This window comes from Frankia sp. ACN1ag, from assembly GCF_001414035.1.
GTDB classification, from domain to species: domain Bacteria; phylum Actinomycetota; class Actinomycetes; order Frankiales; family Frankiaceae; genus Frankia; species Frankia torreyi.
In genome coordinates, this window is record NZ_LJPA01000007.1 from 173015 (window position 1) to 267238 (window position 94224).

The following is a 94224-nucleotide window of genomic DNA, read 5'->3' on the forward strand; positions in this document are numbered from 1 at the left end:
CGCGCCGGGCAGCCGGCCCCACATCCACAGCGCCGTGATGAGCTGGACGATCAGCAGAAGCGCGGCCGCCGTCGTCAGCCACGCCTTCATCGGCAGCATTCCGGAAAAGCCGAGGGTGAACACGGGCCGGCCGACCGGGTCATGGACTTTCGCATACACGCCCAGCGACACGGCGACGGCGGCGCCGAGCAGAAGAACACCGGCCGCCGTCACGCCATGGCCGGTCGATTGTTTGGGCGCCTGTGCGCCGACTGCCATGCCGCCCCCATCCCGCCAACGATTGTTTCTGCGGCAACTATGCCCGAAGGATTCGGTTCGCGCAGGCGATCGTCNGCGGGATGACAAATTTGTTGCGGACCTTTCGGGTCCGCTTATGGCGCCGATCGGCTCAGGTGCGGGCGCGGGCGCGGACGGCGCGGCGGAGTTCGTCGGTCGCGTCGATGACGACCCGGCGCAGCACCGGGTCGAGGCCGCCCCGGTCGAGCAGGGCGTCGGCGTCCCGCAGCGTCCCGGCAGACACGGCGTACTGCGGGTAGGCGAAGGTGGCGATCTGGCGGGCGGCGTGCGGGGTGCGCCGCGCGCTCATCGCCGGCATCTGCTCGAAGTAGCGGGCGACGTAGTCGGCGGTGAGGTCGTCCTGCTCGGGCTGCCAGAAGCCCTCGGCGGTCGCCCCGATCAGCCGCGCGGACGCGCTGTCGTCGGCCACGATCAGCTCCCAGGCGCGCGCCTTGGCCGCGGCGTCCGCGATGGCCGCGCGGGCTCGCGCCGCGTGTTCGGCGGCGCGGGCGCTGCGGTCGCGCCGGCCCTCCGCTGCGATCTCGGTCTCGCCGGCGCGGCCGAGCACGACCAGGCGGTGCAGCAGCGTCCAGCGCAGCTCCGGGTCGATGAGCAGCCCGGCGGGCACGTCCTGCCCGGCGAGCCAGGCGGCGAGTCCGTCGACCTCGCCGGGTCCGCTGCAGCCGATGACGCCGCGCGCGGCCGAGAGCTGCCGGCCGCTGCCGGGGGCGGCGTCCGCCAGCGCCCGCAGACACGCGGCGTGCAGTCGCGCGGCCGCGGCCGGCCGGGCGGACGGGGCGAGGTAGCGGGTGAGCGCGGTGGCGCGGGCGAAGCGCAGGGCGTCCTCGAAGACGGCGAGCTGGGTCTCCGAGGGCAGCGCGGAGGCGGCGAGCGCCAGGTAGTCGGCCGCGGGCCACTGCGCGTCGCGGGTCGCGTCGGCCGTCGCCGCCCAGATCATCGCGCGGGCCAGCGGATCGGCCACCCGAGGCAGCACGGCCGGCAGGGCCGCCAGGTCCGCCGGGGTGAACCGCACCTTCGCGTAGGTCAGGTCGCCGTCGTTGACCAGCAGCAGCCGGCCGGCCGCGGTGCCGGCCAGCGCGGTGACCGTGGTCCGCCCGTCCGCCGCGGCCGGGTCGATGTCGACCTCGACCCGGCGCAGCAGCTCGATCGGCGCGGCGTCGCCCTCGTCGGTCTCGCCGCCGTCGCCGTTGCCGGTGCCGGTGCCGGTGCCGGTGCCGTCGAGGGCGTTGCCGCTGCCGACGACACTGCCGCCGTCACGGCCGGCGCCGTCCGCTGGGCCGTAGACGCCGATGCCGAGGCGGTGCGGGCGCAGCGTCGGGTACGCCTCCGGCGCCGTCTGGACGACCGTGACCTGCTGGTAGCGGCCCTGGGCGTCGACGGTGACCTGCGGGCGCAGGGTGTTGACCTGCTCTCGGCGTAGCCACAGCTCCGCCCAGCCGGTGAGGTCGCGCCCGCTCGCCTCGGTCAGCGCGGCCAGCAGGTCGGCCAGGGTGGCGTTGCCGTAGGCGTTGCGGGTGAAGTAGGCACGCAGTCCCGTCAGGAACGCCTCGTCACCCACCCAGGCGACGAGCTGGCGCAGCACGGAGGCGCCCTTGGCGTAGGAGATCCCGTCGAAGTTCAGCAGTGCCAGCGCGGTGTCGTCGACGTTCGCCGGCGCGACCGGATGGGTGGAGGGCCGCTGGTCGGCGGCGTAGCCCCAGCCCTTGCGGCCGACGGCGAAGCTGGTCCACGCCTCGGTGAACCGGGTCGCCTCGGCGGTCACCCGGTAGCCCATGTACTCGGCGAACGACTCGTTCAGCCACAGGTCGTCCCACCAGCGCATGGTGACCAGGTCGCCGAACCACATGTGCGCCATCTCGTGGGCGATCACGACGGCGCGCAGCTCGCGCTCGGTGTCGGTCACCGCCGAGCGGTAGACGAACTCGTCGCGGAACGTCACGCAGCCCGGGTTCTCCATCGCGCCGGCGTTGAACTCCGGCACGAACGCCTGGTCGTAGGTGCCGAACGGGTAGCGGTCGGCGAACAACTCGTGGTAGCGGTCGAGGCACGCCCGGGTGACGTCGAAGATCTCCGCCGCGTCGGCGTCCAGGTAGGGCGCGAGCGAGCGGCGGCAGACCAGGCCGAGCGGGATGCCGTCGTGGCTGTCCTCGACGACGTGGTACGGCCCGGCGACCACCGTCACGAAGTAGGTGGCCAGCGGCGGGGTCTCGGTGAACTCCCAGCGGCCCGGGGCGGTCTGCCGGCCCGCCCCGTTGGCCCGCACCACCCAGTCGGGGGGCGCCAGGACCGTCAGCCGCACCGGCGCCTTGAGATCGGGCTGGTCGAAGCAGGCGAACATCCGCTGGGCGTCGTCGAGGAACGTCTGGGCGTACAGGTACACCTCGCCGTCCTCGGGATCGGTGAACCGGTGCAGCCCCTCACCCGTGTTCGAGTAGCGCATCGTCGCCGTCACCGTGAGCTCGTTCGACGAGACGAGGTCGGTGAGTGGCAGCCGGTTGCCGTCGAGCGCCGCCGGGTCCAGGAGCCGGCCGTTGAGCCGCAGGAGGTGCGCGGTGACCGGCTTGAGCTCGGCGAACGTCGCCGTCCCGGCACCGATCGCCGGGTCGCGCAGGCTGAAGCGCACCCTGGTCGTCGAGCCGAACTCCGTCGACGCGCGGGCCGCCGTCAGGTCCAGCTCGATGTCGTAGCCGTCGACGCGCACCAGATTCGCGCGGGTCACGGCCTCGTCCCGGGTAAGGGTGTGCATACCGCGAACCTACGAGATGGCCGGCCCCGGGGATGGTGGTCCCGCCGGACGTCCGGTCAGGGGTTGGCCGACTCCCGGGCCGGTCGATCCGCGACCCGCTCCCGCGCCGCGGACCTGCGCAGCCAGGTCAGGCCCAGAACGGGCAGGATGACCGGGATGAACAGGTAGCCGCTGCCGTAGTTCGACCAGACCGCCTGGTCGGGGAACGCCGCCGAGTCCACGACGCTCGCGGTCCCCACGGCGAGCACCCCGGCCAGCTCGGTCGCGCAGGCGGCGACGGCGACCCGATGCCAGGCCGCGCCGGGACGGGCCAGCGCCACCGTCGCGACGACGTAGACCACGGCCGCGAACGCCGAGAGCAGGTAGGCCAGCCGGGCGTGGTCGAACTCGGTGGAGATCTGCACAGCCGACCGCGAGCAGGCGGCCACCGCGAAGATCGCGTAGACCGTGACGAGGATCCGCCCGGGCCCGCCCGCCGTCCGCGAGCCGCCGCGGCCGCGCTCCGCCGGGCCTGCCGGCCTTGTCTCATCCACCGACCTTGTCTCATCCACCGGCCTTGTCTCATCCACCTGTGCTTCCACCTGTGCTCTCCCAGACCTGACCCAGCCGGACGACGATGATGGCGACGGCGAGGCACGCGATGCCCAGCACCCCGCTGCCCCACCGGGACCGATCACCCAGGGACCACCACACGCCCACGGGCAGCGCCACGACCGAGGCGATCAGGTACAGCACGAAGTTCACCGGCTGGTCGGCGTGCGACCCCCGGGCCACGACGACGATCGCGGCGATCACCTGGGCGAGCAGGACGGCCTCGACCACCCCGGCCGCGGCCAACAGCCCCACCCCGACGGCCCGGTCCCGCCAGGTCTGCAGCAGACAGGCCACCCCGGCCATGAGCGCGCAGGCGATGGACGCGGCCGCCAGTCCGTCGATCATCGGCCGTGCCCCGACCCGCCGTCCGCCCGCATCCGTCCGCCCCTTCCGGGTTCGCCGCGCGTCCCGCCGCGCGGTCGTCCGTGCCCCTGTCTACGACGGATGGTAGAAGGTTGCGGCCGAACCCGTCAGACGGGACACCTCGCGCGGCAGGTTGCCACGCCGGCGCGGCCTGAGCCCCGGCGATCGTTGCGGTTCCGCGGAACCGCGGAACCGCGCCATGCTTGTCGCCCCCGGCCTCGGCGATGTAGGGAACGGCGGTCAGGAGGAGCGGCGACCGAGCTCTCTTTCGGTGAGAGGTGAGAATCAGAGAGTCAGTCTGGGTAGCGGGGGTGATCCAGAAAATAGCCGCGGATGGCGGCGATGAACCCGTCCCGCACGTCGGTGACGAGCGCGGCCGGCAGGACAGGCCAGGCCGACTCGCCCGGGAGACGGCCCAGCAGCGTGCATTCGGTGACGACGCACCCGGCGCCGGCGACATGCATCCGAGCGTCGCCGGCGACGACCTGCAACCCCAGCTCGCTGAGACTCCGCAGCCGGTCGGCGATCTCGTCGCGCCCGCGCAGCAGGCGCGGCAGCGGGCCGGCCGGGTTGGCGAAGGGAAAGGCCACGGCCGCATCCGGGTCGAACAACGCCGTGAGCTCGAGCCAACGGCCGTCGCCGGCACCGGCCAGCAACTGATTCATCACCTCCTGGCAGGTCAGGGCGGTGCCGTGGACCACGCGGTCGGCGAGGGCCGCGCGGTCGGTGGGGGCGTCGCGGTCGGTGAGGGCCGCGCGGTCGGTGAGGGCGTCGAGCAGGCCGGGGAAGCGGCTGTCGACGTCGGCGGCGCGCAGGCGCATCCGCCGCTGCCGGCCATCCACGGTCGTCGAGGTCAGGCCGGCCTCGCGCAGGACCCGCCAGTGGTTCGACAGCGTCGACTTCGGGATGTCCAGGCCCGCCGGGGCGCAGGTGACGTCGGGCTGGGCGCGCAGGCGGCGGACGATCTCGAGCCGGACCGGGTCGCCCAGCGCATGCAGGATCACCGCCAGGTCGAGATCCGCGGTGGCCGGATGGGGCAGGCGTCGCACGGCGCCAGCATACGGCAGACGGTTTGATAGTTCGGGAATCTCGAACTATCTTTCTGTCATGATCCCCATCGGTCTGGTCCTCGAGCCCTCCGCTCTCGACGTCTCCAATGCCGTCGACGACCTCGTCGCACGGGCCCGGTGGGCGGCCGGCACCGGCCTGGCGTCGCTCTGGCTGGGGCAGGGCTACGGCCTCGACGCGTTGACCGCGCTCGCCCTGCTCGGCCGGGAGATCCCGGCGATCACGCTGGGCACCGCGGTGACGATCATCCCGGGGCGGCATCCGATCGCGATGTCCAGCCAGGCCCAGACGACGCAGGCGGCGACCGGCGGCCGGCTGCGCCTCGGCCTCGGCGTCGGGCATCGCGCGTCCGTCGAGCAGCGCTTCGGGCTGCCCTTCGACCGGCCGGCGCTGCGGATGCGGGAGTACCTGGCCGCGCTGCTCCCGCTGCTGCGCGACGGCGCCGCCGACGTCCGCGGCGAGACCGCCACCGCGGTCATCGGCGGCGTGGGCGTGCGGGTGGCCGGGGCCGTGCCGCCACCGCCGGTCCTGGTCGCCGCGCTCGGTCCCGCCATGCTGCGCGTCGCCGGCGAGGTGGCGAACGGCACGGTGACCTGGCTGGCGGGCGTGCGGACCATCGGCGAGCACATCGTCCCGGCGATCATCGACGCCGCCGCGGGGCGAGCCGCTCCCGAGGTCGCCGTGGGCCTGCCCGTCTGCGTCACCGACCAGCCGGACGAGGTGCGCGAGCGCGCGGCCGGGTCGCTGGCGCTGTTCGAGTCCATCCCCTCCTACCGGGCGATGCTGGACCGGGAGGGGGTCGCCTCCGCAGCCGAGGTCGCGATCATCGGCGATGAACGGCAGGTCGAGCGGGAACTCGGCCGCCTCGCCGCCGCGGGTGCGACCCACGTCCTGGCCAACCTGCAGATCGCCGGCGTGGCGGAGCGGGCCCGCACGGTCGAGCTACTCGGCGCGCTGTCCCCGAGTGCCGGATGAGGCCGACTCGCAGCCTTCCCCGGACGACCTCGAACGACGCCCGGGACGCGGAAACGGGCCGGCCGGTGCGGTAGCGTCGGCGCGAGGGGGCCGGCGTGGATGTCGAGGCGAACCTGCGGCTCGTCGTGGGCCTCGGGTTGCTGCTCGCCGCGGCCGTCGCCTGCCTGACCTGGGCGCGGGTGCCGCGGCGCCGGGACGTGCTGACCGCGTCGGCCCGCGCGGTGGTCCAGCTCGCCGTGATCGGCCTCGCGCTGCGAGGGGTGTTCGCCGCGCCGCCGGCCGCGGCTGCCGTGCTCGCCGTCATGCTGGCGGCGGCCGTGGGGACCGCGTCGCGCCGGCTGGCCGGCTTCCCGGCGGTCGTCCGCCGGGTCGGCGTGTCCTGCCTGCTGGGCGCGACGGTCGCCCTGGGCCTGGTCTTCGCCGCCGGCGCGGTGGAGGCGACCGTGCGCAACCTCGTCGCTCTCGCCGGCAGCGTGGTCGGCGGGACGATGACGGCCTGCACGCTGACCGGCCGCCGGCTCGCCGACGGGCTGCGCCGCCGCCGCGACGAGGTGGAGGCGTGGCTGGCGCTCGGCGCGACGCCGCGGCGGGCCGTCGTCGACATCGCCCGCGAGAGCGTCGCCGAGGCGCTCGTCCCGCCGCTCGACCAGACCCGCACCGTCGGGCTCGTCTCGCTGCCCGGGACGTTCGTCGGCGCGCTGCTCGGCGGCGCCTCCCCGGCCGCCGCGGCCCGGTTCCAGGTGATCATCCTGGTCGCCATGCTGACCGCGCAGAGCATCGCGGCGGTGTCGTTGTCCTACTTGCTCGGCGCGCCGGCGCAGCTCCCGCCGGTGGCGGCGGAACCGCCGCCGCGGCCCCCGGCCGGGGGGCGCGGCGGACTGGGCACGTACCTACCCCGATGGCCCCGCCGGCCAGGTGCGCCGCGGCGTGAGCCGCCGTGAGCCGCCGGGTGCGCCGGCCGGCGCGGGTCAGTCCGCGGTGGGCTCGAGCACGAAGACCGGGATCTCGCGCTCGGTCTTGCGCTGGTACTCGGCGTAGTTCGGGAAGGCGGCGACGGCGCGCTCCCACCACTGCGCCTTCTCGTCGCCGGTGACCTCGCGGGCGACGTAGTCGCGCCGGACCGGGCCGTCCTGGAGCTCGACGTGCGGGTCGCCGAGGATGTTGAAGTACCAGACGGGGTGCTTGGGCGCGCCGCCGAGGGAGGCGACCGCCGCGTAGGCGCCGTCGTGCTCGACCCGCATCAGCGGCGTCTTGCGGATCTTGCCGGACTTCGCCCCGCGGGTGGTCAGGACGATGACGGGCAGGCCCTGCAGGACGGTGCCCCGGGTACCGCCGGAGCTCTCGTACTCCTCGACCTGGTCACGGACCCACTGCGCGGGACTCGGCTCATACTCTCCGGTGAGTGGCATGCGTACCAGTCAACACCACCGGGTACCGCGCGGTCGGGTGGACAGGCCGGCTGGCAGGCTGGATGGATGACGGGTGCGCAGGCGACGGACGGGGGCGCCCTCGCCGCGGCCCGGCTGGCGGCTCAGAGATTGACGGGGACACCGGCCCGGGACCCCGTCGACGTCGTCGGACGCCTGCTCGCCGTGCAGGGCCAGGATCCCCGCGGCCTGCGGCTGGCGATCCGGTCCCGGACCCGCGGGTTGCATGCCGCCGACGTCGACCGGGCGCTGTCCGACGACCGGTCGCTCGTCGTGACCTGGCTCAACCGCGGCACCCTGCACCTCGTGCGGGCCGAGGATCACTGGTGGCTGCGGGAGCTGACCGCGCCGGCCATGGCCGCGCAGATCCGGCGCCGGCTGGCGCAGGAGGGCGTCTCGCCGGACGCCGCGGAGCGGGGCGTGGCCCGGATCGAACGTGCGCTGACCGACGACGGCCCCCTGTCGCGCGGCGAGCTGCGGGAACGGGTCGAGGCGGCCGGGGTTCCGACTGCCGGGCAGGCCATGATCTATCTGCTCATCGTCGCCGCGACGCGCGGCCTCGTGGTGCGCGGACCCGTCGTCGGCACCGAGCAGAACTACGTGCTGGTCCGCGACTGGCTCGGCGCGCCGCTGCGGGAGTTCGACCGGGACGCCGCCCTCGCCGAGCTGGCCCGCCGCTACCTCGCCGGACACGGCCCGGCCGACGAGCGCGACCTGGCGCGCTGGGTGGGCCTGCCGCTGCGGGACGCCCGCCGCGGCCTCGCCGCCGTCGCCGCCGACCTGGTGACGCGCGCCGACGGCCGGCTCGACCTGCCCCGTGGCGACGGGCCGGCGCCGGGCCTGCCGGCGCCGCGCCTGCTCGGCCCGTTCGACCCGGTCCTGCACGGCTGGGACGGGCGGGACTGGTTGGGCGCGGCCGGGCGGGCCGTCACGGTCAACGGCATCTTCCGACCGGTGATCCTCGTCGACGGGCGGGCGGCGGGAACCTGGTCGATGCCCGCCGGCCGCGTCGAGCTCGCGCCGTTCACCGACCCGCCGGACTGGGGGCCGGCGGTGGCGGAGGCGCTGCGCGCCGAGGCCGCGGACGTCCGGCGCTTCCTGGCGCCCCGCCCCGGCTGAGCCCAGGCGGGCCGGCGCTGGGGAGGCCGGCGCTCAGGCGGAGACGTTCAGGAGGAGAACAGCATCCGGGCGAAGCCGCCATGCTTGTAATGGCCGCCGTGGCCGTGGCCGCCATGGCCGCCGTGGCCCCACGCGGGCTGGGCGTAGCCGGGCTGTGCGTAGTGCCCCGGCTGTGCGTACGGCGCCGGCGCGGGCGGCGGGGGAGGCGCGGGCTGGGACCACTGCGCCTCGAGCCGGGTGAGGGCCTCCAGCTCGCCGTAGTCCAGGAAGATGCCGCGGCAGCCGTCGCACTGCTCGATCTGGATGCCGTTGCGGTTGTAGGTCCGCATCATCGCGTGGCACTTGGGACACTGAAGCGTGTAGCTCACGGGGCACAACCTGCCGTTCGATGCGGGAGACATCCGACGTCGCCGGTAGCGTACCGACCGCCGTCAGATCATCCGTTGCGCAGTCGGGATCGCGACGCGTCGCCGACCGTCCCCGCGATGCGCGCGCAGGCGTCGACGAAGGCCAGACCGACCTCGTCCGGCCCGGTCTCCGGGTCGGCGGCGAGGTGGGCGGCGACGGCGGTGGCGGCGTACTCGACCGTGAGAGCCCGCGCGGGCAGGTCGAGCGCCGCCCAGGGATCGTCCGGGTCCGCCACCGCCGGGCCGTCGCACGCCGCGTAGGCATCAAGGAAGCGCGCCCACATCTCCACCGGCAACAGGCCGGTCGCGAACCAGGCCGCGGGCCGGGCCAGGTCCCAGGCCGGATCCCCGAGTCCGAGGTCGTCCACGTCGATGATCCGCCAACCGGCCGCGGGCAGGGCGACGAGCTGCCCGAAGTGCCAGTCGCCGTGGATCACAGTGGTGGGCCGCCCGGCCCGGATCGCGGGCGGGGACGGCGGCGTCGTCGAGGCGAGCGCGGGCGGGGGCGTCGACGGCGAGGGCTCGGTCAGTGTGGCCCAGGCGGCGAGGACGGGATCGACGAGCGGGTGGCCGACATGGCGGCGTAACCGGGTCACCCGGTCGGTGAGTCGGCGCAGCACCGTGGCCGGCGGCAGCTCGGTCAGGTCCGTCGGGCTCACCGGGACGCGGTGCAGCCGGGCCAGCAACGCCGCGGCCTGCTCCCAGGGAGCGTCGTCGGCGTCTTCGGTCCCCAGGTTCGCCCCGGCCGGCCAGGCGCTGACCTGGTGCGCGCCGAGGCGAACCGCGTACGTTCCCGGCGCGGGCGCCAGCTCCAGCGGGGTGAGCAGCACGGGGCGCAGGGCTGGCCGGGCGGCGAAGCGCAACCGGGCCGCGAGATGGTCCGGATCGGCGGTGTCGGCGTGTGCCTTGAGAACCACCTCGCCGCAGCGCACGATCAGCCGGTCGTCGCGCCGCGACACCACGGCGGGCGGGCCGCCGGCCTGGTCCGGGCGCAGCCGGTCGGCGAGCCGCGCCATGCCCGCCAGCAGCGCGGCCTCCGCGACGTCCGGGCCGCTCACCTCGGTCGGGCCGCTCACCTCGGTCGGGCCGTTCACCTCGGTCGGGCTCAGCGGGCTGGCTTGCGCAGGCGCCAGATGCACTCGGACGGCCACCGCCGGGCCCACGCCTCGTCACCCCGCTCGGGTTGCTCGGCCCGCTCCCGGGTCGACCCGCCCGCAGCCTCCACGTCGTACACCTGCTGCCCGTCGCGGCCGTCGTGGGCCGGCGCCGACGGGCGCGGCTCCAGCAGGTCCTCGATGACGAGACCGCAGTCCCGGAACAGCCTGATCCACGCGCCGTAGGGCAGGTTCGCGCTGACCAGGCCGTCCGCCTCGGGCAGCAGGCGAAGCGCGAAGTAGTCCCGGATCAGGCGGGTGCCGGGGGTGTCCCGGCCCGGCCGCACGGTGATCTCGTAGATCGGGCTGACGTGGCTGAAGGCCAGCAGGCCACCCGGGCGCAGCACCCGCGCCGCCTCCGGCATCGCCCGCAGCGGGTCGGCGAAGCAGAACGCGCCGTGATCGGCGAAGACGATGTCGAACGACTCGTCGGCGAAGGGCACCGACTCCGCGCTCGCCTGTACCAGCGGGAAGGTCAGCCCGGTGTCCGCGGCGAGCTTGCGGCTGTGCAGGAGCTGCCGCTCCGACAGGTCGAGCCCGACCGCGCGGGCGCCCCGGCGGACCAGCGCCGTCGACCACTGCCCCCCGCCACACCCCATCTCCAGCACGTCCCGCCCGGCGACCTCGCCCAGCACGCCCAGGCTGGACTCCGGGATCGCCCACAACCCCCAGGAGATGTCGCCGGTGAACGCCTGCCGGCGGATCTGCGGGGCGTTCAGGCGCTGGTAGTCGTCGGAGATTTCGTTCCACCGAGCCCGGTTGGTGCGTACATGGGCGTTGCCGTCGATCATCCTGGCCTCGTCCTTCTCCCGGCGGACGCGGCTCGGCGTTCCACCCGCGCCGCCGCAGGGCGGGCTCGGGTCAGGACGGGGCGGACCGGGATGCCGGGTCGCCGGGCGGGGATCATCCCGATCGGCGGCTGTCGTGATGGATCAGATCGCTCGATCGGTCATCGTATGAGACCGGGACGAACGCGGACGTCCGGTGTCCCGCCGCGCCCGAGCGGGGCCCTTCTGGCCGCCAGTCCGACTGGTGATCCGGGGATGGCGGCGAAGGAGTCGATCTGCCCGCCGTGGCGTGCCTCGCCGCCGTGGCTGCGGTCCATCCTTCGCTGCCCGGATGGCGGTTTGAGGCCCGCGGGCCGTGGCCGCCCCGTGCCGAGAAACCGCGGACCGGCCCCTTCGGGAATGGTTCAAAGCGCGCCGATCCGGCATCGCATGATCGGCGTCGGACGGTCGGAAGGCGTGTTGTCTCATGCGTCTGCCGATATCCGGACAGCCTGGACGGAATTCGGTGCGTCGGGCACGCTCGATCGCGTGGCGAGGGAGCGCAAGAGATCCAGCCGGTACTTCCGGCCGCCCGATGAGCAGCTCGTCCTGGGCCTCATGACCTGCCCGTCCTGCAACGGGACCCGGTACCAGACCCGTCCGCAGGCCGAGGTCGACGAGGACGGACTTTTCGACGGTGATGCCAACATCAAATGTCGGGAATGCGGGGGTAGCGGAAAGGTCCCGCCGCGATGAAAAGGTCGGTGCCGGTACAGGCGGATTTCATCTACCTTCGGTGCCCGGAACACCGGGGTCGTCAGCCTCGCCAGGNCCTGAAGACGATGCTGCGGCCCGGTGCGGAATGTCCGCGGTGCCGCATGGTGCAAGCGCCGGACCCGCCCGGCTCGGGCGACCGGCCGGGCAAGCCCGGACACCCGGCGGACGGCGGCCCGGCTCCGTCGGCGTGAGCGGGCGGAGCGGGCCGCCCGAGTGTCAGCCCTTGGGGTCGGCGACGGCTGTCGCGGTGCGCGTGTTGCCGGCGACCGTGGCGCGGACGGTGACGGTCGCGCCCTGGCGGATGTCGGTGACCTTCGCGGACTTCCCGTCGGCGCGGAACCTCGTGTCGCCGTCGATGACGTAGCTGGCCGCGTAACCGTCCTCGCTGGTCACACTGATCGAGGTCGCGCTGATCGCGGTCACCTTGCCACGCTGCCCGTCGACGACCTGGAAGCCCTTGGCCGTCTTGATGGTCGCCTCGCCGTGCAGGCCGCGCTCGGCCAGGCGGTGCTCGCGCCGCAGCCGGCGTGCCTCGGCCGGCTTCGGGCGGTCCTCGGTGGACGGCGGCACCGCCGCGGAGGTCGGTGCCGCCGCGGCGGTCTGCGCTACCGGCACCGGCGCGGCGGACGCGGCCGTACCGCTGAACCCGAGACCAACCCCCAGGCCGAGCCCGAGTAGCCCCGCCGCCGCCACGCCCGCACCCCGCCGTCCCGTCAGGAATTTGCCCATCTCTGCCGTCCTTTCCCGATGGCGCCCGCACGCCGTGCCTGAACCCGGCGACCCGCACACGGTCGCCCGACCGATCCGGCGTCGCGCGCCGCTGCGGCGCGCTGGCAGACCCACGATGCGACGGCCGCATGTGAGCGGGATGCGAACGCGGTCGGGAACGAATCTCAGTCGGCGGGAACCAGCGCCGGGGAGGCCTCCCGCTCCAGGGCGGCCTCGCGGGCGATCGTCTCCAGGGCGGACCGGGACGGCGCATCGCCCGCCCGGTAGATGACCAGGCGCTGGTCGGGATCCTGCATCGGACAGAGGACCTCGAACTCGACGCAGACGGGTCCCAACCGGCCGTGCCGCAGCCGCTTGCGCCCGCGTCCGTTGACCCGGACGTCACGCATGGCCCACAGCCGGGCGAACTCGGCGCTGCCCGTCGTCAGGTCGTCGACCAGACGGATCAGCGATGGATCATCGGGATGAGCACCCCACGCGGCGCGCAGGTCCGCGATCCCCTCGCGCAGGATCTGCTCCCGGTCCCGGTAGAACTCCAGCAGGGCGGGATGCAGCACGCACAGCCACAGGGTGTTGCGCTGGCGGTCCGGCAGCGCGCCGAAGTCGAGCTGCATCAGCCCGGCCATCTCGGGGTTCCAGGCGAGAATGTCGAAACGGTGGTCGAACAGCATGGCCGGCAGCGGGGACAGGTCGTGCACGAGGCGGGCCAGTGGATGCGCGTTGCCTGTGCCGTCGACGGAACCGTGGTCGACCCGTGCTCGGGCCGCCGCCGCAGTCGGGCGCAGCCGGGCCAGATCGAACAGGTAGGCCCGCTCGTCCGGGCTGAGCCGCAGGGCGAGGGCCAGCGCGTCGAGCACCTCGGGGGAGGGGTGCAGGCGGCCCTGCTCCACGCGGGTGACGTAGTCGACGCTGACGCCGGCCAGTTCGGCGAGCTCCTCGCGACGCAGCCCGGGGGTGCGCCGCGAGCGGCGCCGGCCGGCGGGCCCGGCCGCCTCGACGGGCGACGTCCGCTCGCGGCGGTCGCGCAGGAAGACGGCCAGTTCGCGTGCAGCGTCCATCCTCGTCGTGTCGCGTGCAGCGTCCATCCTCGTCGTGACCTCCGCGATCTCCGGGATCCAGGCCGCCGGTTTCCTGGGAGAGACCTTCCCAGGAAACATCTTCCCTTCCCGCCGTCCCCGCTCGGGCGCAACGTGGACGGCGGCCGCGAACGATGACGTCCGTGGCCGTGAACCCGCCCAGACGGAGGAATTCGCTGTGCCCCTGGCTCTCGATCACTATCGCCTACTCGGCCGCTCCGGCCTGCGCGTCTCGCCGCTGGCCCTCGGCACGATGACCTTCGGCGCCGACTGGGGCTGGGGGGCGGACACCGACGAGGCACGCCGGATCTTCGACGCCTACGTCGACCGCGGCGGCAACTTCGTCGACACCGCGAACCAGTACACCGACGGCACCGCGGAGCACCTGCTCGGCGAGTTCGCGGTCGGCCGGCGCGAACAACTCGTCCTGGCCACGAAGTACACGGTCACCCGGCGTCCCGGCGACCCGAACTCCGGCGGGAACCACCGCAAGAGCATGGTCGGCTCGGTCGAGGCGAGTCTGCGCCGGCTGCGTACCGATCATCTGGACCTGCTCTACCTGCACGCGTGGGACGGTTCCACTCCCGTCGAGGAGGTGTTGCGGGCGATGGACGACCTCGTTCGCGCCGGCAAGGTGCTCTACGTCGGGATCTCGGACACCCCCGCCTGGCAGGTGGCCCGGATGCAGGCGATCGCCGATCTACGCGGTTGGTCGCCGCTGATCGCCCTGCAGATCGAGTACAGCTTGGTCGAGCGGACCGGAGAACGCGATCTCATCCCGATGGCCGCGGAGATGGGCCTGGGAGTCGTCCCGTGGTCGCCGCTGGCCAGCGGAGTGCTCACCGGCAAGTACTCCCGGGCCGACCTGGAGGTGGGCGCCGGGGAGGCGTCCGCGGCAGGAACACGCCGTAACGTCGCCGCCGCGAGCGGCGCGCTGACCGAACGCTCTCTCGGCATCGCCGACGTCGTCGCGGGGGTCGCCGGTGAGCTGGGCGTGACGTCGTCGCAGGTGGCCCTGGCCTGGGCGCTGCGGCGGCCGGCGGTGACCGCGCCGATCATCGGTGCCCGCACCCTCGACCAGCTCACCGACAACCTGGGTGCGCTCGACGTTGTGTTCACCGACGATCAGCTCACCCGCCTCGACCAGGCCAGCGCGGTCGAGCTCGGTTTCCCGCACGCCTTCCTGACGCTCCCGATGACCAGAGCCGTCATGTTCGACGGGATCCAGATCGAGGGCGTCACCGCCTGACTGCGCGCCGAGCCGTCCGTCGGGAGGCCGCAGACCCTGCGCCGGCCTTCCCGATGGACGGGTTACTGGAAACTGACCGCGGTCGGCCGGACCGCGTAGGCCACCCGGTGCGGCGCGTCCGCGGGCGGCCCGTCGAGCTTCATCGCATAGCGGTCGGCGAGCCGCATGAAGAACTCGGCGTTCGGATCGGGGTCGATCCGCTCGACGACACCGCGGATCTCCAGGTACCGGTAGGGCGCCTCCGGATCGTTGACGGACACCGCCACTTGCGGCGTCGCCGTGACGTTGCGGTACTTCTGCCGGGTCGTGGTGTTCGTGAACCACAGGAACGTGCCGTCCCAGAGCACCCACATCGGGTTCACCTGAGGGGTGCCATCCGGCCGGATCGTGGCGAGGTGGCCGAACAGCGGGCGCTCCAGCAGATCGCGATGGCTCGCGGGGATGACTGTCATGACTCGAAGATATATCAGTACTCTGATGGTCTGTCCGTGGCCCCCGCCCGCCCGAAGAGAGGAATCGGACGCGGAAACCTCTCGGGAGGTGAGTCATCCTGGGCCCGTGCTGGCCGAACGGGTCCATCGCCGCCGCACTCCCAGCCCAAGACGCGGGCCGGGAGAGGGTGCCGCCCGCCACGCAATGATCAACGCCCTGACCTGCGCAGTTGCATCACCGCCGGACCGCTGTAATGATCAAGGTGCACACCGCTCAGGCGGCACCACTGACCTGCAGCTTTACCATGGGGTCCGTGATCATCCCTGGAGGGATCGCAACGTGGGCTGGTACGGCCGGCACGACGACCAGCCGGTCCGTGATCATCCCTGGAGGGATCGCAACCCCGGCGTCTCGCGCTGGCTGGCCGCGTGCCGATGGTGAGTAGCGCCCCGGGGTGAGCGGGCAGCCCGTGATCATTCCTGGAGGGATCGTGACGCGCCGGGGTGGGGGCGTGACTGCGGGATCCGTCAGAGGTTGGGGAACCGCTCGATCCAGCGGCGCTGCCAGGGGGTCTCGACAGCACGCGGGTGATGGTGCGCGCGGGTCCAGGCGACGGCGTCGGCGGGGGACAGGCCGGCCAGCACGGCGAGACAGGCGAGGGCGGTCCCGGTGCGGCCGACCCCGCCGCCGCAGGCGAGCTCGGTCCGGTCGGACGTCCGCGTGTGCGCGTGCAGCGCGCGGATGCGGGCGGCGGCCGTCGCGGGATGGCGCGGGAGGAGGAAGTCCGGCCAGTCGATCCACTCGTGCTGCCAGGTCAGCTGACCGTCATGCCGCCGTCGCAGGCGGGCGCCGCCCAGATAGAGGCCGCGATCGGGGAGTGGTCCCGGTGGTGGGGGGNGACGCAGCCCGCGGGGCCGGATCCAGCCACCGTCCGGCAGCCGGATCGCCCCGGGCAACTCGCTCGCCCTCGACGACCCGCTCGCCCCGGGCAGTGCGATGGCGCCGGGTGGCTCGGCGCTGCCCTCGTCGGGGCGGGCGGATGCATCGGCGGATCGGATCGGTCCGGACGACGCGCGTGCGGGCGAGGCCGCTGCGGAGGACTCCGGGCCGGCGTCGGTTGGATGGGCCGGCGGAACATTGGCACCGCCGGGGGGTGCGCCGGCTCCCCTGGAGGTGGTGGCCGGGGGTTCGGGCCGCCGGATGGTGGCCGGCCCGACGGTGCCCGGCGCCGTATCCACGCCGATCGGGTCGGCGCCTGGAGTGCCGGATGTGTCTGGGGCGCTGGGAGTGCCGAGGGCGTTGGGGGTGCCACCGGGCACGATGCCGGTCAGGGGTCCTCCGATCCGCGGTAGCCTCGGATCAGTGTGGCCCTCCCGGCCATCCGTGGGTCGCCCACCCCAGCCGAGTCGAGCGGGCGCAGTGAGGACCGTGGCAGCCAGATCCCGCCCGGTCGACGCGGGAGCCGAGCGGCTCGGCCTGGCGATCAAGCGGGCCGAACAGGTGCTGATCGCGGAGAAGACCAGGGTGCTGCGGCCGTTCGGCCTCACCGTGCCGCAGTACGCGGCGATGGTCGCGATCGCCGCCACTCCGGGCATCTCCGGCGCGCGGGCCGCCCGGCAATGCCACGTCACGCCGCAGACGATGGCCGTCGTGCTGGCCGCTCTGGAGGCGAAGGGGCTGATCGAGCGGCAGCCGTCCGACGACCACGCGCAGGTCCTCGTCACCCGCCTGACCCGGGTCGGCCATGCGCTGTTCCGGCGCGCCGACGCGGCGGCACTCGCGGTCGAGGAACGGCTCGCCGCCGCGTTCAGCGACACCGAGCTCGTTACTCTGCGGGAGCTGCTCGTCCGGGCGGCCGAGGCGATCCCGGCCCCGGCCGCAGCCGGCTGACATCCCGCCTCGCGGCGCCGGCATCCCGCCTCGCGGCACGGACATCCGCCTCGCGGCACAGCCGACGACCGCCCGGCGGGAGCTCGTCCCGACCGGGCGGTCGTGTGGTGGTGCGGGCGGCTGCGGCCTACGCGGCCTGTGCCGTGCGACGGCGTGGTCTAGACCCGGGTGGGTTCCCGGCTCTCCGTGCCCTGCGGCGGTACCTGGGTGCGGGCCGCGCCCGTCCAGGACGGTGCCTCGCCGGCCTGGGGCGGCAGCGACGGGGCGAAGTTCTCCCCGAGCCGCTCCAACGCCGCGCGGGCGAAGATCTGCTGCTGGGTGACCGTGCGCTCCGACCGGCCCCGGCCGATGAAGCTCACCGTCCAGTGCAGCAGGGTGGTCAGGCGGTGCTTGAAGCCGATGATGTAGACGAGGTGCACGGCCAGCCAGACCAGCCAGGCGAAGAAGCCGCTGAACTGGATGTTGCCGATCTTGGCCACCGCGCTGAACCGCGAGATGGTGGCCATGCTGCCCTTGTCGTTGTACTTGAACGGGTGTCCGGTCTGCTTGCCGGCGACCCAGGCCTGGATCTCCTTGGCCGCGTGCCGGCCGCCCTGGATCGCGACCTGGGCGACACCCGGCAGCCGGTTGAGGCTCATCATGTCGCCGATGACGTAGATCTCCGGGTGGCCCGGGAGAGTGAGGTCGGGGAGCACCTCGACGCGGCCGGCGCGGTCGATGCCGGCGCCGGTCTGCTCGGCGAGCTGCTTGCCGAGCGGGCTTGCGGCGACGCCGGCGGCCCAGACCTTGCAGACCGAGTCGATCCGCCGGCGGGTGCCGTCGCTGTCCTCGACCTCGATGCCGGTGGCGTCGACGTCGATGACCTTGGCGCCGAGCTGCACCTCGACGCCGATCTTCTCCAGCTTGTCGGCGGCCTTCGCGCCGAGCCGCTCCCCGAAGGGCGGGAGCACGGCGGGCGCGGCGTCGAGCAGGATCACCCGGGCCTTGGTGGGGTCGATGCTGCGGAAGTCGCGCCGCAGCGTGCGTCGCGACAGCTCGGCGATCTGGCCGGCCATCTCCACGCCGGTGGGGCCGGCGCCGACGACGACAAAGGTCAGTAGCCGCTCGATGTCGGCCGGGTCGGTCGAGCCCTCGGCGAGCTCGAACATGCCGAAGATCCGGCCGCGCAGCTCGAGGGCGTCGTCGATGCTCTTCATGCCCGGGGCGTGGGTGGCGAACTGGTCGTTGCCGAAGTACGACTGCCCGGCGCCGGCAGCGACGACGAGGCTGTCGTAGGGGTGGACCGTCGTCCGGCCGAGCAACTGCGACGTGACGGTCTTCGCCTGCACGTCGATGGTGGTCACGTCGCCCAGGACGACGTGGGCGTTCTCCTGGCGGCTGAGCACCTCGCGGGTGGTCGGGGCGATCTCGCCCTCCGACAGGATGCCGGTCGCCACCTGGTAGAGCAGCGGCTGGAACAGGTGATGGGTGGTCTTTGCGACGAGGGTGATCTCGACGGGCGCCTTGCGAAGAGCCTGCGCGGTGAACAGGCCCCCGAAGCCCGAGCCAATGATCACTACGCGGTGCGGGGAGCTCTGCCGCCCCTCGAGCCGTTCCGGTTCGTCGGCATGCCCTGTGCGGGCGCTGTCCGTGCTCACGATCCTTCTCCGCTCAACCTCTTGACTCCCAGCGGTGCCCGTTGGCGCCGCGGAGACCTTATCCCCGATAGCACGTCGGTCTCCACTAACTATTTTCCGCCGTATACCGGCTGCCGGATCGTGTTCATCGTCACCCCCGAGTCCGAAACATCGACTACGGACTATGTGGCGTGGAACACACTTCCGGCGGCGGGCGGTAGGCTTAGCCCGGACCTTGATCGACGAGTGCGGCCGGTCCCACTACCGGTCGCTGGGGAGGCGCCGCGTGCCGGCTCGGAAATACGGCCCGACGGCGCCCGCAGTCGACCATACCGTCCGCAGCCTGGCCGAGGTCGACGGGGATCTGTCGGGGCAGGCGCATGATCACGTCGCCTTCGTCGACCTCGACCTGACCGAGGTGCCGACCACGGGCGCGGTTCTGGACTCGTGCACCTTCCGCGGGGTCCGGTTCAACGCATCGGGTTATTCAGATACCGCTTTCATCAACTGCGTGTTCGTCCGGTGCTCCTTCTTCGACACGAGCTTCGACGCGTGCAAGTTCACCGGCAGCCTGTTCGACGGATGCACGCACGACCTCATGAAGGTCAGCGGCGGGGATTGGTCCTTTGTTGGTCTGTCGCGGGCAAAACTGAGTCGTACGTCCTTCGTCGGGGTCCGGATGCGGGAGGCCGACCTGACCGGTTCGCGCTGTGATGGCGCCACGCTGCGTGACAACGATCTCTCCGGTGCGTTGTGGGACGGGGCCGACCTGTCCGGCGCCGACCTGCGCGGCAGTGACCTGTCCGCGCTGGATCCACTGGCCGTCACGCTGCGGGGCGCCCGCATCGATCCCTGGCAGGCCATCGTCGTCGCGACCGCGCTCGGCCTCGCGGTGGACTGACCAGCGCGTCGCCCCGAGCGCCTGGTCGCGCGCCGTCGGCGCAGGTCTGTGCAGGTCTGCGCAGGTCGGCGGCCTGCTGGCAGCCGTCGTCCCCCCTCGCGGGAATTGCTCACGATGCCTATCGTGCGGATAGGGAAGGTGGGCGGTGTATGGATCTCGATCCCCTGGTCACGCTCGCGGGGTTCGTCGTCGGAACCGTCGTCGGGATGACCGGCATGGGCGGCGGCGCGCTGATGACGCCGGTGCTGGTGTTGCTGTTCGGCGTCCAGCCGCTCGCCGCCGTGTCCAGCGATCTGGTCGCCTCGGCGGTGATGAAGCCGGTCGGTGCCACCGTGCACCTGCGCCGCGGCACGGTCCACCGGCGCCTGGTCGGCTGGCTGTGCCTGGGCTCCGTGCCGGCCGGCTTCTGCGGCGTGCTCATCCTGCGGGCGCTCGGCGACGGGGACGCCGTCCAGGAACGGATCAAGGTCACCATGGGGGCGCTGCTCGTCCTCGCGGCGGCGGGGATGCTCGCGAAGTCCCTGGTCGACCGCGGCCGGCCGCCGGCGCCTGCGGGCGAGGTCGGCATCCGGCCACGCCCGCTGCCGACCGTCCTGATCGGCGCCATCGGCGGGCTGGTCGTCGGGCTGACCTCGGTGGGTTCCGGCTCGCTCATCGTCGTGATGCTGCTCGGTCTCTACCCGCGCATCCGGTCCTCTCAGCTCGTCGGCACCGACCTCGCCCAGGCGGTGCCCCTGGTGGCCGCCGCCTCGCTGGGGCACCTGCTGTTCGGCGACTTCCAGCTCGGCCTGACCGGTTCGCTGCTGCTCGGCTCCCTGCCCGGGGTCTACCTGGGGGCGCGGGTCTCCGCCGGCCCGGCGACGAGCCGGATCATCCGCCCCGCGCTCGTCGTCGTGATCTCGCTCAGCGGTCTGAGGCTGGTCGGCGTGCCGACGGTCTGGCTCGGCGGGATCCTGTTCGCGATGCTCGGTACGGCGGTGGTCGTCGTAGCGATGCAGCATCGCCGCCGGGCCGCTGCCGGGGCCGGCCTGGCCGAAGACCCGACCGGGAGGGCCGCGGTCGCGACGATCGGGCTCGGCGCGCGGTCGGTCGGGCTCGGCGCGCGGTCGGTCGGGCCGCCTACGGCCGTGGGCGTCGCCCGGGATCGGTGGGAAATCGCCGACGTGCGGGTGCTCACCGCGTCCACGGCGGGGATTCCGGCCGGGGTGGCGGTGGGGATCTCAGCCGCGCAGCGGGTCGCGGGCGAACGCCGCCATCCCCGCGGCGAAGCCGACCTGCGCCCGGTAGCCGAGCAGCTCGGCGGCGCCGACCGATGAGGCGACGATGTGCCGCACGTCACCGATCCGGTATCCACCGGTCACGACGGGTGGCGGTCCGCCGACGGCGTGGGCCAGCGCGTCCGCCATGTCCCCGACGGTGTGCGGTGCTCCCGAGCCGACGTTCAGGGGCGTGAGCCGGCCGGGCAGGTCCNGGNCGCGTGCCGCCAGCAGGTTGGCGCGCGCGACGTCGTGGACGTGAACGAAGTCCCGCAGTTGGCCGCCGTCCTCGAACACCTGGGGTGCGCGCCCGGCCGCCAGGGCGCTGCGGAAGATCGACGCGACCCCGGCGTACGGGGTGTCCCGCGGCATCCGCGGACCGTACACATTGTGGTAGCGCAGGGCCATGACGGTGCCCCCGGTCGCGGCGGCCCAGGCGGCGGCCAGGTGCTCCTGGGCCACCTTGGTCGCCGCGTAGACGTTGCGGGGATCGATCGGGGCGTCCTCGCGGACGGGGATGGACGCGAGCTGCCGGTGGCAGCGCGGGCAGGGTGGCTCGAACCGCCCGGCGTCCAGGTCGGCGCGCACCCGCGGGCCGGGGCGCAGCGCCCCGTGCTCGGCGCAGCGGTAGCCGCCCTCGCCGTAGACGACCATGGAGCTGGCCAGCACGAGGCGCCCGATCCCGACGCGGGCCATCGCGGCGAGCAGCACGGCCGTGCCGAGATCGTTGTTCGTGGCGTACGCCGGCAGGTCGTCGAGGTCCACCCCCAGGCCCACCATGGCGGCCTGGTGGCACACGACGTCGACCCCGTCGAGCGCGGCCTCGACCTGGCCGCGGTCGGTGACGTCGCCGACGACGAGTTCGGCGCGGTCGTTCACCGCGGGGACGTTCCGGTGCACCGCCGGCAGCAGGGCGTCGAGGATCCTGACCTCGTCGCCGGCCGCGACCAGCGCGTCCACGACATGGGAACCGATGAAACCGGCGCCGCCGGTGACAAGAACCCGCATGTCGCCGACGCTATCCGCGCCGAGCGCCGCCGGATCTTACGAACCGCGGACGGTGGCGCGCCGCCCGCCCCGGCGTCAGGACGTCGGGAGGGCCACGACGAAGCGGCAACCTCCCGGCTGGTTGTGCACGCTGACGGCGCCGCCGTGCGCCTCGATGATCCCACGCACGATCGCCAGGCCGATGCCCGAGCGTGTCCGCGGCTGCCCCGGGCCGTCGTCGCCGGCCGGGGTCCGCGCGGGCTCCCCGCGGAAACCCAGGTCGAACACCCGGAGGAGGTCCTGCGGCGGGATGCCGCCGCAGCGGTCCGCCACCGAGAACAGCGCCTGATCCGCGGCCATGGTGGCGGTGACCTCCACCGTCCCATCGTCCGGGGTGTGCCGGATGGCGTTGACCAGAAGGTTCGTCAGGGCCCGTCCGACCTCGGCGGCATCGGCGTCGACGAAGCCGAGATCGTCGGCCTCGCCGCGGACGACGACGCCGCGCGCCCGCGCGATCGGATCGACGGCCGCGACCGCATCCGACACCACGTCCGCGACGCGCACCTTCGCCAGGCTCAGCCGCAGCGCCCCGGCCTGCAACCGGGCCAGCTCGAACAGGTCGTCGACCATCCCGGTGAGTCGCTCGGTCTCGGTGAGCATCCGGCGGTGGTAGCGGTCGGTCGTCTCGGCATCGGTGATCAGGCCGTCCTCGAACGCCTCGGCCATCGCCCGGATCCCCGCCAGCGGGGTCCGCAGATCGTGGCTGATCCACGCGACCAGCTCCCGCCGGCTTGCCTCCAGGGCCCGTTCGCGGGCGAATGACTCGACCAGCCGGGTGTTCGTCGCGTCCAGCGTGGCGGCGAGCGTGGCGAGCTCCGTCGTCGGGACGCGCCCGGCGCCCCGGTAGCCGGGGTCGCCGAGGGTCGCCGCCGCCCGGGTGAGGGCACCGGTCCCGGCCACGACCGGACGCCCGACGCGCAGCGCGAAGGCGGAGGCGACCGTCGCCGAGACCGTGACGATGATCATTACCAGTCGCAGGTCGTGCGCGGAAAGGAACATCATCCGCGCCGTGACGGCGACGCCCACGACGACCGCGACGATCGGCCATACGCACAGTGCCGCGGCCATCGCCCACAGCGGCCGGCGGCGCAGCGCGAGCAGCAGCGGTACGCCGCTGATGGCGCCGGCCGTCGAGCAACCCAGCGCGATCCCGGCGACCTCCAACTCGGCGATCATCGCATCCCCGCGCTCCCTGGCCCGCCGCCGCTCATCCCGCCTGCCGCGGGTCGCCCGGCGACGCCTCTGCGTCGGCCACCGCCGGCGACGTCTCCGCGTCGGCCACCGCCGGTGGGGCGTCGTAGCGGTAGCCGACGCCCCACACGGTGACGAGCAGGCGGGGGGCGGTCGGATCGTCCTCGATCTTCTCCCGTAGCCGGCGGATGTGCACGGTCACCGTCGACGGGTCGCCGTAGCTCCAGCCCCACACCTGCTCGAGCAGCTCGACGCGGGTGAAGGCGTGGCCGGGCCGGCGTAGCAGGAAGGCCAGCAGGTCGAACTCGCGCACGGTGAGGCCGAGTGGCACCCCGTGGCGGGTCGCGGTCCGCGCCGCCGGGTCGATGACCAGGGGGCCGGCCCGCAGGACGCCGGGCTCCGGGGCGGCGGCGGACTCGGCCGCCCGCCGCAGCACCGACCGCACCCGCAGGGTCAGCTCCCGCGGGGAGAACGGCTTCGTCACGTAGTCGTCGGCACCGACCTCCAGGCCGGTGATCCGGTCCGCCTCGTCGGCCCGCGCGGTCAGCATGATGACGGGAACGGGTTGGCGCGCCGTGAGCCGGCGGAAAACCTCGAGGCCGTCGATACCGGGCAGCATCAGGTCGAGGACGACGAGGTCGGGCGGGCGGGCCTCGGCGGCGCGCAGGGCGGCCGGACCGTCCGCGGCGCGGTCGACGTCGAAACCGGCGTTGCGCAGGTAGCGGTCGACGACCTCGGCGACGAGGGCGTCGTCGTCGACGACGAGGACGCGGGCCATACGGCCACGATAGGCACCCCCGGCCCGCCTGCGCCCCGCCCGGCGCGGATGTTCCCCGCTTCGTAATGTCCTGCGGACGGCGGGGATCGCCGGGTGCCCGCCCGGGGGCCGACCGGTCGCGGTCGGCGGCGCGCCCGACCGCCTCCGCCGCACCGACGAGCCAGGTCAGCGGGCCGATACTCGGCGAGGGCCGTCCTCGTTCCGTAATGATCGATCATGGTTGCCCGGCACTACAGTCCCGATCATGTTGACGGAAAGTGATGACGGCCGGACGCCGGTGGACGTCGTCCTGCCCTGCCTGGACGAGGCCGGGGCGCTGCCCTGGGTGCTCGACCGGATCCCGGCGGGCTACCGGGCGATCGTGGCCGACAACGGGTCGCGCGACGGATCCGCCGAGGTTGCCCGTGGCCGGGGCGCGACGGTCGTCGCCGTGCCCGAGCGCGGCTACGGGGCGGCCGTGCACGCGGGCCTGCTGGCCGCGGACGCCGACGTCGTCTGCGTGTGCGACGCCGACGCCTCGCTCGACCCGGCGCGGCTGCCCGACCTCGTGGCCCTGCTCGCCACCGACCTGGTCGACCCCACCGTCGGCCGCGCCGACCTGGTCCTCGGCCGGCGCCGCCCGACCTCGCTGCGGGCCTGGCCGCCGCCCGCCCGGCTCGGCAATGCCGCCGTCGCCCGCCGCCTGCGCCGACGCGGCGTGCCGGTGCGCGACCTGGGGCCGATGCGGGCCGCCCGGCGCGCCGACCTGCTCGCCCTGTCGATCGCGGACCGCCGCTTCGGCTACCCGCTGGAGCTGCTGCTGCGCGCCGCCCAGGCGGGCTGGCGCATCGCCGAGACGGACGTCGCCTACACCCCCCGGATCGGCCGGTCCAAGGTCACCGGGACGCCGCTCGGTGCCGCCCGCGCCGTCCGGGACATGTCGACGCTGCTGGCGCGCCTGCCGTGAGGCTGCTCGTGATGGCGAAGGAGCCGGTGCCCGGCCGGGTGAAGACCCGGCTCACCCCGCCGCTGCGCCCGGAGCAGGCCGCGGCCGTCGCGGCGGCGGCGCTCGCCGACACCCTCGCCGCCGTCGCGGCCCTCACCGCCCGGCCCGGATTCGCCGACCTGCGTCCCGTGCTCGTCCTCGATGGCGCCGCCGGCCCGTGGCTGGCCACGGCCGGCGGCTTCGGCGGGCTGGCGGTGGCGGCCCAGACGGCCGGCCCGTTCGATGCCCGCCTGGCCGCCGCCTTCGCTGCCGAGACCGGTCCGGCGCTGCTCATCGGCATGGACACGCCGCAGCTCACCGCCGACCTGCTGGCCGCCTCCTGCCAGGCACTGCGTTCGGCCGACGCGGTGTTCGGCCCCGCGACCGACGGCGGCTGGTGGGCCCTGGGCCTCGCCCGACCCGACGGCGACCTTCTGCGCGGCGTGCCCACGTCCCGCCCCGACACCGGCGCCCGCCAGCGTGCCCGACTCGGCGCCGCCGGACTCGACGTGACGGTGCTGCCGACGCTGCGGGACGTCGACACCGCGGCCGACGCGACGGCGGTCGCCCGGCTCGTCCCCGGCGGCCGGTTCGCCGCAGCGTGGCGCGCGGCGGACACCCGCGCCGGCCTGGACGCTCGGCGCGCGCCCGGTGCGTCCGCGACCGCTGCCGCGACGCGGTGACCGCGGGACAGGCGACCGCGGGACAGGCGATCGCGGCGGCGGGCGACGGATGGGAACCGACTGACATCTACGAGGCGGGACTGCGCTCCACCGCCGGCCGCCTGTGGGCGCACCATCCGGACGGGCGGCGCATCCCGCTGCCGGTGCACCGGTGGCGGGGAACCTCCCCGCCGCATTCCGAGCCCGAGGCAGCGGCCGCCCTGAGCGGTGTCACTGTCGAGGGTGCTGCCGGTGCGGGTGCCGACGCCGGCGCCGCTGGTGGTGGGGCGCTGGCGGCCGGGGATCTGTCTCTGCTGTGGCACTGCGCGGGGCCGACCCTCGACGTGGGCTGCGGGCCCGGGCGGCTGGCTGCGGCGCTCGCCGCCCGCGGGGTGCCGGCGCTCGGCATCGACGTCGCGCCGCTCGCCGTGCGGCTGAGCCGGCAGGCCGGGGCCGTCGCGCTGCGGCGTGACGTGTTCGGCCGGCTGCCGGCCGAGGGTCGCTGGGTCGCGCTGCTGCTGGCCGACGGAAACATCGGCATCGGCGGGGATCCGGTGCGCCTGCTGCGCCGCGCCGGGCAGTTGCTCGCCCCGACCGGCCAGGTGCTCGTCGAGGTCGAGCCGCCGGGGACTCCGACCGGGCCCGTCCGGCTCCGGCTGGAGGACGCCACCGGCCGCATCTCCAAGCCGTTCGCCTGGTGTCTGGTCAGCCTGAACGAGCTGGCTGTTCTCGCGCCGGCCGCCGGCCTGCTCGTCGCCGGGTCCTGGCAAAGCGCCGGCCGCCACTTTGCCGCCCTGGGCCGCGACCGGCGCCCGGACGCCCGCGCCGCGCCGCCACCGCCCGGCCTGCCATGATGAGCGCGGCGCCGGCCCAGACCGCGCCGAGGACGATGGCGAGGTTGCGGCCGTAGGCCAGCGGGTTCACCGAGGGGTTGTCCGCGGACCCGCCGTAGCCGCGCCACAGCGGTAGCGACGCCAGCGCCACCGACCCGCTGACGAGAAGCGCGCCCTGCACGACGGCACGGTAGGGCGCCGGGACGAGGCGGCTGAGCGCGAAGCCCACGATCATCGTCGCTGGCACCAGCAGCGCGTCGTGGACGACGATCCCGCCGATCAGCCAGGCGCCGGCGTTCGTCGGGCGCGTCGCCCGGGACATCGACAGCAGGCCGTCGACGCCGTAGCCCAGGGCCGCGAGCCCCGCCGCCGCCAGCACTACCCGTAGGGCGAGCCCGCCGACGCTCGGCCCGCTCCTGCCCACACCGCCGTTCGTCACAGCATCACCACCCGGTGCACCCACTTCGTCTGCAGGACGCCGGGCCGGTCGGGTGCGATGAGCCGGACCGGGTAGCCGTGGTCGAGGTCGAGATCGGCACCGTCGAGACCGGTGGCCAGCAGGGTCAGTGGATCCCGGGCATGGGCGGGGCGCACCTCGCTGGCCCGGTAGCCGCCGCGCGCCTCCAGCGACTCGACCCGGACGGTGGCGTCGGCGGGGATGAGCGCCGCGTCGAGCAGGTCGCGCAGCCGGGGACCGTGCCAGGTAGCGTCCGCCGACCAGCCCTCGACACAGGTGATCGGCAGCCGCACGGTGTGGCGGGGCAGCGCGTGCACCTCGGCGAGGCGGTAGACGACCCGCCGGGCGCCGATGACCTCCAGCCGGTACTCCGGATCGCGGGCCGCGGCGGCGACCCGGGCGGCCCGCGCGGTCCGGTTCACCGGGAGCCCCTGCGGGCCGAGGTCGGGCCGGCGGGGCGCGAGCAGGTCGAGCGGTGCCAGCGCCGGAACCGACTGGCCGGCCGTCGTCACGACGATGACGGCGGCCGCGGTGCCGGTCGCCACCGCCAGCCCGCGGCGGGTGAGCCCGCCGGTCGGCGGGCCGGCGTCCTGCGGGTCTGTGCGGGAAAGGTCTTCGTATCGATTTCGGCCCACGTTCGCGCGCACGACGGTCAGTTTCGCGGCTATATGCACGACCAGGGCGCCGATGGTGATCCAGGCGATCCAGTAATGGGTCACGGTGAAGAAGAAACGGAACCGGTACCACTGTGCGATGTTCGCGATTCCGGTCGCGAGCTGGAAGAGGGNACCGGCGATCAGCGGCACGATCGTGAGCCGTTCAAGGGCATGCCCGACGGATCGCAGCGGCGGCCATCCCCACAGCCGCGGATACACCGTCCACAGCTTCACCAGCAGCAGGGGGAGGCTGGCCAGACCGGTCGTGACGTGCAGACCCTGCGTGACCCGGTACAGCCAGACCGGCCGGGAGGGCCATTGCAGCCAGTCCGGCGGGTGTTGCATGAAATGTGACACGAGCCCGGTCAGGAAACAGGTTCCGAAGGCGATCCCGAGCGCGATGCCCAGCAGCGACGCCACTCGCGGATCATGCAGCGTGCTCGGGAAAGCCCCAGCCCGCAGCGGACCGCGGCGCGCCGCCGCCGGTGGTTCAGGCAGTCTTGCGGAAAGCAGGCGGGCCCCCTTGGTCAGCCGGCCGGTGAACACGCGGGGAAACCGTTGCACGAGAGGAAACGTAGGCCGCCGCAACCGGAATCCGGCCTGATCGTCGCCTTACGGAACGAGGAAGTCGGGCCTCGATACCCGGGCGTCCCGCCGCTGTCCTGCGAGGCTTGGCGCATGCCGTCAGCCGCCGCCGTGCCGCGCAGCCGTCCGGACCGCGCCCTGATCGGTGCGGGCATCGGGCTGGCGGGGGTGCTCGCCACGCAGCTCGCCGTCCGCGCGGCCCCCGGCTACCTGCCCGGCCGGGCCGGCGTGTTGCCCGGGGTGCTGGTGTGGTGGGTCCTCGGGGTCGCGACGGCCGCGTCACTGGTGCGGTCGGCGAACCGGCGGGCCGCCGCCGGCATGCTGCTGGCCGGGATCCTCGCCGTGCACGCGGTCGCGGCGACCGGACCGCCCCAGCTCTCCGACGACCTGTACCGCTACGCCTGGGACGGCCGGGTGCAGGCCGCCGGCATCGACCCCTACCGTTACGGCCCGCTGGACCCGCACCTGGCCGGGCTGCGCGACCAGTGGCTGTTCCCCGATGCCGCCGGCTGCGCGGCGATCGAGCGGGGCCCGCACTGCATCCGCCTCAACTACCCGCGGGCGCACACCATCTACCCGCCGGTGGCGCAGGCGTACTTCACCGCCGTGCACTACCTGCCCGGCCCGCCGCGGGAGCACAAGCTCCAGCTCTACGGCTCGCTGCTGTCGCTGGCGCTGACCGGCCTGCTGATGCGGATGCTCACCACCCGCGGGCGGGACCCCCGGTACGCGGCGTTCTACGCGCTGTCGCCTCTCGCCGGCCTGGAGGTCGGCTCGGACGCGCACGTCGACGTCCTCGGGGCCCTGCTCGCGATGGCCGGCCTCGCCGTGCTCACCCGCCGCTCCGTCCGCCCGTCGGCGGCACCGTCGACCCCGCCGCAGCCGACCCCGCCGCAGCCGACCCCGCCGCAGCCGACCCCGTCGCAGCCGGCGTCGCCGTCACGGCGGCGGGCGGCGGCGGCCGGGGCGCTGCTCGGCGCCGCGGTGGCGGTGAAGCTGTACCCGGCGCTGCTGCTGCCGGCCGCCGCCCGGCGTCGCCCGGCGGCGCTGGTCGGTGCCGCGGCCGGGGTCGTCGGGCTGGCGTACCTGCCGCACCTGCTCGCCGTCGGCACCGGCGTGCTCGGCTTCCTCCCGCAGTACCTCGACGTCGAGGGTTACGGCCAGGGCGCGCGGTTCCTGCTGCTCGCCGGCGTGCTGCACCTCGGCGGGTCGGCGGCGAAGGCGGTCGCGGTGGCGGTGCTCGCGGCGGTGACGGTGGCCGTGTGGCGGACCGACCCCGGCCGGGTACCCCCCGAACGGGCGGCGCTGTGGCTGGTGGGCGCGGCGTTCCTCGTCGCCACGCCGGTGCAGCCCTGGTACGGCGTGCTGCTGGCGGCGCTCGCCGTCGTCGCCGGGCGGCTGGAGTGGCTCGCCGTGGCGGCCGCCGCCCATCCCGTCTATGTCTCCCTGTTCACCGATCTACCCGGCGATGCCTGGACCCTGCGGGTGGCCTCCTACGCGGTGGCCGCCGCCGTCGTCCTCGCCGTGACCGGCCTGCGCCACCGGCTCGCCGGCGCCGGCCCGCGGGTGCACCGGGACGCGGAACCGAACTGGCCCGCGCTGCCGCTGGATTCTGGAGTGACGGCTCCAAAGAGGTAGGGTTCGTCGATGAGCCCACCCGTCCCCGGCGGCGCCGGCGGCCAGGACGGTCGCCGGATCACCCGCAAGGGCCAGGCCACCCGGGCGCGGATCGTCGAGGCCGCCGCCGGGCTGATGTACGCGCAGGGCGTCGCCGGCACCAGCACCGAGGATGTCCGCGTCGCCGCCTCGGTGAGCAGCTCGCAGCTCTATCACTACTTCGCGGACAAGAACGCGCTGGTCCGCGCCGTGGTCGCCTACCAGACCGAGGCCGTGCTGGCCTTCCAGCAGCCCCTGTTCAGCCGGCTGGACAGCCTGGCGGGGCTGGCGGCCTGGGCGGACACGCTCGTCGACTTCCACCTCGGTCGGCACCTGCGCGGCGGCTGCCCGCTGGGGTCGCTCGCCAGCGAGCTCGCCGATGTGGATCCGGTCGCCCGCGAGGCCCTGGCGGCGGCGTTCGCCCGCTGGGAGGCGGCCATCCGCGAGGGACTGGCGGCCATGCATGCCCGGGGCGAGCTGCGCAGCGAGGCGGACCCGGAGCGCCTCGCCCTCACCCTGCTCGCCGCGGTGCAGGGTGGCCTGCTGCTCGCCCAGACCCGCCGCGAGGTGGCGCCGCTGCGGATCGCCCTCGACACCGTGCTGGACCACATCCGCTCCCTCGTTTCCGACGTCGTCCGTCCGTATCCGGTCGGGTCGGCCTCGGTCGTGGTGACCTCCGGCGTCCCGGTTCGGGTCGAACGGCACTGACCTGGGCNTTGTTCATGCCGGAGGCTGGAAACCGCCAACAGCCGAACACGACTGCGCATAGGCGCGCAGGGCGGAGGAGGAGCAATGGCCGGTGTGCGGTTTCCCCGTCACAAGCCCGTCACGGTGCCCCGCGAGATGACCATCGTCGAGGCGGCCCGGTGGATGGACGTGCAGGGAGTGGGATCACTGCTGGTCATGGACGGCGANGACCTCGTCGGGATCGTCACCGATCGGGACCTGGCGCTGCGGTCGCTGCGGCGGCGCATCCCCTTCGACGGCCGGGTCGAAGCCGTGATGACCCGCGGCGTCGTCACCCTGGACGTGGACGCCGACCCCGCCGACGTGGTCCGCATGTTCCGCGAGCACACCGTCCGGCGGCTGCCGCTCACCGACAACGGCCGGGTGGTCGGCCTGATCGCGCTCGACGACGTCGTCGCGGCCCCGGCGTCGGCCGCGGTGCCGGCCGGTCGGGCCACCGGTGGCTCCGGGGCGGACGCGGCCGCGGCAGCCGCCCCGGCCGGCCGGGGGTCCACCGCCGAGCTCGCCGACCTGCCGGGGCTGGCCGATCTCGCCGCGGCGGTGGCCGCCGAGACCCCGCGTTCCTCGCACGAGGGCGGGCTGCCCGGCCCGAAGACCGTCACCTGGCTACCCGAGCCCCGGCTCGGCCGCTGGCGAGCATCCGTCGGCGATCGGCTGGTCGTGGCGCCGCCGAACCCCGACCGGCCGCCGTGCGGCGGGGAGATCCTGGAGGTCCACTCGCCCGCCGGCGACCCGCCCTACCTGGTCCGATGGGGCGACGGCGGTCATGCCACCTTCGTCTACCCGGGTCCGGACGCCGAGGTGGAACACCGGCGCAGCAGCACCGGCCCGGTGGCGCCGGTCTGATGGCCGCGGTCGTCGGCCGCGGCTGGCCGGTTGGCCGGTGACGGTGGTCGCGGGGCTGGTGACGGTGGGCCACCGACCCGCGATCGACCCGCGGTGATCCGCCAGGCGGCGGGGAACGAGGATGGGCCTGGTCCGCGCAGGAGCACGGGCTACGACGAGGGGGAGAGATCATGCGCGCGCTTCAGATCACCAAGTACCAGTCGGCGCCCGAACTCGTCGAGCTGCCCGACCCCGTTCCGGGGCCAGGCCAGGTGCGGCTGCGGGTGGCCGCCGCCGGCGCCTGCCACAGTGACCTGCACCTGATGGAATGGCCGGCGGAGCAGATGGTCGGGCAGGGCCTGCGCCTGCCGTTCACCCTCGGCCACGAGTCCGCCGGCTGGGTCGACGCCGTGGGCCCCGGGGTCAGCGCGGTACGGGTGGGTGACGCCTGCGCCGTCTACGGGCCCTGGGGCTGCGGGCACTGCCGAGCGTGTGCCCGCGGCGCCGAACAGTACTGCGAGGTCACCCACGGGATGGGTGGCCCGGGCCTCGGTGGGGACGGCGGTATGGCCGAGTACCTGCTCGTCGACGACGTGCGCCACCTCGTCCCGCTCGGCGACCTCGACCCGGTGGCCGCCGCGCCGCTCACCGACGCCGGGCTCACCCCGTATCACGCGATCCGCAAGGCCCTGCCGCTGCTCGGGCCGGGCTCGACCGCGGTGGTGATCGGGGCCGGCGGCCTCGGCCACCTTGGCATCCAGATCCTTCGGGCGATCACCCCGGCCCGCGTCGTGGCCGTCGACGTCGCCCCGGGCAAGCTCGTCCAGGCGCTGGAGCTCGGCGCGCACGCGGCGGTGCCGGCGGGCGAGGACGCGGCCGCCGCGATCCGGGCGCAGACCGCCGGCGGCCTGGGCGCGCAGGCCGTGTTCGACATGGTCGGCAGCGACGCGACGATGGCCACCGCCGCGGCTGCCGTCGGGGCCGAGGGACGGGTCACCGTCGTGGGCCTGGCCGGCGGGGCTCTGCCGTTCCGGTTCGGGACGGTGCCGTTCGACGTTGACGTCTCGCTGCCGTACTGGGGCACCCGCGGCGAACTGTTCGAGGTCCTCGACCTCGCCCGCGCCGGTCTGATCCGCGCCCACGTCGAGACCGTCCCGCTGGCCGACATGCCGGCCGCCTATGACCGCCTGCGCGCGGGCGAGATCTCCGGCCGCGTCGTCATGGTCCCCACGACCTGATGCGGGCGACGACAAAAGGAATCGAAGGACAGCGCGGGTCTTCCTGAACTCTGCCGGGTGCAGATTGATGGTCGCGTGGTGGCCCGGTACGAGGTGGCCGACGAGGACCGCGGCTGTGGAAGCCGGGCATCGGTGACCTCGTCCGGCTTCGGACCTGGGATATCTTCGCCCGGTTCCTGCCTGGGCGCGGCAGTCTCGTCGATGTCGGCGGCGGGCCGGGAACGCACGCCGCGCACCTTGCCGAGCAGGGTTATGACGTTCTTCTGGTCGACGTCAATCCCAGCTGACCTATCAAGCCTGACCAGGCGTTCCCTCACGTCGGTCAACCAGCGGAGCGAGGTCGACCCTGGCAGGCCGCTCGAGCCTCCTCCGAGTCCGTGGGGGCAACAACCTCATCGCGCGACTGGATGGGATGCGAAGGGCCCCTCTCGTACCACGCGGTGATCTACCCGGCGGCGCCGATGAGGGTAAGCCTGGGCCTGGTCTACTGTGGAGAGGGGAAGAGCACTCTTCGACGCGAGGACCTGTCTGGGAGGTTGTCGTCGAGGATGAGTGGTATGCCATCCGGCGGGCCGCCCCCGGGCTCGCGGTACGACGACGTGCGTCCCTACGCGGTCGCGAACTCTTTGGACGAACTGGAGGGTCCGACATCGGGAGTGGTGGTTCTGGACCGGTGGCTGGACTGGTCGGGCTCAGCTCGGTACGACCTGACGAACCCCGGCCGTCTCGCACGGATGTACGAGACGGTGCTCCGGGAGGCGTCCAGGACTGCGGATCTGTCCCGCTGGCTGGGACCGACGCGCGGACTTCCCAGCCGCCGTCGACGCGGTCATCGTGGCCTAGCGGGCAGACGGTCTCGAGGTCGCGACCGAACTCCGGACCGAGCTGATCGCGCGGCTCCACGTGACCGACCCGAGCAAGCCTGACGAGGTCCACCGGGTGGAACTGGTCGCCAACTGGCGGATCCAGCCCCCAGTCCAGATGGAGATCGCTCCAGTGCTGCATCCGGATGACGTTATGGCGGGCAAGGTCGACGCGTTGCGCAACCGCGCAGCTGCCCGCGACTTCCTCGACATCGATGCCGCGATCAGCGGCGGTCGCTACACCCTCAACCGGCTCTGCGGGATCGCCCAACAGGCGGATCCGGGCTTCGACCGCGGCCATTTCGCCGCCATGCTCGGGCAGATCGCCCGGCTCGACGATGCCGACGACTTCGCCCCCTACGGGGTGACCCCCACCTACGTCGCTGATCTACGCGAACGCGTCGTCGCCTGGCGTATCGAACTCCTTGAGAAATGACCATTGAGCGCCTGCTGGGAAGTGGTGAAGCCTGGTCCGACTTCGACCGCCACCTCAGCACCGGCCTCAGCCAGGACCCGGCCCGCAGGTTCGATGGCGGATTCTGGGCGTACTTCCACCGTCCCGACGAGCTGCGCGTGGAGCTCGACCTCGCCGGCTTCCGCGACGTCCGGCTGACCGAAGCCGAACCCTCGATGCTCGGAACGAGTGCGCACATCGTGGGCGTCAGGGTCGTCGGTGACGTCGGGCTGGCCACCGACGGCGCTGGCGCGGTTCCGCGGAACCGTCGGGACCGGGCCAGGCTCTCGCGGTGGCAGGTCGTGCCGTGGGGCAGGGTTCCACAGGCGCGAAGATCATCCAGGTCGGAGACGGGGCGCAGTGCTGTACGGAATGTACGGTCTGCGGGCCCAGGCCGTGCAGAACGCACCGCAATGCGGCCGCGGTGGCCTCACCGCGATCACCGTCCTGCGCGACAGGAACGGGCCACCACGGAGCGCCCACACACCAACCCCTGACGCTTCACAAGTAAAGACAGGCCCTGACGGGCTCCCGCTCGGTCCGGCGCAGGTGAGTGCACCTGTGGGTGGGGTGACGGGCCGGGCGATCCGGACGCGGGGCGTCCGTTCTGCGTAGTCATGGGTACCCCGTGCGGTGACGAAGGTTGCGGGGGTGGACAATCCACTCACGGTAGGTCGTCGATCGGACCGCGCAGGGGATGAGTGGATGATGGATGAAATGCCCGGGTGGGCCGCGGGTGTCGACGTCGATCGGCCGAGCGCCGCGCGGATGTACGACTACGCGCTCGGTGGCTCGCACAACTTCGCCGCGGACCGCGAGGCCACCCAGGCGGTGATCGCGGCGTTCCCGGACGGGCCGCTGGTGGCGCGGTCGAACCGGCTGTTCCTGCACCGGGCGGTCCGCTTCCTCGCCGCCGAGGCGGGGATCACCCAGTTCCTCGACCTCGGCTCGGGCGTGCCGACCGTCGGCAACGTGCACGAGGTCGCCCAGGGGGTCAACCCGCAGGCGCGGGTCGTCTACGTGGACATCGACCCGGTGGCCGTCGTCCACTCACGGATGCTGCTCGCCGACAACCCGCTGGCCGCGGTGCTGCAGGCGGACATCCGTGAGCCGGCCTCCATCCTCGGATCGAGCGAGGTCACGAGGTTGCTCGACCTCTCTCGGCCGGTCGCGGTGCTGATGGTCACCGTGCTGCACTTCGTCGCCGACGGGGACGACCCGGCCGGGATCATCGGGGCCTTCCGGGCGGCGACGGTGCCCGGCAGCTACCTGGCGGTGTCCCACGTGACCGCCGACGAGCGGGCCGAGCAGGTGCACGGCGCGGGCAAGGTGTACGAGTCGACGCCGACCGGGGTCACCCCGCGATCCCGGGCCACGATCGCCGGCCTGCTCGCCGGCTACGACCTGGTCGAGCCGGGGCTGGTCTACCTGCCGTCCTGGCGGCCGGACGAGGCGCACGGCGGGCTCGACCCGCTGGCGGCCGACCCGAGCCGGGCCGTGGCGCTGGCCGCCGTCGGCCGTCGATAGTCCATCCGACAGGCGTGGAGAACAGGTACCTGTCCCCGGCTGCCCGCAGGCGCGGGGTGGCGCGTTTCGCGCAGGTCTGGGCGCGTGCCATCGTCGGTGCGAGCTACCCGGCCACCGGTCTGCTCGCCGTCGAGGAGCGGCTGCTCGGCCTGACCGAACGGCTCGTCGACGCCCTGCTCGACGAGCCGTTGGCTGACGAGCCGTTGGCTGACGAGCCCTTCGGCGTGGAGCCGCTCGCCGGGGAACCGGCCGCGGTCGGGGCCGCCGTCGCGGACTACACCTACGGCGCCGCGGACGCACTGGCCGCCACGATCCGTGTCTGCGGCGCCCAGCTGCTCGCCGAGCTGGGCCTCGACGCGGACGACGAGCTCACCGGCCGCGTCGCCGCCCTGCAGGGAGCCCTGGCCCACGGATACACCCGCGCCCTGCGCGAGCGGATCCTCGCCGGTCAGGACTCGATCCACCGCGCCGCCCACCAGGCCACCGATGCCCGGTTCCAGATGATCTTCAACGGGGCGGCGATCGGGATCGTGCTCGCCGACGCCGCCGGACGGATCGTCGATGCCAACGATGCCTTCCTGCGGATGCTCGACGTCGCCCCGCACCGCGTGCGCGGCCGGGGGCTGCACGAGTTCGCCCATCCCGAGGACGCCGCCGGCCTGCGCGACGCCCACGCCGCTCAGCGCCTCACCGGACCGGCGCACCTGCGCACGGAGCTGCGCTTCGCCGGGTCTGCCGGCGACCCGGTGCGGGCGGAGCTGACCACGTCCTGCCTGCGCCGGGCCGACGGGCGCGGCGAGGTCCAGCTCTCGATGATCGTGAATGTCACCGAGCGCCACCGGTTACAGAGCCAGTTGCGCCAGCAGGCCCGCCACGACCCGCTGACCGGGCTGCCCAACCGGACGGTGCTCGTCGAACGAGTCACCGAGCTGATGGCCGCGGAGCCGGACCGGCGCCTCGGGCTGTGCTTCATCGACCTCGACGGATTCAAGGCGGTCAACGACAGCCTCGGGCACGACGCCGGTGACCGGCTGCTCGTCGCGGTCGCCGGGCGGATCACCGGCGCGCTGCCCGCGGGTCAACTCCTGGTCCGGATGGGCGGGGATGAGTTCGTCATCCTCCTCGCCGACACGTCCGGCATCGACGACGTCACCGCCACCGCCCGGGCCGTGCTCGCGGCGCTGGCGGAGCCCGTCCGGGTCGGCGACCAGGCGTTGTCGATCGGCGCCAGCATGGGTCTGGTCGAGCGACCCGTGGCCGACGGCGACCTCGCCGACCTGCTGCGCGCCGCCGACATCACCCTCTATCAGGCCAAGGACGCCGGAAGGGGGCGGTGGGCCGTCTTCGACGCGGAGCGCAACGCCCGCCAGGTGACCCGGCACACCCTGTCGACCATGCTGCCCGGCGCCGTCGAGCGGGATCAGTTCATCGTCGTCTATCAGCCGATCGTCACCCTCGGCGAGCAGTCCGGGGCTGATGGGTCTGACGGGGCTGATGGGGCTGATGGGTTGATGATCGGGGTGGAGGCGCTGGTCCGCTGGCGGCATCCCCGGTTCGGGCTGCTCAGCCCGGAGGCGTTCATCGGCCTGGCCGAGGAGACGGGCCAGATCGTTCCGCTGGGTCGCCGGGTGCTCGAGCTGGCCTGCCGGCAGGCGGCCCGCTGGCGCGAGCTGCGCTCGGACGGCCCGGGCGCGCCGTACGTCAGCGTGAACCTCGCCGCCCGCCAGACCCGCGAGGCCGACCTAGTCGACCAGGTCGCGCGGATCCTCGACGAGACCGGACTGCCGGCGGAGCTGCTTCAGCTCGAACTCACGGAGAGTGCGATGATGGGCACGGCCGGCGAGCCGATGCGGGCCCTGGACAGCCTCGCCGCGATGGGTGTGCGGATCGCCATCGACGACTTCGGCACCGGTTTCTCCAACCTCGCCTACCTGCGCCGGCTGCCGGTGCACACCCTCAAGCTCGCCGGGCCGTTCGTCGACGGCTTCGGCTCCGCTCGCCAGCACGATCCGGATGGCGAGAAGATCGTGCGGATGCTCGTCGAGCTCGCCCATTCGCTGCGCCTGACGGTGACGGCCGAGGGTGTCGAGACCGCCGCCCAGGCGGAGCGGTTGTGCCAGGTCGAGTGCGACAGCGCCCAGGGCTACCTGTTCGCNCCGCCGCTACCGCCCGATGAGATCACCCGCCGGCTGCGTGCCGGGTCCTCGACCGTCTCGATGCTGCCCACGCCTCGGGCGATCGGGGCCCCCACCTCCCGTTTTGTCTCGTGAGCACATGCTCTTGACGTGGCATGTGGCCGCCCTAACATCGTTTACTACGTAAACGGCGCATTGCGGGGCCGATGCCGGCGGGTGCGGCCCGACAGGGAGGGTCATATGCCCCAGGTCGCGGCGATGCTCGGCGAGCCGTCCCAGCATCCGGCGGACCGGCTGGCCGTCGTGATGGCTGACGGCAGCGCGCAGCTCACCTTCGGTGAGCTGGAACGTCGCAGCCGGCAGGTCGCGCACCTGCTCGCGGGCTACGGTCTGCGCCCCGGCGACCACGTGGCGATCCTGCTGCCGAACCGGCCCGAGTACTTCGAGGTCTCCTGGGGCGCGCAGCGCAGCGGCCTGTACTGGACGCCGGTCAACTGGCACCTCACCGCCGAGGAGACCGCCCACATCGTGGACGACTGCGGGGCACGGGTGCTGTTCACCTCCGCCGAGCTGGCCCCGATCGTCAAGCGGGTCCGGGAGTCCGCCGCCCGGCTGGAGCACATCGTCATGATCGATGCCGGGCCGGCCGAGCTCGCCGAGGGCATCCTCGACCACCGCACCGCCCTCGCCGGCCAGCCGGATGGCGAGCCCGCCGGCCAGGTCGAGGGCATCTACATGTTCTACTCGTCGGGCACGACGGGCCGCCCCAAGGGCATCGAGCCGGCGTTGCCGCTCGACCCGTTCGGCACCGGCCTGGCCATCGACCGCGCGATGGTCGGCTCGTTCGGATTCGGCCCCGACAGCGTCTACCTGTGCCCGGCGCCGCTCTACCATGCGGCGCCGACGGGCTGGAGCACCGCGACCCAGCGCCTCGGCGGCACGGTCGTCCTCATGGAGCGCTTCGATCCGGTCGAGGCGTTGCGGGCGATCGAGCGCTACCGGGTCACCCACGTCCAGGTCGTGCCGACGATGTTCGTCCGCCTGCTCAAGCTGCCCGCCGCGCAGCGCACCGCCTTCGACCTGTCCAGCCTGCGCCTGGTCGTGCACGCCGCCGCGCCCTGCCCGCCGGAGGTCAAGCAGCAGGTGATCGACTGGCTCGGGCCGATCGTCTTCGAGTACTACGCCGGTAGCGAGGGCGGCGGCATGTGCGCGCTGACCTCGCAGGAGTGGCTCACCCACCGCGGCTCGGTGGGGCGGCCCGTCATCGGGGTCGTGCACATCGTCGGCGAGGACGGCGCGGAGCTGCCCGTGGGCGAGATCGGCCGGGTCTACTTCGACAGCCCGACCCGGATGGAGTACCACAACGACCCGGAGAAGACCGCCGCCGCCTACAACGACCGTGGCTGGCTCACCCTCGGCGACCTCGGCCACCTCGACGCCGACGGCTACCTCTACCTGGCCGATCGCCGAACCGACCTGGTCATCTCCGGTGGGGTCAACCTCTATCCGCAGGAGATCGAGAACGTGCTGATCCTGCACCCCGCCGTCGCCGACGTCGCGGTGATCGGCGTGCCGGACGCGGAGATGGGGCAGCGGCTGCTCGCCGTGGTCCAACCGACCGCCGAGGCGGTCGTCGGGGCGGAGCTCGCGGCCGAGCTGCAGGCGTTCGGCCGCGAGCGGCTCGCCGGCTTCAAGGTGCCGCGCACGGTCGAGTTCGTCGAGGAGCTGCCGCGGCTGCCCACCGGCAAGCTGCAGCGCATCCGGCTGCGCGAGCGCTACGCCGGCTGAGGGGCGCCCCTCAGCCGTGGTCGGCGCCCAGGCGCGCCCGGTTGCCGGCCATCACCTCGACCCGGCGCTGCTCGATCTCGCCGAACGCCGGCGGGGTCTCGATCGTGCCGCGCGCCTCGGCGGCGCTCGCCGGGCCGGTGTAGGTGGCGATGCCGTCGGCGTAGACCTTCTTCAGCCCGCGCATCATCCGCGGGTCGACCTCGCCCACGGACGCGGCCACCGCCAGCGCCCGATCGCGCAGCTCCCCGTGCGGCACGACCTCGGTGACCAGCCCCATGCGCAGCGCTTCGGCGGCGTCGACGAGCGCGCCGGTCATCGACATCCGCCGGGCGTTGCCGACGCCGACGAACAACGGCAGGTGCGCGGTCAGCCCGCCGCCGGGCAGCACCCCGACGCGCACGTGCGTGTCGGCGAACACGGCGCGCTCGGAGGCGATGAGGAAGTCGCAGCCCAGCGCGATCTCCAGGCCGCCGGTGAACGCCGGCCCGTTGACGGCGCCGATGACCGGGGTCCGCATCCGCGCGACCTGGCCGACGCAGTTGGTGCCCTCGAACTGGTCGAAGTACTTCTTGCCATCCCGCGCGGCCTCCTTGAGGTCGACGCCGGCGCAGAACGCCGGGTCCGCGCCGGTCAGGACGACCACGTGCACGTCCGGGTCCTCGTCCGCGGCGACTAACGCCGAATACAGCGCGGTGACGAGCCCGCCGCCGAGCGCGTTGCGGGCCNGGGGCCGGTTCAGGGTGATCAGGCGCGTGGTGCCGAGCGTCTCGGCGATCAGGATCTCACTCATTCGAGGAGTATTTCCCAGCGGTGTCGCAGCCGCGACCCTTCCCACCTGCGGTGCTGCCGGTGGCGGAGGTGGCCGCCGCGACAGGCGACCGCGCGGGTGTCCGTGGGAGGGTAGCGTCGCCCGCATGGACCGTGGCGGTCGCCTGGTCGGCATCTACACCGCGGCCGGCCGCGGCGCGGCGATGCGGGCCCGCTCCCGGGTGCGGGTGATCGAGGGCCAGGGCCTGGACGGTGACCGCTACGCGGCGGGCACCGGGACCTACTCCGCGTGGGGCGGTTCCGGGCGGGCGGTGACGCTGATCGCCCGGGAGGCGATCCGTGCCGTGGTCGACGACGGTCGGGTCACGCTCGCCGAACACGAGACGCGGCGCAACCTGGTGACCGAGGGGATCGACCTGCCGGATCTGATCGGCAGGGCGTTCCGCGTCGGGGACGTGGTGCTGTACGGCGCGCGGCCGTGCCCGCCGTGCGGCTATCTCGAACGCCTGCTCGACCGCCCGGGCCTGTGGCGGGCCCTCGCCGAGCGGGGCGGCCTGCGGGCGGACGTCATGCGCGGAGGCACGGTCGAGCTCGGCGCCGCCATCGTCCCGCTGTTCACCGGCTGAACAGCCCGGATCAGTCGTCGATGCCGGGGACGCCGGGAAGTCGGTGCCGGGCAGTCGGGGAGGCGACAGGACCGAAACCTACAGCGTCGTGTTCGTCGCGGAGCGAGACCGTAGGCTGAGGCGGTGTCGTCTTCGCGTGCTTCCGGCGCTTTGAGATCGCGGGCCGTCCCGCCGTCCGGCCGTGCGCGGCCCGCCGGGCGGCCCGGGCGGCTCCTCGCGGGTGGCCTTGTGCTCGGGTGTGCCGTCGGGTTCGGGGCGGTTGCGGCGGGGTGCTCCTCCGACGGGTCCGGCGCGGCGGCGGACGTCCGGATCACCGGCTGCGAGCGCGACCCCGACAACCACCGGGCGGTGGTGACGGGCGAGGTGAACAACGGCTCGTCCAAGCGGTCGAACTACGTCATCCAGGTCGACGTCAAGGCCAACGACAGCAAGATCNAAAGCGGGTTGGCGTCGCTGTTCAAGGTGGACTCCGGCGCCCGCAAGACGTTCACGGTCCGGCCGGTGGGCGCGGACGTCCCCAGCGACACCAAGCTGACCTGCACCGTCGCCCACGTCGGGCGGATCGCCGCCGAATAGCGGCCGGACGGGCCGCGGTGGCGCGGGCCGAAGGGCCGAGCCGGGGCGCCGGCAATCGCTTGTCCCCGGGTACCAAGGCGGCATACACAGGGATCGGCGCTGGACCAGCGTCACCAGCAGCGAGCAGTCGCTGGCCCGGGTGATCCGTGGAGGATGCCGATGTCCGACTCCGAGCGTGTGTCCGTCCAGCGGCGGGTGCCGGCCGCCGCGAGCGAGATCTTCGCGCTCATCACGGATCCGCACGGCCATGTGCGCATCGACGGCTCCGGGATGCTCGTCGCCCCGGTCGACGCTAAGCGCCTCGAGCAGGTCGGCGACACCTTCGAGATGGACATGGACCGCGAGCCGCTCGGCGACGTCCCCCTCGGCCGCTACAAGGTGATCAACACGGTCACCAGGTTCAGCCGGGACGCGCAGCTCGAATGGGGCGTCGCGGGGGTCGGCATGCCGAACGTCGGTCACGTCTACGGCTACCTGCTCGACCCCGTCGACGCGACCACCACCGACGTGACGTCCTACTGCGACTGGAGTGGGTCGCCCGAGCGGTGGAAGGCCCGGATCACCTGGCCGGTCGTCCCGGTGGCGTCCCTGGAGAAGTCGCTGGAGAACCTGGCCCGCGTCGTCGCGGCGTCGGCCGGCTGACCCCCGGCGCCGCGCGGTCAGGACCGGGCGATGTCGGCTGACCGGTGGTCGAGGCGGTCCGGTGCGGGCGCGGCCGGGGCGGGGCGGCGGGCAGGCGGCGTGGGCCGGTCGGGCCGCCGGACGGCTGGTACGCACCCCGACCCGGCTGGTCGCGGCCCGGCTGGTCAAGGTCGAGCCGATCACTGCCCGGCTGGTCAAGGTCGGGCCGGTCGCGCAGCAGGCCGACCCGGGCGGCGACCCCGAGGCTGTACAGCAGGGAGCGCACCCGGGAGTCGATCTCGTCCCGGATCGGCCGGACGTCCTCGAGGGGCTTCTCCGCCGGGTCGTCGAGCTCCCAGGTGAGGTACCGGGTGTGCGGGTAGATCGGGACGGTGTCGCCACAGCCCATGGTGATGACGACCGACGCGGCGCGCACGGCGTCGTCGGTGAGCCGGGTCGGGCAGGCTCCGGACAGGTCGATGCCGACCTCGGCCATGGCCGCGACCACCGGCAGATGCAGGGTCGCCGCGGGCGCGGGGCCGGCGGAGCGGGCCTGAACCCGGCCGCGGCCGTGCTGGTCGAGCAGCGCGGCACCCATCTGTGAGCGTCCCGCGTTGTGCACGCACACGAACAGCACCTCGGGCGGGCGCTGCATGGGCACCATGGGCTGGGCGGGTCGCAGCGGGGCGGTGTCGACGGACAACGAGTCGACGGACAACGAGTCGACGGACAACGAGTCGACGGGCGTCGAATTGATGGACATCGAGTCGGACGGCGAGCGCCCGGTCATCGGGGCCACGGCGTCAGAAGATGCGGGGCGCGCCAGGAACGGCGCCGCCGATCGGACCAGCGGAACCCCCCGCAGGCTGACCCGACGGTGACGGCGCCCCTGCCGCCGGCCGCATGGACGGGTGTCTCGCCCGGTGCTGACCCGCGCTGCCCGAAGGCGTCCGCGCGCTGTCGCCGGTCCGTGGTGTCCACGCATGAATTTCAGGCATTCATCCCATCTTACAGGGACGTGCCGGGCTGTCATGGGTGAAACCCGCAGCAGCGGCGGAGACCGGCCGACGACCGCGCCGGCCGGTCTCAGCCGAGACCGTCGAGCAGCGCGGGGAGATCGGCGAACGAGTCGATGACGTGGTCGGGACGCCCGGAGGCCGCCGCGAGGGTGTCGGACCGGAACTTGCCGGTGCGGACCAGCACCCCGGTCAGTCCATGGCGGGCGGCCGCGAGCACGTCGTGCTCGACGTCATCGCCGATCATGACCGCCTCCGCGGGCCGCGAACCGAGCGCGCGCAGCGCGGTGGCGAAGAACTCCGCCGCCGGCTTGCCGACGACGACCGCCGGCCGGCCGAGCGCCTGCTCCAGACCGTGCAGGTAGGCGCCGGTGTCAAGCTGGAGGCCGCCGCTGGTGCGCCAGAACAGGTTGCGGTGCAGCGCGACAAGGGGCACGCCGTCCGTCGCCCAGGCGAAGACCTGGTTGATCGCCTCGTAGCTGAACTCCGGCCCGGCACCGCCCAGCACGATGACATCCGGCCGTTCGCCGGGCACGCTGAGCGCCACCCCCTCGAGATCGGCGCGGATGTCCCCGCTGGTGAGCACGTGGCAGCGGGCGGCCGGGTGGTGCTGGCGCAGGTAGGACGCGGCCATGGCGGGCGCGGTGAACACCTCGCCGGGGTCGACCGTGAAGCCCGCGGCCGCGAGCGTCGCCGCGATCGACGCCCGGTCGCGGGAGGTGGTGTTCGTGACGAACGCGACGCCGAGCCCCACCGCCCGCAGCCGGTCCAGCGCCTGGGGCGCGCCGGGCAGCGCCTGCCAGGACACCGTCAGCACGCCGTCGATGTCGATGAGCACGGTCCGGATGCGCTCCATGCCGCCGAGACGCTACCGAGTCCGCCGCCCCCGCCGGCCGGCGGGGGCGGCGCGCACCGGTCCGGTCAGCTCGGCCGCCGGGAATGTGCGGTCATCGGCAGCCCGTCCCGCGGGCGCAGCGTGACCAGCGGATGGGGGACGACATCGAGGCCGGGCACGGGCCGCAGCGACCGGTGCCGGGCGATCGCGGCGAGCGCCAGCGCCCCCTCGGCCAGCGCGAACGTGTTGCCGATGCACTGGCGGGGACCGCCACCGAACGGGAAGTAGGCGAACCGTGGACGCTCGGGCACCGCCTCGGTGTCGGTGTCGGTGTCGGTTGTCGCCGCGCAGGGGCGCAGCCAGCGGGTCGGATCGAACCGGTCCGGGTCCGGCCACCAGCGCTCGTCGCGGTGCACCACCCACTGGCTGAACAGCAGCGTGGAACCGGCCGGCAGCAGGTGCCCGCCGACCTCGCGGTCCTCGGTGAGGTGGCGGCCCATCGCCCAGACCGGCGGGTAGAGCCGCATGGCTTCCTGCAGCACCGCCTGGGTGTACTCCAACCGGGGCAGATCGTCGATCGTCGGGGGCCGCCCGCCCAGCACCGTGTCGAGCTCGGCCTGCAACGCCCGCTCGGCCTGTGGGTCGGCGCCGAGGAGATGGAACGTCCAGGACAGCGCGTTTGCCGTGGTCTCGTGCCCAGCGAGCAGCAGCGTCAACGCCTCGTCGCGGACCTGGGTGTCGTCCATCCGCGCACCGGTCTCGGCGTCCTGGGTGAACAGCAGCAGGGAGAGCAGGTCGTCGCCGGTGGCGCCGGCCGCCCGCCGCCGGGCGATCAGGCCGTAGACCATGCGGTCGAGGGCGTCGCGGGAGGCCCGCCGGCGGCGGGAGGCGGGCAGCGGCAGCCGCTCGGCGGCGGTGAAGCCGGGCAGGACGCGGCGACCCGCCGCCGGCATGTTCTCGTGCAGCGCGGTGCGGACGACCTCGATCAGGGCGTCGTCGAGCGGCACGTCGAACAGGGTGCGCGCGACGATCTCCAGCGTCATCTCGGACATCTCGGCGTGGACGTCGAGGCGCTGGCCGTCGCGCCAACGGCGGGCGGTGGAGTCGGCGATCGCGGCGAACGCCGCGCCGTAGCCGGCGATCCGCTGGCGGTGGAACAGCGGCTGCATGAGCCGCCGGTTCGTGCGGTGGGTCTGCCCGGAGCTGGTCAACAGCCCCCGGCCAAGCAGGAGCGACAGCGGTTGGACGACCGTCAGGCGCCCGCCGCGACCGCGCCGCGCCGCCCCCTTGGCGTAGGCACGGTGGCCGCCGACCAGGGCGTCGGCGATCGCCTCCGGGTCGCTGACCAGGTAGGCCGACACGGGCCAGGCGGCGAGATGCACCACCGGGCCGTAGGCGCGGCGCAGGTCGAGGAACCGGGTGAGGGGATCGGACCGCATCCGGCGCAGGGCCGCCAGCCCATTGCCGGCCGGCCCGGGCACCTCCGCCGCCGGGCGTGGTGCCACCCGCACAGCCGGATGCTCAGTTGACACGGTCACTTCGCTACCTCCTCGGACGTCCCGACCCTCGTCAGGGTGGCCCGCCGGGATGCGAGGCAGATGTGAGCGGGACGTCACCTCGGCCGGGGGCGGGCCGGCGTGGCCACAGCCGGCGTCGCCACCGCCGGGGTGGCGGCGGCCGCGTCGGTGATTGCCGCGTCGGTGATCGGGGCCGCATGTGCCTCGGCGATGCCGGCGGCGGCGAGCCGGTCGAGGGTCCGGGCCAGGACCGCGGTGTCCTCCAGGGTCCTGACCTCGGTGATCTTCCCCCAGCGCATCCGCATGAACTGCATAACGACGTTGTCGTAGCGGGAGCCGTCCGGCAGGCCGGCGTCGACCGTGACGCGGGTGGCGATGCGGGTCGACCAGGGCCATCCGGCGACGAGCACGTCGTCGACCTGGAAGGTCGTGCCGGGCAGCAGCCGCTCGGTGCGTTGCCACCACAGCCGTAGCGCGGCCGCGGTGTGGCGCTCGCCGGACAGCGCGTGTTCCCCGTAGAAGCGGTAGGTGAACGTCGGCGCCATTCCGGCGATCATCGACTCCCAGTCGCCGGCGCTGATGGCGGCGAAGGCGGCGCGCACCCTGCCCGCCACGATGCGGTGGTACATCGGCCCTCCTGCTTTCGCTGGACCTGCGGGTCCCGGCGGTGGCGCCGGCCGCGGCGAGATCCACGCTAGCGGCAGTAAGTTCAATAGTGCAACCCGCTAGGCTCGGGTCATTGGTCGATATCCTTGTCGTAGAATGGAGGCATGTCCCGCTACCGACTTTGTCCGACTGTCGAACAGGCGGCTGTGCTGGAGGACCATTGCGGGCATGCGCGGTACGTGTGGAACCTCGCCGCGGAGCAACAGTCGTCGTGGAATCTGCGCCGCGGCCCGGCCCCCGGCTACAATGAGCAGTCGCGCCAGTTGACCGAGGCGCGTCGGGAGAATCCGTGGCTGGCGGCTGGTTCGCATATTGTCCAGCAGTAGGCGTTGCGGGATTTCGCCACGGCCATGGCGAATTTTTCCGGGGTTCGCATCGTAGGCCGTCGTGGCGGAAACGTGGCCGGTCGGCGGGTTTCCGGATTGTCGCGGTGAAACCCGCGGATGTGCGTACCCTGAACCGCCGCTGGTCCGAGGTCCGGATCCCGAAGGTGGGCTGGGTGCGGTTCCGCCGGTCCCGGACGGTCCCGGATGCACGTTCCTACCGGGTGACGCGGGACCGGGCGGGCCGCTGGCATGTCGCGTTCGCGGTCGTGCCCGATCCGATCCCGGCGCCGGGTACCGGCACGATTGTCGGGGCGGACCGGGGCGTGACCGTGTCGGCCGCGCTGAGCAGCGGGGAGTCGCTGCACTGTCCCGGGTTGCGGCCCGGGGAACAGGCTCGGCTGGTCCGCCTGCAACGCCGGCTCGTGAAGGCGAAACGTGGATCGAACCGGCGGGCCCGGCTCCGCGCGCGGATCGCCCGGGTGAAGGCCCGGGAGGTCGACCGGCGCAAGGACTGGGTCGAGAAGACCAGCACCGGTCTTGCCCGCCGGTACGACCTGATCCGGGTCGAGGCTCTGCCGGTCGGGACCATGACCCGCTCGGCGCGGGGCACCGTCGCCGCGCCGGGGCGGAACGTGCGGCAGAAAGCCGGGCTGAACCGGAGCATTCTCGCCCACGGCTGGGGGCTGCTGGTCCGGCGGTTGGAACAGAAAGCCCCCGGCCGGGTCGAGAAAATCAATCCTGCGTACACGTCGCAGACCTGTAACACCTGCGGGACCCGGGATCGGGAGGCGCGTGAGAACCAAGCCGTCTTCCGCTGTCGGGCCTGCGGATGTCAGGCGAACGCCGACGTGAACGCGGCACGGAACATCGCCCTGGGGCATCAGTGGGCAACCACGTGGGTGACTGCGCGGGGAGGCGACGCCAATGGGCGGCCCGTGAACCGCGAACCTCAACACTGCGCGCCCCCTCCGGTGGATGTGTAGAAGTTGGAATCCCCCGTGTTCACGCGAGGGAGGATGCCAAGCGCCAGACGAGCTTCGCGGCTATGCACTGCTCCCTCGCCCGGACTCTGGAGGTGGTGGGCGACTGGTGGTCGCCACTGGTGCTGCGCGACCTCTACCTGGGCATCCGCCGCTTCGACGAGCTGGTCACGGACCTGGGGATCTCCCGCAACCTGCTGACCTCCAGGCTGGCCGACCTGGTCGCCGGCGGAGTGGTCCGGCGGGTCCGGTATGCCGATCGTCCACCGCGGTTCGAGTACGAACTGACCGACGCCGGTCGCGACCTCGTCCCGGTGCTCCTCGGGATGACCGCCTGGGGGGATCGCTGGGCGACGCCCGAAGGCGGCCCGCCGATCCGGTTCGAGCACGACCGCTGCGGCCGGGAGTTCATCCCCACGGTGCACTGCTCCGCCTGCGGCGAGCCCGTCACCGCCGACGCTGTGCGCCCCCGGCCCGGCCTCGGCGGCCGGCGCGCGCCGGGGACGATGGTGCTCCCCGACCTCCTCGCCGATCGTCCCGACTGACCCGGCTGACCCGGTCGGACCCGCAGGCGAAGGGGCCCGGCGAGGACGTCCGCTCGCGGCTTGTCGACGTGCCGGCCAGGCTCCTGCCGGGTTGAGCCGCCCGCGCCACGCGGGCGCGGGCCGGCCGGCGCGGCGAGGCTCCCGGCCGGGACGGTGGCCGCGGCGCAGTGGACGGACGCCGGGGGTACGGCCGGCGCCGCCTCGGCGCGGCTCGCCGGTTCCGGCCGGCGGAGCGCCCCGGGACGGACGGCGGCCACGGGAACCGGTGCCGGCCGCGTCCCGACCCGGAGGCCGCGCCGGCCGGCGGGCTCGCGGTCAACGCCGCATCAGCAGCGAGCCGCCCAGCAGGTAGGCGCCGACCATCTCGAAGTTCATCGGCGACAGGGTGATGTGCGCGGCCGCGCTGTGGACGTCGCGCAGGCAGCGGTCGAGCCGCCCGCCCGCGCCCAGCGCGCGGGTGCCGGCCATGCTGTGCAGGCTGTCCACGGCCTTGACCGTGTTCTCGCCGACGGTGGCGGCGGCCAGCCTGATCAGCGCGGACAGCTCCTCGCCGCCGATCAGGCAGCGCAGGCTGGCATGGTTGGCGGCGTCTTCCAGCAGCAGCTCGGCGGAGCGGACCAGCGCGGCGGCGCGGGCGAGGCCGGCCTGGACGGTGTGGCTGGAGCCCAGGGTCTGCGTCCCCCGGGCGGGGACCGTGCCCACGGCGATGCCCGGGAAGGCGCTCAACGCATCCTGGGCGATGCCGAGGATCGTCGACGCCGTGGTGAACGGCCCGAAGTCGTAGTAGGCGATGGGATAGCCGCGGGAGGGACGGGCGGCCGGTGGGCGGCGCAGCAGGCCGCCGTCGACGGTGAACTCCTCGGGCACGAACTGGTCGTCGACGGTGAAGCTGACACTTCCCGTCCCCCGCAGGCCCGTCGTGAACCAGTCGTCGTCGAAGCGGACCGCGTCGGCGGGGACGAACAGCATCCGGGTCCGCGCGGTCGCCGCCGTCGCGGGATCGCCACCCGCAGGATCGCCACCCGCGGGATCGCCGCCCGGGGGGCCGCCCGCCGCGGGGCCGCCTCCCGAGGGGCCGCCTCCAGAGGGGCCGCCTCCCGCACTGTCGGGCGCCAGGACGAGGCCTTCCTCCGCGGCGGGGTCGACCTCCGTGACCAGGGAGGCACAGACGAGCCAGTCGGCGTGCGTGGATCCGCTCGCGAACGACCAGCGGCCCCGTAGTCGGTAGCCGCCGGGCACCGGCTCGGCCTGACCGGACGGGTTGATCCCACCGACCACGAGCCCGTCGCTGTCCTGGAAGAGCTGGCAGGCGACCTGCTCCGGCAGGTAGTCCGACATCCGGGAGATGACTCCCTGCACCCCCATCTGCCAGGCGACCGAGGCGTCGACGCGGGCGAGGGCCTGCAGGACGGCGGAACCGGTCCGGACGCTGACTCCGCCGCCACCGAAGGACGGGGACACCCACATGCGGTGAATATTCTGATCCCGCAGCGCGGCGATGACGGCGGGCGGCGTCACCCTTTCCCGTTCGGCCTGCTCGCGATGGCGGACCAGGACGGGAGTGACCTTCTCGACTCGCGAGAGCCACTCGGTCGTCTCTTCGTGGGAGTGTGCGGAGCCGCTCCAGGACACGTCAGATACCTACTCTGCTCGGAATTCGCGTCGGGTCTGCAGGCAAAGGCCGGAACGGAAGTGCCGGTAGGCTCTTGACCGGCAGGTTTCCGGCTCTTTGCGGGGACGGGCGGCCGGTTGCCATTGTTGTTGACAGCTCGATACGCGCCGGCGCCGGGTGGCCCGTAGGTGGTGGATGCCAGGGGCCGCCCACCGGAGCGGGACGCGCGACGAGGCGGTGCGCCGCGGTCGTAGTGGCGCTGAGCTGCGCGGACATCCGCCGCCCCTTCCTCATCGGGGCAGGCGACCGCGGGTTGCGGCCACCTTGCGGCCCGGCGTTCAGCCGCATCTACGGTTAGATCCTAGCAATTTAAACGCAGATGCGGTCTGATGTAGGAAGAAGGGTCCGTGGGTGCGGTCCAGTTGGCCGGGTCGGACGGTCCGATAGGCCCCAGTGTGACCCGACTGCCCGGGGGTATTCGCCGGTCGCAGCGTTGCTCGAACGGCCGGAAGACGGCCGCGTGACTCGGGTAACACCGTCGTCATGCAACTCGTCCGATACATGAGCTAGATAAGGTCGATTCATGATCCTTAGTATTCGTAACCGATTCACCGGAATTATTACCGAGATAGTTAGCGGCTCGGTCATGGGAACCGTCACCATGGAGATTCCCGGCGGCCAGTCGCTCGCGGCCACGGTCACGATGGACGCGATCAAGGATCTCGGTATCGGCATCGGCACCGCCGTGGAGGCGCTCATCAAGTCGACCGACATCGCGGTGGCGACCACCGAGGTGTCCGGACTGAGTATCCGGAACAAGCTGGCGGGCACGCTCGTCGGACTCGACTCCGGCGGTGCGATGTCAGTCGCGAGGATCAAGGTCGGCAAGGATGTGGAGCTCACGGCGGCGATCACCCGGGCGGCGGCCGAGGAGCTCAAGCTCGAGCCCGGTACGCCGGTCACCGCACTGATCAAGTCCACCGAGGTCTCCTTCTCCGCAGTCTGACGCGCCCTCCGCGCCGACCGGCGCATCCGCCGGTCGGCGCGCGGCGCCTCCTCGGCAGCCCGTAGCGTCCGCCTGCCGCCTGCCGCCTGCCGCCTGCCGCCTGCCGCCTGCCGCCTGCCGCCTGCCGCCTGCCGCCGCAGCCCTTGCCCTCGCGCCGCCGCTTGCCGCCAGCTCGGCTGCGGTGCCCGCCCGCGGCCCGCGCCTGGCCGCCTGGCCGCCTGGCCGCCTGGCGAAGTCACCCGATCCGGGTGTCCGGGTGCGGTTCGGAAAAGGACGCACTGTTATTGCGACCCAGGGTGGGTACCCCGTAACGCAGGGCCTGACCACCCGCTGTGCGGGGGATCGCACCGGCATGCCCCCCGGCGGTCGCGATACGCGTCCCTGACGTCGACGTACTGTCACCGAATCCGGGTGACCGCTTTCGCATCCCATATTCCATCAGTGGCCCGACGTATGCGGAGAATGCGCGGTTTCCCGGCTCGGCCGCAGTGCTTCCGCGGACAAGCCGGATGGCCGCCGTCGACCAGGAGGCGGGAATTCTCGTGGAGATCGCAATCACCGGGGCAACCGGATTTCTGGGTGTGCATCTGGTGCGGGAACTTCTCGAGCGGAATGCGTCGCTGACGGTTCTGGCCCATGCGGGCTCCGGGGACGCCGCGGCCCGGCTCGCCAGGTTCCTGCAGGTCACCGGGGCCAGCCCGCGGCTGGTCGACGAGCTCCCGCACCGGGTCTCGGTGGTCGACGTGGACGTGGCCGAGCCGTTCCTCGGCCTCGCTCGTGCCGATTTTCGGCGGGTGGCGGACGGCGTCGACGCCATCTGGCACAGCGCCGCCCAGACGAAGCTCGCCGGCGACCTCACCGAGCTGCAGCACGTCAACGTCGGCGGCACCCGGAACATGCTGGCGCTGGCGGCGGCGGGCGGGCGACGGCCGCGTTTCTACCACGTGAGCACGGCGTTCGTGGCCGGCCTGCGGCCCGACCCGGTCGTCTACGAGGACCAGCTCGACGCCTCGTGGGGATTTGCCAGCCCGTACGAGCAATCGAAGTACGAGGCGGAGGTCGTGGTCCGGGACTGGTCGGCCGACAGCGGCCGGCCGGTCGTGGTGTTCCGGCCGAGCGTCCTGGTCAGCCACCGCCCGCCGCATCCGGACCTGCCGTCGGACACCCTGGAGGCGGTCGCCCGCTTCATGCTCACGATCGCCTCGATGGCGGTGGAAGGCGGCCTGGTCGACGCCGAGGAGCCGGCCGTGCAGACCGTGCGGGTCGTCGGCGACCCGCAGGCACGCTGGAACATGATGGCCGTCGATGACGCCGTGCGGGACATGGTGCGCCTCGCCGGGCGCCCACCGGCCGGCGCGACGACCACCTATCACATCGTCAGCAGCCGCGACCTGCCCGTGTCGCTGCCCATCGACCTGCTGGAGAGCCTCCTGCCGGTCCGCGTGGAGCTCGTCGAGCAGCCCCCGACCGACCCGACGCCGCTGGAACGGATCATCGGCATGGTGCCCGGGTTCCTCATGTACCTGCGCCATCGCCACGTCTTCGACGACACCCGCACCCGCACGGCGCTGGGCGAGCGGCTCGCCGAGACGCTGGTGGACCGGGACTACCTGCTCTCCGGCCTGGGCGTCGCGGAGATGGACCTGGCTCCGGGCGACCTGCTCGCCTCCGACCTGCTGGCCCGCGCCCTGTCCGCCTACGACCCGACGACCAGGGCCGATCCCGCCGCACGAGCCGATCCCGCCGCGCCTCTCGACCCCGCCGCGCGGACCTACCCGGCCGCACGGACAGACCCGGCGCCGCGGGTCGAATCCGCCCAGATCAAATCCGCCCCGGGTGGGAGCAGCCGATGACCGTCACCCCTCGACCGCCCCGCATCGCGGGCCCGCCGGAGCGCCGGAGCCGTCCTGCGCCGGCGCTGCGCCGGCCGCCTGCGCGTCGGCCCCACCCGGATGGATCCGACAGCCGGCCGGTGACGGCACCGACCTGGCGGCCGGGCCCGCACCCGGCGGCCTTCACCGGACCGGAGCTTGCCGCCTGCGTGCGCGCGGTGCGGGAGCCGGTGCACCTGCTGGCCGTGCCCGGCCGGGGCGTCGGCCTCGGTCTCGGCGGCGACGTCGGCGCCGGGGACCCCGCCGCCCCGGTGGTGGTGGGCATCCTGCCCGCCCTGTACCCGGAGTGGCTTGGCGACCGCTCGTTCGCGGCGGCGCACGGGGNGCGTTTCCCCTACATCGCCGGGGAGATGGCGACCGGCATCGCGACGACCGCGATGGTGACCGCGATGGCCCGCGCCCGGATGCTCGGCTTCTTCGGCTCGGGCGGGCTGGGACTCGACCGGATCGAGAAGGCCGTCGTCACCCTGGCCGACGCGCTCGCCGGCCAGCCGAACTGGGGGGTCAACCTGCTGCACTCGCCGGGCGACCCGGCGCTGGAGAACACCACCGCCGCCCTGCTGCTGCGCCACGGGGTTCCGTGCGTCTCGGCGTCGGCGTTCATGTCGATCACGCCGGCGGTGGTCCGCTGCGCGGCGGCGGGGTTGCGCCGCACGCCCGACGGCCGGGTGGAGCGCCGAACCCGGGTGTTCGCGAAGATCTCCCGGCCCGAGGTCGCCGAGCAGTTCATGTCGCCGCCGCCGGGGGAGATCCTGCGTGCCCTGGTCGACGCCGGGCAGATCACCGCGGCGGAGGCGGAGCTCGCGGCGGGCCTGCCGATCGCCGAGGACATCACGGTCGAGGCCGACAGCGCCGGGCATACCGACGGGCGGCCGATGGCCATCGTGGTCCCGGCCGTGCAGGCCGTGCGGGACCGGGTCGTCGCCCGCTTCGACTACCCGCGGCCAGTGCGGGTGGGCGCCGCCGGCGGCCTGGGCACGCCGCAGGCGGTCGCGGCGGCCTTCGCGCTCGGCGCGGCCTACGTGCTCACCGGTTCGGTGAACCAGGTCAGCGTCGAGTCCGGCCAGTCCGAGGACGCCAAGGCGATGCTCGCCGGTGCCGACCTGGCCGACGTGGCGCTGGCGCCGGCCGCGGACATGTTCGAACTCGGCGCCAAGGTGCAGGTGCTGCGCCGCGGATCGATGTTCGCGCCGCGTGCCGGGCTGCTGTTCGAGGCGTACCGCCGGCACGACAGCCTGGAACAGCTCGCCCCCGAACTGCGCGCGAAGCTGGAGCGCGACCTGTTCGGCATGTCCCTGGACGACGTGTGGACCCGCACCGCCGCGTACTGGGTCGAACGCGACCCCGGCCAGGTGGAGCGGGCGTTGCACGATGCCAAGCACCGGATGGCGCTGGTGTTCCGGTGGTATCTGGGGAACTCCGGCCGGTGGGCGCTCGCCGGCGAGCAGAGCCGGCGCACCGACTACCAGATCTGGTGCGGTCCGGCGATGGGCGCGTTCAACCGGTGGATCAGCGGCAGCTTCCTCGCACAGGCGGCGGAGCGCAGCGTCGTCCAGATCGCCCTGAACCTCCTCGAAGGAGCGGCGGTGGTCACCCGCGCTCATCAGGTGCGCAGCTTCGGGGTGCCGGTGGGTGTCGCTCAGTTCCCGCCGCGCCGGCTGGTGCTCGGCGCCGACGGCTGACCTCGCGGCCGGTCGGTCTCGAAAGGGCCGGCCGGTCCGGAAGGAGACACGGACACAATGCGACGAACCGACTCCCCGCCCCAACCGCCGATCGCGGTCGTCGGAGTGGGCGCCATCATGCCGGGCTCGATCGATGCCGCCGGGTTCTGGAACTCCATCGTCCGCGGCGAGGATCTGATCACCGAGGTGCCGCGTTCCCACTGGCTGGTCGAGGACTACTACGACCCGGACCCGGCCGCGATCGACAAGACCTACGTGCGGCGCGGCTCGTTCCTGCCGACGATCGACTTCGACCCGGCCGAGTTCGGCATCCCGCCGAGCACCGTCCCGGCCACCGACACCGCGCAGTTGTTCGCGCTGCAGGTCGCCGACCAGACGCTGCGCGACGCCCTGGGCGACGAGTACGACACCGCCGACCGCGGCGGCATCGGCTGCATCCTCGGCAGCGGCAACCTGGAGCTGCTCAGCGAGATCGACCTGCGCCTGGGTCGTCCGATGTGGTTGAAGGCGCTGCGTGAACTCGGCTACTCCGACGCCGATGCCCGGCGGACCTGCGACCACGTCCTCAAGGACTATCCGCAGTGGCAGGAGGCCACGCTGCCCGGCGGCCTGGGCAACATCGTCGCCGGCCGGGTCGCGAACCGGCTCAACCTGCACGCGGTGAACTACACCGTGGACGCCGCCTGCGCGAGCTCCCTGGCGGCGGTGTCGGCCGGCGTGAACGAACTCGTCCTCGGCCGCGCCGACATGATCATCAGTGGTGGTGTCGACGCCCTGAACAACCCGTGCACGTTCGTGAGTTTCTGCAAGACGCCGGCGCTGTCGCCGACAGAGGACTGCCGGCCCTTCTCCGCGCAGGCCGACGGCACGCTGCTCGGCGAGGGCGTCGCGATGGTCGCGCTCAAGCGCCTCGACGACGCCCGCCGGGACGGCAACAAGATCTACGCCGTGATCCGCGGGATCGGCTCGTCGTCGGACGGCCGGGGCGCGGCGATCTACGCCCCGGCGCCGGGCGGGCAGGTCAGGGCGGTGCGGGCCGCCTACGCCGACGCCGGCTACGGCCCGGAGACGGTCGGGCTCGTCGAGGCGCACGGCACCGGCACCGTCGTCGGGGACCGCACCGAGGTCACCGCGCTGACCGAGGTGTTCGGCGACGCCGAGCGCACCGGCGACCGCTGGTGCGCGCTGGGTTCGGTCAAGTCGCAGATCGGGCACACGAAGTCGGCGGCCGGCGCGGCCGGGCTACTCAAGGCCGTGCTCGCCCTGCACCACCACACCCTGCCACCGACGATCAAGGTGACGGAGCCGAACGCCGATCTCTCGCTCGATTCCAGCCCCTTCTACCTCAACACCGTCTGCCGCCCCTGGGTGCGCCCGGCGGACCACCCGCGGCGGGCCTCGGTGTCCAGCTTCGGCTTCGGTGGCATCAACTTCCACATCGCGTTGGAGGAGGCACCCGCCCCCGCCGGCGGGTCCCGAGCGGCCGGCGAGTCCGGCGAGTCCGGCGACGGCCTCGTCCGGCGGCATCGCCTGCCGCGGGCCGCCGGCAGCGAGCTGGTCCTGTTCGGCGCCGACACGCCCGAGCAGATCGTCGCCGCGCTGCGGGCGATCGACACCTCCCGACCCACCGCGGGGATCGCGCGGGCGAGCCGGCGCGAGTTCGACTCCCGCCGCCCGGTCCGCCTCGCCCTGGTCGCGGGCTCCGCCGAGCAGCTCGGCACCCGGATCGACCAGGCCGCCAACCTGATCGGCCAGCGGCCGCGGGAGCCGTTCACCAACCCCCGTGGGCTGCACTACGCGGTCCCGAACTACGCGGCCCCGACCGACGCGGCCCCGACCGACGCCGCCGGCACCGGCATCCCGCCCGTGCCGCCGCCGGCGGCGGCCCCGCCGGCGTTCCTCTTCCCCGGCCAGGGCAGCCAGTACGTCGGGATGGGCACGGACGTGGCGCTGCGCTACCCCGCCGCGCAGGAGGTCTGGGACCGCCTCGGCGGCCTGCGTTTCGGCGGCACACCGCTGCACGAGGTGGTGTTCCCGCCGCCGACCTTCGACGAGGCCGAGCGCGCCGCCCGGCAGAGCACGCTGACCGCCGCCGAATGGGCGCAGCCGGCGATCGCGCTGCACTCGCTGGCCCTGCTCGCCGTCCTCGACGGCTACGGGGTCCGCCCACCCTGCGTGGCCGGACACAGCTTCGGTGAGCTGACGGCCCTGTGCGCCGCCGGCGTCCTCGACGCCGAATCGCTGGTCATCCTCGCCCGCCGGCGCGGCGAGCTGCTGCGCAACACCACCGAGCGGGCGGGCGGGCGGATGCTCGCCGCCGTCGCCGCCCACGACGACGTTGCGGCAGCCCTCGACGGGCTGCCCGACCGGGACGTCTGGGTGGCCAACCACAACGCCCCGAGGCAGCTCGTGCTGTCCGGCACGGCGGCGGCCCTGGAGACCGTGCAGGGCAAGCTCGCCGCCGAGGGCATCGCCACGCGGTGGCTGGAGACGGCCACCGCCTTCCACTGCCCCCTGGTCGCGGCGGCCCGCGACCCGCTGCGCGAGGTGCTCGAGGGCATCGAGATCCATCCGGCGCACTGCGAGGTCATCGCGGGCTCCGACGGCCGGCCCTACCCGTCCGACCCGGCGCTGATCCGGGAGCGGATCGTCGACCAGCTCACCGCGCAGGTGCTGTTCGTCGACCAGATCGAGACCATGTACGCCGACGGCGTGCGGACCTTCGTCGAGGTGGGCCCCGGCGGGGCCCTCACCGGCCTGGTCAACCAGATCCTCGACGGCCGGGAGCACCTCGCGATCAGCCTGGACCGCCGCGGCCAGGACGGCGACGCCACGCTGCAGTCCGCGCTCGGCCAGCTCGCCGTCCAGGGCGTGCGGCTGACCTTCGACGACCCGCCGCCCGCCCCCGCCGGCGTGCGGCACCGGAAGCCGGTGATGACGATGCGGATCGACGGATCCAACTACGGCCGCAACTACCCGCCGCCGCTGGACGAGCCATCGCCCAACGGCGATCACCCAGCCCGGTCCGCCGCGACCGCCTCCCCGGCGTCCGTGCCTCCCGCGCCCGCCTCCCCGGCGTCCGCCGCCGCGCCGGCCGCGCCGGCCGTGCCGGCCCCGGCCCCAGCCGACGACGTCGCCGTCCCGCCGCGTTCCGTCGCCCCCGCCGCACAGCCGGCCCCGGTTCCGGTTCCGGTCGACAGCGCGATCCCGACAGCACCGACGGCACCGACCGTCGGACCGCCGACGCAGCCCGGCGCACCATCGCGGGCCGCGGAATCCCTGGCGGCACCGCCGGCGGCCGCGCCGCCGGTCGCCGGTCCGACACCGACACCGACACCGACACCGACACCGACATCGACATCGACACCGGCACCGCCGCCCGCCGAGCCGATGCCCGCCGAGCCGATGCCGGCTGCGCAGGCCGCGGAGCCCATGCCGGCTCCCCCGGCCGCGGAGCCGATGCCCAGGGCGCCGTCCCCCGGCGGGCTGGTCACCACTGCGGAGATGCCGGCGGTGGCGTCGTCGCCCGATGCGGCGCTGGTGGGCGATGTCGTCGCCGGGCCGGGCTGGTGGGCCGCCTTCGTCGAGGCACACCGGCAGACCGCCCAGGTCCAGGCCGCCTACCAGCACCTGATGACCGAGGCACAGGTGGAGTTCCTGCGCACGACGGAGGCCATGTGCGCACGGCTGGCCGGTGCACCCGCCATGGACGTGCCCCCGGCGCCCGGATACCTGCCGGCCGTGCCGACGGTGAACCCCGCGGCGCTGCCAGCGTCGGCCCCGCCTGCGCCACCTGCGGCGGCGGTGCCGGCCACGGCGATGCCGGCGGCGGCGATGCCTGCGTCGGCCATGCCCCCGGCGCCGGCGGCGCCGACGAGCACCACGCCCCGGCCGGCCGAACCGGCCCAGGCTGGTCAGGCCATGGCGGCGCCGCCCGCGGTGCCGGTGGCCGACTCGACGATCGCGCCACCCACCTCCGCCGCGGTCGCCGTGCCGCCGGTGGTGGCGCAGGGCACCGTCTCGCCCGTTGCCGCAGCACCTGGCATTGCCGCTGATCAGCCGGTCGGTGGCTCGCCCGCCGTCGCCCCGGCACCGGCCGGTGGCGAGGCCGCGGGGGCGCCGGCGCCCCCGCGTAGCGTCGAGGAGCTGGAGGCGTTGCTGCTCGACGTCGTCGCGGAGCGCACCGGATACCCCGCCTCCGCGCTGGCGATGGACATGGAGCTGGAGGGCGACCTCGGCATCGACTCGCTGAAGAAGGTCGAGATCCTCTCCGCGCTGCGTCAGCACGTCGGCGAGATCGCGGTCGACGTCAGCGAGGGCGACGCCCTGGCTCAGCTCACCGCGCTGCGCACCCTCGGCGAGGTCGTCGATCTCATGCGCAACCGGGCCGACGAGCCGCAACCGGCGGCGACCGGAGCGACCGGAGCGACCGGAGCGAGCGGGTCGACCGGGCTGACCGGGCTGACCGGGCTGGATCCGACCGGCCCCGGCACGGCGGCGGCCGCGGCCATCCCGGACCTCGCCGAGCGCCCCGCCGGGGATCCGGCGGGGGCTGCGGCGGCCACCTCGGCACAGGGCTCGACGGGCGTGGCGGCCGATGCCCCCTTTCCGGCCGGTTCCCCGGGAGGGGCCGCCGGCTGGCCGCCGCTGACCCGGCTCGTGCCGGAGGTCAGGCCCGTCATGGCCCCGGGGCTTGCTCCTCTCGGGCTGGGCGCGCGTCCGCTGACGATCGTCGACGGCGGCAGCGGCCTCGGGTCCGCGCTCGCCGCCGAGCTCGACCGGCATGGCCTCCGCGCGGTCGTCACCGACGGCCCGCCGGACGCCGGGCCGGACGGGGCACCGGGCGGGCTGGCCGCCGACGCCGGCGGGGTGATCCTGCTCGGCGGGCTGGCGGGCGTCGACTCCGTCGAGCAGGCCCTCGACCGGCAGCGGGACGCCTTCCGCTGGGCGCGGGCCGTGGCCTCGTCGCCGGCCGTGCACGGTGGGCTGTTCGTCACCGTGCAGGACACCGGCGGCGATCTCGGCCTCGACGGTCGGCAGGGGACGCGGGCCTGGCTCGGCGGGCTGGCCGCGCTGGCCAGCACCGCGGCCGCGGAATGGCCGGACGCCGCGGTCCGGGCGATCGACTGCGAACGGGCCGGGCGCGACCCGGCCCGGCTCGCCGCCGCCATCGCCCACGAGCTGCGGCAGGGCGGGATGACCCCGGTCGTCGGCCTGCGCGCCGACGGCACCCGCCTCGTTGCGGGGGTGGCGCCGGCCCCGCCGGAACCGGCGGACGCGCACCCGCTTCGGCTCGCGCCCGGCGCGGTGATCGTCGCGACGGGCGGCGCCCGCGGCGTGACGGCCGCATCCCTGATCGAGCTGGCCCGGACCTGCCAGCCGCGGCTAGTCCTGCTGGGCCGCACGCCCCTGCTCGACGAGCCGGCCGGGCTCGCGGCCGCGACCGACGAGCCGTCGCTGGTGCGGCTGCTGGCCGACCGCGACGACGCGGCAGCCGGCCCGGCCCGGCTGCGGGCGCAGGCGCGCGAGATCCTGGCCGCGCGGGAGGTGCACGCCACCCTCGCCGCCCTCCGGCGCGCCGGTTCGCAGGCCCGCTACCTGCCGGTGGACGTCCGCGACCCCGACGCGGTCGCCCGTGCCCTGGAGGAGGTCCGGGCGGACTGGGGGCCGGTCAGCGGGCTCGTCCACGGTGCCGGCACCCTCGCCGACAAGCTGCTCGTCGACAAGACCGACGACGCCTTCGACCGGGTGTTCGACACGAAGGCGCGGGGTCTGTGGACGATGCTGGACGCGCTCGCCGACGACCCCGTGGAGCTGCTGTGCCTGTTCTCCTCGGTGGCGGGCTGGTTCGGCAACGCCGGCCAGGCCGACTACGCCATGGCGAACGCGACCCTGGACCATGTCGCGGGCACCTACCGGGCCACGCATCCGGACTGTCTGGTGCGATCGATCGCCTGGGGCCCCTGGGCCGGAGGGATGGTCGGACCGCTGCTCGCCGAGGTCTTCGCCAGCCGCGGAGTGCCGGCGCTCCCGGTCGCCCAGGGCGCGGCGGCGTTCGTCGACGAGATCACGGGTGCGCGCAGCGCCGGGACGCAACCGCGGATCCTGCTCGGCGCGGGCGGCCCGGAGGCACTCGGCGCCTCGGCCGACGGCGAGCAGGCACCGTCCGCCCGGCGAGTTCTCGGCCAGCTCTCGGTGCACGAACGCACCCATCCCTGGCTGACCGACCACAGCCCGGCCGACATCGCCGTGCTCCCGCTCGCGATGGCGCTGGACTGGCTCGCCCGCGGGGCCCGCGCGCTGCGCGGCGACGGCGAGGCCGGGATGGTGCTGCGCGACCTGCGGGTCCTGCGCAAGATCGCCTTCCCGCACCTGGCCGACACCGGGCACGAGCTGTACGTCAGCGTGACCGAGGCCGGGGCCCCGGGCGGCGGTGACCTGTCCGCCGCCGGTGCCGGCGCGGCGCCGCTACCCGTGCTGCGCCTCGACGACGCCGACGGCATGCCCCACTACCAGGCCAGACTCGACGCCGCACAGCCAGCGCCCGTGCCGTCGTCAGCCTGGCCGACCCCGGACGGCCTCGCCGAGAAGGCGGCCGAGGTGTCGACGTGCCGGGACCTGATCTACCGCAGCGACGCGCTGTTCCACGGCCCGCGTTTCCAGGCGATCCAGTGGCTCAAGGGGATGTCGGAGCATGGCGCCGAGGGGTCCGTCGTCGGTGTGCGGGAGCTGGCCTGGGGGCTCGACGACTGGTACTTCGACGTCGCCGGCCTCGACGGCGGGATGCAGCTCGCCGGGCTGTGGGCCTGGCGGGTGCTCGGTGGCGCGTTGCCCGTCGCCGTTCGCGAGTGTCGCATTCACCGGCCGGGCCTGATGACCGGGCAGGCCCGCGGCGTCGTCACCGCCCGGGAGATCGACAACATCCACGCCCTGTGCGACGTGGTGGTCCTGGACGACGACGCCGCCCGGATCGAGCTGATCGGGGTGGAGCTGGTCCGCCGCCCCGACTGGATGCCCTCATCCTGACCCCCAGGGGCGATCGGGGAAGGGTCGCGTCTGAACGCACGAGGCCCCGGACCGGCGGCGCCTACCGGCCCGGGGCCGCTTTTCGCCCCGGGCCCACATGCCGCCTACTCAAATGTAACCGCTACCGCGAAATGTAACTCCACTGTGGTTACATTTGGGCCGTGTCGCATGACGTGACCGAAATGATCAATCGCCTGCGGGTGGCGGGAGGCGACACCACCGAGGTGGAGGTCAAGTCCGCTGCGGGCGGGTTGCCCGTCTCACTCACCGCGACGTTGAGCGCGTTGGCGAACCAGCCTGGCGGCGGGACCATCATCCTGGGGCTCGACGAGCAGGCGGGATTCCGCCCGGTCGGGCTCGTCGACCCGCAGGTTCTCAAGCAGGGTCTGGCCGCCAAGGCTCGGGCGTTCACACCGCCGGTCCGGCTCACGGTCGACGACGGGGAGGTGGATGGCGCCGCGGTTGTGGTTGCTCGGGTGCACGAGTGCGACCGGTCGTCCAAGCCCTGCCGCGTCACCGCGACCGGCACGGCATACCTCCGTAGCTACGACGGGGACTACGCCCTGTCCGAGGTGGAGGAACAGGGATTCCTGGCTGCCCGCCAGGCACCACTGTTCGATCGGTCACCCGTCGAGGACGCCACCATCGACGATCTGGACACCGAACTCGTCGACGCATTCCTCGGCGCCGTTCGCGAACGCGACCCGGCCGGACTCGGCCGATTTGCCGATGATGCCGAGCTCCTGCGCCGCGGCGGAGTGACGATCGATGGCGGACAGCCCACCGTCGCGGGTCTCCTCGCCCTCGGGGCCCACCCCCAGCAATGGTTCCCCCGATACGTGATCCAAGCGGCCGCAGCGCCCCTTCCCACGGACTCCGCCGCCACGCGGGCCCGCAACCAGGTGACCATCAGCGGGCCTGTCCCGCGGATGCTTGACGCAGCGCTGCTGTGGGCCCGGCGCACCTTCGATACCGCGATCGTCGCCGAGTCGGACGGCACGGTCCACGACCGCCCCAGCTATCCTCTCGTCGCCTTCCGCGAGCTGGTCGCCAATGCTCTGATCCACCGCGACCTCGACCACTGGTCCGCCGGGCTCGCCGTCGAGGTACGGCTCCTCCGGGACCGTCTGGTGGTGGCCAACCCCGGCGGCCTGTACGGCATCACTGTCGACCGGCTTGGCCGCGACGCCGTGACCTCGGCCCGTAACGCCAGGCTCGTCGCGATCTGTCAGCACGTCCGTACCCCGCAGACCGGAGCTCGGGTCATCGAAGCTCTCGCAAGCGGGATTCCCACCGTCACCGAGGCGCTCGCAGACCACGGTCTGCCACCGGCCCACTACGTCGACAGCGGCATCCGGTTCACCGTCGTCCTCCACCAGTTCGCAACCGCCACGCCCGCAGTGACCGCCAAACCCAAGCTGGGCGCCACGGAGCGTCGCGTCTACCAAGCCCTGACCAGCCAGGGAAGAACGGCCCGCGAACTCGCCGAGGAACTCGGTCTGTCCGCGCCGAACATTCGCAGGTCGCTGCGCAACCTGCGCGGCCGCGGACTGGTCATCCAACTCGGCGGCCGCGGGAGAACCACCACCTACCAGCGGAGACCCGACGGCGTGTAATCAAGGCCACCAGCGGAAGACCCGTTCCACCCATGTTGCCGTTTCCCGGATCGTGGGTGCCGGTGAGGCCCGCGGCGTCGTCACCGCCCGGGAGATCGACAACATCCACGCCCTGTGCGACGTGGTGGTCCTGGACGACGACGCTGCCCGGATCGAGCTGATCGGCGTGGAGCTGGTCCGCCGCCCAGACTGGATGCCCCCGCCCTGACCCCTCACGATGGGGGCCGAGCGGATGGTCGCGCGTGAGAGCGAACAGCGAAGGGACCCGCGGTCAGGCCGTGAATCCGCCTGACCGCGCCGGCCGCCCCACGACCACGGACTCCAGGGCATTGAACTGCAGCCGCGTTGTGCCTTCGAGGTGGGCGACGTCGTCCCGGCCGTCGCCGGTGAGGGCGAGGAAGACGTACTGTTCCGTACGGGTCAGGCGGGTGCCGGCGGCGTCGGCGGCCAGCTCGACGGTGGTGAGCGATGCCCAGCGGGGCTGGCCGTCGAGAATGCCCGTGTACGTGAAGACGATGCGTTCGTCGGGAACGATGTCGAGGAACTGCGCGTGGTACTCGATCCGCTCCGGCACCCCGGAGACGGCGAAGGTACCGCCGGCGAGTTCGTGTCCGCCGATGCGGAAGTCCAGCTCGTGCCGGCTCGTCCCCGGCTCGCCCGGGATGCGGAACCAGCGCCTGCGCAGCGCGATGTCGGCGAAGGCGGTGAAGACGTGACCTGGTGGTGCCGCCAGGACGCGCGACAGCCTGAACGACCCGTGAAGCAGGGGGGAACCCGCTTCGGCGGGGACAGTGGCGCTGTCCGCCGAGTCCCCGGACGGGCGATCGATCAGCACCGGCTCATCGTCCCACGGACCGATCCCGCACGAGGCCCATCACTGGGTCGTGCCGCCAGCTTGCCCGTCCGCGGTGTGATTGATATCTCCGTCGCGATGGTGAACGAGAACGCGCTGCGGAGATGCCCACCTGATTTCGGCTGGTCAGGGGTGTTGAAATGTGTTGGACGGCGCCCTCGACCGCCGGCAGACGGTCCTTCCAGGCGGGGATTTATGTCTTCGTTTCGGCACTTTCTGGTAGCACCCGGCGGGAAGCGGCGGCGCTAGTCTTCGTGTCGTCACCGAATCGCGACGGCAAGCATTTCTGGTTGCTTTCCGGGTTGCCGACTGCTTGTCCATCTGATCTGGGCGTTCTGCCGTCTGTGATTATCCATCGACGGAAATGTGTGAGGATGCATATCATGGCTTTGCGAAGGATCCAGTTGGCCGTGGCGGCCGCCGGTCTGCTCGTTCTCGCTTTCGGGATCGGCGGCATCGCCCCAGGGGGGATCTCCGCACCCATCGGTCAGTCGCACGCGAACCACGGAGCCGTGAATATCTTCGCCGGCGGCGGCAACGGTATCGACAACGGAAACGGGGTCGACCACGGTAACGGCGTGGACCACGGGCATTAGGGTGCGTAGCTGATCCGGATCATGGGGCTCGGTTGTGCTCCTTGATCCGGATCGTCAGGGCGTGGCGGGTGGGGACCGGCTGTGGTCGTTGAAGGTAGGGCGTGCCCGGACGGCGTGGCGCGGTCCCTCGGGAACATCATGATCGTCGGAGTTGGGTTGGGAGCGACCCACCGGCCCAGGAATGCCTACCCTTCTCCATCACAGGGATGAACTGCCGGCGGACTGCCCCGCGGTCAGCACGAACGCCGCCGGCCGGCCGCCGCGGCCGACGTCGGCGGAGACTCAGTCAGGACGCCCGTGCCCGTGCCCGTGGCCGGCGGCTCGGGGGTGCAGCCGCCCGCGCCGCGGGTCTGTCCACGGGACGCCGCCGCGTTCGTCGAGGCGTTGGGCGAGGCTGTAGCCGACGAGCACGATCAGGTGCAGCAGGAACAGCCAGAAGCCGACCGCGACGGCCCCACCGATGGCGCGGAAGCCGCCGAACGGCAGGCCCAGGTCCAGGTGAAACGACAGGAACAGCACGAACCCCTGCACGAAGCCGGCGACGAACGACCCGGTCGCCGCCGCCGCCCATAACGTCGCCGCCCAGCCCGGCCGCCCCGGCCCCACCACCCGGTAGACGATCACGAGCGTCGCGGTCAGCGCCAGCCAGTCGGCCATGAACGCGACGACCACCCCCAGCCCCGCCGAGGCGTCGCTCTCGGCGAACAGCCGGGCCAGGGTCGGCGTCACGAGCAGCACCGGCAGCAGCAGTACCGGGGCGGCGGCGAGCAGCGGCAGGACGCCGAGGCGACCCCGCCACCCGACGAGACCCTCGGTCGTTCCGGCGAGCCGGACGAAGGCCCGCCGCAGCCCCTCGCCGTAGAACGAGGCGGGCACCGCGGCGGCCACGACGACCAGCGGCGACATCGTCAGCGCCGCGTCGAACGCGGCGAGCACGACCGCCGGGGCGCCGAGACCACCCGGCAGCGCGCCGGCCAGGGAACGGCCGAGCTCCGCCGTGCGCGGCCGCCCCAGCAGCAGGCCGAGCAGGTTGACGGCCACCAGCACCCCGGGAACGACCGAGATCGCCGCATAGTAGGTGACGCCCGCCGCGAGCAGGGCCAGGTCGTGGCCGCGCAGCGCGCCGACCACGTCCCGCCCCAGCACCGTCAACCAGCGCAGCCTCATCAACCAGCGCACCTCACCAGCCAGCGCAGCCTCACGAGCCAGCGCAACCTCGTCAACCAGCGCCGCCTCGTCACGTCCCCGCAGTCAGCCGGCGGTCCTCATCCTGCCCGCACCGGCGCTGCGCGGTGGTTACTCGATGACCCGAAGGGTGGAGGGGACGTCCATCCGGCGGACCCGGCGGGCCGCGGCCAGCGGTGCGACCGCCACCGCGCCGACGCCGAGCAGCAGGATGACGACCAGGGTGCGGCCCGACAGGATCGCCTGCACGCCGAGGTCGGGCAGCGTCTCGGCGAGCAGCACCTCCACGGTGTAGCGCAGCGCCCAGTAGCCGGCGGCGATCCCCAGCAGCGTCCCGACCAGGCCCATCACCGCGCTCTCGGCGACGGTCAGGCCGAGCACGGTGCGGGTGGACAACCCGTAGGCGAGCATCGTCGCGTGCTCGCGGCGCCGCTCGTCCACGGCGATGCTCATCGCGTTGTAGGCGATGAGCACGGCCAGCAGGAGCACCACCACCTCGCCGATGCGCAGGATCCCGACGAAGGTGCGCAGCAGGGCCCGGATCTCCTCGATGCTCGCCGTCGCCGAGACCACCGACGCCACTCCCGGGATGGCGGCCAGCGTGCGGGTGGCCGCGTCCCGCCCGTACCCGGCCGCCGGCTGCACGACGACCACGTTGGTGGTTCCGGCGAGCCGGAACGCGCCGGCGTCGGCGTTGTCGAGGAACACCACCGAGCGCACCGGGAAGGCGTGGATGCCGGCGATCCGCTGCGGTGTGTCCACGGTCCGGTAGCCGGTGCCGACCCGCTGCGGATGGCGCAGCGTGATCGTGTCGCCGGGGTGGACGCCCAGGTCGTGGGCGGCCTTCTCGGAGATCAGCAGCCCGCCGGTGGGGGACCCGGAGACGACCGACGGCGACCACAGCCCGTGTCCGATGTCGAGGATGTAGGTGAGCACATCGATCGGTGCGGCCGAGGCGTCGCCGCCGGTCCTCGGGCCGGTCCGGGTGCCGGTCCCGGCACCGACGGTGGGGGAGAGGCGGCTGGGCAGCGCCAGCGTGGGGTCGGTCTCGGTGACGGCGGGGGAGCGGCGCACGGCGTTCACCGTCGGGGAGTTCACCGGTTCGACCCGGGGCAGCATCACCCGCAGCCGGTCGGGGGCGCTGGTCGTCAGGTCCGCTTCGGCCCGGTCCGTGGTGCGGGTGAACGTGTCCAGCTCGCCGGTGAAGACCACCAGGGCAGTGATCACCGCGGCGATCGCGACGGCGGTGAGCAGCAGCCGGCGCGGGGCACGCGCCAGGTTGCGCAGCGGCATCTGGGCGAGGCTGCCCCCCGGCAGCCGGGCCCGGCCCAGCAGCCGGACCAGCGGTCCCGTCCCCCCGGCCACGGCGCTCGCCCGGATCGCCCGCACCGGCTCCACCCGCACCGCCCGCCACACCGGCGGCAGGGCGGCGAGCACCGGCAGGACCAGGCCCACCGCCGCAGCCCGGGCGAACACGCCGACCTGGAAGTTCGTGTGCCACACCGGCAGCGGCCACACCCCGCGCAGCAGCGCGCCCATCGCGGCGCCCACGACGAGGCCCACCAGGACACCGGCGACCACGCCGAGCACCCCGACCTGGGCGCCCAGCAGCAACGGGCGCAGCGCGAGCCGGCGCGGTGCCACCCCGAGCGCCATCCCGATGCCGATCTCCCGGCGCTGCGCGTCGACGACCCGTCCGACCAGGTTGAACGCGGCGAACACCGCCCCGACCAGGACGAGGACGGCCAACACGTCCCACAGCCGCTGATCGCTGTTCACATCGTCGTAGAGGATCTGCCGGGTCTGGATGTCGTCCCGGTCGGTCACCGTCACGCTGGTGCCCGGCAGCGCCGCGGCCAGGGCCCGGGACAGCTCGGCGGCGAACGCGCCGGTGTCCGTGCCCGGCCGCAGAGTGAGCACCAGGTCGTTGACGGCGCCGGGCTGCCCGGTGAGCCGCTGCGCGGTCGGTAGCGACGTGTAGAGCACCCCGAAGCCGGACTGGGTGACCAGGCCCGGCTGCTCGCCGGGCAGGATGAAGTACTCCGGCGACTGGCCCTGCCCGACGTAGTGCACCTCGCCGCCGCCGCTGGTCCGCACGGTGCCGGTCGGCGGGAGGTGGTTCGCGTTGGCGAAGGTGCGGTCCAGGACGCCGACGTCGCGCCCGGAGTCGGCGGGCACGAGCGCGCGCCCCCGGGCCACCGACACCCCGTCGACCGGCGGCCGGGCGGTCAGGTCGATGCCGACCAGTTCGCCGCGGGAGAGCACGGTGTGCCCGGGGCGGGAGGCGTCGATCTCGGTCGGCAGCACCAGCCGTTCGGCGTCGGCGGTGACGGCCGCCGCGGCCGGCAGCGACCGGACCACCGCCGCGAGCCGCCCCTGCGCCACCGTGGCCCCGGCCCCGACGGCGACCCGCAGATCGTGCACGTTCAGCCGGGCGTAGCTGGCGTCGTAGGACTGCCGCCGCCAGTGCGAGGAGCTGGTCAGGCCGGCGTAGAGCCCCGTGCCGAGGCCGATCATCACGGCGATCGCGACCACGAGCAGCAGGCGCTGACGCAGCTCGCGCAGCGACCAGCGCCACCACAGCCCCGTCGATGCCATCCGTCCGCCGCCCGACTACCCGGTCACCAGCGCGTACCCGGTCACCAGCGCGTACCCGGTCACCAGCGCAGCTCCGCGACCGGCACCTGGCCGCCGGGCGGCGGGCCGTCGTGGACGATGCGCCCGCCGGACAGTTCGATCACCCGGTCCGCAATCCGGGCGATCTCCCGGTTGTGGGTGACGACGAGAACGGTCCGGCCCTGGGCGGACTGGTCGCGCAGCAGCTCCAGGATGCGCACGCCGGTGGTGACGTCCAACTCGCCGGTCGGCTCGTCGGCCAGCAGGATCGGGTTGCCGGTGGCGATGGCGCGGGCGATCGCCACCCGCTGCTGCTCCCCGCCGGAGAGCTGGTGGGGGAAGTGTGCGGCGCGCTCGGCGAGTCCCACCCCGGCCAGCACCTCGTCGGTGACCTCGCCGGCTCGGTCCCGCCCGGCGACGTCCGCGCCGAAGCGGACGTTCTCCCGCGCGGTGAGCGCCGGGAACAGGTTGAACGACTGGAACACGAAGCTGACCGCCCGGCGGCGGACCTCCCGCCGAGTCCGCCGGGACGCGCGGGTGACATCGACGCCGTCGAGCCGCACCGTCCCGGTGGTGGGGGTGTCCAACGTGCCGATCAGGTTGAGCAGCGTCGTCTTGCCGCAGCCCGACGGCCCGAGGATCACCAGCAGGCCGCGGGCGCCGACCCGCAGGGTGACGTCCGCGAGCGCCGTGACGCCGGTCGCCGCGCCGTCGTACCGCTTTCCGACGCCGACCAGGTCGATGCGCACCGCCTCGGCCGTCCCGGTCTCGTCGGCCGTCCCGGTCTCGTCGGCCGACCCGGTTTCCCGATCCGCCGGGCCGCCGGGCAACGCCACGCTCGGCCCCCTGTCGTCGCGATCCCCGGGCTCCGGTCGCGCCGGGCTCGAGCCAGTATCGGCGCGGCCGGCACGGCGTCGGGGGAACCGGCCGGCGGCCGGATTGCGCGCGCCGCCGGGCAACGCCCCACGAATGCGGTGGCATCCACCGGGGCCCGCCGTCGGGCACGGCGGACCCCGGTGGATGGTGGTCCGGCGGCGGCGCCGCGCATCCGCCGGCGCCCCTGGCGGATGGGGGTGATGCGGCGGCCGCCACCGGTGGGGGAGTGGTCGGCGGACGGGGATGGTCAGGGCGGGGGCTGTCGTGGGGCGGGGGTCGTCGGGGTGAGGGAAAGGGTGGCTGCCCGCCGGTGGGCGCCATGGCGGACCCGCTCGCCGGTGGGGGTTCCGGGGGGTCGGACGCCGGCGCTGGGATGTCGGCGGGCAGCCAGTCTGAGGGGCGGCCGGTCCGGTGGTGGGCGGCCGGTCCTGCGGGGGAGGCGGGTCTGGTGGGTGAGCCGTTCCGGTGGGGGTGGTGCCTCCGGCGCGGGGATCTGGCGGGCTGCCCGCCGTGAGGGGTGCGGCGGGCAGCCCGCAGGTCCGACGCGGTGGGACCGGCGTTGGTCCGGCCCGCGCGGCCGTCGTGCGAGCCCGCCGCGGTCCGCCCTCCGCGGACCGCGGCGGGCCCGGCTAGCGGGCGGGGTGGCTGTGGTGGGGACGCGGTTGCGTGCCGCGGAACCGTTCGGAGCCGCCCTCGCGCTGGCGGACCAGCGGCAGGGCGCTGCCGTGCACCGTGCGGAAGCCGGTCGGGCGCCGGTCGGTGGCTGCATCGTCCACGCCGGCGTCCAGGTCGTCGATGGCGTGGGCGCGGACGGCCACCAGGATCTGGTCCCAGATCGTCTGCGGCAGCCGGTTCTCCCGCATGGTCCCGAGATGGCGGAATCGGACGATCACCTCGTCCGGCAGGCCACGGGCGACCTGGCCGCTGCCGGCTCCCCAGGAGGTCCAGCCGAGGGGCCCGTCGTGTGGGGTCAACCGGNCGAACACGCCGGTGCGGACGTCGTGGACAAACGGCGCCCACAGCGCGACGGGAATCCGGACCTCGCGGATCCGCCCGGCGTAGCGGTACCGGACGACCACGTCCGTATGCTGGCTGGCGAACTTCAGCCCGGGGGCGCAGGCCGGCCGCCGCCAACGCAGCGGCGGTTCCCCCGCGGTCCTGCCCGTACAGTCGCCCTGGCCCACCCGCCCGTCCATGGGTTCGTCTCCCGTCCTGGCCAGTCCGCCCGCGGCAACGGTCCACCGGGGGCCGCACGCGGCCCATCGGGAGCCCGCTGTGGGGGTGGGAGATGTGGTGGTCGGGCCCGTGCCGGTGGAGGACCGGCGTACGCAGACCCGGTGTGTGCGCTCGGTGCTGGTGCCCGGCGTGCGGGCAGGGTCCGGGAGAGGACCGGTGCGTGCGGTGCCCGTGGCCCTCTCCCGGTGTGCCTCACCGCCCATGAAGACCCGCGCGGCGATCCGCCCATCGCAGTGGGTGATCGAGTGCGGGCGGGGCAGCCACCCTCGGCGGAATCCGACATCCCAGGAGGAGGATCCCGTTGACATCATCAGGTGTCCTCCTCGCCTCGGTAGCTGGGAAGCGGGCTGCGCGTCCGCCGGTGGACACATCACACCGTGCTGGGCGTATCTGGGACAGAGTGCAACGAGCCGTTGCGGCCGCACGCATATTCGTTGCGCCTGATCGGCGGCTTCGGTCTTCGCCGGAGACGGGAACGCCGTGTCCGGCGGGTGATTACACACCGTCGTTGCCGGGCCGACCGCCGTCGGGGTTCTCCCGCCGCGAGTGGCGAGGATCGCCGACCAGCTCCGCCTACCTGTGGCGGCAATGCTGATGCCTGCCTGCGCATATCCAGCCTACGAAAGTTCCGCGCAATTGGCATTGATCAAAGATGGTCTGTTTTGTTGTCGGGCGAGAATTGACTACCCGTGCCGCTGCCGTTGTGCGTGGGCAGTGGATATCAATGTGGCTTGGCTGTCGGAAGATTCCGGCGTGGGTGGTGGTTGGGCTGTAGTTCGACCGGTGTGATATCGGGAAAACCGCCCCTGCCGTCGTTCCGGTGACCGCCCGCCGGAACGTGTCCGACCTCCGCGCCCGCCCTCGACGGCCCGCCGCCGACGCCCCACCTGCGGCGCCCGACCGCCGGTGGCGTGGCTTGCCGAAACCTTACCTCGAAAGGACGGCCACTTCCGGGGCGCTGAATCGCCGTCACGGCAGCTCGGCGTCATCCGGCGGTTCGGCGCCATCCCCGAGTAGGGCGCCATCCCCGAGTAGGGCGCCATCCCGAGTAGAGCGAAAGAAAGAGAGTCGGCGGGCAGGCTGGACGGGTCCGGCGGTTTCGCGCCGGACCCGGAGGTTCACCAGGTCAGCACGAGCCGGCCGCGGACGCCGCCCTTCTCCAGGAGGCGATGGGCCTCGGCGGCCTGCTCGGCCGGAATGGCCTTCGCCACCCGCAGGGTGAGGGCGCCCTCCTCGACGAGCTGGCGCAGCCGGTCGAGCTTGGCCTGCTCGCGCGCGTAGGAACGCACCCACACCTGGTGAACCGTGATGCCACGCTCGGTCTCGCCCTGGAACGGGCGGACGGCGGCGAACCCGCCGCCGTCGCGGATCGCGCCGAGCAGGGCGTCGTTCTGGATCGAACCGTCCGCCAGCCCGTCCACCCCACCGGGCACCGCCGCCCGGATCCGCTGCGCGACGTCGTCGCCGCGGCGCACCACGATGTCGGCGCCGAGCCCCCGCACCAGCTCGGTGTCCGCCTCGGAGGCGTCGGCGACGACCCGCAGCCCGTCGGCCTTGGCGAGCTGGACGGTGTAGCCGCCGAAGCAGCCGGCCGCTCCCGTCACCGCCAGCGTCTGGCCGGGAGTGAGGCCCAGCAGGTCGAGCGCCAGCCGCGCGGTGAGCCCGTTCATCGGCAGCGTCGACGCGGCCACGTCGCCGACGCCCGCGGGGACCCGCGCGACGGACTCGGCCGGCACCACCACCTGCTCGGCGTAACCGCCGTTCGACGCGGCGGGAACGACGATCGCCATCACGTGGTCGCCGATCGCGAGATCCGTCGACACCCCCTCGCCGATCTCGTCGAGGACGCCGGCGACGTCCATCCCCGGCACGTAGGGCGGCGCCCATTTCGACAGCCATTTCGCCCGGTCACCGCTGCGGGTGAAGGTGTCCGTTGGACTCACGGTGGCGGCGGCGGACCGGATCCGGACCTCGCCCGGCCCGGCATGCCGCTCGGGCACGTCCACGATGCGCAGGGCCTCCGGCCCGCCGAACTCGACCACTCCCACGGCTCTCATGACAGATGACACTAACGCCGCCCTCCCCCTCGCCGCGCCTGGAATGTGCGCGGACGACCCGCGTGCGGCGGCGCAGTCGGGTCGACGCATTCTGCCGCCGAAGGGGGCGGATGAACAGCCCAGGCAGGACGCATTGTGGTCGACTCGGTACTCTTGCCGACATGGGGGTGGATCTCGGCTCCGATCGGTCGCGGCTCCGGATCGACCGGACCGCGGGAGCGGTGCTGCAGGCGCAGCGGGATATCTCCGGATGGCTGGACGTCCGCCGCGGAGATGACCGGTTCCTCCGCTTTGGAAATCATTTCCGGATACTCGACGGGGTGCTGGGCGGGATGCTCGCCGCCCTGGCCGGCCGGGTCGTTTCCCTGCGGGAGCTGGGCGACAGTGGCGCGCGCTACGACGGCTGNCGGTCGGTGGAGACGATGCTGACCGTCGTGCGGCGCACGTTCGACTGGTATCGCGAACGATATGACCAGCGGCTCGACGAGCGGCTGGGCCCGATTCTGCTGGCCGCCGACGAACTCGTCCGCTCGTGCTGGTCGCAGCCGTTCGCGGCGATGGGGCGGCCCGCGCCGACCGGGCCGCTCGCCTACGTCGACCCGCGTTTCAACGCCTTCGCCGTCACCCGGTCGAGCGTGCCGGCGTCGCTGCGTCCGCCGGCCCGCACCGACGCGGTGGACGAGGCCGTCCGCGCCCTGCTGCGCGAGCTGCCGATCCCGGCGATCGCCCTGCCGGAATGGGCCACGCGCCAGGCGTGGTGGCTGGCCCCGGCGGCCCACGAGACCGGCCACCACGTCCAGCGGGACCTGGTGCCGGGCCTGCCCGACCTGACCCGCGCCGCGCTGGACCACGCGGTGCGCGCAGCCTCGGGCGGCGACGCGGAGCTCGCCGCCCGGTGGTCGGGCTGGCAGGCGGAGCTCTTCGCCGACGCCTTCTCCGCCGTCATGATCGCCGACGCGGCGGCGTGGGCGGTCGACGAGCTCGAACACGCCGCGCCCGCCCGCCTGGCCGGGCTGTCCCCACCCGGCCACCCGTACCCGCCGCCGCTGGTCCGCCGCGCGCTGCTCGGCGAACTCGTCCGCCGCGTCCGCGGCGAGCACCCGGCCGCACACCAGCCCGCCCCCATGGCCGTCTCGGCTCCGGCCGCCCCCGCACCGCCGGCTGGCAAGCCCATGGGCGTGCTGACGGCGGTCGCCGATGCCGAGGCATGGCTGGCGGCGGGCACGGACGCCGCCGCGCCGGCCGCGGCCGAGCTCCGCCGGCACCTGGCCGTCGTGCCCGCCGCCGCCGACGCCCTGCTCGCCCTGCCGATCGGCGCCACCACGCTGCTCGCTGCCGCCGGCAACGACCCGGCCTGGTTCGACCCCGGTGGCCGGATCGCGAGCTGGACGAGGGCCCTGCGCAGCGACCCGGTGTCGATCAGCCCGCACGCCCGCCAGTCCCGCCCAGCCGCGCGCCTGGCCGTGCAGGCCGGCGTCGCCGCGCACCTCGCCGCCGCCGCCGGGCACCTCCTGGCCGCCGACGGGCACCTCGTCGCCGCCGACGGGCAACTCGACGCCCTGCACCGCCGGCTCGCCGCGTTGCTGCGCACCTGCGGCGAACCGGGGGTCCTCGCCGCCCCGCCCCCGCCCGGCGACGTGGCCGCCCTCGCCATCCGTCTGACCACGTGGTTGCTCGCCCGCGGCGAGGCCCTGTCCGTCGAGGCCGAGATGAAGGTTCGTTGACGATGACGGGATTCCGGCGGGGTGAACTGACGGACGGGGGATCCGCCGCGCCGCCCGGGACCCCGGCGGACGGCGGATTCCCGGTCGGAGGTGCGTGCGTGACGGCCCTGGAACCCTCACCCCTGGCCGGGGCGCGGTGAGAATCCCCCGGGTCCTCGTCGACGTCGAGGACCGTGGGGACGGTTGGACCGTGCACGTGCGGGGCGCGGGGATCACCGCGCGGTACGAGATGGCCGCAGTGGTGGTCACCGACGTCGACGGGCTGCCGCGGCGGGTGCCTGCCTGGCGGGGGGTGGAACCACCGGGTCCGCCTGCGCTGCCCGTGCCCGCCGTGCCCGCTACGCCCGACGGGACCGCTACGCCCGCCGTGCCCGCTACGCCCGCCGTGCCCGCTACGCCCGGCGGGACCGCCGTGCCCGGCGGGGCCGACGGGACCGCCACGCCCGATGAGGCCGACGGGGCCATCGCGCCCGATGGGGCCGCCGCGTGGGATCCGTTGCCCGGCGTCGGTGTCGTTTCGGGGTCGCAGCTCGCCGCGGGGCCGCGGCCTGGGCCCGTGCCGTCTCGTCCGGCTCCGTGGCGGGGCCGGGAGAGGGGGCCGAGGGCGGGCGCGCACCAGGATCCTCGTCCCGGTCACGTCCACCTTGCGGGTCACCCCGACCGTTCGGGCGGCTGGATGCCCCCGCCACGGTCCGCGCTCGGTGCGGGCCCGCCGTCCGGACCGGACGGGGCGGACCCGGCACTGGCGGCGGTGTGCGCCGGCGACCAGGGCGAGATCTCCGGCCTGCTGGCCCGGATCGCCGGCCGGGACCTGCGCGACGGCGACGCCGAGCTCTACGGCCGGTGGCTGTTCGAGTGCCTGCTCGCGCCGGTGTGGCAACGCCTGCTCGCCGCGCCCGCCGTGCGCGCCGCCCGGGGGGTGGAGCTCGCGTTGCGCTGGCCGGCGGACGACACGGCGCTGGCCGGCCTGGTGTGGGAGGCGATGCACGACGGGGAGGCGCCGCTCGCCGGGCATCCCCGGGCGCTCGTCGCCGTCACCCGGGTGGTGCCCGCGGCGACCCCGGCCCCGGTGACGATCCGGCGGGTGCCGAGGGTGCTGTTCGTCGCCGGCTCCGCCCTCGATGACGCGGTGATCCGCCCGGGGGCGATGTTCATGGGCCTGATGCGCGCCTTCGAGGCGGAGGGCCTGTGCGTCTCGCGGGCGATGACGAACGCGACGCTCGCCGACCTCGGCGAGGCGTGTGCGCGGTTCGCGCCGGACGTCGTCCACCTGGTCGCGCACGGCGACGTTGACGAGCACCGCGGGGTCCTGCGCGTCGCTGACTCCGGCGAACCGGACGGGTTCCGCTTCGTCGACGGCGAGACCCTGGCGCTCGCGCTGCGCGGCCCGGCGGGGATGCCGGTGGCGGTCATCCTGAGCGCCTGCGGCAGCGCCCGCCCCGCCGGCCAGGACGCGGGCGGCCAGGACGCGGGCGGCCAGGACGCGGGCGGCCAGGACGCGGGCGGTCCCGGCGACGGGCCGGCTGGAATCACCGACGCGCTTCCGGACGCGGCTCGGGCCGCCGGGCGGTCGCTCGCGGCCGAGCTCGCCCTGCGTGGCGTGCCGATCGTCGTCGCGATGTCCGGTGAGGTCAGCGAGCAGGCGAGCCGGATGTTCACCCGCCGGTTCGTGCGGGCGGTGCAGCAGGGCGCGTCGGTGGTCGACGCGGCCGCGGCTGGCCGGCGCGCGGCGCTGCTGCGGGGTGACCCACCGAGCCGATACCTCGACTGGGCGATGCCGACCCTCGTCCTCGCCGAGAACGTGCCCCCGGACCTGCGGGTGGTCGACCCGGCGCCGGTGCTCGGGCTGCGCCGGGCCGCCGAGAGCCTGGGGCTGCGCCAGGCGCCGGTGTTCATCGGTCACGACACGGTGCTCGCCGCGACCGAGGCGTTGGCCGCCCCGGCAGCCGAAACCTGCCCCGGGTTCGTCGCCGTGGTGGCCGAGGGCTCGATCAGCGGCCTGGGCGGCAGCCGGCTGCTGCGTGAGGTCGGGCTGCGCCTGCTGCGGACGGGGCATCTGCCGCTGCTCGTCGGGCCCTTCGGTGACGGCGCTGCGCCGACGGACCTGCGTGCGGTCGTCAGCCAGGTGCTCGAGAAGGCAATCATGATCGCCGAGGTGCTGGGCATCGATCCGCCGCCGCTGACCGTCCTCGACGCCGATCCGGACTCGCGGCTCGCGGCCACCGTCAGCCCGCAGGCGTTCCTCGGCGTCAACGTCGAGGAACGGTTCGACCTGCTCAACGATGCGGTCGCGGAGTTCGCCGCCGGGACGGCCCCGCTGCGCGGACCCGGGCTGCGTCACCGCCTCGCCCGAGACCTGGGCGCGCTCGCCGACGCGGCCGCGGCCGCCGGCGAGCCGTTCGGCGCGACGACGCGGGTGGTCGTGCTCGGTGACGAGGTGCATCGGTGGGTCGGCGCGCTACGGCCGCTGCTGGCGATGATCCGCCGCGACGGGCTGGGTAGCCCGGACCGGCCGATCCCCGTGGTCGTCACCGCCTCCCTGCTGGCGGAGGAGGGAATTTTTCTCAAGCAGTTCCGGGACGGGCAGGCCGGGCAGCCCGGCTTCGTCTTTCCGGAGCTGGCCCCGATGCCTCGGGCGAGCGCCATACTGGGCTATCAGTGGGTGCTCCTCCACCCGTGGCAACGGCGGTATCCATTCGTCTACACGGCCGCGCGGAACGCGTCACGGGTGAAAATCGAAGAAAGCCTCGCTCACTTGAACGGCATACCCACCGCTGTCCGCAAGGACCTGTACCTGCTCGCCGAGATTCTCACGACCCTCGAAACCTTCGTCGCCGCCGACGACGAGGGAGCCATGCGCGCCTACGAGGAGCAGTTCCGGTGAGGTCGTCGTCGCCGCCTCCGCCATCCCCGTTGCCCGGTCGCCCCGCCGGGGCGACCGGCCGTGACGGCGATCCCACCGAGAGCGGGCCGCCCGACGTCGGCGCACTGCTCGCGCGGGCGCGCGCGGCGACCCTGACAGCGTTCGAGTCGACCCGGCTGTGCCGGTTGGCGCTGGTGCCCGAGTGGACGGACGCCACCGCCACCCTGTTCGGCCTCGTGGCCGCCGACGAGCTGGCGGCGCTGCTCGCGCAGCTCGACGAGGCCGGCCTGATCGAGCGGCGGCGTGCCCTCGGCCCACGCCGGACGATCCGCCAGGTGTTCTGGCTGCGAGCCTCCCGGCGCGACGAGGTCGGCCGCCACCTGCGCGGCCTCGGTCTCGACGTCGACGCTGAGGTCGACGCGCTCAGCGACGTCATCGCGGCGGCGACCGAGGCGTCCGCGGGAGAGCTCGCCCGCGAGTTCGCGCCCTGGCTGGAGGTCGCCGTCCAGCACCGCCGCGACCGCTCCGGGTCCAGCCTGTTCCAGCGGGTCGACGGTCTCGTCACCGTCGCCGCACCCGCCCGCCCGGCCGGTGCCCGCGTCGACCCGGCCGCGGGGCTGGCCGCCGCAACCCGCCTCGTGGCCGCGGCGCGGACGATCGGCGCGGTCTGCGGGGGCACGCTCGCCGAGGCGGCCCGCCGCGCCGGCTGGCGGCTCGACCGCGCCCACCGCGACGCCCAGGACGCCGAATACCTGCGCGATTACCAGAACCGGGCCGAAGCCGAGGACGCGCTCGGCGAGCTGCTCGCCGAGGACGGGCCGGGCACGCAGTGGGCGGTCCACCTGCTCGGCACCGGTGGCATCGGCAAGACGATGGTGCTGCGCTACCTCGCCTCGGGCGCGTACGCGGCCGCGCGGGGCCTCGCGTCGTTCCCCGTCGCGCGCGTCGACTTCGACCATCTCGATCCTCGCTACCCCGAGCAGCGGCCCGCGGAGGTGCTGCTCGCCCTCGCCGACGAGCTCGCCGGCTACGGACCCAGCCGCGGCTGGTACCACTCGTACCGGCGCTTCCGCGACGCGGCGAACGCACTGCACGAGCAGCTCGGCCGCGCCGGCCCCGACCCCTCGCCCGCCGAGCAGGCCGCAGATCGGGCCGCGGAGCAGGTCTATGGTTCGGCGGTCTACCCGGACCACGGCCCGGTCCGGTCGACCGCGGGCGCGCTGCGGGCCGCCGCCGCGCAGACGATCCGGGCGCTGTTCGACGAAGTCGTCCGCGCGTTCGCCCGGGTGCTGCGAGAACTGGGCCGGCCGCGCGTCGTCCTCGTGCTCGACACCTGCGAGGAACTCGCCAAGCTCTACGCCCCGGGCACCGCGGCCCCCGCCATCGACCGCACCTTCGACCTGCTGGAACGCCTGCACGCCGAACTCCCTGGCGTCCGGGTCGTCCTCGCCGGTCGCCGCCCGCTCGTCCTCCCGCCCGACGAGAGGCAACGTGCCGGCGGACCCGTCCTGCTGGCCCGCGAGTACGTCCGGGTGGTCCCGGTCGCCGGTTTCACCGCGGTCGAGGCCCACCGCTACCTCGACGCGCCGCGCTCCGAGCCGGACGCCGGACTCGACGACATGAACCTGGACTCGACCTCCCAGGCAACCGTCCTGCCCTCCCAGGCAACCGTCCTGCCCGGTCGCCGGCGCGGGAGCGCGTTGCGCGCCGCGCTACTGGAACGGGCCCGGATGCCTCCCACGCCGGCGGGCGAGGTCCGTTACAACCCGTTCGAGCTCGCCGCCTACCGGGAGTGGATCGCCCGCGAGCCCGACCTCGACCCGGCCGTGCTGCGTGCCGCCGGTGACCCGCTGGTGGAACGGCGCATCATCGCCCGCCTCGCCGACGACAACGCCCGCGGCGCCCTCGCCATCGCCGCCGAGCTCGGCCGCTTCGACCTCGGCATGATCAGCCCCGCATTGCGCCGGGCCGGCCTCGACCCGCAGGCCGCGTTCGACGGCCTCGCCGCTCAGGAGTGGACCCACGTCCGCGCGCTGGGTTCCCGGGGCGAACCGCTGGTGATCGAGGTCGACGAGCACCTGCGCGACCGCATCCGGGTCGCCGTCGCCGCCGAGCCCGACCGCTACCCGCTCGACCGTGCCGGGCTCGGCCGGGACGCGGCCGCCCTGGTCACCGCCGGCCCGCTGGCGGCGGTCACCGCCGAGGCCGTCGAGACCGCGGTGCGGCTGCTACCGGTCGCGGACGCCGGTCTCTTCTGGGCCGCCCTGGAGGAGCGTATCGTCGCGTCCGGCGAATGGGGCTGGGCCGGCCAGGTCTGCGTGCGTGCCGCCGCCGTCGAACGCCTGCGCGCCGACGGCCCCGCGCCATCCCCGACGCCGCGCCCTTCTGACGCGCCGGCCCCGAGCCCGTCCAACCCGACGATCCTGGCAGCGATCCTCGCCACCCAGGCCGCTGCACGCATCCACACGGGGCAGCGCACCGGGTCCCGGGCCCTCTGGGCCGGGGTGCTCGACCAGGCACCCCGCCACCCCCTCGCCGAGCAGGGACGCGTCCTGCGAGCCAGGGCCGTGCTCGGGCTGTTGACTGCCGGGAGCGCGTCCTCGCCGATCGACACGACCGCAGTGACGACCACCGCCGCGATCCTCGCCCGGCCCGCAGACAGCCGGGCGACCCGGTCCACCGATCCCCGCGAGTCTCCCGGTGGGTTTGTCGTGGACGCCCTCGACGCCGTTCCGGTCGGGTCACTGCTCGCGGCTGCGGAAGCGGTCGCGGAAGGCGAGCTGCCCGACGTCGGCCCGGTGGGGAACTGGGACCGGTTCGGCACCGGCCACGCCGGCCCCGGCGATCCGGCTGTCGGGGCACTGCTCGGCGCTGCGCGCAGCGCACCGGAAGCGGGCGATCCCACGGTCGAGCTTGTCACCGAACTGGTCGAGACCATCCTGACGTTACGCCTGTCCGCCACCGCTGGCGGGTCGCCGGACGGACTGCTCGCGGCGATCGAGCGGTTCGAGCCCGCGGCCGCCCGGCAGTGGGCCGACTGGGCGGCCCCTCCCGGCCTCGTCGACCGCGCCCATCTCGCCGTGCTGCTGCTGCGCGCCCGCGGGGTTCCACCGGCCGAGCCGCCCGACCTGCCTGCCCACTGGCTGGCCGAGATCCTCGGGCGCACCGGGGACATCGACGCTGAGCGGCGCGTCGCCGCGGCCGTCCACCTGACCCTCGAGCATCGGGTGATCCCTCGCGGCACGCTCGAACGCTTCGACGACCGTCTCGGGTACGTGGCCGGGCGGCACCCGACGAGCTGGCTGCATCGTCAGATCCGCCCGCTCGCGGTCGAGGTCGCCGACGCATGGGCGCTGCTCGACGAGCCGCACCGGGCCGCCGAGATCATCGCAGAGTATCGCGAGGCGGCCCGGGCGGAGGGCGACGACCTCGCCGCCGTCGAGCAGTGCGAGTTGGCTCTGCTGGCGCTGTGCCGCCGTTACCGGACCACCGAGTTCAGCCCGTCGATCCGCCAGCTCGCGCGGGCGGGTTCCGTATCAGTGCGGGCCGAGGCGTGGCTGGTGCTGGCCCTGGTCAATGGGCAACTGCCGGACAGTCCCGCGGAGGCGGGTAGCTGGCACGCCTGGTGGCGCTGCCAGGACCACGAGTCGTTGACGCGCCGGGCGCGGTCGGGTTCGCCCGTCGTCTTGGCTGCTCCGCCGTCGGTCGACGAACCGGGTCTACCCTCGGGCACGAGCGTCGTGGATCGCATCGAGTGGGGGACGCTGGGCTTCGGAGCGGCCGGGTTGACCGACGAAGTCCGCCGGGAGCTTGACCGGCTCACCGACCCGCAGACGCGGCTATGTGGTGCCGCGTTGGTCCGGGACTCGCAAGGCCCGCCGTCCTCGCCCCAGCGCACCCGCCAGCCGCCTACGGTCGGCGACCCGGTCGCCCGGGCGCTGTCCGCGCTGCCGCCGCTGGCCGGCGCCCGCGCGGCGATGGCGGTCGCCGAGGTCCTCGGCCCGCGGCTGCCCGCGCACGCCGTCGCGCTACTGGAACGTCCGTCCGATCTTGAGCCGCGTTCCGTGGCGGACTGGCTGCGGGACACCGGCGACGAGTTCGGCGCCCAGGCCGCGGCCGTGCTCGGCGCCCGTCTGCGCCAGCGTGCTGGGCTGGCAAGCGTCCCGCAGACGGTCCCCCCGCGGCTGGTCGCCTGGCCGGGTTGGTTCGAACGCTTCGAGCCGGTGCGGGCTGGGTTGACTCCGGGGCCGGCCCGGTGGGAGCGCCGACCCACGGCCGGCTCGGGGGATGCGTTTCGACTGTCCCTGCCGCTCGAACTGTCCGCGACCGTGGTGCAGCCGCTCCCTTGGCGCGACCCGGTCGCCGCTGCCGTCCGTGACGACGCGGTTGACGCGGTCGACGGGGACGACGCGGTCGACGGGGACGACGCGGTCGACATGGTCGATCTCGAGGATCTCGAGCCCGACAGGTCGGCCATTCCGCTACGGCCGTCCGAATCGGCGGTGGCGAGCCGCAGTCCCCGGCGACGGGCGCGCATCGTGGTCGGGGCGGTCGCGGCGGTGCTGCTGGTCGTGGCCGTGACGGGACTGATCGTCGTGTTCTCGCGGTCCGGGCACACGGTCCGGACGGGCGAGGGCACCTCATGGTGGGACGGGGACGTGGTGCTGCCCGCCCTGCTGATCCCCGGCATCCTGCTCGCACTGGCGTCGGTGGCGACGATATCCGCTCGGGCTCCCGGCAGGCTCTCGGCAATGCGTGTGTCGCTGCGCCCGGGGCGCCGCCGTTCGGGTGGGCGTCGGCGCCGCAACGACGGCCCCGCTGCGCCGGATCGCCTCCGCCTGCGGGTCGACGCGCCGATCGAGGTCCGGGAAGGCCGTTACACGGCCATTCCCGTGCCCCCACGCCAGACGAAATTCCTCGTCACCACAGTTCCGGCCTGGCTCTGGTCGTCCTGGGCGGGCCGGCCGCGGCCGCTGATCGACCGCGTCCTGCCCGCCCGGCCGTTGTGGCGGTTCGACGGGCAGCGGGCGACGTTCGCGCGACGGCGTCGCTGGCGTGCCCGGGAGCGGCGAAGTCTGTGGCTGATCCCGCTCGTGGTCGAGGACGAGGCGCGGGGTGTGGACTGGGAGCGGCGGCTCGCCGCGGCCGCGCCGCCGCAGTCCGCCCGCACGCTCGTCTTCGCGCGCTTCGGGTCGGGAAGCCTTCGGTCGGCTGCCGGCCGGCCCAGCCTGCCGACGTCGGTGGGTGCCTTCCGCGGCCCGCGCCATCTGCGGCCCGACGATGCTGGACCCGCCTCGACCGTCATCGCGCAGGCGATCGGTACCCCGGTGCACACCATGTCCGGGCTGCGGCTGCGGGTGAGCGACGACGACGGAGCCGGCCTGTCCGCGGCAGGTGACGAGACGCTGGTGGGGATCGAGGATCTCGATGTCGCCGGCATCCCTCTCACCGTGCTGCAGGCCGACCCGGTGGACGGCGCGGCGGCGCCGCTGGGCGAGGACCGGGCCGGCTTCGTCGACCTGGCCATCGCCGCGCTCGACGCGGGGACCTCGGCGGTGCTCGTGATTCCGCCGCTGCCCGACGAGCTCGCGGCCGCGGTCGGCGCGGCCGTGCGCGAGACGGTCGACCTCGCGCTGCAGGACAGGCTCGGCCGCGACGGCCGGCTCCTGGCAGCGGCCTTCGTGGCCCGTCGGGTCAAGGACCTGATCTACGAGGCGGCCGCCGGCGACGCCGTCACCCCCAACGACGCTGCCACCCCCGGCGACGCCGTCACCTCCGACGATCCAGGTGGGTCCGCGGCGTCCCGGATCGGTCCGGGCGTCTCGATCGCCATTGCCACCGACGATTCCCGCCCCGGCGATGACGTCCTGCTGTTCCTGCGCTGAGGGCACCCGCGATCGGCATCCCGCGATCGGCACCCTGCGAGTGGCATTCCGCGACTCGGATCAGGGGATGGCGCCGGCTCCCCTTCCGCCGGGTCGGGCCGGCGCCGTCAGACGGCGAGCAGGTCGGCGAGGGTGAGGGCGGCGAGGGCGGGGTCGTCGCGGGCGGGCAGCAGGGCGATGACCTCGTCGGCGACGGTGGCGTCCGGGTCGCCGAAGGCGGCCTGCTCGGGGCCGGCGTCCAGGGCGGCGGCGATCGCGGCGGCGATCCGGGGGCGGTCGGACTCGACGTAGTCGGCGGACGTCCAGGCCAGGGTGACGGCCTCGGCGCGGTGGTCGGCGAACGCCCCCGCCCGCCCGTGTGTCCGCGCCAGCCGGGCCTGGGCGATCAGCGCCGTCATCGCCGGCGACAGCCAGACGTCATGCTCGGCGCGGGTCTCGACCCGCACGACCAGGTAGTCGACCCCGGTCAGCCGCCGCTCCCCGCCGCCGGAACCGCCTGGCCCGCCGGAACCGCCTGGCCCGCCGCGGACGGCGAGGCGGCCGTCGGCGCCGATCGTGAGCTCACCGGGCAGCGAGCCCGGCGGGGCGTTCACGACCGCGAGGTGGCCCGCCTGCACCGGCTGGCCGCCGCCACCTGGGCTGATCATCGCGTAGTGGACGCCGAGGACCGGTTTGTCGCCGGCCGCGCCGATCAGCGAGTCCAGGCCGGTGGAGATCGCGTTCGCCACCGACGCCGCGGTCGCCAGGGGCGGCCCGAGCAGCTCGGCGAAACCGGCGACGAACGAGGCGGCCGTGCCCAGCGGACCCGTCTGGGTCGCCTGGTAGACCGCCGCCTCGATCTCCACGGTGCCGCCGTTGAACGGCAGCAGCGGGGTGATGGGGAAATCAAGCTGGTCGCCGGGCACCGCCCAGGCGGCGGCCGGCCGCGAGAACGTCGTGAACGCAACCGGCGCGCCGGCGCCGAACGTCAGCGACGCGCCGGCATGCAGCACCGGAAAGCGGTCGTTTCCCCAGCTCCGTGCCTTCGCGAGGAAACCTTCGGCGAGCCACAGCCGCAGATAGCCCTGCGCCGGCCAGATCGGCGCCGATCCCGGCGCGGGTAGAAAACACGTCGTCACATGCTCGGCGTCCGCGGCGAAGCCGCTTTTTATCCGTGCCCACAATCCCCCCGCCACATCGCGCAGCCTACCGTGGGCGGAAATCCCGCGGCCCGGTGCCGGAATCGGCGTGATGAGCCGGGCCGCCCGTGGTCAGGGGCCGTCCACCGGGCGGAAGACGGCGACGGTGAAGTCCCCGCCGGGCAGCTCGGTGAACTCCGCCCGCACCCGCAGGCCGCAGCGCACCTCCGCGGGGTCGATGCCGACGATCCGGGCGGGCAGGCGCAGGCCGGCCTGCTCGTCGAGTTCGACGAGAGCCACCACGTAGGGCAGGTTGTCGAGATAGCCGGGCACGGTCGCCCGGTGCTGGACGATGAACGAGTAGACGGCGCCGGTGCCGGCGACGTCGGTGAACCGGGTCGGCCCCGCGCACCGCCGGCACCGTTCGAGCGGTGGTTGCAGCCACAGCCCGCAGTGCTCGCAGCGGCACATGGCCAGCCGGCCCTCGGCCAGGGCCGCCCAGAAGGGCGCGGTCACCGCGTCCGGCACCGGCTGCGGCGGAAGGCTGAGCGGATCGGCCCCCACGCTCGGGCGCTCCTCGTGCGTCGTGGTCATGCCGCCGCCGTTCCGTAGACGAGGGCGCCACCGAAGGGGCCCGCCCCGGAGGTGACCAGCGCCGTCTCGGCGCCGCTCACCTGGCGGTCCCCGGCGTCCCCGCGCAGTTGCAGGACCGCCTCGTAATGGTGGTTCAGGCCGTGGATGTAGCCCTCGGACAGCAGGCCGCCGTGCGGGTTGACGACGACGTCGCCGCCGTAGGTGGCCCGGCCGGCCCGGAAGTAGTCGCCGACCTCGCCCTTGGCGCAGAACCCGAAGTCCTCGAAGGTCGCCATCACGGTGAACGTGAAGCAGTCGTACATGCAGGCGACGTCGATGTCGGCGGGGCGCAGGCCGGTGCGCGACCACAGCCGGGGCGCGGTGTCCCGGGAGTACATGCAGCTCAGGTCGTCCCACTGGTCGACCGAGCCGCCGAAGCGATTGCTGTCGGCCGCGCCGAGCAGGTGGACGGGACGGTGCGGCAGGTCCGCGGCCCGCTCGGCGCTGGTCACCACGATCGCCACCGCGCCGTCGATCTCGTAACAGCAGTCGAACAGCCGGAACGGCTCGCTGATCCACCGGCTGTTCAGGTAGTCGTCGAGGGTGATGGGGGAGCGGGCCACCGCGTGCGGGTTGCGCACCGCGTGGTCGCGTTCCTGCACCGCGATGGCGCCCAGGTCCGCCGCGGTGGATCCGTACTCGTACTGGTGGCGACGGCAGAACATCGCGAACCACTGGGGCGGCACGAGGTAGCCGTGCGGCCCCGCGAACTGCCCCTCGCCGTCGACCTCGACCCGTTCCAGCGCCCGGCCGTACCGGGTCTGCGAGCCGAGCACCCGGTAGACGACGACCACCTCCGCCTGGCCGGTCAGCACCGCTGCGGCGGCCCCCGCGACGGTCGAGGTGACGATGTTGCCGCCGCCCAGGACGCTCAGGCTCCACCCGAGGTCGTCGACCCCGATGGCGTGGGCGACCTGACTCGGGCCGGCGCTGTCGCCCGTCGAGTAACAGGTGAAGCCGTCGACGTCCGCGGCGGTGAGCCCACAGTCGGCGAGCGCCTCCCGGGCGGCCTGCGCGGCCATCGACAGCGTGGTGCGCCCCGAGGAGCGCACGAACGGCGACCGCCCGATCCCGACGACGGCCGCGCCCCCTAATGAACGACTCACTGTCCCTCCCGCCGCGTTCCCGCGTCCCGACGCAACGCCGAGGCCGCTGCCTCGCCGCGAGTTTCTGACATTGGACTGCCAGAATCGTAGCCGCGTGTGCCGGCGGGGTCCAGCCCTGGTGTCGCCGCGCTGGGCTCAGATCTCCAGGCCCGGCCAGGTCATCGTGATCGAGTGCGGGTGGGGAAGGTCGAGGATCTGAACGAGGTACTGCTGCCCGAAGTTGTTGCTGCGCAGCTCCTCGATCGTCTCCGGCGCCATCGCACCCGTCGCCCCGTACAGGTCGCCCAGTCGCCGCAGGATCACCGCCAGCCGGTACGACGCGTAGACGAGGTGGAAGTCCAGATTCGCGGCGTCGCGGCCGACGAGCTCCTGCCATCGGCGCACGGTCTGCGCCGGGCTGCCGATGCCCGGTAATCGCTCGACGCCGACCGACTCCGTGCTGCTGTAGTCCATGACCGTCCACCAGGCGAGGTCCGATTCGGCGCCGGCCAGGCACACCATGTCCCAGTCGAACACCGCCGCCACGTCGAGCCCGCTGAACATCAGGTTCGGCAGCCGGGAGTCGCCCCAGGCCAGGGCGGTGATGCCGGTGGGGGGGAGGTGCGCGCGCAGCCACCGCTCGGCCGCGGCGATCACCGGATCGACGCGCCCCCGTGCCACCCAGGCCGCCACGTCGAACCAGTGCGCGAGATCCTGCCGCAGGCCGTCGGGGCCGAGGTGCGGACGGTCGAGGAACGCCACCTTCGCCGGATCGACCTGGTGCAGTCGGGCCATGACCTCGACCGCATTGCGCCACAGCACGGCGCGCTCGCTGGGGACCAGGTCGTGCACCCAGCCGGTGGTGTGGAACGGCGGGGTGTCCCCGGGCACGCGACCCTCGACGCGTTCCATGACGAAGAAGGCCTCGCCGAGGACGCCGGTGTCCGTCTCCAGGCCGACGACCGCGGGGACCGGAATGCCCGGCTCGCGGCCCAGCACCCGGTACATCTCGGCGTGGACGGTGAGGTCGGCGTCCTTGTAGAGGAAGTCGGGGGAGTTGACCCGCACGACGTAGCCCGCCGAGCGGGCCACCCCGGCCTCGGTCCAGCTCGTCTCGCACAGCAACGTCTCGTTGGCCACCCCGGCGGTCCTGGGTAGCGTCACCTCGGTGACGTGCAGATCGGACCGGTGCGGCAGGGCCGTCGAAAACCAGGACTCCAGCGCCTGCCGCGTCTTTTCCGGATCGCGCTGACGGTCCCGGGTCGGCAGCCCGGATTCGATGTAGCTGGCGTTCGTCAACTCCGGCAACGTGTCCTCCTCGCGGCGGGACGAATACGTGCCCGGCGGGATTTCTCGCCGAGCACCACAAAGGAGCCACCGGCGCCCGCGGATGTCGCGCCGGACGCGGAACGTCCGCCGTTCGACTGGTCGCGGGAACGGTCATCACCTGCGCCGACCGGCGGGCGGCGGGATCGCGGCGGACCCGACGGTCGGCGATGATGCCGACGCACTGTATGGCAGTGAACTGTCAGAGTCAATGCCTGATCGTCGATGCGTCGGGGCTCGGGTTACCCGGCCCTGACCTCGGCAGAGGGCTGCTGATCCGAACCCTTGCGCGACGGGTTGGGATGATCCATAGTCTGGTCAGTCCGAGTCCGGTCCTCTCGTCGACCATGGCAGTCAAATGCCAGAAAGAGATCGACGGGTGGTGATCCGGCACGCCTTCACGGCTGGCCAGTGGTGCCTGTCGGTCAGTATTGGGGAAACAGGAGGTGCGCCGCGATGCCGCCGGTCGATTCCTCGCCGCAGCCGTTCACGGTCCGCACGGATCAGGCCNTTCTCGACGATCTGGGTGACCGGTTGCGGCGCACCCGCTGGACCGATCAGATTCCCGGGACGGGCTGGGAGTACGGCACCGATCTGGCCTACCTGCGGGACCTGTGTGAATACTGGGGAGACGGTTTCGACTGGCGGGCCGCCGAGGCCCGGATCAATCGGTGGCCGCACGTTCTGACCACGGTCGACGGGACGCCCATCCATGCCATTCACGCCCGGTCGCCGCATCCCGGCGCCGTTCCGCTGCTGCTCATCCACGGCTGGCCCGGATCGGTCATCGAGTTCCTCGACGTCATCGACCGGTTGGCGGACCCGCCGGCCTACGGCGGCGACCCGGCCGAGGCGTTCCACGTGGTCTGCCCGTCCCTGCCGGGATACGGCTGGTCCGGGCCGACCCGCGAGGGTGGCTGGCACATCCGTCGGGTGGCCGACGCACTCGTCGAGCTGATGGCCCGACTGGGCTATCCGCGTTTCGCCGCCCAAGGCGGCGACTGGGGTGGGATCGCCGCCAGCCTCCTGGGCGCGCACCATCCGGACCGGCTGCTGGCCATCCATCTCAACCTGGTCCTGGCGCCGCCGCCCGACGAGGCCATGATGGCGGCGCTGAGCGCCGCCGAGCGCGCCGCGCTGGAGAGGGTCGTGCGGTTCACCCAGACCGAGACCGGCTATCAGGCCATCCAGGGCACCAAGCCGCAGACGCTGGCCCACGGCCTGGCCGATTCGCCCGCGGGCCTGGCCGGCTGGATCGTCGAGAAGTTCCGGGCGTGGAGCGACTGCGACGGCGACGTGGAGAAGGCGATCAGCCGCGACGATCTGCTCACCAACATCACCACCTACTGGGTCACCGGCACGATCGGTTCGTCGGTGCGCCTCTACCGCGAGTCGATGCGGGCCGGCCTGTTCGGCCCCCCGGACCGGCCGGTCACCGTGCCGACCGGGGTCGCGGTCTTCCCGCGGGAGATCGTGACGCCGCCCCGGCGCTGCGTCGAGGCGCACTACGACCTGCGCTACTGGAGCGAACTGCCGCGCGGCGGTCACTTCGCCGCCCTGGAGCAACCGGAGCTGTTCGCCGAGGACGTCCGAGCGTTCTTCCGCTTACTGCGCGACGGGGCCCATGAGATCGGCTAGCGTCGCGAACTCGGCGGTGACGTAGGACCCGAGGCTGCGGGACGGTGCACCCTGCAGCCAACGCTGCATCGCGCGCTGTTCGGCCAGGATCCCGATCGCGGCCAGCAGCTCGCAGCTTTCGTCGGGCTGCGCGAGGCCGCGCCGCGTGGCGACCGCCCGGGCGACGAGCGCCCGATTGCCCTGCTGGTTGTCGTGTTCCTTGCCGCGCAGCAGGAACGACGAGGCGACGGCGACGTGGTAGAGCCTGATCCGCTCCCGCAGGCGGGCCACGCCGGGCGCGAGCGCGACGAAGGCAGCCCGCATCGCCTGGAACTCGCTCAGCGACTCCGGCTGGGCCAGGTACACGCCGACGAAGGAACGGATGTAGTCGTCCTCGCCGAAGAAGAGCACGGACTCCTTCGTCGCGAAGTAGCGGAAGAAGGTACGGGCGGAGACGCCGGCGCGCGCGGCGACCTGCTCGGTGGAGGTGGACTCGTAGCCCTGCTCGGCGAACAGTTCCAGCGCGGCGTCGACGAGCGCCTGCCGAACCCGGGCCTTGTGCTCGGACCATGCCGCGGGGCGGGCCCGCACCGGCTGCGCGCTACCGCGCACCGGCGTGCCGTCCACCGGGCGTCCCCCCTCGTCTCCGACGACCTCTACCAGGCGGCGACCTGCTACCGGCGACGACCTGATGCCCGGCAAGCGGCGGGCTGGCCTGCCCCGTGGCCGCCGGCCCGGCGTTCACCACCCCGGCCGCGGAGCCCGGCGCGCAGGCGGGCTAGCCGGCCCGCAGGTCCGAACGCTCGACGTAGACGTAACCCACGTCGCCGTCCCAGTCGCAGGACGCCCAGTTGATAGCGTACGCCCGCCCGGGGGAGGCAACGCCGTAGGGAAGGCCGCCGGCAAACGTGGTCCACAGCCCGGTCCGGGTGGTGGCGGTCAGCTCCAGGCGCCGATCCTGCCAGGCGAGGCCGAAGGGCAGCACCTCCCCGCTGGCGACCAGCCCGTCGAGCCGGGGCACGTCGACCACCCGGACATGTGTCAGTGCGCCGGCCTCGACGACGTAGCCGCCCTCCAGCGTCACCGTCCCATCGGTCGACCAGTAGCGGGACAGCCCGAACGCGCGGCCGCTGCCCGGGAACAGGCAGCCGGCGATGACGTGCCCGCCCCAGCCGTTGACCGAGTCGTCCCCGCGGGGGCCGCGGGAGTGGTCGCGCCAGCCGGTGCCGTCGAAGGCGACCTCGCGCCGGCCCCACCGCACCGTGCCGCGGGCCCGGTAGAGCTGCTCGTAGTGCTCCTTCGCCCACTGCTGCTGGTCCATGCCGCCGCGGCCGGTCGCCGCCGCGGCCGCGGTGTGCGCGTCCCAGACGGGTGTCGCGCACTCGATCTCCAGGTCGAGCTGCAGGCGGACCTTCTCGCCGTCGCGGACGAGGCCGGTGCGCATGCTCTCCTGCGGCGTGCGCAGGCAGAAGCCGTCGAAGGTGACCCGCCAGCGCCGGAACGGCTGCAGGCACTCGAAGCGCAGGTTGGCACCGGCCGGGCGGCGGGCCGGATCGGTGCGGTGGTACGCCCACATCGACAGCACGCCCTCGCCGTCCGGCAACGTGACGAGCGCGCGGTCCTCCNACAGCTCCCAGGCGTCGGCCACGGTGCCCAGATGCAGCCACATGCCGATGTTGTGGGTCGGGTCGTAGGGGGTGAACAACAGGTTCTCGGTCCAGGCCGGCACGGGTGGGCAGGACGCGACGACCTGCTCGCGCTCCGGCGGCAGGCCGGCGGACAGATCGGCGGACAGATCGGCGACGCGCGGCTCGCCGCGCAGGGTGCTCATCGGGAACCTCGGGTGGAAGCGCGGGGCGCCGACGGAGGTGTGGTGGCCACGCGTCCGCACGCTATCCGTTCGCCGCAGCGGAGTCCTGCGAATTCTGGCAGAAGACTGCCAGATTCCGTTCGTGCGAGCCCTGGGACCTCGGGTGAGGTCGACCGGCGCGCGGGTCGACCCGGCTGACTCGTTGTCGTGCTCCGGTGGCACTTCCGTGCCGGTTTCGGGGCTGGCGATCACACAACGGGATGGCACCATGACAGATGTCCGTCACCGGTTGGGCCGCCGATGTGCCCCCCGGGCCGCTGGGAGCGCCTGGGAGCGCATGGGACCGCTGAGACCTCCGACGTGGATCCCGCCCGACCTCGGATGCGGGCGTAACCCGTTGAAGCTAGGGTGATTCGCGAGGATCATCCCGATTCGGGAGGGCTGGGCTGGTGACGGTGGAACCGGACGAGGGTGGCGGGGAGTCCGAGGTCGGGCCGTGGTGGAGGTCCCTGGCCGAGGAGCATCCGTCGATCGATCTGAAGACGGACCAGCCGCATACGGCCCGCATCTACGACTACTTCCTCGGCGGGAAGGACAACTTCCCCGCCGACCGGGTGGCTGCGGAGCAGGCGAGCGCCGCCTTCCCGAACGCCTCCCTCGCGGCCCGGCAGAACCGCGCGTTCATGGTGCGGGCGATCCGCCACCTCGCCGGCGAGGCCGGGATCCGGCAGTTCCTCGACGTCGGCACCGGCATCCCCACCAGCCCGAACGTGCACGAGATCNCCCAGGCCGTCACCCCACAGGCGCGGGTCGTCTACACGGACAATGATCCGATCGTCCTGGCCCACGCCCGCGCGCTGCTGGCCAGTACCCCCCAGGGCCGGACCGCCTACCTCGACGCCGATCTCCACGACCCACAGAGCATCCTGGCCGCTCCCGAGCTGCGCGAGACCCTCGATCTGAGCCAGCCCGTCGCCCTGTCGATGATCGCGGTGTTCCACTTCGTTCCGGACTCGGACGATCCGCATGGCATCATCCGCAGTCTCGTCGACGCGCTGCCGTCGGGCAGTTACCTGATCCTCACCAACGGCACCGCCGACCACGACCCGGCCACGCAGGACCTCGCCGTCGCCTACGAGAAACAGGGGATCACCGTGCGGCTGCGCAGCCGCACCGAGGTCGAAGGTCTGTTCGGCGGGCTGGAGCTGATCGATCCGGGCGTCGAGCTGGTCCACCGCTGGCGCCCGGCCGCCCCCGACCCGCCCGGCCTCACCGACGCCCAGGTCAGCGTGTACGGCGGAATCGCCCGGAAGCCGTAGCCTCCCCGCGGACTTCGACGGCGCTCGGAGGCACTCCATGGCGCTCGGTGGCGATTGATGGAGCCGCGGGGGCCTGAGCCACACCGCTGGGGGAAACCCTGTAGGTATGCAGCACGTCGTGGTCGGGGTCGACACCGGGGATGCCGCTCCCGCCGCGCTCGGCTCGGCGNCCGACCTCGCCGCGCGGCTGGACGCCGAGCTCGACGTCGTCCACGTCCAGCCCCTCAGCCCTGCGCAGATCCGCACGATGGTCTCCACCGTGCCCGGTCGGCACGCGTGCGAGCAGTTCCTCAGAGCCGAGGAGGACGCCCAGACCAGGGTGACCCGCGCGCTGGCGGACCGCACGCTCGCGGCGACCCCCGTGCACTGGCGGTTCCACGTCCGGGCCGGCGATCCCGCGACCGAGCTGCTTGCCGTTGCCGACAGTGTCGATGCCTACGCGATCGTCATCGGCACCCGTCACGGCGGCGTCAGCGTCGCCCTGGAACGGCTGCTCACCGGCTCGGTCTCCCACCGGACGCTCCACTGGACTCGCCGGCCCGTCCTGGTGGTCCCCACAGACGTCGATGACTAGGGCGCGTATCCGGTGGTGATCAGGGGATGGTTGGTGTGAGTCCCTTGGCGCGGTTCGGCGGAACCCCCTTCCAGGCCTCCGGTGCGGAAGATACTGGGGCACGATGTGGGTCTTCCGGAGAGGAGGTTCGGCTGACCGTGCCGTGGCGCCCGCGGCGCGAGCCGATCCCGGCTGACCCGAGGCTGGAACGGTTCAGGCATCGGGTGGCGCGGATCTGGCTTGCCCAGGACGAAGTCGGGTTGCTGCTCGTCCTTCCCGAGGTCTATCGGACGCAGACGGGCGGCGCTCTGTGGTGGCGCCGCTGGTCCGAGGGCCGCCATGGGGCACTGCTGTTTCTGTCCCTGCCACAGTCGGGCCTACCGTTCACGGACACCTTCGTGGCGCCGGACGACCTGGCCGACGAGCTCGACGACTGGGACGCGGGGTGCTTCCGGTTCGTCGGTGAGACCTACGCCTTGCAATGGCTCGGTGACCACGACTCCCGCCGCCTGGCGTCCGAGTGGTTCGGCATGGAGACCCATGCTGGTCCGTCGCCGCCCGTTTCACCCCCCCGCGGCCCTGCCAACCCTGACTCCTGCTGAACGAACGTCCTTGGGACTCACGCGGTGGCGGCCGTGGGGTGGTGGCGGGCGGGGCTGGTGTGGATCGTGGCTGCGGACAGGCGGCGGATGTGGCGCAGCAGGTGCGCCTCGGCGGCGTGGGCGACGTCATGGGCGGCGGCCAGGGTGAGGTCGGGGTCGACGGTGATGTCGGCCTCGGCGCGCAGGGTGTGCCCGATCCAGCGCAGGCGCAGCTCGCGGACGGCCTCGACGCCCTCGGTGTGCAGCAGGGTGTCGGTCGCCTCGGTGACCACGTCCGGGTCGACGGCGTCCATGAGCCGGGCGCCGACGACCCGGACGGCGGACCGCAGGACCCCGAGGATCGCCGCGGTGATCGCCAGGCCGACCACGGGGTCGGCCCAGCGCCACCCCGCGGCGACCCCGGCGGCACCGAACAGGACCGCGAGGCTGGTGAAGCCGTCCGTGCGGGCGTGCAGCCCGTCGGCGACGAGCGCGGCGGAACCGATCTGGTGACCGACGCGGATGCGGTAGCGGGCCACGATCTCGTTGCCGACGAAGCCGACGACCGCGGCCGCGGCGACCGCCCCCAGATGGTCGACGTGCTCGGGGTGGACCAGACGGTAGATCGATGCCCAGGTGGCGAGCGCGCACGACAGCGTGATCATCGCGAGGACGGCGAGGCCGGCGAGATCCTCNGCGCGGCCGAAACCGTAGGTGAACCGGGCCGTGGCCGGACGGCGTGCGACGGCGAACGCGATGAGCAACGGCACGGCGGTCAGCGCGTCGGCGACGTTGTGCAGGGTGTCGCCGAGCAGCGCGACCGACCCGGACAGCGCCACCACCACGGCCTGCAGGCCTGCGGTCGCACCGAGACCGGCCAGGCTGATCAGCAGAGCGCGCCGGCCGGCGGCGTCCGCCTCCAGCGCATCGTCGATCTGGTCGGCGCTGTCATGGCTGTGTCCACCGACCACGTCCGAGATGCCGTCGCGAAGCCGTGCCCACCGCCCGATCGCGCCATGCTCGTGTCCGTCCCGGCGCTCGTGTCCACTCCGGCGCTCGTGATCGTGGCGGTGTCCGCCGTGGTCGTGGCGATGCCCGCCGTGGTCATGGCCAAGACCGGATTCCATGCCCGTACCGTAACCGCAAACGATCAACGCGGCACTGTCGCACCTGCCACCTCATCGCACCGGCCGCCGTGGCGGGTCAACCCTGAGCGGTGGAACGACCTCGCGGTGTGGTAGCGACGTTGCTTTCCGAGACGCCGAGGGCTATACAGGGATTAGCACTCGGTAAGGTCGAGTGCCAACCTCTGGCGCGACGGGTGCCTGGGCCACGACGTGGCCCATCGTTTTCGTTGCTTGGCCCCGCTGGCGGCCGGCACTCCTCCCCGCAGGCATGAGCCTCAGGAGGATTTATCCCCATGTCAAAGATCATTGCCTTCGATGAGGAGGCTCGGCGCGGCCTGGAGCGCGGCATGAACCAGCTGGCCGATGCGGTCAAGGTCACGCTCGGTCCGAAGGGTCGCAACGTCGTTCTGGAGAAGAAGTGGGGCGTTCCCACGATCACCAACGACGGTGTGAGCATCGCCAAGGAGATCGAGCTCGAGGATCCGTACGAGAAGATCGGTGCGGAGCTCGTCAAGGAAGTCGCGAAGAAGACCAACGACGTCGCGGGTGACGGCACCACGACCGCGACGATCCTGGCTCAGGCGCTGGTGCGGGAGGGTCTGCGC

At 73.6% G+C, this 94224-nt stretch carries 67 protein-coding genes and 14 pseudogenes (1 of these 81 running past the window's edge); 41 read left to right on the forward strand and 40 right to left on the reverse strand.

Annotated elements, in window-relative coordinates; all coding sequences use genetic code 11:
* The 5 genes from UK82_RS08370 to UK82_RS32555 all read right to left on the reverse strand — a co-directional run.
* Positions 1–258, reverse strand: partial view of a DUF6529 family protein gene (locus tag UK82_RS08370; protein WP_044886775.1) — the 5' portion only. It extends 315 nt beyond the left edge of the window; only the first 258 of its 573 coding nucleotides appear in the window; the start codon lies at positions 256–258; the stop codon falls past the left edge of the window.
* A 130-nt stretch (positions 259–388) separates the two neighbouring features.
* The gene (pepN, locus tag UK82_RS08375; protein WP_055406808.1) at positions 389–3043 is read right to left on the reverse strand and encodes an aminopeptidase N; all 2655 of its coding nucleotides are present in this window, start codon (positions 3041–3043) and stop codon (positions 389–391) included.
* Between the two features lie 56 nt (positions 3044–3099).
* Positions 3100–3576: a hypothetical protein gene (locus tag UK82_RS08380; protein WP_044886777.1), complete on the reverse strand. Its 477-nt coding sequence runs from the start codon at positions 3574–3576 to the stop codon at positions 3100–3102.
* A 28-nt stretch (positions 3577–3604) separates the two neighbouring features.
* A complete protein-coding gene (locus UK82_RS08385; protein WP_055406809.1) occupies positions 3605–3982 on the reverse strand; it encodes a hypothetical protein in 378 nt (125 codons plus the stop codon).
* A gap of 311 nt (positions 3983–4293) precedes the next feature.
* A complete protein-coding gene (locus tag UK82_RS32555; RefSeq protein ID WP_063897451.1) occupies positions 4294–5049 on the reverse strand; it encodes a metalloregulator ArsR/SmtB family transcription factor in 756 nt (251 codons plus the stop codon).
* Positions 5050–5107: 58 nt separating this feature from the next.
* Here UK82_RS32555 and UK82_RS08395 point away from each other — a divergent pair, with 58 nt between their 5' ends.
* Both UK82_RS08395 and UK82_RS08400 read left to right on the forward strand, forming a co-directional pair.
* A complete protein-coding gene (locus tag UK82_RS08395) occupies positions 5108–6043 on the forward strand; it encodes an LLM class F420-dependent oxidoreductase (RefSeq protein ID WP_055406810.1) in 936 nt (311 codons plus the stop codon).
* Positions 6044–6138: 95 nt separating this feature from the next.
* The gene (locus UK82_RS08400) at positions 6139–6984 is read left to right on the forward strand and encodes an ABC transporter permease (RefSeq protein ID WP_044886779.1); all 846 of its coding nucleotides are present in this window, start codon (positions 6139–6141) and stop codon (positions 6982–6984) included.
* 27 nt (positions 6985–7011) lie between these two features.
* Here the strand turns inward: UK82_RS08400 and UK82_RS08405 are convergent, their stop codons facing one another.
* Positions 7012–7452, reverse strand: a complete 441-nt coding sequence (locus tag UK82_RS08405; protein ID WP_044886780.1) for a nitroreductase family deazaflavin-dependent oxidoreductase — start codon at positions 7450–7452, stop codon at positions 7012–7014.
* A gap of 66 nt (positions 7453–7518) precedes the next feature.
* Here UK82_RS08405 and UK82_RS08410 point away from each other — a divergent pair, with 66 nt between their 5' ends.
* Positions 7519–8589 carry a winged helix DNA-binding domain-containing protein gene (locus UK82_RS08410; protein WP_055406811.1) on the forward strand — a complete coding sequence of 357 codons (1071 nt, stop codon included), beginning with the start codon at positions 7519–7521 and terminating at the stop codon, positions 8587–8589.
* A 47-nt stretch (positions 8590–8636) separates the two neighbouring features.
* Here UK82_RS08410 and UK82_RS08415 read toward each other — a convergent pair whose 3' ends face one another.
* From UK82_RS08415 to UK82_RS08440, 5 genes are all read right to left on the reverse strand, one after another.
* Entirely contained in the window at positions 8637–8957 is a 321-nt protein-coding gene (locus UK82_RS08415) for a zf-TFIIB domain-containing protein (protein WP_199865451.1), read from the reverse strand.
* A 68-nt stretch (positions 8958–9025) separates the two neighbouring features.
* A complete protein-coding gene (locus UK82_RS33580; RefSeq protein ID WP_161849101.1) occupies positions 9026–10135 on the reverse strand; it encodes a phosphotransferase family protein in 1110 nt (369 codons plus the stop codon).
* Positions 10102–10941 (reverse strand): class I SAM-dependent methyltransferase, encoded by an 840-nt coding sequence (locus tag UK82_RS08425; RefSeq protein ID WP_044886783.1) that lies wholly within the window; start codon positions 10939–10941, stop codon positions 10102–10104. The genes UK82_RS33580 and UK82_RS08425 overlap by 34 nt, the downstream gene beginning before the upstream one ends.
* Positions 10942–11910: 969 nt before the next feature.
* A complete protein-coding gene (locus tag UK82_RS08435) occupies positions 11911–12423 on the reverse strand; it encodes a hypothetical protein (protein ID WP_055406815.1) in 513 nt (170 codons plus the stop codon).
* A 164-nt stretch (positions 12424–12587) separates the two neighbouring features.
* Entirely contained in the window at positions 12588–13481 is an 894-nt protein-coding gene (locus UK82_RS08440; RefSeq protein WP_044886785.1) for a helix-turn-helix domain-containing protein, read from the reverse strand.
* Positions 13482–13677: 196 nt separating this feature from the next.
* On the opposite strand from UK82_RS08440, the gene UK82_RS08445 reads away from it, so the two are divergent.
* A complete protein-coding gene (locus UK82_RS08445; protein ID WP_055406849.1) occupies positions 13678–14748 on the forward strand; it encodes an aldo/keto reductase in 1071 nt (356 codons plus the stop codon).
* 62 nt (positions 14749–14810) lie between these two features.
* Here UK82_RS08445 and UK82_RS08450 read toward each other — a convergent pair whose 3' ends face one another.
* Positions 14811–15200: a PPOX class F420-dependent oxidoreductase gene (locus UK82_RS08450; protein WP_044886787.1), complete on the reverse strand. Its 390-nt coding sequence runs from the start codon at positions 15198–15200 to the stop codon at positions 14811–14813.
* Positions 15201–15707: 507 nt separating this feature from the next.
* The gene (locus UK82_RS42480; RefSeq protein ID WP_396230496.1) at positions 15708–16037 is read right to left on the reverse strand and encodes a protein-tyrosine phosphatase family protein; all 330 of its coding nucleotides are present in this window, start codon (positions 16035–16037) and stop codon (positions 15708–15710) included.
* A 571-nt stretch (positions 16038–16608) separates the two neighbouring features.
* Here UK82_RS42480 and UK82_RS08460 point away from each other — a divergent pair.
* Positions 16609–17070, forward strand: coding sequence for a MarR family winged helix-turn-helix transcriptional regulator (locus UK82_RS08460; RefSeq protein WP_063897452.1), 462 nt, complete (start codon positions 16609–16611; stop codon positions 17068–17070).
* 158 nt (positions 17071–17228) lie between these two features.
* Here the strand turns inward: UK82_RS08460 and UK82_RS08465 are convergent, their stop codons facing one another.
* Positions 17229–18707, reverse strand: coding sequence for an NAD(P)/FAD-dependent oxidoreductase (locus UK82_RS08465; RefSeq protein WP_044886789.1), 1479 nt, complete (start codon positions 18705–18707; stop codon positions 17229–17231).
* Between the two features lie 265 nt (positions 18708–18972).
* Here UK82_RS08465 and UK82_RS08470 point away from each other — a divergent pair, with 265 nt between their 5' ends.
* Together UK82_RS08470 and UK82_RS08475 are read left to right on the forward strand one after the other, a co-directional pair.
* Complete coding sequence (locus UK82_RS08470) at positions 18973–19587, forward strand: pentapeptide repeat-containing protein (RefSeq protein ID WP_044886790.1); 615 nt, start codon at positions 18973–18975, stop codon at positions 19585–19587.
* Positions 19588–19736: 149 nt separating this feature from the next.
* Complete coding sequence (locus UK82_RS08475) at positions 19737–20903, forward strand: sulfite exporter TauE/SafE family protein (protein WP_044886791.1); 1167 nt, start codon at positions 19737–19739, stop codon at positions 20901–20903.
* Here the strand turns inward: UK82_RS08475 and UK82_RS36610 are convergent.
* The 4 genes and pseudogenes from UK82_RS36610 to UK82_RS08490 form a co-directional block, all read right to left on the reverse strand.
* Positions 20808–21057, reverse strand: a pseudogene (locus tag UK82_RS36610) (NAD-dependent dehydratase); the annotation flags it as partial. The gene UK82_RS08475 and the pseudogene UK82_RS36610 sit on opposite strands and share 96 nt — an antisense overlap.
* A gap of 4 nt (positions 21058–21061) precedes the next feature.
* A pseudogene (locus UK82_RS08480) lies at positions 21062–21851 on the reverse strand (SDR family NAD(P)-dependent oxidoreductase); the annotation flags it as partial.
* A gap of 75 nt (positions 21852–21926) precedes the next feature.
* Complete coding sequence (locus UK82_RS08485; protein ID WP_044886793.1) at positions 21927–23066, reverse strand: sensor histidine kinase KdpD; 1140 nt, start codon at positions 23064–23066, stop codon at positions 21927–21929.
* Positions 23067–23097: 31 nt separating this feature from the next.
* The gene (locus UK82_RS08490; RefSeq protein ID WP_055406818.1) at positions 23098–23859 is read right to left on the reverse strand and encodes a response regulator transcription factor; all 762 of its coding nucleotides are present in this window, start codon (positions 23857–23859) and stop codon (positions 23098–23100) included.
* 244 nt (positions 23860–24103) lie between these two features.
* Between UK82_RS08490 and UK82_RS08495 the strand changes: the two genes are divergently transcribed.
* Both UK82_RS08495 and UK82_RS08500 read left to right on the forward strand, forming a co-directional pair.
* Complete coding sequence (locus tag UK82_RS08495; RefSeq protein WP_055406819.1) at positions 24104–24805, forward strand: glycosyltransferase family 2 protein; 702 nt, start codon at positions 24104–24106, stop codon at positions 24803–24805.
* Positions 24806–24816: 11 nt separating this feature from the next.
* Positions 24817–25506, forward strand: a complete 690-nt coding sequence (locus UK82_RS08500; protein WP_044886825.1) for a DUF2064 domain-containing protein — start codon at positions 24817–24819, stop codon at positions 25504–25506.
* Positions 25507–26190: 684 nt separating this feature from the next.
* Here UK82_RS08500 and UK82_RS31140 read toward each other — a convergent pair.
* The 3 genes and pseudogenes from UK82_RS31140 to UK82_RS42485 all read right to left on the reverse strand — a co-directional run.
* Positions 26191–26742 (reverse strand): hypothetical protein, encoded by a 552-nt coding sequence (locus UK82_RS31140; protein ID WP_236705659.1) that lies wholly within the window; start codon positions 26740–26742, stop codon positions 26191–26193.
* Positions 26743–26753: 11 nt separating this feature from the next.
* Positions 26754–27562: molybdopterin-dependent oxidoreductase (locus tag UK82_RS41990; protein ID WP_396230492.1), on the reverse strand; the 809-nt coding region annotated here is incomplete at its 5' end.
* Between the two features lies 1 nt (position 27563).
* A pseudogene (locus tag UK82_RS42485) lies at positions 27564–27962 on the reverse strand (molybdopterin-binding protein); the annotation flags it as partial.
* 147 nt (positions 27963–28109) lie between these two features.
* On the opposite strand from UK82_RS42485, the gene UK82_RS08515 reads away from it, so the two are divergent.
* The 9 genes and pseudogenes from UK82_RS08515 (at position 28110) to UK82_RS08550 (ending at position 39249) form a co-directional block, all read left to right on the forward strand.
* Positions 28110–29654, forward strand: a complete 1545-nt coding sequence (locus UK82_RS08515; protein WP_055406820.1) for a glycosyltransferase 87 family protein — start codon at positions 28110–28112, stop codon at positions 29652–29654.
* Positions 29655–29663: 9 nt separating this feature from the next.
* A complete protein-coding gene (locus UK82_RS08520) occupies positions 29664–30380 on the forward strand; it encodes a TetR/AcrR family transcriptional regulator (protein WP_055406821.1) in 717 nt (238 codons plus the stop codon).
* An 84-nt stretch (positions 30381–30464) separates the two neighbouring features.
* Positions 30465–30586, forward strand: a pseudogene (locus UK82_RS41390) (histidine kinase); the annotation flags it as partial.
* A 1-nt stretch (position 30587) separates the two neighbouring features.
* A pseudogene (locus UK82_RS08525) lies at positions 30588–31265 on the forward strand (DUF1918 domain-containing protein); the annotation flags it as partial.
* A gap of 170 nt (positions 31266–31435) precedes the next feature.
* Positions 31436–32482, forward strand: coding sequence for an NAD(P)-dependent alcohol dehydrogenase (locus UK82_RS08530; protein WP_044886799.1), 1047 nt, complete (start codon positions 31436–31438; stop codon positions 32480–32482).
* Between the two features lie 939 nt (positions 32483–33421).
* A complete protein-coding gene (locus tag UK82_RS08535) occupies positions 33422–33781 on the forward strand; it encodes a hypothetical protein (protein WP_201784167.1) in 360 nt (119 codons plus the stop codon).
* Between the two features lie 726 nt (positions 33782–34507).
* Entirely contained in the window at positions 34508–35326 is an 819-nt protein-coding gene (locus UK82_RS08540) for an SAM-dependent methyltransferase (RefSeq protein ID WP_044886800.1), read from the forward strand.
* A 14-nt stretch (positions 35327–35340) separates the two neighbouring features.
* The coding region (locus UK82_RS08545; RefSeq protein WP_396230493.1) for a putative bifunctional diguanylate cyclase/phosphodiesterase at positions 35341–37481 on the forward strand (2141 nt) is incomplete at its 3' end.
* 220 nt (positions 37482–37701) lie between these two features.
* A complete protein-coding gene (locus UK82_RS08550) occupies positions 37702–39249 on the forward strand; it encodes an acyl-CoA synthetase (RefSeq protein WP_082122097.1) in 1548 nt (515 codons plus the stop codon).
* 10 nt (positions 39250–39259) lie between these two features.
* Here the strand turns inward: UK82_RS08550 and UK82_RS08555 are convergent.
* Positions 39260–39974, reverse strand: a 715-nt coding sequence (locus tag UK82_RS08555; RefSeq protein ID WP_236705661.1) for an enoyl-CoA hydratase, incomplete at its 5' end; no start/stop codon positions are given.
* A gap of 1 nt (position 39975) precedes the next feature.
* Positions 39976–40057 (reverse strand): annotated as a pseudogene (locus tag UK82_RS42490) (hypothetical protein); the annotation flags it as partial.
* A 106-nt stretch (positions 40058–40163) separates the two neighbouring features.
* Between UK82_RS42490 and UK82_RS08560 the strand changes: the two are divergent.
* From UK82_RS08560 to UK82_RS08570, 3 genes are all read left to right on the forward strand, one after another.
* The gene (locus UK82_RS08560; RefSeq protein ID WP_044886803.1) at positions 40164–40643 is read left to right on the forward strand and encodes an MOSC domain-containing protein; all 480 of its coding nucleotides are present in this window, start codon (positions 40164–40166) and stop codon (positions 40641–40643) included.
* Positions 40644–40871: 228 nt separating this feature from the next.
* The coding region (locus tag UK82_RS36625; RefSeq protein ID WP_236705662.1) for a hypothetical protein at positions 40872–41078 on the forward strand (207 nt) is incomplete at its 3' end.
* Positions 41079–41378: 300 nt separating this feature from the next.
* Complete coding sequence (locus UK82_RS08570; RefSeq protein ID WP_044886805.1) at positions 41379–41861, forward strand: polyketide cyclase; 483 nt, start codon at positions 41379–41381, stop codon at positions 41859–41861.
* A gap of 241 nt (positions 41862–42102) precedes the next feature.
* On the opposite strand, the pseudogene UK82_RS42495 reads toward UK82_RS08570, so the two are convergent.
* The 4 genes and pseudogenes from UK82_RS42495 to UK82_RS08590 form a co-directional block, all read right to left on the reverse strand.
* Positions 42103–42495, reverse strand: a pseudogene (locus UK82_RS42495) (arsenate reductase ArsC); the annotation flags it as partial.
* 431 nt (positions 42496–42926) lie between these two features.
* A complete protein-coding gene (locus UK82_RS08580; RefSeq protein WP_055406825.1) occupies positions 42927–43712 on the reverse strand; it encodes a TIGR01458 family HAD-type hydrolase in 786 nt (261 codons plus the stop codon).
* Between the two features lie 65 nt (positions 43713–43777).
* Positions 43778–45229, reverse strand: a complete 1452-nt coding sequence (locus UK82_RS08585; protein WP_044886808.1) for a cytochrome P450 — start codon at positions 45227–45229, stop codon at positions 43778–43780.
* A 74-nt stretch (positions 45230–45303) separates the two neighbouring features.
* A complete protein-coding gene (locus tag UK82_RS08590) occupies positions 45304–45837 on the reverse strand; it encodes a nuclear transport factor 2 family protein (protein WP_044886809.1) in 534 nt (177 codons plus the stop codon).
* A gap of 141 nt (positions 45838–45978) precedes the next feature.
* Between UK82_RS08590 and UK82_RS08595 the strand changes: the two are divergent.
* A pseudogene (locus UK82_RS08595) lies at positions 45979–47183 on the forward strand (RNA-guided endonuclease InsQ/TnpB family protein).
* Between the two features lie 62 nt (positions 47184–47245).
* Positions 47246–47725: a helix-turn-helix domain-containing protein gene (locus UK82_RS08600; RefSeq protein ID WP_044886810.1), complete on the forward strand. Its 480-nt coding sequence runs from the start codon at positions 47246–47248 to the stop codon at positions 47723–47725.
* A 315-nt stretch (positions 47726–48040) separates the two neighbouring features.
* On the opposite strand, the gene UK82_RS08605 is transcribed toward UK82_RS08600, so the two are convergent.
* Positions 48041–49357 (reverse strand): acyl-CoA dehydrogenase family protein, encoded by a 1317-nt coding sequence (locus UK82_RS08605; RefSeq protein WP_055406826.1) that lies wholly within the window; start codon positions 49355–49357, stop codon positions 48041–48043.
* A gap of 563 nt (positions 49358–49920) precedes the next feature.
* Here UK82_RS08605 and UK82_RS08610 point away from each other — a divergent pair.
* The 6 genes and pseudogenes from UK82_RS08610 (at position 49921) to UK82_RS33590 (ending at position 62767) form a co-directional block, all read left to right on the forward strand.
* A complete protein-coding gene (locus tag UK82_RS08610) occupies positions 49921–50343 on the forward strand; it encodes a molybdopterin-binding protein (protein WP_044886812.1) in 423 nt (140 codons plus the stop codon).
* A gap of 509 nt (positions 50344–50852) precedes the next feature.
* Positions 50853–52196, forward strand: coding sequence for an SDR family oxidoreductase (locus UK82_RS08615; protein ID WP_236705663.1), 1344 nt, complete (start codon positions 50853–50855; stop codon positions 52194–52196).
* A 364-nt stretch (positions 52197–52560) separates the two neighbouring features.
* Positions 52561–53917 (forward strand): annotated as a pseudogene (locus UK82_RS08620) (PfaD family polyunsaturated fatty acid/polyketide biosynthesis protein); the annotation flags it as partial.
* A 57-nt stretch (positions 53918–53974) separates the two neighbouring features.
* The gene (locus UK82_RS08625; protein ID WP_055406828.1) at positions 53975–60943 is read left to right on the forward strand and encodes a type I polyketide synthase; all 6969 of its coding nucleotides are present in this window, start codon (positions 53975–53977) and stop codon (positions 60941–60943) included.
* Between the two features lie 182 nt (positions 60944–61125).
* Positions 61126–62559 (forward strand): ATP-binding protein, encoded by a 1434-nt coding sequence (locus UK82_RS08630; RefSeq protein WP_236705664.1) that lies wholly within the window; start codon positions 61126–61128, stop codon positions 62557–62559.
* 52 nt (positions 62560–62611) lie between these two features.
* Complete coding sequence (locus UK82_RS33590) at positions 62612–62767, forward strand: hypothetical protein (RefSeq protein ID WP_157866927.1); 156 nt, start codon at positions 62612–62614, stop codon at positions 62765–62767.
* Positions 62768–62830: 63 nt separating this feature from the next.
* Here UK82_RS33590 and UK82_RS08635 read toward each other — a convergent pair whose 3' ends face one another.
* The gene (locus tag UK82_RS08635; RefSeq protein ID WP_199865452.1) at positions 62831–63394 is read right to left on the reverse strand and encodes an SRPBCC domain-containing protein; all 564 of its coding nucleotides are present in this window, start codon (positions 63392–63394) and stop codon (positions 62831–62833) included.
* A 401-nt stretch (positions 63395–63795) separates the two neighbouring features.
* Here UK82_RS08635 and UK82_RS08640 point away from each other — a divergent pair, with 401 nt between their 5' ends.
* Complete coding sequence (locus tag UK82_RS08640) at positions 63796–64008, forward strand: hypothetical protein (RefSeq protein ID WP_128423348.1); 213 nt, start codon at positions 63796–63798, stop codon at positions 64006–64008.
* A gap of 282 nt (positions 64009–64290) precedes the next feature.
* On the opposite strand, the gene UK82_RS08645 is transcribed toward UK82_RS08640, so the two are convergent.
* The 4 genes from UK82_RS08645 to UK82_RS08665 all read right to left on the reverse strand — a co-directional run bounded on the left by UK82_RS08645 (position 64291) and on the right by UK82_RS08665 (position 71978).
* Positions 64291–65175 carry a YhjD/YihY/BrkB family envelope integrity protein gene (locus tag UK82_RS08645; protein WP_044886817.1) on the reverse strand — a complete coding sequence of 295 codons (885 nt, stop codon included), beginning with the start codon at positions 65173–65175 and terminating at the stop codon, positions 64291–64293.
* Between the two features lie 129 nt (positions 65176–65304).
* Positions 65305–67791 (reverse strand): ABC transporter permease, encoded by a 2487-nt coding sequence (locus UK82_RS08650; RefSeq protein ID WP_055406830.1) that lies wholly within the window; start codon positions 67789–67791, stop codon positions 65305–65307.
* Between the two features lie 59 nt (positions 67792–67850).
* Complete coding sequence (locus UK82_RS08655) at positions 67851–68645, reverse strand: ABC transporter ATP-binding protein (RefSeq protein ID WP_055406831.1); 795 nt, start codon at positions 68643–68645, stop codon at positions 67851–67853.
* A 2394-nt stretch (positions 68646–71039) separates the two neighbouring features.
* Entirely contained in the window at positions 71040–71978 is a 939-nt protein-coding gene (locus UK82_RS08665; RefSeq protein WP_044888213.1) for an NADP-dependent oxidoreductase, read from the reverse strand.
* Positions 71979–74378: 2400 nt separating this feature from the next.
* Here UK82_RS08665 and UK82_RS08675 point away from each other — a divergent pair.
* Entirely contained in the window at positions 74379–76586 is a 2208-nt protein-coding gene (locus UK82_RS08675) for a CHAT domain-containing protein (protein WP_055406854.1), read from the forward strand.
* The gene (locus tag UK82_RS08680; protein ID WP_055406834.1) at positions 76583–82450 is read left to right on the forward strand and encodes a hypothetical protein; all 5868 of its coding nucleotides are present in this window, start codon (positions 76583–76585) and stop codon (positions 82448–82450) included. Before UK82_RS08675 ends, UK82_RS08680 begins: the two co-directional genes overlap by 4 nt.
* 107 nt (positions 82451–82557) lie before the next feature.
* Here UK82_RS08680 and UK82_RS08685 read toward each other — a convergent pair whose 3' ends face one another.
* The 4 genes from UK82_RS08685 to UK82_RS08700 form a co-directional block, all read right to left on the reverse strand.
* Entirely contained in the window at positions 82558–83625 is a 1068-nt protein-coding gene (locus tag UK82_RS08685; protein WP_055406835.1) for a hypothetical protein, read from the reverse strand.
* Positions 83626–83700: 75 nt separating this feature from the next.
* Positions 83701–84162 carry a Zn-ribbon domain-containing OB-fold protein gene (locus tag UK82_RS08690; RefSeq protein ID WP_044888218.1) on the reverse strand — a complete coding sequence of 154 codons (462 nt, stop codon included), beginning with the start codon at positions 84160–84162 and terminating at the stop codon, positions 83701–83703.
* Positions 84159–85223 carry a thiolase C-terminal domain-containing protein gene (locus UK82_RS08695; protein ID WP_044888225.1) on the reverse strand — a complete coding sequence of 355 codons (1065 nt, stop codon included), beginning with the start codon at positions 85221–85223 and terminating at the stop codon, positions 84159–84161. Before UK82_RS08695 ends, UK82_RS08690 begins: the two co-directional genes overlap by 4 nt.
* 219 nt (positions 85224–85442) lie before the next feature.
* Positions 85443–86594, reverse strand: coding sequence for a phosphotransferase family protein (locus tag UK82_RS08700; protein ID WP_044888219.1), 1152 nt, complete (start codon positions 86592–86594; stop codon positions 85443–85445).
* 474 nt (positions 86595–87068) lie between these two features.
* Here UK82_RS08700 and UK82_RS41405 point away from each other — a divergent pair.
* Both UK82_RS41405 and UK82_RS08705 read left to right on the forward strand, forming a co-directional pair.
* Positions 87069–87122, forward strand: a 54-nt coding sequence (locus UK82_RS41405; RefSeq protein WP_255354267.1) for a hypothetical protein, incomplete at its 3' end; no start/stop codon positions are given.
* Between the two features lies 1 nt (position 87123).
* Positions 87124–88250, forward strand: a pseudogene (locus UK82_RS08705) (epoxide hydrolase family protein); the annotation flags it as partial.
* Here the strand turns inward: UK82_RS08705 and UK82_RS08710 are convergent.
* On the reverse strand, positions 88218–88856 hold the full coding sequence (locus tag UK82_RS08710) for a TetR family transcriptional regulator (RefSeq protein ID WP_201784168.1): 639 nt from the start codon (positions 88854–88856) through the stop codon (positions 88218–88220). The pseudogene UK82_RS08705 and the gene UK82_RS08710 sit on opposite strands and share 33 nt — an antisense overlap.
* A gap of 1632 nt (positions 88857–90488) precedes the next feature.
* Between UK82_RS08710 and UK82_RS36635 the strand changes: the two genes are divergently transcribed.
* The 5 genes and pseudogenes from UK82_RS36635 to UK82_RS08730 all read left to right on the forward strand — a co-directional run.
* A partial coding sequence (locus UK82_RS36635; RefSeq protein ID WP_396230495.1) for an SAM-dependent methyltransferase occupies positions 90489–90821 on the forward strand: 333 nt, incomplete at its 3' end.
* Between the two features lies 1 nt (position 90822).
* Positions 90823–91358: pseudogene (locus tag UK82_RS36640) on the forward strand (SAM-dependent methyltransferase); the annotation flags it as partial.
* A gap of 106 nt (positions 91359–91464) precedes the next feature.
* Positions 91465–91527, forward strand: a pseudogene (locus UK82_RS41410) (hypothetical protein); the annotation flags it as partial.
* 1 nt (position 91528) lies between these two features.
* Positions 91529–91932, forward strand: a pseudogene (locus UK82_RS08725) (universal stress protein); the annotation flags it as partial.
* Between the two features lie 137 nt (positions 91933–92069).
* A complete protein-coding gene (locus UK82_RS08730) occupies positions 92070–92513 on the forward strand; it encodes a hypothetical protein (RefSeq protein ID WP_063897454.1) in 444 nt (147 codons plus the stop codon).
* Between the two features lie 17 nt (positions 92514–92530).
* Here UK82_RS08730 and UK82_RS36645 read toward each other — a convergent pair.
* Both UK82_RS36645 and UK82_RS36650 read right to left on the reverse strand, forming a co-directional pair.
* Positions 92531–93187 (reverse strand): cation diffusion facilitator family transporter (locus UK82_RS36645; protein WP_236705666.1); only part of this gene is annotated, 657 nt, incomplete at its 5' end.
* Between the two features lies 1 nt (position 93188).
* Positions 93189–93463 (reverse strand): annotated as a pseudogene (locus UK82_RS36650) (cation transporter); the annotation flags it as partial.
* A 45-nt stretch (positions 93464–93508) separates the two neighbouring features.
* On the opposite strand from UK82_RS36650, the gene UK82_RS33985 reads away from it, so the two are divergent.
* Both UK82_RS33985 and UK82_RS08740 read left to right on the forward strand, forming a co-directional pair.
* Positions 93509–93733, forward strand: a complete 225-nt coding sequence (locus UK82_RS33985; protein WP_173667250.1) for a hypothetical protein — start codon at positions 93509–93511, stop codon at positions 93731–93733.
* Positions 93734–93912: 179 nt separating this feature from the next.
* Positions 93913–94224 (forward strand): TCP-1/cpn60 chaperonin family protein (locus tag UK82_RS08740; protein ID WP_304438042.1); only part of this gene is annotated, 312 nt, incomplete at its 3' end.

Bases quoted from the DNA above. Each gene is read 5' to 3' on its own strand.
- UK82_RS08425 (WP_044886783.1), bottom strand. From the start codon at position 10,941: ATGATCGACGGCAACGCCCATGTACGCACCAACCGGGCTCGGTGGAAC.
- UK82_RS08405 (WP_044886780.1), bottom strand. From the start codon at position 7,452: ATGCCACTCACCGGAGAGTATGAGCCGAGTCCCGCGCAGTGGGTCCGT.
- UK82_RS08395 (WP_055406810.1), top strand. From the start codon at position 5,108: ATGATCCCCATCGGTCTGGTCCTCGAGCCCTCCGCTCTCGACGTCTCC.
- UK82_RS08640 (WP_128423348.1), top strand. From the start codon at position 63,796: ATGGCTTTGCGAAGGATCCAGTTGGCCGTGGCGGCCGCCGGTCTGCTC.
- UK82_RS08695 (WP_044888225.1), bottom strand. From the start codon at position 85,223: ATGGCCGCGCAGGCCGCCCGGGAGGCGCTCGCCGACTGTGGGCTCACC.
- UK82_RS08630 (WP_236705664.1), top strand. From the start codon at position 61,126: ATGATCAATCGCCTGCGGGTGGCGGGAGGCGACACCACCGAGGTGGAG.
- UK82_RS08540 (WP_044886800.1), top strand. From the start codon at position 34,508: ATGGATGAAATGCCCGGGTGGGCCGCGGGTGTCGACGTCGATCGGCCG.
- pepN (WP_055406808.1), bottom strand. From the start codon at position 3,043: ATGCACACCCTTACCCGGGACGAGGCCGTGACCCGCGCGAATCTGGTG.
- UK82_RS08450 (WP_044886787.1), bottom strand. From the start codon at position 15,200: ATGACAGTCATCCCCGCGAGCCATCGCGATCTGCTGGAGCGCCCGCTG.
- UK82_RS08645 (WP_044886817.1), bottom strand. From the start codon at position 65,175: ATGAGGCTGCGCTGGTTGACGGTGCTGGGGCGGGACGTGGTCGGCGCG.
- UK82_RS08495 (WP_055406819.1), top strand. From the start codon at position 24,104: ATGTTGACGGAAAGTGATGACGGCCGGACGCCGGTGGACGTCGTCCTG.
- UK82_RS08435 (WP_055406815.1), bottom strand. From the start codon at position 12,423: ATGGGCAAATTCCTGACGGGACGGCGGGGTGCGGGCGTGGCGGCGGCG.
- UK82_RS08610 (WP_044886812.1), top strand. From the start codon at position 49,921: ATGATCCTTAGTATTCGTAACCGATTCACCGGAATTATTACCGAGATA.
- UK82_RS08690 (WP_044888218.1), bottom strand. From the start codon at position 84,162: ATGACCACGACGCACGAGGAGCGCCCGAGCGTGGGGGCCGATCCGCTC.
- UK82_RS08490 (WP_055406818.1), bottom strand. From the start codon at position 23,859: ATGGCCCGCGTCCTCGTCGTCGACGACGACGCCCTCGTCGCCGAGGTC.
- UK82_RS08650 (WP_055406830.1), bottom strand. From the start codon at position 67,791: ATGGCATCGACGGGGCTGTGGTGGCGCTGGTCGCTGCGCGAGCTGCGT.
- UK82_RS08475 (WP_044886791.1), top strand. From the start codon at position 19,737: ATGGATCTCGATCCCCTGGTCACGCTCGCGGGGTTCGTCGTCGGAACC.
- UK82_RS08615 (WP_236705663.1), top strand. From the start codon at position 50,853: ATGGCCGCCGTCGACCAGGAGGCGGGAATTCTCGTGGAGATCGCAATC.
- UK82_RS08580 (WP_055406825.1), bottom strand. From the start codon at position 43,712: ATGGAGCGCATCCGGACCGTGCTCATCGACATCGACGGCGTGCTGACG.
- UK82_RS08675 (WP_055406854.1), top strand. From the start codon at position 74,379: ATGCCCCCGCCACGGTCCGCGCTCGGTGCGGGCCCGCCGTCCGGACCG.
- UK82_RS08440 (WP_044886785.1), bottom strand. From the start codon at position 13,481: ATGGACGCTGCACGCGAACTGGCCGTCTTCCTGCGCGACCGCCGCGAG.
- UK82_RS08570 (WP_044886805.1), top strand. From the start codon at position 41,379: ATGTCCGACTCCGAGCGTGTGTCCGTCCAGCGGCGGGTGCCGGCCGCC.
- UK82_RS08530 (WP_044886799.1), top strand. From the start codon at position 31,436: ATGCGCGCGCTTCAGATCACCAAGTACCAGTCGGCGCCCGAACTCGTC.
- UK82_RS08485 (WP_044886793.1), bottom strand. From the start codon at position 23,066: ATGATCGCCGAGTTGGAGGTCGCCGGGATCGCGCTGGGTTGCTCGACG.
- UK82_RS08515 (WP_055406820.1), top strand. From the start codon at position 28,110: ATGCCGTCAGCCGCCGCCGTGCCGCGCAGCCGTCCGGACCGCGCCCTG.
- UK82_RS08600 (WP_044886810.1), top strand. From the start codon at position 47,246: ATGCACTGCTCCCTCGCCCGGACTCTGGAGGTGGTGGGCGACTGGTGG.
- UK82_RS08625 (WP_055406828.1), top strand. From the start codon at position 53,975: ATGCGACGAACCGACTCCCCGCCCCAACCGCCGATCGCGGTCGTCGGA.
- UK82_RS08560 (WP_044886803.1), top strand. From the start codon at position 40,164: ATGGACCGTGGCGGTCGCCTGGTCGGCATCTACACCGCGGCCGGCCGC.
- UK82_RS08500 (WP_044886825.1), top strand. From the start codon at position 24,817: ATGGCGAAGGAGCCGGTGCCCGGCCGGGTGAAGACCCGGCTCACCCCG.
- UK82_RS08590 (WP_044886809.1), bottom strand. From the start codon at position 45,837: ATGTACCACCGCATCGTGGCGGGCAGGGTGCGCGCCGCCTTCGCCGCC.
- UK82_RS08520 (WP_055406821.1), top strand. From the start codon at position 29,664: ATGAGCCCACCCGTCCCCGGCGGCGCCGGCGGCCAGGACGGTCGCCGG.
- UK82_RS08665 (WP_044888213.1), bottom strand. From the start codon at position 71,978: ATGAGAGCCGTGGGAGTGGTCGAGTTCGGCGGGCCGGAGGCCCTGCGC.
- UK82_RS33985 (WP_173667250.1), top strand. From the start codon at position 93,509: ATGCTCGTGTCCGTCCCGGCGCTCGTGTCCACTCCGGCGCTCGTGATC.
- UK82_RS08410 (WP_055406811.1), top strand. From the start codon at position 7,519: ATGACGGGTGCGCAGGCGACGGACGGGGGCGCCCTCGCCGCGGCCCGG.
- UK82_RS08550 (WP_082122097.1), top strand. From the start codon at position 37,702: ATGCCCCAGGTCGCGGCGATGCTCGGCGAGCCGTCCCAGCATCCGGCG.
- UK82_RS08385 (WP_055406809.1), bottom strand. From the start codon at position 3,982: ATGATCGACGGACTGGCGGCCGCGTCCATCGCCTGCGCGCTCATGGCC.